107 protein-coding genes, 3 tRNA genes and 1 riboswitch (1 of these 111 cut by a window edge) are annotated in these 114305 nt (G+C 60.6%); of the genes, 63 read left to right on the plus strand and 47 right to left on the minus strand.

The window, feature by feature from the left end:
• The first annotated feature begins 219 nt into the window (after positions 1 to 219).
• Both aas and lplT read left to right on the plus strand, forming a co-directional pair.
• Positions 220 to 2379, plus strand: a complete 2160-nt coding sequence (gene aas / locus CWM57_RS06650) for a bifunctional acyl-ACP--phospholipid O-acyltransferase/long-chain-fatty-acid--ACP ligase (RefSeq protein ID WP_074387657.1) — start codon at positions 220 to 222, stop codon at positions 2377 to 2379.
• Complete coding sequence (gene lplT / locus CWM57_RS06655; RefSeq protein WP_023290904.1) at positions 2372 to 3565, plus strand: lysophospholipid transporter LplT; 1194 nt, start codon at positions 2372 to 2374, stop codon at positions 3563 to 3565. Before aas ends, lplT begins: the two co-directional genes overlap by 8 nt.
• A gap of 103 nt (positions 3566 to 3668) precedes the next feature.
• Here lplT and CWM57_RS06660 read toward each other — a convergent pair whose 3' ends face one another.
• From CWM57_RS06660 to CWM57_RS27475, 5 genes are all read right to left on the minus strand, one after another.
• Positions 3669 to 4709 (minus strand): NADP(H)-dependent aldo-keto reductase, encoded by a 1041-nt coding sequence (locus CWM57_RS06660; RefSeq protein WP_002915975.1) that lies wholly within the window; start codon positions 4707 to 4709, stop codon positions 3669 to 3671.
• Between the two features lie 220 nt (positions 4710 to 4929).
• Positions 4930 to 5148: a YgdI/YgdR family lipoprotein gene (locus CWM57_RS06665; RefSeq protein ID WP_002915974.1), complete on the minus strand. Its 219-nt coding sequence runs from the start codon at positions 5146 to 5148 to the stop codon at positions 4930 to 4932.
• A gap of 123 nt (positions 5149 to 5271) precedes the next feature.
• Positions 5272 to 5985, minus strand: a complete 714-nt coding sequence (locus CWM57_RS06670) for a TerC family protein (RefSeq protein ID WP_074387658.1) — start codon at positions 5983 to 5985, stop codon at positions 5272 to 5274.
• A gap of 63 nt (positions 5986 to 6048) precedes the next feature.
• Positions 6049 to 6744, minus strand: coding sequence for a DNA mismatch repair endonuclease MutH (mutH, locus tag CWM57_RS06675; protein WP_047666896.1), 696 nt, complete (start codon positions 6742 to 6744; stop codon positions 6049 to 6051).
• A gap of 85 nt (positions 6745 to 6829) precedes the next feature.
• Positions 6830 to 6973, minus strand: a complete 144-nt coding sequence (locus CWM57_RS27475; RefSeq protein ID WP_165451949.1) for a hypothetical protein — start codon at positions 6971 to 6973, stop codon at positions 6830 to 6832.
• A gap of 453 nt (positions 6974 to 7426) precedes the next feature.
• Here CWM57_RS27475 and rppH point away from each other — a divergent pair, with 453 nt between their 5' ends.
• The 12 genes from rppH to recD all read left to right on the plus strand — a co-directional run bounded on the left by rppH (position 7427) and on the right by recD (position 25912).
• The gene (gene rppH / locus CWM57_RS06685) at positions 7427 to 7957 is read left to right on the plus strand and encodes an RNA pyrophosphohydrolase (protein ID WP_004205443.1); all 531 of its coding nucleotides are present in this window, start codon (positions 7427 to 7429) and stop codon (positions 7955 to 7957) included.
• Between the two features lie 12 nt (positions 7958 to 7969).
• Positions 7970 to 10216, plus strand: a complete 2247-nt coding sequence (ptsP, locus tag CWM57_RS06690; protein ID WP_074387659.1) for a phosphoenolpyruvate--protein phosphotransferase — start codon at positions 7970 to 7972, stop codon at positions 10214 to 10216.
• 246 nt (positions 10217 to 10462) lie between these two features.
• Positions 10463 to 11338, plus strand: a complete 876-nt coding sequence (lgt, locus tag CWM57_RS06695) for a prolipoprotein diacylglyceryl transferase (RefSeq protein ID WP_061153416.1) — start codon at positions 10463 to 10465, stop codon at positions 11336 to 11338.
• A 6-nt stretch (positions 11339 to 11344) separates the two neighbouring features.
• The gene (gene thyA / locus CWM57_RS06700; protein ID WP_074387660.1) at positions 11345 to 12139 is read left to right on the plus strand and encodes a thymidylate synthase; all 795 of its coding nucleotides are present in this window, start codon (positions 11345 to 11347) and stop codon (positions 12137 to 12139) included.
• Positions 12140 to 12324: 185 nt separating this feature from the next.
• Entirely contained in the window at positions 12325 to 12876 is a 552-nt protein-coding gene (locus CWM57_RS06705; protein ID WP_077268446.1) for a prepilin peptidase-dependent protein, read from the plus strand.
• Positions 12873 to 13430 (plus strand): prepilin peptidase-dependent protein, encoded by a 558-nt coding sequence (locus tag CWM57_RS06710; protein ID WP_229588981.1) that lies wholly within the window; start codon positions 12873 to 12875, stop codon positions 13428 to 13430. Before CWM57_RS06705 ends, CWM57_RS06710 begins: the two co-directional genes overlap by 4 nt.
• Positions 13427 to 13834 (plus strand): DUF2509 family protein, encoded by a 408-nt coding sequence (locus CWM57_RS06715; RefSeq protein WP_100631302.1) that lies wholly within the window; start codon positions 13427 to 13429, stop codon positions 13832 to 13834. The genes CWM57_RS06710 and CWM57_RS06715 overlap by 4 nt, the downstream gene beginning before the upstream one ends.
• Entirely contained in the window at positions 13819 to 14142 is a 324-nt protein-coding gene (locus CWM57_RS06720; RefSeq protein WP_100675810.1) for a prepilin-type N-terminal cleavage/methylation domain-containing protein, read from the plus strand. The genes CWM57_RS06715 and CWM57_RS06720 overlap by 16 nt, the downstream gene beginning before the upstream one ends.
• Before the next feature lie 12 nt (positions 14143 to 14154).
• Positions 14155 to 17532, plus strand: a complete 3378-nt coding sequence (gene recC, locus CWM57_RS06725) for an exodeoxyribonuclease V subunit gamma (RefSeq protein WP_100675811.1) — start codon at positions 14155 to 14157, stop codon at positions 17530 to 17532.
• A 120-nt stretch (positions 17533 to 17652) separates the two neighbouring features.
• Positions 17653 to 20538, plus strand: a complete 2886-nt coding sequence (gene ptrA, locus CWM57_RS06730; protein WP_100675812.1) for a pitrilysin — start codon at positions 17653 to 17655, stop codon at positions 20536 to 20538.
• Entirely contained in the window at positions 20535 to 24071 is a 3537-nt protein-coding gene (gene recB / locus CWM57_RS06735) for an exodeoxyribonuclease V subunit beta (protein ID WP_100675813.1), read from the plus strand. The genes ptrA and recB overlap by 4 nt, the downstream gene beginning before the upstream one ends.
• Positions 24068 to 25912, plus strand: a complete 1845-nt coding sequence (gene recD, locus CWM57_RS06740) for an exodeoxyribonuclease V subunit alpha (protein ID WP_074387667.1) — start codon at positions 24068 to 24070, stop codon at positions 25910 to 25912. The genes recB and recD overlap by 4 nt, the downstream gene beginning before the upstream one ends.
• 59 nt (positions 25913 to 25971) lie before the next feature.
• Here the strand turns inward: recD and CWM57_RS06745 are convergent, their stop codons facing one another.
• The 3 genes from CWM57_RS06745 to argA form a co-directional block, all read right to left on the minus strand.
• Positions 25972 to 26292 (minus strand): hypothetical protein, encoded by a 321-nt coding sequence (locus CWM57_RS06745; RefSeq protein ID WP_077268448.1) that lies wholly within the window; start codon positions 26290 to 26292, stop codon positions 25972 to 25974.
• Between the two features lie 74 nt (positions 26293 to 26366).
• Complete coding sequence (locus CWM57_RS06750; protein WP_049162135.1) at positions 26367 to 26681, minus strand: hypothetical protein; 315 nt, start codon at positions 26679 to 26681, stop codon at positions 26367 to 26369.
• 231 nt (positions 26682 to 26912) lie between these two features.
• Complete coding sequence (gene argA / locus CWM57_RS06755) at positions 26913 to 28244, minus strand: amino-acid N-acetyltransferase (protein ID WP_061153427.1); 1332 nt, start codon at positions 28242 to 28244, stop codon at positions 26913 to 26915.
• Positions 28245 to 28471: 227 nt separating this feature from the next.
• On the opposite strand from argA, the gene amiC reads away from it, so the two are divergent.
• Together amiC and cobD are read left to right on the plus strand one after the other, a co-directional pair.
• On the plus strand, positions 28472 to 29725 hold the full coding sequence (gene amiC, locus CWM57_RS06760; RefSeq protein WP_008806319.1) for an N-acetylmuramoyl-L-alanine amidase AmiC: 1254 nt from the start codon (positions 28472 to 28474) through the stop codon (positions 29723 to 29725).
• A 17-nt stretch (positions 29726 to 29742) separates the two neighbouring features.
• On the plus strand, positions 29743 to 30819 hold the full coding sequence (cobD, locus tag CWM57_RS06765; RefSeq protein ID WP_100631308.1) for a threonine-phosphate decarboxylase CobD: 1077 nt from the start codon (positions 29743 to 29745) through the stop codon (positions 30817 to 30819).
• 3 nt (positions 30820 to 30822) lie between these two features.
• On the opposite strand, the gene CWM57_RS06770 is transcribed toward cobD, so the two are convergent.
• The 21 genes from CWM57_RS06770 to pduA form a co-directional block, all read right to left on the minus strand.
• The gene (locus CWM57_RS06770; protein ID WP_133122271.1) at positions 30823 to 31689 is read right to left on the minus strand and encodes an L-threonine kinase; all 867 of its coding nucleotides are present in this window, start codon (positions 31687 to 31689) and stop codon (positions 30823 to 30825) included.
• Between the two features lie 91 nt (positions 31690 to 31780).
• Entirely contained in the window at positions 31781 to 32995 is a 1215-nt protein-coding gene (locus CWM57_RS06775; RefSeq protein WP_100675814.1) for an acetate/propionate family kinase, read from the minus strand.
• On the minus strand, positions 32992 to 33432 hold the full coding sequence (gene pduV / locus CWM57_RS06780) for a propanediol utilization protein PduV (RefSeq protein WP_074387671.1): 441 nt from the start codon (positions 33430 to 33432) through the stop codon (positions 32992 to 32994). The genes CWM57_RS06775 and pduV overlap by 4 nt, the downstream gene beginning before the upstream one ends.
• A gap of 4 nt (positions 33433 to 33436) precedes the next feature.
• Complete coding sequence (gene pduU, locus CWM57_RS06785) at positions 33437 to 33787, minus strand: propanediol utilization microcompartment protein PduU (protein WP_074387672.1); 351 nt, start codon at positions 33785 to 33787, stop codon at positions 33437 to 33439.
• Positions 33787 to 34341, minus strand: coding sequence for a propanediol utilization microcompartment protein PduT (gene pduT, locus CWM57_RS06790; RefSeq protein WP_100675815.1), 555 nt, complete (start codon positions 34339 to 34341; stop codon positions 33787 to 33789). Before pduT ends, pduU begins: the two co-directional genes overlap by 1 nt.
• Positions 34342 to 34343: 2 nt before the next feature.
• Positions 34344 to 35696 (minus strand): 4Fe-4S dicluster domain-containing protein, encoded by a 1353-nt coding sequence (locus CWM57_RS06795; protein ID WP_100675816.1) that lies wholly within the window; start codon positions 35694 to 35696, stop codon positions 34344 to 34346.
• Positions 35693 to 36805, minus strand: a complete 1113-nt coding sequence (gene pduQ / locus CWM57_RS06800; protein ID WP_074387674.1) for a 1-propanol dehydrogenase PduQ — start codon at positions 36803 to 36805, stop codon at positions 35693 to 35695. Before pduQ ends, CWM57_RS06795 begins: the two co-directional genes overlap by 4 nt.
• 11 nt (positions 36806 to 36816) lie before the next feature.
• Positions 36817 to 38205, minus strand: a complete 1389-nt coding sequence (gene pduP, locus CWM57_RS06805; RefSeq protein ID WP_074387675.1) for a CoA-acylating propionaldehyde dehydrogenase PduP — start codon at positions 38203 to 38205, stop codon at positions 36817 to 36819.
• Positions 38202 to 39218: a two-domain cob(I)yrinic acid a,c-diamide adenosyltransferase PduO gene (pduO, locus tag CWM57_RS06810; protein ID WP_100675817.1), complete on the minus strand. Its 1017-nt coding sequence runs from the start codon at positions 39216 to 39218 to the stop codon at positions 38202 to 38204. The genes pduP and pduO overlap by 4 nt, the downstream gene beginning before the upstream one ends.
• A 10-nt stretch (positions 39219 to 39228) precedes the next feature.
• Entirely contained in the window at positions 39229 to 39504 is a 276-nt protein-coding gene (locus CWM57_RS06815) for a EutN/CcmL family microcompartment protein (protein WP_100631315.1), read from the minus strand.
• Between the two features lie 3 nt (positions 39505 to 39507).
• Positions 39508 to 39999 (minus strand): microcompartment protein PduM, encoded by a 492-nt coding sequence (pduM, locus tag CWM57_RS06820; protein WP_074387677.1) that lies wholly within the window; start codon positions 39997 to 39999, stop codon positions 39508 to 39510.
• On the minus strand, positions 39996 to 40628 hold the full coding sequence (locus CWM57_RS06825; protein WP_012540670.1) for a phosphate propanoyltransferase: 633 nt from the start codon (positions 40626 to 40628) through the stop codon (positions 39996 to 39998). Before CWM57_RS06825 ends, pduM begins: the two co-directional genes overlap by 4 nt.
• The gene (locus CWM57_RS06830; protein ID WP_074387678.1) at positions 40628 to 41095 is read right to left on the minus strand and encodes a BMC domain-containing protein; all 468 of its coding nucleotides are present in this window, start codon (positions 41093 to 41095) and stop codon (positions 40628 to 40630) included. The genes CWM57_RS06825 and CWM57_RS06830 overlap by 1 nt, the downstream gene beginning before the upstream one ends.
• 21 nt (positions 41096 to 41116) lie before the next feature.
• Entirely contained in the window at positions 41117 to 41392 is a 276-nt protein-coding gene (pduJ, locus tag CWM57_RS06835; protein WP_002915806.1) for a propanediol utilization microcompartment protein PduJ, read from the minus strand.
• A gap of 18 nt (positions 41393 to 41410) precedes the next feature.
• A complete protein-coding gene (locus CWM57_RS06840; protein WP_012540672.1) occupies positions 41411 to 41761 on the minus strand; it encodes a glycerol dehydratase reactivase beta/small subunit family protein in 351 nt (116 codons plus the stop codon).
• A complete protein-coding gene (locus CWM57_RS06845; RefSeq protein WP_100675818.1) occupies positions 41751 to 43583 on the minus strand; it encodes a diol dehydratase reactivase subunit alpha in 1833 nt (610 codons plus the stop codon). Before CWM57_RS06845 ends, CWM57_RS06840 begins: the two co-directional genes overlap by 11 nt.
• 12 nt (positions 43584 to 43595) lie before the next feature.
• Positions 43596 to 44120 carry a propanediol dehydratase small subunit PduE gene (gene pduE / locus CWM57_RS06850; protein WP_012540674.1) on the minus strand — a complete coding sequence of 175 codons (525 nt, stop codon included), beginning with the start codon at positions 44118 to 44120 and terminating at the stop codon, positions 43596 to 43598.
• A 14-nt stretch (positions 44121 to 44134) separates the two neighbouring features.
• Positions 44135 to 44815 (minus strand): propanediol dehydratase medium subunit PduD, encoded by a 681-nt coding sequence (gene pduD, locus CWM57_RS06855; protein WP_074387680.1) that lies wholly within the window; start codon positions 44813 to 44815, stop codon positions 44135 to 44137.
• Between the two features lie 10 nt (positions 44816 to 44825).
• Positions 44826 to 46490 (minus strand): propanediol dehydratase large subunit PduC, encoded by a 1665-nt coding sequence (gene pduC, locus CWM57_RS06860; RefSeq protein ID WP_074387681.1) that lies wholly within the window; start codon positions 46488 to 46490, stop codon positions 44826 to 44828.
• A gap of 18 nt (positions 46491 to 46508) precedes the next feature.
• A complete protein-coding gene (pduB, locus tag CWM57_RS06865; RefSeq protein ID WP_100631318.1) occupies positions 46509 to 47321 on the minus strand; it encodes a propanediol utilization microcompartment protein PduB in 813 nt (270 codons plus the stop codon).
• Positions 47318 to 47602 carry a propanediol utilization microcompartment protein PduA gene (gene pduA, locus CWM57_RS06870; protein ID WP_002915737.1) on the minus strand — a complete coding sequence of 95 codons (285 nt, stop codon included), beginning with the start codon at positions 47600 to 47602 and terminating at the stop codon, positions 47318 to 47320. The genes pduB and pduA overlap by 4 nt, the downstream gene beginning before the upstream one ends.
• Before the next feature lie 523 nt (positions 47603 to 48125).
• Here pduA and pduF point away from each other — a divergent pair.
• The 21 genes from pduF to cobT all read left to right on the plus strand — a co-directional run bounded on the left by pduF (position 48126) and on the right by cobT (position 66369).
• On the plus strand, positions 48126 to 48935 hold the full coding sequence (gene pduF, locus CWM57_RS06875; protein WP_100631320.1) for a propanediol diffusion facilitator PduF: 810 nt from the start codon (positions 48126 to 48128) through the stop codon (positions 48933 to 48935).
• A 202-nt stretch (positions 48936 to 49137) separates the two neighbouring features.
• Positions 49138 to 50049: a transcriptional regulator PocR gene (gene pocR / locus CWM57_RS06880; protein WP_032736359.1), complete on the plus strand. Its 912-nt coding sequence runs from the start codon at positions 49138 to 49140 to the stop codon at positions 50047 to 50049.
• Positions 50050 to 50329: 280 nt separating this feature from the next.
• Positions 50330 to 50508, plus strand: a riboswitch (cobalamin riboswitch).
• 92 nt (positions 50509 to 50600) lie between these two features.
• A complete protein-coding gene (locus CWM57_RS06885; protein ID WP_100675819.1) occupies positions 50601 to 51977 on the plus strand; it encodes a cobyrinate a,c-diamide synthase in 1377 nt (458 codons plus the stop codon).
• Positions 51974 to 52933: an adenosylcobinamide-phosphate synthase CbiB gene (cbiB, locus tag CWM57_RS06890; RefSeq protein WP_100675820.1), complete on the plus strand. Its 960-nt coding sequence runs from the start codon at positions 51974 to 51976 to the stop codon at positions 52931 to 52933. Before CWM57_RS06885 ends, cbiB begins: the two co-directional genes overlap by 4 nt.
• Positions 52934 to 52943: 10 nt before the next feature.
• Positions 52944 to 53579 carry a cobalt-precorrin-8 methylmutase gene (locus tag CWM57_RS06895; protein WP_100675821.1) on the plus strand — a complete coding sequence of 212 codons (636 nt, stop codon included), beginning with the start codon at positions 52944 to 52946 and terminating at the stop codon, positions 53577 to 53579.
• Positions 53576 to 54715, plus strand: a complete 1140-nt coding sequence (gene cbiD, locus CWM57_RS06900) for a cobalt-precorrin-5B (C(1))-methyltransferase CbiD (protein WP_100675822.1) — start codon at positions 53576 to 53578, stop codon at positions 54713 to 54715. The genes CWM57_RS06895 and cbiD overlap by 4 nt, the downstream gene beginning before the upstream one ends.
• The gene (locus tag CWM57_RS06905; protein ID WP_100631324.1) at positions 54709 to 55314 is read left to right on the plus strand and encodes a cobalt-precorrin-7 (C(5))-methyltransferase; all 606 of its coding nucleotides are present in this window, start codon (positions 54709 to 54711) and stop codon (positions 55312 to 55314) included. Before cbiD ends, CWM57_RS06905 begins: the two co-directional genes overlap by 7 nt.
• Positions 55304 to 55873 (plus strand): decarboxylating cobalt-precorrin-6B (C(15))-methyltransferase, encoded by a 570-nt coding sequence (locus CWM57_RS06910; protein ID WP_072125682.1) that lies wholly within the window; start codon positions 55304 to 55306, stop codon positions 55871 to 55873. Before CWM57_RS06905 ends, CWM57_RS06910 begins: the two co-directional genes overlap by 11 nt.
• The gene (locus CWM57_RS06915) at positions 55866 to 56639 is read left to right on the plus strand and encodes a cobalt-precorrin-4 methyltransferase (RefSeq protein WP_004149602.1); all 774 of its coding nucleotides are present in this window, start codon (positions 55866 to 55868) and stop codon (positions 56637 to 56639) included. Before CWM57_RS06910 ends, CWM57_RS06915 begins: the two co-directional genes overlap by 8 nt.
• Entirely contained in the window at positions 56620 to 57675 is a 1056-nt protein-coding gene (gene cbiG, locus CWM57_RS06920; RefSeq protein WP_100631326.1) for a cobalt-precorrin 5A hydrolase, read from the plus strand. Before CWM57_RS06915 ends, cbiG begins: the two co-directional genes overlap by 20 nt.
• Complete coding sequence (locus CWM57_RS06925; protein ID WP_100675823.1) at positions 57675 to 58400, plus strand: precorrin-3B C(17)-methyltransferase; 726 nt, start codon at positions 57675 to 57677, stop codon at positions 58398 to 58400. The genes cbiG and CWM57_RS06925 overlap by 1 nt, the downstream gene beginning before the upstream one ends.
• Complete coding sequence (locus tag CWM57_RS06930; RefSeq protein ID WP_074387690.1) at positions 58397 to 59182, plus strand: cobalt-precorrin-6A reductase; 786 nt, start codon at positions 58397 to 58399, stop codon at positions 59180 to 59182. The genes CWM57_RS06925 and CWM57_RS06930 overlap by 4 nt, the downstream gene beginning before the upstream one ends.
• Before the next feature lie 10 nt (positions 59183 to 59192).
• Positions 59193 to 59987 carry a sirohydrochlorin cobaltochelatase gene (cbiK, locus tag CWM57_RS06935; RefSeq protein WP_074387691.1) on the plus strand — a complete coding sequence of 265 codons (795 nt, stop codon included), beginning with the start codon at positions 59193 to 59195 and terminating at the stop codon, positions 59985 to 59987.
• Positions 59984 to 60697 (plus strand): cobalt-factor II C(20)-methyltransferase, encoded by a 714-nt coding sequence (locus tag CWM57_RS06940; protein WP_074387692.1) that lies wholly within the window; start codon positions 59984 to 59986, stop codon positions 60695 to 60697. The genes cbiK and CWM57_RS06940 overlap by 4 nt, the downstream gene beginning before the upstream one ends.
• The gene (gene cbiM / locus CWM57_RS06945) at positions 60694 to 61431 is read left to right on the plus strand and encodes a cobalt ECF transporter S component CbiM (RefSeq protein ID WP_074387693.1); all 738 of its coding nucleotides are present in this window, start codon (positions 60694 to 60696) and stop codon (positions 61429 to 61431) included. Before CWM57_RS06940 ends, cbiM begins: the two co-directional genes overlap by 4 nt.
• A gap of 1 nt (position 61432) precedes the next feature.
• The gene (locus CWM57_RS06950) at positions 61433 to 61714 is read left to right on the plus strand and encodes an energy-coupling factor ABC transporter substrate-binding protein (protein ID WP_012967312.1); all 282 of its coding nucleotides are present in this window, start codon (positions 61433 to 61435) and stop codon (positions 61712 to 61714) included.
• Positions 61701 to 62378 carry an energy-coupling factor ABC transporter transmembrane protein gene (locus CWM57_RS06955; RefSeq protein ID WP_050887240.1) on the plus strand — a complete coding sequence of 226 codons (678 nt, stop codon included), beginning with the start codon at positions 61701 to 61703 and terminating at the stop codon, positions 62376 to 62378. Before CWM57_RS06950 ends, CWM57_RS06955 begins: the two co-directional genes overlap by 14 nt.
• 8 nt (positions 62379 to 62386) lie before the next feature.
• Complete coding sequence (locus tag CWM57_RS06960) at positions 62387 to 63211, plus strand: energy-coupling factor ABC transporter ATP-binding protein (RefSeq protein ID WP_074387695.1); 825 nt, start codon at positions 62387 to 62389, stop codon at positions 63209 to 63211.
• Complete coding sequence (locus tag CWM57_RS06965) at positions 63208 to 64731, plus strand: cobyric acid synthase (protein WP_100631331.1); 1524 nt, start codon at positions 63208 to 63210, stop codon at positions 64729 to 64731. The genes CWM57_RS06960 and CWM57_RS06965 overlap by 4 nt, the downstream gene beginning before the upstream one ends.
• Positions 64725 to 65270, plus strand: coding sequence for a bifunctional adenosylcobinamide kinase/adenosylcobinamide-phosphate guanylyltransferase (gene cobU, locus CWM57_RS06970; protein ID WP_100675824.1), 546 nt, complete (start codon positions 64725 to 64727; stop codon positions 65268 to 65270). Before CWM57_RS06965 ends, cobU begins: the two co-directional genes overlap by 7 nt.
• Before the next feature lie 43 nt (positions 65271 to 65313).
• Positions 65314 to 66369: a nicotinate-nucleotide--dimethylbenzimidazole phosphoribosyltransferase gene (cobT, locus tag CWM57_RS06975; RefSeq protein WP_100675825.1), complete on the plus strand. Its 1056-nt coding sequence runs from the start codon at positions 65314 to 65316 to the stop codon at positions 66367 to 66369.
• 94 nt (positions 66370 to 66463) lie between these two features.
• On the opposite strand, the gene CWM57_RS06980 is transcribed toward cobT, so the two are convergent.
• From CWM57_RS06980 to CWM57_RS06990, 3 genes are all read right to left on the minus strand, one after another.
• Positions 66464 to 66540: transfer RNA gene (locus tag CWM57_RS06980), tRNA-Met, on the minus strand.
• Between the two features lie 32 nt (positions 66541 to 66572).
• A tRNA-Met gene (locus tag CWM57_RS06985) sits at positions 66573 to 66649 on the minus strand.
• A gap of 33 nt (positions 66650 to 66682) precedes the next feature.
• Positions 66683 to 66759 (minus strand) — tRNA-Met (locus CWM57_RS06990).
• Between the two features lie 210 nt (positions 66760 to 66969).
• Here CWM57_RS06990 and mltA point away from each other — a divergent pair.
• Complete coding sequence (gene mltA, locus CWM57_RS06995; protein WP_071839043.1) at positions 66970 to 68067, plus strand: murein transglycosylase A; 1098 nt, start codon at positions 66970 to 66972, stop codon at positions 68065 to 68067.
• An 88-nt stretch (positions 68068 to 68155) separates the two neighbouring features.
• Positions 68156 to 68965, plus strand: a complete 810-nt coding sequence (tcdA, locus tag CWM57_RS07000; RefSeq protein WP_074387715.1) for a tRNA cyclic N6-threonylcarbamoyladenosine(37) synthase TcdA — start codon at positions 68156 to 68158, stop codon at positions 68963 to 68965.
• Between the two features lie 141 nt (positions 68966 to 69106).
• Here the strand turns inward: tcdA and csdE are convergent, their stop codons facing one another.
• Both csdE and csdA read right to left on the minus strand, forming a co-directional pair.
• Positions 69107 to 69544, minus strand: coding sequence for a cysteine desulfurase sulfur acceptor subunit CsdE (csdE, locus tag CWM57_RS07005; RefSeq protein WP_074387716.1), 438 nt, complete (start codon positions 69542 to 69544; stop codon positions 69107 to 69109).
• On the minus strand, positions 69544 to 70749 hold the full coding sequence (gene csdA / locus CWM57_RS07010; RefSeq protein ID WP_008806276.1) for a cysteine desulfurase CsdA: 1206 nt from the start codon (positions 70747 to 70749) through the stop codon (positions 69544 to 69546). The genes csdE and csdA overlap by 1 nt, the downstream gene beginning before the upstream one ends.
• 197 nt (positions 70750 to 70946) lie before the next feature.
• On the opposite strand from csdA, the gene CWM57_RS07015 reads away from it, so the two are divergent.
• The 4 genes from CWM57_RS07015 to rlmM all read left to right on the plus strand — a co-directional run bounded on the left by CWM57_RS07015 (position 70947) and on the right by rlmM (position 73948).
• Positions 70947 to 71171 (plus strand): YgdI/YgdR family lipoprotein, encoded by a 225-nt coding sequence (locus tag CWM57_RS07015; protein WP_002915549.1) that lies wholly within the window; start codon positions 70947 to 70949, stop codon positions 71169 to 71171.
• Between the two features lie 351 nt (positions 71172 to 71522).
• Positions 71523 to 72440 (plus strand): glycine cleavage system transcriptional regulator GcvA, encoded by a 918-nt coding sequence (gcvA, locus tag CWM57_RS07020; protein WP_002915545.1) that lies wholly within the window; start codon positions 71523 to 71525, stop codon positions 72438 to 72440.
• A 19-nt stretch (positions 72441 to 72459) separates the two neighbouring features.
• Entirely contained in the window at positions 72460 to 72855 is a 396-nt protein-coding gene (locus CWM57_RS07025; protein ID WP_002915543.1) for a DUF423 domain-containing protein, read from the plus strand.
• On the plus strand, positions 72848 to 73948 hold the full coding sequence (gene rlmM, locus CWM57_RS07030; protein ID WP_100675826.1) for a 23S rRNA (cytidine(2498)-2'-O)-methyltransferase RlmM: 1101 nt from the start codon (positions 72848 to 72850) through the stop codon (positions 73946 to 73948). The genes CWM57_RS07025 and rlmM overlap by 8 nt, the downstream gene beginning before the upstream one ends.
• 56 nt (positions 73949 to 74004) lie before the next feature.
• Here rlmM and fucR read toward each other — a convergent pair whose 3' ends face one another.
• From fucR to fucP, 5 genes are all read right to left on the minus strand, one after another.
• Positions 74005 to 74715 (minus strand): L-fucose operon activator, encoded by a 711-nt coding sequence (gene fucR, locus CWM57_RS07035; protein WP_012540709.1) that lies wholly within the window; start codon positions 74713 to 74715, stop codon positions 74005 to 74007.
• Positions 74716 to 74773: 58 nt separating this feature from the next.
• Positions 74774 to 75196 carry an L-fucose mutarotase gene (fucU, locus tag CWM57_RS07040; RefSeq protein WP_017899197.1) on the minus strand — a complete coding sequence of 141 codons (423 nt, stop codon included), beginning with the start codon at positions 75194 to 75196 and terminating at the stop codon, positions 74774 to 74776.
• 1 nt (position 75197) lies between these two features.
• Positions 75198 to 76616, minus strand: a complete 1419-nt coding sequence (gene fucK / locus CWM57_RS07045) for an L-fuculokinase (protein WP_100675827.1) — start codon at positions 76614 to 76616, stop codon at positions 75198 to 75200.
• A gap of 107 nt (positions 76617 to 76723) precedes the next feature.
• A complete protein-coding gene (fucI, locus tag CWM57_RS07050) occupies positions 76724 to 78499 on the minus strand; it encodes an L-fucose isomerase (protein WP_100675828.1) in 1776 nt (591 codons plus the stop codon).
• A gap of 32 nt (positions 78500 to 78531) precedes the next feature.
• Positions 78532 to 79842, minus strand: coding sequence for an L-fucose:H+ symporter permease (gene fucP, locus CWM57_RS07055; RefSeq protein ID WP_100675829.1), 1311 nt, complete (start codon positions 79840 to 79842; stop codon positions 78532 to 78534).
• 566 nt (positions 79843 to 80408) lie between these two features.
• On the opposite strand from fucP, the gene fucA reads away from it, so the two are divergent.
• Together fucA and fucO are read left to right on the plus strand one after the other, a co-directional pair.
• Positions 80409 to 81056 carry an L-fuculose-phosphate aldolase gene (gene fucA / locus CWM57_RS07060; protein ID WP_002915470.1) on the plus strand — a complete coding sequence of 216 codons (648 nt, stop codon included), beginning with the start codon at positions 80409 to 80411 and terminating at the stop codon, positions 81054 to 81056.
• A 27-nt stretch (positions 81057 to 81083) separates the two neighbouring features.
• Positions 81084 to 82232 (plus strand): lactaldehyde reductase, encoded by a 1149-nt coding sequence (gene fucO / locus CWM57_RS07065; protein WP_100675830.1) that lies wholly within the window; start codon positions 81084 to 81086, stop codon positions 82230 to 82232.
• A gap of 72 nt (positions 82233 to 82304) precedes the next feature.
• On the opposite strand, the gene xni is transcribed toward fucO, so the two are convergent.
• The gene (gene xni, locus CWM57_RS07070) at positions 82305 to 83060 is read right to left on the minus strand and encodes a flap endonuclease Xni (RefSeq protein WP_004142871.1); all 756 of its coding nucleotides are present in this window, start codon (positions 83058 to 83060) and stop codon (positions 82305 to 82307) included.
• Positions 83061 to 83156: 96 nt separating this feature from the next.
• A complete protein-coding gene (locus CWM57_RS07075; RefSeq protein WP_074387722.1) occupies positions 83157 to 85100 on the minus strand; it encodes a sigma-54-dependent Fis family transcriptional regulator in 1944 nt (647 codons plus the stop codon).
• Positions 85101 to 85177: 77 nt separating this feature from the next.
• Between CWM57_RS07075 and CWM57_RS27480 the strand changes: the two genes are divergently transcribed.
• The 9 genes from CWM57_RS27480 (at position 85178) to CWM57_RS07120 (ending at position 94909) form a co-directional block, all read left to right on the plus strand.
• Entirely contained in the window at positions 85178 to 85294 is a 117-nt protein-coding gene (locus tag CWM57_RS27480) for a hypothetical protein (RefSeq protein ID WP_165784156.1), read from the plus strand.
• Positions 85295 to 85371: 77 nt separating this feature from the next.
• Positions 85372 to 86544 carry an FMNH2-dependent alkanesulfonate monooxygenase gene (gene ssuD / locus CWM57_RS07080; protein WP_022065017.1) on the plus strand — a complete coding sequence of 391 codons (1173 nt, stop codon included), beginning with the start codon at positions 85372 to 85374 and terminating at the stop codon, positions 86542 to 86544.
• Positions 86545 to 86590: 46 nt separating this feature from the next.
• Entirely contained in the window at positions 86591 to 87991 is a 1401-nt protein-coding gene (locus CWM57_RS07085; protein ID WP_100675831.1) for an FAD/NAD(P)-binding protein, read from the plus strand.
• Between the two features lie 73 nt (positions 87992 to 88064).
• Positions 88065 to 89471, plus strand: a complete 1407-nt coding sequence (locus tag CWM57_RS07090) for an LLM class flavin-dependent oxidoreductase (protein ID WP_004890067.1) — start codon at positions 88065 to 88067, stop codon at positions 89469 to 89471.
• Positions 89468 to 90490 carry a methionine ABC transporter ATP-binding protein gene (locus CWM57_RS07095; protein ID WP_032733728.1) on the plus strand — a complete coding sequence of 341 codons (1023 nt, stop codon included), beginning with the start codon at positions 89468 to 89470 and terminating at the stop codon, positions 90488 to 90490. Before CWM57_RS07090 ends, CWM57_RS07095 begins: the two co-directional genes overlap by 4 nt.
• On the plus strand, positions 90487 to 91185 hold the full coding sequence (locus CWM57_RS07100) for a methionine ABC transporter permease (RefSeq protein ID WP_008806263.1): 699 nt from the start codon (positions 90487 to 90489) through the stop codon (positions 91183 to 91185). Before CWM57_RS07095 ends, CWM57_RS07100 begins: the two co-directional genes overlap by 4 nt.
• A complete protein-coding gene (locus CWM57_RS07105) occupies positions 91182 to 92060 on the plus strand; it encodes a MetQ/NlpA family ABC transporter substrate-binding protein (protein WP_100675832.1) in 879 nt (292 codons plus the stop codon). Before CWM57_RS07100 ends, CWM57_RS07105 begins: the two co-directional genes overlap by 4 nt.
• A 193-nt stretch (positions 92061 to 92253) precedes the next feature.
• Positions 92254 to 93675 (plus strand): MFS transporter, encoded by a 1422-nt coding sequence (locus CWM57_RS07115; protein ID WP_074387726.1) that lies wholly within the window; start codon positions 92254 to 92256, stop codon positions 93673 to 93675.
• A gap of 10 nt (positions 93676 to 93685) precedes the next feature.
• Positions 93686 to 94909 carry an acyl-CoA dehydrogenase family protein gene (locus tag CWM57_RS07120; RefSeq protein WP_100675834.1) on the plus strand — a complete coding sequence of 408 codons (1224 nt, stop codon included), beginning with the start codon at positions 93686 to 93688 and terminating at the stop codon, positions 94907 to 94909.
• A 45-nt stretch (positions 94910 to 94954) separates the two neighbouring features.
• Here the strand turns inward: CWM57_RS07120 and CWM57_RS07125 are convergent, their stop codons facing one another.
• The 5 genes from CWM57_RS07125 to queF all read right to left on the minus strand — a co-directional run bounded on the left by CWM57_RS07125 (position 94955) and on the right by queF (position 101590).
• A complete protein-coding gene (locus tag CWM57_RS07125; protein WP_002915261.1) occupies positions 94955 to 95896 on the minus strand; it encodes an aliphatic sulfonate ABC transporter substrate-binding protein in 942 nt (313 codons plus the stop codon).
• A 138-nt stretch (positions 95897 to 96034) separates the two neighbouring features.
• Positions 96035 to 97402, minus strand: coding sequence for an L-serine ammonia-lyase (locus CWM57_RS07130; RefSeq protein ID WP_100675835.1), 1368 nt, complete (start codon positions 97400 to 97402; stop codon positions 96035 to 96037).
• Between the two features lie 65 nt (positions 97403 to 97467).
• Entirely contained in the window at positions 97468 to 98757 is a 1290-nt protein-coding gene (locus CWM57_RS07135; protein ID WP_061153488.1) for an HAAAP family serine/threonine permease, read from the minus strand.
• A 508-nt stretch (positions 98758 to 99265) separates the two neighbouring features.
• Entirely contained in the window at positions 99266 to 100633 is a 1368-nt protein-coding gene (ppnN, locus tag CWM57_RS07140) for a nucleotide 5'-monophosphate nucleosidase PpnN (RefSeq protein WP_074387729.1), read from the minus strand.
• 111 nt (positions 100634 to 100744) lie between these two features.
• The gene (gene queF, locus CWM57_RS07145; RefSeq protein WP_061153490.1) at positions 100745 to 101590 is read right to left on the minus strand and encodes an NADPH-dependent 7-cyano-7-deazaguanine reductase QueF; all 846 of its coding nucleotides are present in this window, start codon (positions 101588 to 101590) and stop codon (positions 100745 to 100747) included.
• Positions 101591 to 101658: 68 nt separating this feature from the next.
• Here queF and syd point away from each other — a divergent pair, with 68 nt between their 5' ends.
• The 8 genes from syd to CWM57_RS07185 all read left to right on the plus strand — a co-directional run bounded on the left by syd (position 101659) and on the right by CWM57_RS07185 (position 110144).
• Positions 101659 to 102204, plus strand: a complete 546-nt coding sequence (gene syd, locus CWM57_RS07150) for a SecY-interacting protein (RefSeq protein ID WP_061153491.1) — start codon at positions 101659 to 101661, stop codon at positions 102202 to 102204.
• A 631-nt stretch (positions 102205 to 102835) separates the two neighbouring features.
• Positions 102836 to 103165 carry a YqcC family protein gene (locus CWM57_RS07155; protein WP_008806255.1) on the plus strand — a complete coding sequence of 110 codons (330 nt, stop codon included), beginning with the start codon at positions 102836 to 102838 and terminating at the stop codon, positions 103163 to 103165.
• Positions 103165 to 103959 carry a tRNA pseudouridine(65) synthase TruC gene (truC, locus tag CWM57_RS07160; protein ID WP_008806254.1) on the plus strand — a complete coding sequence of 265 codons (795 nt, stop codon included), beginning with the start codon at positions 103165 to 103167 and terminating at the stop codon, positions 103957 to 103959. Before CWM57_RS07155 ends, truC begins: the two co-directional genes overlap by 1 nt.
• A 4-nt stretch (positions 103960 to 103963) precedes the next feature.
• Positions 103964 to 104407 carry a flavodoxin gene (locus CWM57_RS07165; RefSeq protein ID WP_008806253.1) on the plus strand — a complete coding sequence of 148 codons (444 nt, stop codon included), beginning with the start codon at positions 103964 to 103966 and terminating at the stop codon, positions 104405 to 104407.
• Between the two features lie 471 nt (positions 104408 to 104878).
• A complete protein-coding gene (locus tag CWM57_RS07170; RefSeq protein WP_061153492.1) occupies positions 104879 to 106237 on the plus strand; it encodes an MFS transporter in 1359 nt (452 codons plus the stop codon).
• The gene (locus CWM57_RS07175; protein WP_100631340.1) at positions 106234 to 107574 is read left to right on the plus strand and encodes an enolase C-terminal domain-like protein; all 1341 of its coding nucleotides are present in this window, start codon (positions 106234 to 106236) and stop codon (positions 107572 to 107574) included. The genes CWM57_RS07170 and CWM57_RS07175 overlap by 4 nt, the downstream gene beginning before the upstream one ends.
• Before the next feature lie 17 nt (positions 107575 to 107591).
• Positions 107592 to 108932 (plus strand): glucarate dehydratase, encoded by a 1341-nt coding sequence (gene gudD, locus CWM57_RS07180; protein WP_074387731.1) that lies wholly within the window; start codon positions 107592 to 107594, stop codon positions 108930 to 108932.
• 72 nt (positions 108933 to 109004) lie between these two features.
• Positions 109005 to 110144 carry a glycerate kinase gene (locus tag CWM57_RS07185; protein ID WP_100675836.1) on the plus strand — a complete coding sequence of 380 codons (1140 nt, stop codon included), beginning with the start codon at positions 109005 to 109007 and terminating at the stop codon, positions 110142 to 110144.
• Positions 110145 to 110301: 157 nt separating this feature from the next.
• On the opposite strand, the gene barA is transcribed toward CWM57_RS07185, so the two are convergent.
• A complete protein-coding gene (gene barA, locus CWM57_RS07190; protein ID WP_100631341.1) occupies positions 110302 to 113052 on the minus strand; it encodes a two-component sensor histidine kinase BarA in 2751 nt (916 codons plus the stop codon).
• A gap of 112 nt (positions 113053 to 113164) precedes the next feature.
• On the opposite strand from barA, the gene rlmD reads away from it, so the two are divergent.
• Positions 113165 to 114305 carry the 5' portion of a 23S rRNA (uracil(1939)-C(5))-methyltransferase RlmD gene (gene rlmD, locus CWM57_RS07195; protein WP_100675837.1) on the plus strand. The gene runs 164 nt beyond the window's last position, so 1141 of the gene's 1305 nt are visible here — the first part of the coding sequence; it begins with the start codon at positions 113165 to 113167; the stop codon falls past the right edge of the window.

Here is a 114305-nt window from a genome sequence, read left to right on the forward strand (position 1 = left end):
TTTTCCTGCTGGCCCGGGCTGGGTGAAAAACGCGACAATCGAGATCCCAGAGGTATTGATAGGTGAGTTTCTTAAGTACGCTCTTCGTACTGAACGTCTTACACCGACCTGCGCAGATGCGCAGGTTTTTTTTATTCCGAAAATCTCCCCGCTGCACTGCTTTCCCACGCCTTCTCGTGTAACCTGCTTTGACTCATCAACCGGTCACATGGAGTTGTTATGCTTTTGGGATTTTTCAGACTGCTGTTCAAGGGGTTATACCGGGTCAGACTGACCGGCGACACGCAGGCTTTATACCAGCAAAAGGTCTTAATTACCCCGAACCACGTCTCTTTCCTCGACGGCATTCTGCTGGCACTGTTTTTGCCGGTCCGACCGGTTTTTGCGGTCTATAGCTCAATCAGCCAGCGCTGGTTTATGCGCGCGCTGACGCCGATTATCGACTTTGTGCCGCTGGATCCGACCAAACCGATGTCTATCAAACATCTGGTGCGCCTGATTGAGCAGGGGCGGCCGGTGGTTATCTTCCCGGAGGGGCGAATTTCGGTCAGCGGCTCGCTGATGAAAATTTATGACGGCGCCGCCTTTGTCGCCGCCAAATCGCAGGCGACCATCGTGCCGTTACGCATTGAAGGTGCCGAACTGACGCCGTTCAGCCGGCTGAAGGGGCTGGTGAAGCGTCGCCTGTTCCCGCGTATTCAGCTGCATTTGCTGCCGCCCACCCATCTGCCGATGCCCGAGGCGCCGCGCGCCCGCGACCGGCGGAAAATCGCCGGAGAAATGCTGCATCAAATCATGATGGAAGCCCGGATGGCAGTGCGTCCGCGGGAAACCCTGTATGAGTCGCTGCTGGCGGCGCAGGACCGCTTCGGCGCGCGCAAACCCTGCGTGGAGGATATCAACTTCCAGCCGGATACCTATCGCAAGCTGCTGACCAAAACCCTGTTTGTCGCCCGCATTCTGGAAAAATACAGCCAGCAGGGCGAGAAGATCGGCCTGATGCTACCCAACGCCGGCATCAGCGCGGCGGTGATTTTCGGCGCTATCGCCCGTGGGCGCATTCCGGCGATGATGAATTATACCGCTGGGGTGAAAGGGCTCAGCAGCGCGATAGCCGCTGCGGAAATCAACACTATTTTTACCTCACGCACCTTCCTCGATAAAGGCAAACTCTGGCATCTGCCGGAGCAACTGACCCAGGTGCGTTGGGTGTTCCTGGAAGATCTCAAAGGCGATATCACCCCCGCGGACAAACTATGGATTTTCGGTCATCTGCTGGCGCCGCGTCTGGCGCAGGTTAAACAGCAGCCGGAGGACGCGGCGATGATCCTCTTTACCTCCGGCTCAGAGGGTAATCCGAAAGGGGTGGTGCACAGCCATAAGAGTCTGCTGGCCAACGTCGAGCAGATCAAAACCATCGCCGATTTTACCGCCAACGACCGCTTTATGTCGGCGCTGCCGCTGTTCCACTCCTTTGGCCTCACCGTCGGTCTGTTGACGCCGCTGTTTACCGGGGCAGAAGTGTTTCTCTATCCCAGCCCGCTGCACTATCGCGTGGTGCCGGAGCTGGTCTACGATCGCAACTGCACGGTGCTGTTCGGTACCTCGACCTTCCTCGCCAACTATGCCCGCTTCGCTAATCCGTATGATTTCTACCGCCTGCGCTATGTGGTCGCCGGCGCGGAGAAGCTGCAGGAGAGCACCAAACAGCTGTGGCAGGATAAATTCGGCCTGCGCATTCTTGAAGGCTATGGCGTGACCGAGTGCGCGCCGGTGGTATCGATTAACGTGCCGATGGCGGCGAAGGTCGGCACCGTGGGCCGTATCCTGCCGGGGATGGACGCCCGCCTGCTGGCGATGCCAGGCATCGAGCAAGGGGGACGACTGCAGCTGAAAGGGCCAAACATCATGAAAGGCTACCTGCGGGTGGAAAACCCCGGGGTACTGGAAGCGCCAGCGGCGGAAAACCAGCACGGTGAGAAGGAAGTGGGCTGGTATGACACCGGCGATATCGTGACCTTCGACGAGCAGGGCTATGTTCGCATTCAGGGCCGCGCTAAGCGTTTCGCCAAAATCGCCGGCGAGATGATCTCCCTGGAGATGGTGGAGCAGGTGGCCCTCGGCGCGTCGCCGGACAAGATGCACGCCACAGCGATTAAACAGGACGCCAGCAAAGGCGAGGCGCTGGTGCTGTTTACCACCGATAATGAACTGACTCGCGAAGCCCTGCTGCGTTACGCTCGCCAGCACGGAGTACCGGAGCTGGCGGTACCGCGAGATATACGCTGGCTGAAGCAACTGCCGGTGCTCGGCAGCGGCAAGCCAGACTATGTCACCCTGAAAAACATGGTCGACGAGGCGGAAACAACCCATGAGTGAGTCAGTACATACTAACCCTTCGCTGTACTCGAAAGGGATGATGGCGGTGATCTGCGCCCAGTTCCTGTCGGCCTTCGGCGACAACGCGCTTCTCTTCGCCACCCTGGCGCTGATGAAGCAGCTCTATTATCCGGAGTGGAGCCAGCCGGTCCTGCAGATGTTGTTTGTGGGCGCTTACATTCTTTTTGCTCCTTTTGTCGGCCAGTTTGCCGATAGCTTTGCCAAAGGCCGGGTGATGATGGTGGCCAACGGCCTGAAGCTGCTCGGCGCCGGCTGTATCTGCTTTGGCGTCAATCCGTTTATCGGCTATACGCTGGTAGGGATTGGCGCCGCCGCCTACTCGCCGGCCAAGTATGGCATTCTCGGCGAACTGACCACCGGCGATAAGTTAGTGAAGGCTAACGGATTGATGGAGTCCTCGACCATCGCGGCGATCCTGCTGGGCTCGATGGCCGGCGGGATCCTCGCCGACTGGCACGTGCTGGCGGCGCTGATCGTCTGCGCGCTGGTCTACGGCGGGGCGGTAGTGGCAAACCTGTGGATACCCAGGCTGCCGGCGGCGCGTCCGGGGCAGTCGTGGCGTTTTAAGCCAATGACGCACAGCTTCTTCAGCGCCTGCCGCACGCTGTGGCGCAACGGCGAAACCCGCTTTTCGCTGATGGGGACCAGCCTGTTCTGGGGCGCTGGCGTGACCCTGCGCTTCCTGCTGGTGATCTGGGTGCCGGTGGCGCTGGGCATTACCAGCAACGCCATGCCTACCTATCTTAATGCGATGGTGGCGGTGGGGATTGTGCTGGGGGCCGGGGCGGCGGCGAAGCTGGTGACCCTGGAGACGGTATCGCGCTGTATGCCGGCGGGAATATTGATCGGTATCGCCGTGATGGCCTTTGCGGTGCAGCAGTCGCTGCTGCCGGCGTTCGGTCTGCTGTTACTGCTCGGGGTGTTCGGCGGGTTCTTTATCGTACCGTTGAACGCGCTGCTGCAGGAGCGTGGGAAACATTCGGTCGGGGCAGGTAACGCCATTGCGGTACAGAACCTGGGCGAAAACGTGGCGATGCTGCTGATGCTGGGGCTCTATTCGCTGGCGGTGAGCGTGGGCGTTCCGCCGGTCGCCGTTGGGATAGGGTTTGGTGCGGTCTTTGCCGTGGCCATCGCCGCGCTGTGGGTCTGGGGGCGGCGTAAATAACCTCCCGGCTTGCGCTGCGCTTAACCGGGAGACGGGTTCGCCAATGTCTGCTCTTCGGTAGCCCGGGTAAGGCGTATACGCCGCCACCCGGGGCTTTGCTTTCTTACGGTGCCGGGTAGGTATAAACCTGATGCACCGCTTCAATCTCCGCTAATACCTCTTCACTCAGCTCAAGCTGCAAACTTTCCACGTTGGCCTGCAGCTGAGTCATGGTCGTCGCCCCCAGCAGGGTGCTGGCGACAAATGGCTGCCGACGCACAAAGGCCAGCGCCATTTGCGCCGGATCGAGGCCGTGGCGTTTGGCGATATCCACATAGGCCGCTACCGCTTTCTGCGACTGTTCGCTGCTGTAGCGCGTAAAGCGGCTGAACAGCGTGTTACGCGCCCCTGCCGGTTTGGCGCCGTTGAGATACTTCCCGGTTAGTGTGCCGAAAGCCAGGCAGGAGTAGGCCAGCAACTCCACGCCTTCGAACTGACTCACTTCCGCGAGGCCGACTTCAAAGCTGCGGTTCAGCAGGCTGTAGGGGTTCTGAATGGTCACGATCCGCGGCAGGTCGTGCTTATCCGCCAGGTGCAGATAACGCATCACGCCGAAGGCGGTTTCGTTCGACACGCCGATGTAGCGGATCTTCCCGGCACGCTGGAACTCGGTCAGCGCTTCGAGGGTATCCAGCAGGGTCACTGCGGGCGCGGCATCAGCCCAGGTATAGCCCAGCTTGCCAAAGCAGTTGGTTGGGCGCTGCGGCCAGTGTACCTGATACAGGTCGAGATAATCGGTCTGCAGCCGCTTCAGGCTGGCGTGCAGCGCTTCGCGGATATTTTTGCGGTCCAGGACGTGATTGGGCCGAATGCTACTGTCGTTATTGCGCGCGGGCCCGCTGACTTTCGAGGCAAGCACCAGCTTTTCGCGATTGCCGCGTTTCGCCAGCCAGTTGCCGACGTAGGTTTCGGTCAGCCCCTGAGTTTCCGGGCGCGGCGGGACGGGGTACATTTCGGCGACATCGATCAGATTGATGCCATTGGCAACCGCATAGTCGAGCTGCTGATGGGCATCGGCCTCGCTGTTCTGCTCGCCAAAGGTCATGGTCCCCAGCCCGAGGGTGCTGATTTCAAGAGAACTGTGTGGGATACGGTGATACTGCATAGCCAGCTTCCTTTTTATTTATAAGGTCAGGCATTCCCCGACAAAGGAGTATCAACATGGCAGAGGGTGAGAAAAAGAGGAAGTAAAAAATCAAAAAAGCCGGGTGACGAGGAGGGGCGGTGGGTGGAACCCGCGGTGTCCTGGTGTATCCCGACTCTTCTCAAAAGACTGGTTGTCGGTAAGCGCAGCGTCAACAGAGGCTGGGGCCGACGGGGAAAGATTAACGCTTAATGATTTGCGAAACGTCGTCACGATTGATCTGCATTTTATTACCCTGCTGATCTTCGTAACTGATTAAACCGGTATCGTCATCCACGGTAGGTTTACCGTCGGTCAGGATCATTCGCCCATCTTTGGTCGCCATGACGTAATCGCTGCTGCAACCGGAAACCGAGAACGCCAGTCCTACGGCGGAAATCAATACTGCCCATTTTTTCATCGTCATCACCTCTTGAGTAGCTGCACCCCATACCCGTCTATTAATAGCCTGATTTGTGAGACATAAAAAGCAGTAAAGTCTGAAAAAGGGTTGCAGCCTGTGACCAGGCTGCAATTTTGTGGTTTACAGCGGGTTTTTCTTATTGCGCAGCAGGTTAAGGCTCTCCACCGCAATAGAGAAGAACATGGCGAAGTAGATGTATCCCTTCGGCACATGGACGTCGAAGCTTTCAAGCATCAGGGTAAAGCCGACGAGGATCAGAAACGACAGCGCCAGCATTTTCACCGAAGGATGACGGTCAACAAAATCGCCGATAGGTCGCGCGGCGAACATCATCACCCCCACCGCAATCACTACCGCCGCCATCATGATGAACAGATGATCCGACAGGCCGACGGCGGTGATCACTGAATCGAGGCTAAAGATGATATCCAGCAGCATGATCTGCACGATAGCGCCGAGGAAGGAGTGGACGTTCGTCTTCAGCCCCTCTTCTTCACCTTCGATAGATTCATGGATCTCTTTACTGGCCTTCCAGATAAGGAACAGTCCGCCGAGCAGCAAGATCAGGTCGCGAAACGAAATCTCCTGTCCGAAGGCACTGAACAGCGGGTTAGTCAGTTTCACCACCCAGGCGATAGAGGCCAGTAGCGCCAGGCGCATGATCATCGCCCCCATTAAGCCGATCCGACGCGCATGGGCGCGCTGGGCGGTGGGGAGCTTGGCCACGACCAGAGAGAGAAAAATTATATTATCGATCCCGAGCACGATCTCCAGCAGCGTCAACGTGCCCAGCGCCAGCCAGGCGTTAGGATCGGTTATCCATGCAAATAACATTGTTCAAAGTCCTGCAAAATAGAAAGCAGCAATTATATGCAAGCCCTAACGCAGAACAAAAAATTAATCGTGTTGTAACAAGAAATGGCGGGCGAGCAGGGCGGCGGTAAAATTCTTTTTCAGGTAAAAGCCGCGCGGCAGCGTCAGGATCGTCTCCCCGTGCGCGCCGATGGCCTCGGTCAGCGCCTTGCTGTTGGCGGCTTTCGGTCTTAACTGCAGCACCTCGCCGTGGCGGGCGGTAATGCGCTCAACTTCGCCCAGAACAATGAGATCCATCAGTTCCTCCCAGTCCATGCGCAACTGGCGCTCCTCGTCTTCGTCGGGGCTCCACAGCAGTGGTGCGCCGACGCGACGCGCCGCCAGCGGGATGGTGCGCTCACCCTCCACCGGGATCCACAGGACGCGCTGCAGCTTATGCCGCACATGGCTGCTCTCCCAGGTGACGCCGCTATTGCCGGTTAACGGGGCGACACAGACGAAGGTGGTCTCCAGCGGACGTCCCTGGCTGTCGATGGGGATCGTTTTGAGCTCGACCCCCAGCGCGGCGAAATCCTGCTCGGGTTTACTGCCTGCGCTGGCGCCCAGCCACAGCTCCAGCAGAATGCCCGTCCAGCCTTTATCGCGTTTCAGATCGCGCGGAATGGGGATCCCGGCCAGCGCCGCCAGCTCGCCCAGCGAATAGCCAGCCAGCTGACGGGCCTGGGCCAGCAACTGTTCCTGACTTTGCGGCGGCGAGGAGAGAGGGGCGATAGTGGGCATAGGGCGCTACCTTTGGCTAAAAAATGAGCGCTATTTTTGCGCGTTGTGGATAGAGTTTACCGTTTTCTGAGTAACTATACCAATATCATGATTTATATGAGTTTTTAAACTTATTGCGCCGCGGGTGAAAACCGTGAAAACAGGTTTTCCAGAACTGGTCACTGACAATAAACAGGATCTTACACCATGTTATCCACAGAAAAGTGGGATAACTGGGGAAAAGCCTCACTACTGGTTCGATTTACAGCCTTGACGTGCGACGAAAATCGAAATTTTAGAGAAAACCTGCCCGCGGTCTGCGCGTAATCTGTGGATAAAATCGACATTGCTCGATCTTTCATCAGTCAGCGGATCGCATATGTGATGATCGTCACGTTACGCTGTAATAAGTGAAAGGAATATATTCTAACTTAATGAATATGCTATCATTATTTTAAGGTGTTAGCGGTGCGATGTTCAGATTACTCCGGGTTTTCCCGGGGTAATTCCGTACTTCTTCACAACTCTATCCACAGAAAAAGTGAATAAAATAGGGCGCCAACCGCATTCATTGTTTATAACTCTGGCAATTACTGTGAGTTATTCAAATGTTATCCGTTCTCAGTGTGCGAACAGAGTGGTTTACCGTTTCCGGCGAGTGTGAAACAATCATTCACATTGAAGCTTATCTTGAGGTAGTCCGGTGATTGATGACGATGGCTACCGCCCAAATGTCGGTATTGTAATCTGTAATCGTCAGGGCCAGGTCATGTGGGCCCGACGCTATGGTCAGCACTCGTGGCAGTTCCCGCAAGGGGGCATAAATCCAGGAGAATCCGCAGAGCAGGCGATGTATCGGGAATTGTTTGAAGAGGTCGGGTTAAGCCGTAAAGATGTGCGGATCCTTGCCTCAACCCGTAACTGGCTGCGTTACAAGTTGCCTAAACGTTTGGTGCGTTGGGACACAAAGCCGGTTTGTATCGGCCAGAAACAAAAGTGGTTTCTTTTGCAGTTGATCGGCAACGATGCGGACATCAATATGCAAACCAGCAGTACACCAGAATTTGATGGTTGGCGCTGGGTGAGTTACTGGTACCCGGTTCGCCAGGTGGTGTCGTTCAAGCGCGACGTCTACCGCCGGGTGATGAAAGAGTTCGCCAGCGTGACCATGTCGCTGGCGGAGAGTGCACCTAAGCCGCAAAGCGCGCCTGCTTATCGACGTAAAAGAGGTTAAGCCACGCACATTATGCTCACTCGGTTGCGAGAAATAGTCGAGAAGGTCGCGAGTGCGCCGCGTTTAAACGAGGCGCTGGATATTCTGGTGACGGATGTCTGCCAGGCGATGGAGACGGAAGTCTGCTCGGTTTACCTGGCTGACAATGACCGACGCTGCTATTACCTGATGGCCACCCGCGGGTTAAAAAAACCTCGCGGGCGCACCGTTGCGCTGGCGTTCGATGAAGGCCTGGTGGGTCTGGTTGGCCGCCTGGCGGAGCCCATCAACCTCGCCGATGCGCAAAAACACCCCAGCTTCAAATATATCCCTGCCGTCAAAGAGGACCGCTTCCGCGCCTTCCTTGGCGTGCCGATCATTCAGCGCCGCCAGCTGTTGGGCGTGCTGGTGGTCCAGCAGCGCGAGCTGCGTCAGTTTGATGAAAGCGAAGAGTCTTTCCTCGTTACCCTCGCCACCCAGATGGCGGCGATCCTCTCCCAGTCCCAGCTGAACGCCCTGTTCGGCCAGTATCGTCAGACGCGCATTCGCGCCCTGCCGGCCTCTTCCGGGGTGGCGATTGCCGAGGGCTGGATGGACGTCAGCCTGCCGTTGATGGAGCAGGTGTATGAAGCCTCGACACTGGACACTGCCTCGGAACGCGAACGCCTGACCGGCGCGCTGGAAGAGGCGGCTAACGAATTTCGTCGCTACAGCAAACGCTATGCTGCCGGCGCGCAAAAAGAGACGGCGGCGATCTTCGATCTCTACTCGCACCTCCTCTCTGACGCCCGCCTGCGTCGCGAGCTGTTTGCCGAAGTCGACAAAGGCGCGGTGGCCGAGTGGGCGGTCAAAAAGATCATTGAGAAGTTCGCCGAACAGTTTGCCGCGCTCAGCGACGGTTATCTGAAAGAGCGGGCCGGCGATCTGCGTACCCTGGGTCAGCGTCTGCTGTTCCATCTCGACGACAGCATTCAGGGGCCCAACACCTGGCCGGCGCGCATTATCCTCGTGGCGGACGAGCTGTCGGCCACCACCCTCGCCGAAGTGCCGCAGGATCGTCTGGTCGGCGTGGTGGTGCGCGATGGCGCCGCCAACTCCCATGCCGCCATTATGGTACGCGCCCTCGGGATCCCGACGGTGATGGGCGCCGATATCCAGCCCTCTCTGCTGCATGGCCATACCCTGATTGTCGATGGCTATCGCGGTGAGCTGCTGGTGGATCCCGAACCTGTCCTGTTGCAGGAATATCAGCGCCTTATTAGCGAAGAGAACGAGCTCAGCCGCCTGGCGGAGGACGATCTCCAGCGCTCGTCGGAGCTGAAAAGCGGCGAGCGGGTGAAAGTCATGCTCAACGCCGGCTTAAGCCCGGAGCACGAAGAGAAGCTCGGCAGCTTTGTTGACGGCATTGGCCTCTACCGTACCGAAATTCCCTTTATGCTGCAGAGCGGCTTCCCCTCTGAAGAGGAGCAGGTCTCGCAGTATCAGGGCATGCTGCAGATGTTTAACAGCAAACCGGTGACCCTGCGTACCCTGGACATCGGCGCGGATAAACAGCTGCCGTATATGCCGATCAGTGAAGAGAACCCGTGCCTCGGCTGGCGCGGGATCCGCATCACCCTCGATCAGCCGGAGATCTTTTTGATCCAGGTGCGGGCGATGCTGCGCGCCAACGCCGCCACCGGCAACCTCAGCATTTTGCTGCCGATGGTGACCAGTCTGGAGGAGGTGGATGAGGCCCGTCGGCTGATCGACCGCGCCAGCCGGGAAGTGGAAGAGATGATCGGCTACGCCATCCCACGTCCACGCCTGGGGGTGATGCTGGAGGTCCCGTCGATGGTCTTTATGCTGCCGCAGCTGGCCAGTCGGATCGATTTTATCTCGGTAGGGACGAACGACCTGACCCAGTACCTGCTGGCCGTCGACCGCAACAATACCCGGGTCGCCAGTATGTATGACAGCCTGCATCCGGCGGTATTGCGGGCGCTGGCGATGATTGCCCATGACGCGGAGCGCTTTGGCATCGATCTGCGACTGTGCGGCGAGATGGCCGGCGACCCGATGTGCGTGACGATCCTTATCGGCCTCGGTTATCGCCATCTGTCGATGAACGGCCGCTCGGTGGCGAGGGTGAAATATCTGCTGCGCCGCATTGATATCGAAGAGGCGCAGGAGCTGTCGCGACGCAGCCTCGATGCCCAGATGACCGCCGAGGTGCGCCATCAGGTGGCGGCCTTTATGGAGCGTCGCGGTCTCGGCGGCCTGATCCGCGGTGGGCGATAGCGGTAGCCCGGGTGAGGCGTAAGCCGTAACCCGGGGATCCTCTGTTCGCGCCATCCGGCAAAATGAGGGTACCGCCGGGAAAACGGCATTCTGTTAGCATCCGTATACATATCTTTTACACGTTCGGCGCGGATCGCACCCCAGGCTTATGCTATGATTCGCCTCCTTCGGCGTGCCCGTTTTTATCGGGCATAGATCATCACCGCTGTCCACTTTCGGCGGAATAACAAGTCTTTATGGTGACAGATGAATAGTGGCTACCTGCATTTTCCGGAGTTCGATCCGGTCATTTTTTCTCTAGGCCCGGTCTCCCTCCACTGGTACGGTTTGATGTACCTGGTGGGTTTTGTCTTTGCGATGTGGCTGGCCACCCGTCGCGCTAATCGTCCGGGCAGCGGCTGGACGAAAAATGAAGTGGAAAACCTGCTCTACGCGGGTTTCCTCGGCGTCTTCCTGGGCGGCCGTATCGGCTACGTGCTGTTTTACAACCTGCCGGTATTCCTTGCCGATCCGCTGTATCTGTTCCGCGTCTGGGACGGCGGCATGTCGTTCCACGGCGGCCTGATCGGCGTGATCCTGGTGATGATTATCTTCGCCAAACGCACCAAACGCACCTTCTTCCAGGTCTCCGATTTTATCGCGCCGCTGATCCCGTTTGGCCTTGGCGCCGGGCGTCTGGGCAACTTTATCAACGGTGAGCTGTGGGGCCGCGTGGACCCGAGCTTCCACTACACGATGATTTTCCCGGGCTCCCGTGCCGAAGACCTGGCGCTGCTGCCGACGCATCCGGAATGGCAATCGCTGTTCGATACCTACGGCGCGCTGCCGCGTCACGCGTCGCAGCTGTACGAGCTGGCGCTGGAAGGCGTGGTGCTGTTCCTGATCCTGAACCTGTTTATCCGTAAACCGCGCCCGACCGGCTCCGTTTCCGGTCTGTTCCTGATTGGCTACGGCCTGTTCCGCATTATCGTGGAATTTTTCCGCCAGCCCGACGCTCAGTTCACCGGCGGCTGGGTGCAGTACATCAGCATGGGGCAGATTCTTTCGATCCCGATGGTGCTTGCGGGTATCATTATGATGGTTTGGGCTTACCGCCGCCGTCCGCAGCAACAGAATTCTTGAGGAACCATGAAACAGTATCTTGATTTGATGCAGAAAGTGCTCACCGAGGGCACGCCAAAAAATGACCGCACCGGCACTGGCACGATCTCTATTTTCGGCCATCAGATGCGTTTTAACCTGCAGGAAGGCTTCCCGCTGGTGACCACCAAGCGCTGTCATTTACGCTCCATCATCCATGAACTGCTGTGGTTCCTGCAGGGTGACACCAACGTCGCCTATCTGCACGACAACAACGTCACGATCTGGGATGAGTGGGCAGATGAAAACGGCGACCTGGGGCCGGTCTACGGCAAACAGTGGCGCTCCTGGCCTGCGCCGGACGGTCGTCATATCGACCAGATCACCACGGTGATGAACCAGCTGAAAAACGACCCGGACTCCCGCCGGATCATCGTCTCGGCGTGGAACGTCGGCGAGCTGGATAAAATGGCCCTGGCGCCGTGCCACGCCTTTTTCCAGTTCTACGTCGCCGACGGCAAGCTCTCCTGCCAGCTGTACCAGCGCTCCTGTGACGTGTTCCTCGGCCTGCCGTTTAACATCGCTAGCTACGCGCTGCTGGTGCATATGGTGGCGCAGCAGTGCGATCTGCAGGTCGGTGATTTCGTCTGGACGGGTGGCGACACCCATCTGTACAGCAACCATCTTGAGCAGACCAACCTGCAGTTGAGCCGCGAACCGCGTCCGCTGCCGAAGCTGGTCATCAAACGCAAGCCGGCGTCCATTTTCGACTACCGTTTTGAAGACTTCGAGATTGAAGGTTACGATCCGCATCCGGGCATTAAAGCGCCGGTGGCGATTTAACCCCCCTGCAGAGATGACCAACCGGCGCCCGATGGCGCCGGTTTTTTTATGCCTTTTGCACCATCAGAATGGAGGCTATCTTCATAGCCACAGGGATAAGGTCGCTTCAGCCTGCCCACTGCCCCCGGCGGTTGCGGTGGGCGAAGTTGGGTAGACGCTCGCAAAAAAATGTTCTTCTGTCGAGTATGCAAACCTTTTTTGCGTATCTGGCCGGGAAAGCTATTTTCCGTCGTCGCGCCAGGGCCAACCGCCGCGGCATACTCGACGCCATGAACAGAGAACATGGCTATACCCTGATGGAAACCCTGGTAACACTGACATTGATGATGATCCTCAGCGTCGGCGGCCTGTACGGCTGGCAGCGCTGGCAGCAACAGCAACGATTGTGGCAAACCGCCGCCCAGGTGCGGGATTTTCTGGTCTTTCTGCGCGATGACGCCAACGCGTACAACCGTGACCGTGTGCTTCGCGTCGGCCAGGACGAGCAGGGCTGGTGCCTGAGTGCGCAGGGGGAAGGGGCTGACTGCACCGCCGGGTCGGCCTTCACGCTGCGCCCGCGCTGGCCGGGGATCACGCTGGTCGGTGTTACGCCTGGTCTCGGGTTTTATGGTCTGCGCAGCACCGCCTGGGCGGGGAATCTGCGGCTGCAGAGCGCGGCCGGCAGCTGGAGCATCGTGATCTCACACTGGGGGCGGATTCGTTTATGCCCCAGCGACAGCACAGGAGGATGCCAGTGAGCCGCCGCGGATTTTCCCTGGCGGAGGCGCTTATCGCCATGGCAATTGGCTCGCTGCTGCTGATCGGAGCCTGCCGCTTTCTGCCTGCCCTGCAGCGCCATATTCTGCGCCAGGGCGAACAGCTGACCCTGGAGAATGAGCTGTGGCAGCGCGTGCATGCCGTGGGGAAACACCTGCAGCGCGCCGGGTACTGCCGGGGAGCGTGCGGCGGATCCGGGCTGGAGCTAACCGCCGGCGGCGAGTGCCTGATTGTGCGCTGGGATGCGAACAGCAACGGGAGATGGGAAACCTCCCCTGCGGCAATGGCGGAGAGTACTGGCTTTCGCCTGCGCGACGGTGCGCTGGAGACCTTGCGCGGGGCCAGCGACTGCCGCGACAGCGGATGGGAAAAAATCACCAACCCGGCCGCTATCGTAGTGACGCGCTTCTCGGTACAGCGTCTGGTCACCACGGGCTTTGCGCCGGAGCTGAGCGTGACGCTGGCGGCGCGCTCTGCCCGGCAGGCGGGGCTGGTGAGTGAGGTGGAGCAGCGGGTGACGGGGTATAACCTGTGATCCGCCAGCGTGGGATGTCGTCGCTGCTGATGGTGCTCCTGTTGCTGACTCTCGGCAGCCTGTTACTCGAGGGGCTCAACCTGCAGCAGCGGGCGCTGCTGGCGCGAACTGCCAGCGAAACGCAGGCAATCCGCGATACGGCCATCGCCCATTCGGCGCTGCAGTGGGGAAAACAGCAGGCCTGGTCGGCGCAGGTGCCACTGGCCTGCCGGGAGCAGGCACAGCAGGGCTGGCGTGCCTGTCTGCGTATCTTCAGCGACGGTTCGCTGCTGCTCAGTAGCGCCAGCGGCGAGGTGCAGGTCTGGCAGTCCGGCGAGGTGCGCGGCGGACAGGTGCGTTTTTCCGCCCACGGCTGGAGCGATTTTTGCCCTCTCAGGGAGGTGAGCTTATGTCAAATGCCCTGAAGCGTCAGCGGGGGTTTAGCCTGCCGGAGACCGTGCTGGCGATGGCGCTGATGGTGCTGACGGTTACCGCGCTGGGCGGCTATCAGCGCGGAATGGCGCAAGGGGTTCACCAGTTGAACCAGACGCGTCAGCTGTGGCGCGACGCGTGGCGCTATAGCCAGCTCTCCGCGCCGCCGTCGCCGGAACACGGGCAGGTAAGCCGTATGCAGACATCGACGCAAAGATGTGTCAGCATCACGGTAACGATCAGCAGGCCCGTTGCAAAGCGGGCGCAGATGACCCGGCTGCATTGCTCGGTCAGTCAGTAGTCAGGAGCAATTATGTTAAGGGTATACCACTCAAACCGGCTGGATGTTCTCGAGGCGTTGATGGAATTTATCGTCGAGCGCCAGCGGCTGGATGACCCTTTTCAGGCCGAAATGGTGCTGGTGCAGAGTACCGGCATGGCGCAGTGGCTGCAGATGACCCTGGCCTCGCGCTTCGGGATTGCCGCCAATATCGAGTTCCCGCTGCCGGCGAGCTTTATCTGGGACATGTTTGTGCGCGTCCTGAAAGATATTCCGGGTGAAAGCGCCTTCAGCAAGCAGAACATGAGCTGGAAGCTGATGACCCTCCTGCCGCAGCACCTGGAGGAAGACGATTTTATCTTGCTGCGCCAGTATCTGAGCGATGACGGTGACAAGCGCAAGTTGTTTCAGCTGGCAGCCCGGGTGGCGGACCTCTATGACCAGTACCTCGTCTATCGCCCGGAGTGGCTGATGCGCTGGGAGGCCGACCAGCGGGTTGATGGCCTCGGCGACGCACAGCAGTGGCAGGCGCCGCTGTGGCAGGCGCTGGTGAGCTACACCGCCGAGCTAGGGCAACCACAGTGGCACCGCGCCAATCTCTACCAGCGCTTTATCAGCACCCTGGAGAAAGCGGACGAACCACCCGCCGGGCTGCCGTCGCGTGTTTTCATCTGCGGGATTTCTGCGCTGCCGCCGGTCTACCTGCAGGCGCTGCAGGCGCTGGGTAAGCATGTTGATGTCTATGTGCTGTTCACCAACCCCTGCCGCTACTACTGGGGAGACATTAAGGATCCGGCGTTCCTGGCGAAGCTGTTGTCGCGCCAGCGACGCCATCACCGCGAGGCGCGCGCGCTACCCCTGTTTCGCGATACCGAGCAGGCGCCAGGGTTGTTTAATGACGCCGGGGAGCAGGATGTCGGCAACCCATTGCTCGCCTCCTGGGGCAAACTGGGGCGTGATTATATCTACCTGTTGGCAGGGCTGGAGCGCTATGAGGAGCTGGACGCCTTTGTCGATATTGCTCCTGATAACCTGTTGCATAACCTGCAGTCGGATATCCTCGAACTGCGCAACGCGGCGGTGGCCGGGCAGAGCGCAGAGGCGTTCGCCCACAGTCGCGACAAACGTCCGCTGGCGCTGGATGACCGCAGTCTGAGCATTCACGTCTGCCACAGTCCGCAGCGCGAAGTGGAGGTTCTGCACGATCGGCTGCTGGCGATGCTGGAGGCGGATCCGACGCTCACGCCGCGGGATATCATCGTCATGGTGGCGGATATCGACAGCTACAGCCCCTACATACAGGCGGTGTTTGGCGCGGCCAGCGGCGATCGCTGGCTGCCGTGGGCGATCTCCGACCGCCGCGCCCGCGAGTCGCACCCGGTGCTGCAGGCGTTTATTACGCTGCTCTCGTTGCCGGACAGCCGCTTCGCCAGCGAAGATGTGCTGGCGCTGTTGGATGTCCCGGTGCTGGCGGCGCGCTTTAATATCACGGAAGAAGGGCTGCGCTACCTGCGTCAGTGGGTGAACGAGTCCGGGGTGCGCTGGGGAATGGATGACGACAACGTCCGCGAGCTGGACCTGCCGGCGACCGGGCAGCATACCTGGCGGTTCGGCCTCACCCGCATGCTGTTGGGCTACGCCATGGACAGCCGCGAGGGAGAATGGCAGTCGGTGCTGCCGTATGACGAATCCAGCGGTTTGATCGCCGAACTGGTGGGCAACCTCGCGTCGCTGCTGATGCAGCTTAATCTGTGGCGACGCGGCCTCGCCCAGCAGCGGCCGCTGGCGGAGTGGCTGCCGGTCTGTCGCGATCTGCTGAATGACTTTTTCCTGCCGGACAGCGAGACCGAAGCGGCGCTGGCGCTGATTGAGCAACAATGGCTGGCGGTTATTGATAGCGGTCTGGAAGCACAGTATGGCGACCAGGTGCCACTGACGCTGCTGCGCGACGAACTGGCCCAGCGTCTGGATCAGCAGCGGATCAGTCAGCGCTTTCTTGCTGGCCCGGTCAACATCTGCACCCTGATGCCGATGCGCTCTATTCCTTTCAAAGTGGTTTGCCTGCTGGGGATGAACGACGGGGTTTATCCGCGAACGCTGCCACCGCTGGGCTTTGATTTGATGAGCCAGAAGCCGCAGCGCGGCGACCGCAGCCGGCGTGATGATGACCGCTATCTGTTCCTCGAAGCGCTGATGTCCGCCGAACAGACGCTGTATATCAGCTACATCGGCCGTTCGATCCAGGACAACAGCGAGCGCTTTCCCTCGGTGCTGGTGCAGGAGCTGGCGGATTATATCGGCCAGAGCCACTGTCTCGCTGGCGACGAGGCGCTTGATTGTGACGCCAGCGAAGCCCGTGTCAAAGCTCATATCACCCATCTGCATACGCGCATGCCGTTCGACGTCGCCAATTTTCAGGAGGACGAGAACAAAAGCTACGCCCGCGAATGGCTGGCCGCCGCCGGTCAGCAGGGGGAAGCGCATAACGACTTCATTCAGCCGCTCACTGCGCCGCCGATTGACAGCCTGCCGTTCGAGCAGCTCCTGCGTTTCTGGCAGCACCCGGTTCGCGCATTCTTTCAGCAGCGTCTGCGGGTCAATTTCCGCGCGGAAGAGGACGATATTCCTGACGACGAACCCTTCACTCTTGAAGGGCTGAGCCGTTATCAACTGAATCAGCAGTTGCTCAATACACTTATCGAGGAGCAGGACGTCTCGGCTATGTTCCGCCGCTTTCGCGCCGCCGGCGAGCTGCCGTATGGCGCCTTTGGCGAGCTGGTCTGGGAGACGCAGCGCCTGGAGATGCAGGCCCTGGCCGAGCGAGTGATGGCCGAGCGCCAGCAGGCGCAGAGTATGGAGATCGATCTCCAGTGCGGCAGCGTAAATCTCACCGGCTGGCTGCAGCAGGTGCAGCCGGACGGGCTGCTGCGCTGGCGGCCTTCGCTGCTGAGCGTCTCCCAGGGGATGCAACTTTGGCTGGAACATCTTGTCTACTGTGCCTGCGGCGGCACCGGCGAGAGCCGGCTGTTTGTGCGTAAAGAGGGAGAGTGGCGCTTCCCGGCGCTGGCGCCCGCCGAGGCGCAGGCGTACCTTAATGCGCTGGTGGATGGCTATTTGCAGGGGATGTCACAGCCGCTGCTGCTGCTGCCGGAAAGCGGTGGTGCCTGGCTGAAAGCCTGTTACGACGCCGAAAAGGATGTCATCTTAATGGACGAAGAGACGCAGCAGAAAGCGCGGAGCAAATTCCTGCAGACCTACGAAGGTAACATGGTGGTCAGCGGGGAGGGCGCCGATATCTGGTATCAACGCCTGTGGCGTTCGCTGGAGCCGGCGCATTACGAAGAAATCATTGCCCAGACGCAGCGTTATCTGTTACCGCTATATCGTTACCATCAGTCCACACAAATTTAAATAGTATAAAAATTGCGCAGTGAATGGCGGTTCATTTATTATGCGCAACGTATCACGGACTGATGGACATAAAAGGCTGCACGCTGTGCAGCGCAAGTTTGTTAATGATGAGGTTCGTGAATGCCCCGCAGTTTATGGTTCAAGGTTTTTGTTGTGCTGGCCGCCCTCTGGGCGCCGTTTAGTCAGGCCGACACCGGATGGCAGCCGATTCAGGAGACGATCCGCAAAAGCGAAAAAGATACGCGTCAGTATCAGGCGATCCGCCTTGATAACGACATGGTCGTGCTGCTGGTCTCCGATCCGCAGGCGGTGAAATCGCTGTCGGCGCTGGTGGTGCCGGTGGGATCCCTGCAGGATCCGGCCGATCATCAGGGGCTGGCGCATTTTCTGGAACATATGACGCTGATGGGGTCGCAAAAATATCCCCAGCCTGACAGCCTTGCAGAGTTTCTTAAGCTGCACGGCGGCAGCCATAACGCCAGCACCGCGCCCTACCGCACCGCGTTTTATCTTGAAGTGGAGAATGATGCGCTGGACGGGGCCGTAGACCGCCTGGCCGACGCCATCGCCGCGCCGCTGCTGGATAAGAAATATGCCGATCGCGAACGTAACGCGGTCAACGCCGAGCTGACGATGGCCCGGACGCGAGACGGGATGCGTATGGCCCAGGTCAGCGCGGAGACCATCAACCCGGCTCACCCAGCGGCGCACTTCTCCGGTGGCAACCTCGAGACGCTCAGCGATAAGCCCGGCAGTCCAGTGCTTGATGCGCTGCATACCTTCCGCGATAGCTGGTACTCCGCCAACCTGATGAAAGCGGTGATCTACAGCAACAAGCCGTTGCCGGAGCTGGCGCGGATGGCTGCTGACACCTTTGGCCGCGTGCCGAATCGTCAGATCAGCAGGCCGGAAATTACCGTCCCGGTGGTAACGGATGCGCAAAAAGGCATCATTATTCACTATGTGCCGGCGATGCCGCGCAAAGTGCTGCGCGTCGAGTTTCGCATCGACAACAACAGCGATCGCTTCCGCAGCAAAACTGATGAGCTGGTCACCTATCTCATCGGCAACCGCAGCCCGGGCACACTCTCCGACTGGCTGCAAAAGCAGGGGCTGGCGGAAGGTATCCGCGCCGATTCCGATCCGGTGGTAAACGGCAACAGCGGTGTGCTGGCGATCTCTGCCACCCTCACCGATAAAGGCCTGGCGCACCGCGACGAAGTGACGGCGGCCATTTTCAGCTACCTTGATCTCCTGCGTACCCAGGGCATCGACAAACGGTACTTCGACGAACTGGCGCATGTGCTGGCGCTGGACTTCCGCTATCCGTCGATCAACCGCGACATGGACTACGTGGAATGGCTGGCGGATACCATGATCCGGGTGCCGGTCGAGCATGCGCTGGACGTGGTGAATATTGCCGACCAGTACGACCCGCAGGCGATCAAAGACCGGCTGGCGATGATGACCCCGCAGAACGCCCGTATCTGGTATATCAGCCCCCAGGAGCCGCATAACAAGACGGCCTATTTTGTCGATGCGCCGTATCAGGTGGATAAGATTAGCGAGCAGACGTTCGCTGACTGGCAGCAAAAATCGCAGGCCATCCAGCTGCAGCTGCCGGTGCTCAACCCCTATATTCCGGATGATTTCACCCTCATCAAAAGCGATAAAGCCTGGCCGCATCCGCAGCTGATCCTTGATGAACCGACGCTGCGGGTGGTGTATGCCCCGAGCCAGTATTTTGCCAGCGAGCCGAAGGCGGATATCTCCCTGGTGCTGCGTAATCCCCAGGCGATGGACAGCGCTCGCCGGCAGGTGATGTTTGCCCTCAACGATTATCTCGCCGGCATCGCCCTCGATCAGCTCAGTAACCAGGCGGCGGTCGGCGGCATTTCGTTCTCCACCGGCGCTAATAACGGATTAATGGTTAATGCCAACGGCTATACCCAGCACCTTCCGGCGCTGTTCAGCGATCTGTTGCAGGGATACTTCAGCTATACGCCGACCGAGGAGCAGCTGGAGCAGGCCAAATCCTGGTATGCGCAGATGATGGACTCCGCCGAGAAAGGCAAAGCCTACGATCAGGCGATAATGCCGATCCAGATGGTCTCCCAGGTGCCGTACTTCCAGCGCGAAGTGCGCCGGGCACTGCTGCCCTCCATCACTCTTAAAGAGGTGCTCGACTACCGCGCCAACCTGAAAACCAAGGGGCGTCCTGAACTGATGGTGATCGGCAATATGACCGCCGATGCCGCCACGACGCTGGCCCGCCAGATCCAGCAGCAGCTGGGCGCTGACGGCAACGAATGGTGCCGCAACAAAGACGTGGTGGTGAACCGGCAGCAGTTGGCGATCTTCAACAAAGCGGGCAACAGCACCGACTCCGCGCTGGCCGCGGTGTTCGCGCCGCCCAATGTTGATGAGTTCAGCAGTACCGCCGCCAGCACCCTGCTGGGACAGATTATTCAGCCGTGGTTCTACAACCAGCTGCGTACCGAAGAGCAGCTCGGCTATGCGGTCTTTGCCTTCCCGATGAACGTGGGGCGCCAGTGGGGCATGGGCTTCCTGCTGCAGAGTAGCGATAAGCAGCCGGCCTTCCTCTGGCAGCGGTTCCAGGCCTTCTTCCCCACCGCGGAGGCGAAGCTGCGGGCGATGAAGCCGGAAGAGTTTGCCCAGCTCCAGCAGGCGGTGATAAGCCAGATGCTGCAGGCGCCGCAGACGCTGGGCGATGAAGCCTCGAAACTGAGCAAAGATTTCGATCGCGGTAATATGCGTTTTGATTCACGTGATAAAGTAGTGGCTCAGATTAAACTGCTGACGCCGCAAAAACTTGCCGACTTCTTCCATCAGACGGTGGTGGATCCGCAGGGCATGACGATACTGTCCCAGATTTCCGGTAGCCAGAATGGCAAAGCGGACTATGCCCAGCCGAAAGGCGGCAACGTGTGGGAAAACGTCAGCGCATTGCAGCAATCCTTACCCCTGATGCGAGAGAATGAATGACCGACACCGCTGAGTCTTTGGATCCCCTGCGCTTGCCCCTGAGGGGCGAGCGCCTGATAGAAGCCTCTGCGGGCACCGGAAAAACCTTTACCATCGCCGCGCTGTATCTGCGGCTGCTGCTGGGGCTGGGCGGCGAGTCTGCCTATCCCCGCGCCATCAGCGTTGAAGAGTTGCTGGTGGTGACCTTTACCGAGGCGGCGACCGAAGAGCTGCGCGGGCGTATCCGCAGCAACATCCACGAACTGCGCATCGCCTGCCTGCGCGGCGAATCCGACAACCCGCTCTACAGCGCGCTGCTGGCGGAGATCGCCGATAAAGACGACGCCGCGAAGACGCTGCTGTTGGCCGAACGGCAGATGGACGAGGCAGCGGTATTCACCATCCACGGCTTTTGCCAACGGATGCTGAGCCTTAACGCCTTCGAGTCGGGCATGCTGTTCGAGCAGCAGCTGATCGAGGATGAATCCCGCCTGCGCTATCAGGCCTGCGCTGACTTCTGGCGCCGCCACTGCTATCCGCTGACCCGTGATATCGCGGCGGTGATCCACGACGTCTGGAAAGGGCCGCGCGATCTGCTGAAGTCCCTTGACCGCTGGCTGCAGGGCGAAGCGCCGCAGCTTAAGTCGCCGCCAGCCCCCGACGAGACGCTGGCCGAACGCCATCGTCAGATCATCGGCCGCATTGACGCGCTCAAGCAGCAGTGGCGCGAGCAGGTGGGCGAGATCGAAGGTGTGCTGGAAAATTCCGGGCTCGACCGGCGGAAGTTCAATCGTGGCAACCAGGGCAAGTGGATTGAGAAAGTGAACGCCTGGGCGCAGGAAGAGACGTTGAGCTACCAGCTGCCCGACGCGCTGGAGAAATTTGCCCAGTCGTTTCTGCATGAGCGCACCAAAGCCGGTGGCGAACCGCCGGTGCACCCTCTGTTTAGCGCCGTGGAGTCGCTTCTGGCCTCGTCGCTAACGCTCACCGATCTGGTGCTGGCGAGAGCGATGGTCGAGATCCGCGATGCGGTCGCGCGCGAAAAGCGCCGCCGCGGCGAGCTGGGGTTTGACGATATGCTTAGTCGGCTTGACGAGGCGCTGCGCGGCGACAGCGGCGAGGCGCTGGCCAGCGCCATTCGCCAGCGTTTTCCGGTGGCGATGATCGACGAATTTCAGGACACCGACCCCCAGCAGTACCGTATTTTCCGCCGCATCTGGCGCCAGCAGCCGGAGACGGCGCTGCTGCTGATTGGCGATCCGAAGCAGGCCATCTACGCCTTTCGCGGCGCCGATATCTTTACCTATATGAAAGCGCGCGGCGACGTTGCCGCGCACTACACCCTCGATACCAACTGGCGCTCATCGCCGGGCATGGTGGGCAGCGTCAACCGGCTGTTCAGCCTCAGCGATAACCCCTTCATGTTTCGTGAGATCCCGTTCCTGCCGGTGACGGCGGCGGCAAAGAACCAGGGGCTGCGCTTTACCGTTGACGCGGCGGACGTACCGGCGATGAACGTCTGGCTGATGCCCGGCGATGCCGTCGGCTCTGGCGATTATCAGACGTTTATGGCGCAGCTCTGCGCCACGCAGATCCGCGACTGGCTGAGCGCCGGCCAGCAGGGGCGCGCGCTGCTGTGGCGTGGCGAAACCTCGCGCCCGGTACAAGCCTCGGATATCACCGTGCTGGTGCGCAACCGGCTGGAGGCGGCGCAGGTGCGTGAGGCGCTGCAGGCGTTGGGCATTCCCTCGGTCTACCTCTCCAACCGCGACAGCGTTTTCGAGACGCTGGAGGCCCAGGAGCTGCTCTGGCTATTGCAGGCGGTACTGGCCCCGGAGCGGGAAAATACCCTGCGCAGTGCGCTGGCGACCTCGATGTTTGGCCTGACCGCGCTGGATATTGAAAACCTGAATCAGGATGAGCAGGCGTGGGACGCGCTGGTGGAGGAGTTCAGCGAATACCGCCAGATCTGGCGTCAGCGTGGGGTGATGCCGATGTTGCGGGCGCTGATGACGGCCCGGCATATCGCCGAGAACCTGCTGGCGACCCGCGGCGGCGAGCGGCGCTTAACCGACATTCTGCATATCAGCGAACTGCTGCAGGAGGCGGCCAGCCAGCTGGAAAGCGAGCATGCCCTGGTGCGCTGGCTGACGCAGCATATCGCCGAGCCGGACAGCAACGCCGCCAGCCAGCAGATGCGTCTCGAAAGCGATAAGCACCTGGTGCAAATTGTCACCATTCACAAGTCAAAAGGGCTGGAATATCCCCTGGTCTGGCTGCCGTTTATCGCCCGGTTTCGTAAACAGGACCAGGCGTTCTACCACGATCGCGACACCTTCGCGGCGGTGCTGGATCTGGGCCAGGCTGAATCCAGCCTCGAGCTGGCGGAGGCGGAACGGCTGGCGGAAGATCTGCGCCTGCTGTACGTCGCCCTGACCCGCGCGGTCTGGCACTGCAGCCTCGGGGTGGCGCCGCTCAGCAGCCGGAAATCTGGCAACAGCGATTTCCACCTCAGCGCGCTGGGGCGGCTGTTGCAGGCGGGCGAAGCCATGGACGCCGCCGGGCTGGCCGCGCGGCTGGCGGACTTCTGTCATGGCGATATTGCATTACAGAGACCGGGCGAGCTGGATCTGACCCCGTGGCAGGCGCCTGCGGCGACCATCCCCCCGCTGTCGGCGCGCGAGCTGCAGCGCCGCATCGCCGACGACTGGCGGGTGACCAGCTACTCCGGACTGCAGCAGCATGGTTTCAGCGGCGGGCAGGATCTGCTGCCGCGCCTGGATGTTGATGCCGCCGGCGTCGGCGAAGTCGTGGAAGAGCCACAGTTGACGCCACACCAGTTCCCGCGCGGCGCCGCGCCGGGGACCTTCCTGCACAGCCTGTTTGAGGAGCTGGACTTCACCCAGCCGGTGCCCGACGGATGGATGGCAGAGAAGCTGCAGCTGAGCGGGTTTGATGCGCAGTGGGCGCCGGTGCTGACCGACTGGCTGGGCGGCGTGCTGAAGACCCGCCTGCCGGGGGCGGATATCGCGCTCAATCAGCTTGCGGCGCGGGACAAACAGGTGGAGATGGCGTTTTACCTGCCTATCGCCCAGCTGCTGACGGCGGAGCGCCTTGACGCGCTTATCCGCCAGTACGATCCGCTCTCCGCCGACACGCCGCCTCTGGATTTCCGCCAGGTGCGCGGCATGCTGAAGGGCTTTATCGATCTGGTCTTCCGCCACGAAGGCCGTTATTACCTGCTGGATTACAAATCCAACTGGCTGGGGGAAGATCGCGAGGCCTACACCCGGCCGGCGATGGAGCAGGCGATGCGTGCCCACCGCTACGATCTGCAGTATCAGCTGTATAGCCTGGCGCTGCACCGCTATCTGCGCCACCGGCTGGCCGATTATGACTATGACCGCCACTTCGGCGGCGTGATTTATCTCTTCCTGCGTGGTATGGACGGACAGGAGGGCGGGCAGGGGATCTTCACCACCCGGCCGGTACGACCGCTGATTGACGGTCTGGATCAGCTTTTTGCCGGCGAAACGCAGGAGGAGGCCTCATGACTTTCGAACAACTACTGCTGGCCGCGGTGGAGCAGCGTCTGCTGCGGCCATTGGACGTCCAGTTTGCCCTGATGGTGGCGCAAAACGACCCGCCGGCGGTTAAGCTGGCGGCGGCGTTACTGAGCCGGGATGCCGGAGAAGGGCACGTCTGCCTGCCGCTCTCGCGGCTGAACGACGATGAGGCGCTGAGCGGGAAAGCGGGGGAGATCCGCGATCGGCTGCTGGCCGAAGCTGGCGCGCCGGAGGACTGGCCAGCATTGCTGCTTTCCTCATCGGCGGTAAGCAGTGGCGATGCCCCGACGCCGATGATTTTGTGCGGCGACCGGCTCTATCTGAATCGGATGTGGCGCAACGAGCTGACCGTCGCCCGCTTCTTTAACGAAGCCAACCGGGTGCTGGAGATGGATGAGGCGCGGCTGGCGTCAACGCTAAATGCGCTGTTTCCCGCCACTGGCGAAACCGACTGGCAAAAAGTGGCCGCGGCGGTGGCGCTGACTCGCCGCATCTCGGTGATCTCCGGCGGCCCCGGCACCGGGAAAACCACCACCGTGGCGAAGCTTCTGGCGGCGCTGATCCAGATTGACGACAGTCCGCGCTGTCGTATTCGCCTGGCGGCACCGACGGGGAAAGCGGCGGCGCGCCTGACCGAATCGCTGGGCGCGGCGCTGAGAAAGCTGCCGCTGACCGATGCGCAGAAAGCGTTAATTCCCACCGAGGCCAGCACGCTGCATCGTCTGCTGGGCGCCCAGCCCGGCAGCCAGCGCATGCGCTATCACGCCGGCAACCCACTGCATCTGGATGTGCTGGTCGTGGATGAAGCCTCAATGATTGACCTGCCGATGATGTCGCGGCTTATCGACGCGCTGCCGGCCCACGGGCGGGTGATTTTCCTCGGCGATCGCGACCAGCTGGCCTCCGTGGAAGCGGGGGCGGTGCTGGGGGATATCTGCGCCTGGGCGAGCTCGGGCTACACTGCCGCGCGGGCGCAGGAGCTGACCCGGCTGACCGGTTCGCCGGTGCCAGCGGGCGAGGGGACTATCGCTGGCGCGCTGAGAGACAGTTTGTGCCTGCTGCAAAAGAGCTATCGCTTCGGCAGTCACTCCGGCATCGGGAGCCTGGCGCGGGCGGTGAACGCTGGCGCACGCGCGGAGGTGAAGGCCACGCTGCGCCAGCCGTTTGACGATATCGCGCTTCATCCCCTCAGCACGACCGACGAGTACGAGGCCATGCTCGGCGCGGCCCAGCAGGGCTATGAGCGCTACCTGCAGCTGCGCCGCGAGCGAGCCGAACCGCAGGCCATGCTGGCCGCTTTCAGCGAATTCCAGCTGCTGTGCGCGCTGCGCGAAGGGCCGTACGGCGTGAGCGGCGTCAATGAGCGGCTGGAGCAGCGGCTCAACCGCCAGCGGGCGATCGCCCTGCCGCGCCACTCCCGCTGGTATGACGGCCGACCGATCATGATATCGCGCAACGACAGCGCGCTGGGGCTGTTTAACGGCGATATCGGCATAGCGCTGGAGCGCAACGGCGAGCTGCGGGTGTGGTTCCTGATGCCCGACGGCACCATCAAGTCGGTGCAGCCGAGTCGCCTGCCGGAGCATGATACCGCCTGGGCGATGACCGTGCATAAATCGCAGGGCTCCGAGTTCGAACATGCGGCGCTGATCCTGCCGGCGCGCAGCGTCCCGCTGGTGACCCGCGAACTGGTCTACACAGCGATCACCCGCGCGAAACAGCGATTATCGCTCTATGCCGACGAGCAGGTGCTCTCCCAGGCCATTGTGACGCGCACCGAGCGGCGCAGCGGCCTGGCGGAGATTTTCGCCGGGCGCGAAGCCCCCTGAGAGGCCGCATCCGGGCGATGGGAAAATAATGCAGCCCGTTGCCCGGACTGGCAGAAAAATCAGTAGCTGAAGAACATGGGGATGAGCCAGAGCCCCGATATCGAGTTCATGGCAAAAAAATACCACCCATAGCGCATGGGGAGTGATGACGTTGAGAGATCGGCAATAACGATAACAACCAGTGAAATAATCAGGTTGGCTATCGACATGACGATAAACAGCAATGCCCCCATCAGCCCGGCCGCCATGGCGCCGGATGAGGGGCCTCCGCTACCCGCCATCATCGTTATCAGCAACAGTACCCAGGGATAAAGGGAGATGACCAGCACGATATTTTTGATGTTTCGGGTCACCCAGTTGGGCTGCTTTTCTATAGTCATTATCTGTCCTTAGCGTAATGAAATATTTATCGTGCGTTTCGCCTGAATCATGATGACGGAGGGGCGCTTTAAGGTCATATGGCCAGCAGTCCGAGCCACAATAGTGATATCGAATTCATCGCGAAAAAGCGGACTGCCGCGCCGCTGGCCAGCGGTGGGGAGGAACAGCGGGCAACAAAAATCACCAGCGAGGAGATGAGAACATTCATGCCGGATGTCAGGGCCAGCAGGAATAATATCGCGATGGCGGCGCCGAGCGCGGCATAGCCATGCTGATGATGGCGCTGGTTATCCCAGAGGAGCAGTATCATCAGCAACCACGGATAGAGGGTGACCGTGGCGGTAATGAGGTTGATATGTCTGACCAGCCAGTTCGGTTTGGTTTCCATTATTTCAGCGATCCTTGCAGGGTGGGTGGTGGCCGTTGCGCCAGTCGACGTCCTGTCGACAGTCAGTAGCATATCGGTGAGCCAGCGAGAAAGAAATGGCTTGCGCGGAAACCAGGAATTTCGCCCGCGTGTCGCAGACAGGCGCCGTTGCGAAGAGGGGCTGAAGAACGGCCCGGAATGAGACGATAAACGCCGTTTTATCCTGGGCCGTTAGAAAGAGTGAAGAAGGGCTTAAGCGAGGTCGGCCATCAGCACCTTCGACCGACGCTGATAGTTATACATCTGCTTTTTACTCTCTGGCAGCAGGTCGATATCCACCGGCGTGAAGCCGCGCTCCTGGAACCAGTGGATGCTGCGGGTGGTTAGCACGAACAGCTTGCTCAGCCCCATCTGTCTGGCCTGGGCGGCAATACGCTCCAGCAGCACCTCTCCCCGCGACGAGCTCCGGTAATCCGGATGCACCGCCACGCAGGCCATTTCGCCGATCTTCTCTTCCGGGAAAGGATAGAGGGCAGCGCAGGCGATAGTGGTGTTATCGCGCTGAATAATGGTGAATTTGTCGATCTCCATCTCCAGCTGCTCACGGGAGCGGCGCACCAGGATGCCCTGCTGCTCAAGCGGGCTTATTAGCTCAAGAATACCGCCGATATCGTTGATGGTCGCCCGGCGGATCTGCTCCGCGCTCTCCATCACGATCTGGGTGCCGATGCCGTCGCGTGAGAACAGCTCCTGCAGCAGTGCGCCGTCTTCCTGATAGCTGATCAGGTGGCAGCGCCGCACGCCGCTGCGGCAGGCCTTCACGGCCCCGCGCAGAAAGCGCACGGTACCGGAGTTATAATCTTCGTCCGCTTCCAGCTCTTCGACGCGGGCCTGTGCTTCGTTGGGGAACAGTTCGGAGACAATTTCCCCTTCCTGGTTGTAGACCCCCTGCGACGAACAGAAGCCGATCATTTTCTCTGCCTTCAGCTTAATGGCCAGCTGGGTGGCGATCTCTTCAGAGGTCAGGTTAAAACTCTCGCCGGTGACCGACACCGCGACCGGCCCCATCAGCACAATGGCGCCACTGTCGAGCTGACGATGAATCGCCTCTTCGTCAATGCGGCGAATGCGTCCGCTGTGGCAATAATCGACACCGTCATCGACACCCAGCGGCTGGGCAATGATAAAGTTGCCGCTGACGACGTTGATATGGGCTCCCTGCAGCGGGGTATTGTTGAGGCTCATCGACAGGCGGGCGGTGATCTCCAGCTGCAGCATCCCCGCCGCTTGCTTAACCAGCTCAAGCGTTTTAGCGTCAGTCACTCGCGTCTGCTTGTGATAGACCGGCTCGTGATGGTGCTCGGCGAGGTTAGCGTCAATCTGCGGGCGGGCGCCATAGACCACGACCAGACGAATGCCCAGGCTATGCAGTAATCCTATGTCATTGACAATACTTGAAAAATTCTCATGCTCAATGGCTTCGCCGCCCAGCATGATGACAAACGTTTTTCCCCGATGGGCATTAATATAGGGAACAGAATGGCGGAATCCTTCTACCAGTTCAGTGCGACGTTCCTTCACCATGACAAACCCTCAATGCATGATTATTCGTAATTATTGTATTTTTATTCTGTTTTGCCGTTAAACGCAAGTGCCAATTTTAGGCTAAGCCACGAAAAACATGTGACCCGGCGCAGGGTGTCAATGAATGTTTACCCTTTTATAGATGACAGGTTATATGCCTTTCGTTAAAGTTTCTGGTCAATCTGTTTGTTTTGGGTACAAATGCGTTTTTATTGCTTGGGAGTGGCATGTCGGGAAACAACTCTGGATTAAGCCGTCGCCGTCTGTTGCAGGGCGCGGGCGCCATGTGGTTAATGAGCGTGAGCCCTGTGGGGCTGGCTGCCGATGCGCGAGTGGTCGCCGTCCGTGTCTGGCCAGCATCGACCTACACGCGCGTCACGGTAGAATCGAATCATGTGCTGAAATACCGGCAGTTTGCCCTCAGTAACCCGGAGCGGGTGGTGGTGGATCTTGAAGGGGTTAACCTGAACTCTGTGCTGAAGGGCATGGGGGGGCAGATCCGCGATGACGACCCCTTTATTCAGTCCGCCCGCGTGGGCCAGTTTGATCCGCAAACCGTGCGCATGGTCTTTGAGCTCAAGCAGAACGTTAAGCCGCAGCTGTTTGCTCTCGCGCCGGTGGCTGGCTTTAAAGAGCGTCTGGTGATGGACCTCTATCCCGCCAACGCCACCGATGTTCAGGATCCGTTGCTGGCGCTGCTCGAGGATTACAACAAAGGCGATCTGGAGCGTCAGGTGCCGCCGGCGCAAAGCGGACCGCAACCGGGCAAAGCCGGGCGTGACCGGCCGATTGTCATTATGCTCGATCCCGGACACGGCGGCGAAGACTCCGGCGCCGTGGGGAAGTATCGCACCCGCGAGAAAGATGTGGTGCTGCAGATTGCCCGCCGCCTCCGGGCGTTGATCGACAAAGAAGGCAATATGAAGGCCTATATGACCCGCAACGAAGACGTGTTTATCCCGTTGAAGGTGCGTGTCGCCAAGGCGCAGAAGCAGCGCGCCGACCTGTTCGTATCGATTCACGCCGACGCCTTTACCAGCCGCCAGCCCAGCGGTTCCTCAGTGTTTGCCCTCTCCACCAGGGGGGCAACCAGTACCGCGGCAAAATATCTCGCCCAGACGCAGAACGCCTCGGATCTGATCGGTGGGGTCAGCAAGAGCGGTGACCGCTATGTCGACCACACCATGTTCGATATGGTGCAGTCCCTGACCATTGCCGACAGCCTCAAATTTGGCAAAGCGGTGCTGGAGAAAATGGGCAACATCAATAACCTGCACAAGAATCGGGTAGAGCAGGCAGGCTTTGCGGTGCTGAAGGCGCCGGATATCCCCTCCATTCTGGTGGAGACGGCGTTTATCAGTAACGTGGAAGAAGAGCGGAAGCTGAAAACGGCCAAATTTCAGCAGGAGGTGGCCGAGTCGATCCTCGCCGGGATTAAAGCCTACTTCGCCGACGGCGCGACGCTGGCCCGTCGCGGATAACCACACAGGAAAGGGACATGGCCTTACTGAAAAGCGCCCATGGCGGCAATATCCGCGAGGCCGCCGCCCTGCTGGGTATTGCCCCCGCAGAGCTGCTGGATTTTAGCGCCAACATCAATCCGCTGGGGATGCCAGCTTCGCTCAGGCAGGCGATCGTCGACAACCCAGGCTGCGCCGAGCGCTACCCTGACGTTGAGTATCAACAGCTGCACCAGGCGCTGGCGGCCCACCATCAGCTGCCGGCGGCGCATATCCTTGCCGGCAACGGCGAAACTGAATCGATCTTCACCCTCGTCCACGGCCTTAAGCCGCGGCGGGCGATGATCGTCATTCCCGGTTTCGCGGAGTACCGGCGGGCGTTGCAGATTGTGGATTGCGAGGTGGTGGAGTATGCCCTCCGGGAGCGCGATGGCTGGCAACTGACTGACGCGATCCTCGATGCCCTCACTCCGGGGCTAGACTGCCTGTTTCTTTGCACCCCGAATAACCCCACCGGCCTGCTGCCGGAGCGGGGCCTGCTGGAAGCCATTGCGCAGCGCTGTCGGGCGCTGAACATCAGCCTGATCCTTGACGAGGCCTTCCTCGATTTTATGCCCGACCAGCCGGGATTTATTCCCCTGCTGGCGCAGTACCCGCACGTCTGGGTTCTGCGTTCTCTCACCAAATTTTATGCCATTCCGGGGCTGCGTCTTGGCTACCTGCTGAACGCTGACGCACAGGCGGTGGCCCGGCTACGCGAGCGACAAATGCCGTGGTCCATCAATGCCTATGCCGCTCTGGCCGGGGAGATTATCCTCCAGGATCGGGAGTATCAGCGGGCCACCTGGCAGTGGCTGCAGGAGGAGGGGACGCGTCTCTACGCGCAACTGCAGGAGATTGCCGGCCTGACCGTGTGGCCCGGGCGCGCCAACTATCTGTTCTTGCGCTGCGACAGGCCAGGGCTTGACCTGCAATACGCCCTGTTGCGCCAGCATGTGCTGATCCGCAGCTGCGCCAACTACCCGGGGCTGGATAGCCGTTATTTCCGGGTGGCGATCCGCAGCGCCAGCGAAAACGATCAACTGCTGGCGGCGTTGCGCCGGGCTCTGGCCTGAGGCCTACTGCAGGGCGACGCCCCCGGGCACCATCGCCAGCAGATGCTGCTGCGGCCAGTGGGCGGCGATGTCGCTGTCTGCCAGTCGCCATTGGAGAAATTCGACGTCATGACGACGGCGGTCCAGCAGCAGGCCGACGACGCTGCCGCTGTGCGCCACGTTAAGGCCATACAATCCTGCGCTTTCCACCAGTTGCAGTAGCGCGTCAAACCCCGGTTTGGGTAACAGCTGCTGGCTGGCGATGGCGCTGATGGTCGCCGCTTCGCCCAGCAGCTGTGGGCTGCCGCAGTGGCAGGCCTGCTGCACTTTCTCCCACGCGAGCTGCAGCCGGGAGGCGTTAGCCAACAGACCCGCCTCGCGCGGCAACTGGTGGTAGTCGGTGGTGCGTAGCGTCAGCGGGCTCTCCAGTACTAACAGGTCGAGCGCCGGCGGCGCAGGGCAGGCGATTTGCGTGGCGGCGGTATTATGGTCGAACAGCGTCAGCTGGCGAAACAGGGTGCTGTCGGTAGGCTCCAGCGCGACGCACAGACGCGCCAGCGTCGGCTCATCCAGCGGATGGCCCAGATGGTGGGCGGTGGCGACGGCGGTGGCGGCGATATCGGCGGTGCTGCTGGCCATCCCTTTGGCCACCGGGATCGTTGAGTGCAGGGTGATGCGGATCTGCTGGCTCAGCGCTGGGGGATAGCCCCAGTGGGCCAGCAGCTGGTCGACCATCGCCCGCGACAGCGGCCGCTCATCTTTTCGCGGCACCCCGGTCTCGACCTCGACGGTGCTGTACCAGTCCACCGGGCAGGAGACCAGTTTCTCGCTGCCGAGGATCCAGCCCTGGATAAGTTCTCCGCACGAGGCGGGACATTGTGCAACAGCCACGTTTTCACCTTTCCGCTTACCTTCGCCAGGGCGCATAGTGGCATGGCGACCCGCCGGTTACCATGATTCTCCGCAAGAGGAGGTACGTCGTTTATGCCGACACCGCCAGCTCTCGCGCCTGCGGCAAGGCAAGACGCATGACGTCGCGGGCAATCATTAGCTCTTCATTGGTGTTGATCACCGCGACTTTGACCAGCGCGTTATCCGCCTGAATAAAGGTCGCGCTCCGCTGGTTTTTCTCGTCGTCCAGCGCGAGGCCGAGAAAGTGCAAATTGCGGCAGATCGTCGCCCGCGCCCGGGCGGAATTCTCGCCAATGCCGCCGGTAAAGATCAGCGCATCCAGGCCCCCCATCTGCATGATATAGCTGCCGATAGTTGCGCGAATGCGTTCGGCAAACAGCGACAGTGCCAGAGCTGCGCGTTCATTGCCGGCGTCGGCTGCCTGTTCGACGTCGCGGTAGTCAGAGGACACACCGGAGATGCCAAGCAGCCCGGATTCATTATTCAGCAGCTGGTTGAGCTGCTGGGCGGATTTCCCCTCTTTCTCCACCAGCCAGGGAAGAATCGACGGGTCGATATCGCCGCTGCGGGTGCCCATCATCACCCCGGACTGGGGAGTAAAGCCCATTGAGGTATTCACCGACTGCCCGCCTTTGATGGCGCAGACGCTGCAGCCATTGCCCAGGTGGCAGCTCACTACCCGCAGGGCGCTCAGCGGTACCCCCAGCTTTTCCGCCAGCGCGCTGCTGACATAGTGATGGCTGGTGCCGTGAAAACCGTAGCGGCGAATGCCCAGCTCGGCGTAATAGCGCCAGGGCAGGGGATAGAGCCAGGCCTCCGGCGCCAGGGTCTGGTGAAAGGCGGTATCAAAGACCGCCACCGCCGGTACCGCGGGTAACAGCTGGCGAAAGAGACGTATGCCCAGCGCATTGACCGGGTTATGCAACGGCGCCAGCTCCGCCAGGCGTTCGATCTCCCGCAGGGTGTCGTCGCAGACCAGCGCGGCGTCTTTGAAGCGTTCGCCGCCGTGGGCGACGCGGTGGCCAACGCCGTCTATCTCCTGCAGGCTGCTCAGGATCCCGCGGCCGGTCAGCGCCTCCAGCAGCAGGGTCACGGCCTCGTGGTGATCGGCGATGGGCAGCGTCTCCTGCCATTTCTGCGCCGGCGTTTTCAGCGTAAAGCGGGCCTCGGGCAGGCCGATACGTTCGATCAATCCCTGGCAGAGTAGCGCTCCCTGCGGCATGTTAAGCAACTGAAACTTCAGGGAAGAGCTGCCGGCATTAATCGCCATGATTTTATAGGTCATTGATGTTCCTCTGTATTCAGGCAGGCGAGCAGGTCGTCAAGCCCGTCGCCGGTTAACGCGCTGGTGATAAAGATATGTTCGGCGCCCGCCGCGTTGAGCCATGCCTGGACCTGTTCCAGACGGGGCGGGGCGGCCAAATCGGCTTTGGTGACCACCCCGATAACCGGGCGGTTCATCGGGGCGGTAAACCCCGGAGAAAAAGGTGACCAGGGCGCATCGGCATTCAGTACCAGCGCGATGACATCGGCCTCGCAGGCGCTGGTGAGCAGCGCGCTGTACAGGCAGCGGTTTTCCAGATATTCCCCTGGGGTGTCGATCGCGGCCGGCGTCCAGACGATGGCCTGCGTTTTCTGATAACGCAGCGTTTCGCCACGCAATACCTGGGTCAGCGAGGTTTTGCCGCACTGACTGGGTCCGATAAGCATCAGGCGCTTCATGGGCTCAGGTCCGGGTGATCGGGCAGGCGGTGAAGCGCATCAACTCGCCGAGCGTGCGCGTAACCTGCTTTAGCGCGTACTCCACGGCGGAGACATCGCCGGTTAACACCACCGCGCCGGTGAAGCGATCGAGAAAGCCGATCTCCACCGCGCCGGACTTAGTGGCGATGTCACAGGCGATGATCGACGCCTCACTGGGGGTAATGGTGAGAATGCCGATAGCGGAGACCGCGTCCGGCAGGCCCAGCTTTTTGAACAGGTCTTTGCCCGGATTGGCGATGAGGTGTGCCAGAGTGACCTGTTTGCCCGGGACATACTCCTGGATCATGCGTTCGGTAGGGGGTTGCGGTTCCATTATCCCTCCATCAGCTGTTGCCACAGCACGTCGTGCGGTCGCGGGATCACTGCCCGGTAAACCAGCAATCCTTTCTCGCCTGCGCTGTCGCTGGCCACCGTGACGGCGTTGTCGACATCGGCGATATCGCCAGCCACCACCATGTAGCACTTGCCGCCGATACCAAACGCCATATGGATGCGCACCAGGGTGACGTTGGCCGCTTTCACCGCACGGTCGGCGGCGCTGATGCACGCTGCCACGCTCCAGGTTTCGACGATCCCCGCCGCCTGCCGCTGCTCGACCACGTTGAGTCCGCTGATCGCCGGCAGTACGCTGGGGTGAATGTTGGCCAGCACCAGGCTGTCCACCAGCATCTCCCCGGCGCGCGCCGTGCCGGCGGCGATTGCCTGCTGCACGGCGCCGACGTCGCCGCCCAGCATCAGCAGGAATTTTCCCGGGCAAAGGGTTCTGCAAAGCAGGAGCTGTACGTTCGCGCTTTTCAGCATGACGTCGCCCAGCTCCATCCCCCTGGCGATGCTGGTTAGTTCTAAAATTCCGATAGCCTGGGTCATGATTAACCTCTTACAAGCGTAATGGCCTGCTCCGTGATGGCGGAGACCAGGCCGTCAATACTGGCGTGTACCGGCGCACCGAGGGCGTCGGCAGGGATGTCTGCCAGCAGCTGGCCGCGCGTGACTCGCTCTCCCGGCGCGACGCAGGGAACGGCGCTGATGCCGATATGCTGGCGCAGCGGCAGGGTGACGCAGCCCACCTCCGACTCCACCGCCGTCAGCGGCGCCTCCTGATACCAGGGATCAAGCCCCAGTTTGCTGATGAGCCGTTTGACCGGCACCAGGCGGTGTTTCGCCATCTCGTCCGCCGGACGCAGCAGGCCTTCGTAGCGCAGGTTTTTCGCCCTCAGCTCACGTTTCAGCAGACGGTTGATGCGCATGGGGGAAATCCCCACCGGGCAGGCGACGCTCTCGCAAACGTTGCACTCCGAACAGGTCAGGGCGCTGAGCAGCAGCGACGGGGTGGCCGCCTGGCGATAGTTCACCGCCCGCACCAGCAGGTGGGGAGAAAGCTCATGGCCGATCAGGTGCCGGGGACATAAATCTGTGCATAAACGGCACTGTTCACAGACGGTACGGGCGATGGCGAGCAGCGTTCGCTCATCCTGCCGCCGTCGCTGGATCAGTAGGTGGTTGCCCGGGAGCACCAGCAGGCCGCCGGTGGTTTTGGTGACCGGTGTCTCCAGGGAGGTCATAAGCGAGCCCATCATCGGACCGCCGTTGATAAAGCCCGGATCGTCAACCGTCGCGCCGCCGGCCAGATCCAGCACCTCGCGCAGCGACATGCCCAGCGGCACGGTCAGCGTCAGCGGGCGGGCGACAGCGCCATTGACGGTCAACGTCCGACGGGTCACCGGATAGCCCTGCTCCACGGCTCTGGCGATATTCAGCACCGTCTGCACGTTATTGACCACTACGCCGACGCTGACCGGCAGCGCGGCAGGCGGCACGCGACGACCCGTCGCCAGCCAGATAGTGAGCACCTCATCCCCGGCCGGATAGACGTCAGGCAGAATATGCAGCCGGGCCCATTCCGGGAGGCGCGGGGTTAACGCCGCAATCGCCGGAGCATATTTCGCCTTCAGGGCAATGATCCCTTCCCGGGCGCCGGTGGCGGTCATTGCGTAACCCAGGCCGCGAATCAGTCGGTCAGCCTGCTGCGCCATCAGCTGTTGATCAACCTTCAGCATCGGTTCGCATTCGGCGGCGTTCACCAGCACGGTATCTACCCGGGCCTGCAGTTTGATGTGGGTCGGAAAGCCCGCCCCACCGGCGCCCACCACGCCGGCGGCCCGGACGCGCTCGCGGATCTCCGCCGCGTCAATGTCTGGTAGTGGCACTATCGCTTCACTCATTGCAGGCTCTCCAGCAGTCGCGCGATGGCCTCACCATCGACCGGGCGCGGGTTGGTGCGCAGGGTGGCGTCGGCCAGCGCGGCCGGCACCATGGCGGGAATTCGCGATAAGAAAAGGGGATATTTTTCCTGCAAGGCGCCCTTGAGGGTGGGAATGGCGCACTGCTGTTTCAGTGTTTCCACCGCGGCAATCAGCGCCTGGAGAGCCTCCTGTTCGCCAGCTTCCGGCGGGCAGAACCGGCAGGCCCTGGCCAGGCGCGCATAGCGCTTCGCCGCTCGCGGCTCGCCGGCGTTGAAGCGGATCACCGCGGTCAGCAGCAGCGCGTTGGCCAGGCCATGGGGGAGGTGAAACTGGCCGCCAAGCTGATGGGCGATAGCATGATTGAGCCCGAGGCCAGCCTGGCTAAAGGCCATGCCGGCAAGGGTTGAGGCATTGTGCATTTTACTGCGGGTCGCGACGCAGTCGCCCTGGCGAACCGCAACGGGCAGGGCGCGAAATACCAGCCTGGCGGCTTTTTCCGCCAGCGCATCGGTAAAATCGGTGGCCTGCGGCGATACCCATGCCTCAAGGGCGTGGGTCAGGACGTCCAGTCCGGTATGGGCCGTGATGGTGGGCGGTACGCTGACCACCAGCACCGGGTCAAGGATCGCCATATCGGGACAGAGTGCCTCATGGAACAGCGGGTATTTGATCCCTTTTTCCGGATCGCTGATGACGCAGGCGCTGGTCACTTCCGACCCGGTACCGCTGGTGGTGGGGATCGCCACGCAGGTGTCGACAGGCAGCCCGCCCTGCTGGCTGAACCAGACGATCGCCTTGGCGGCGTCCATCGCCGAGCCGCCGCCGAAGCCGATCACCACCTGCGGACGCAGGGCCTGCATCTGCGCTATCCCTTTCGCCACGGTGTGAATGGTCGGATCCGGTGTAATATCGCTGAACACGCTGACGCGGTTGCTGGCGGGCAGCGCGGCGCGCAGCCGCTCGAACAGCGGCGATCGTGCCAGGAAGCCGTCGCAGACGATCCAGATGTGCTGATGGCTAAAACGCTGCAGCGCGGCCAGGCTGCCCGGGCCGCTATAGAGGCGCGTTTGCAAAGAAAAGGTGTGCATGGCGCCCCCGGTTAGCGAATGGAAAAACCGTTGGTCAACACGCAGCGCCGCAGGCGGGCGAACGTCCGCGCGGAGGTGGTGCCTTCCCCGGTTGGCGTGGCGATGGTGAAGGTGGTAAACCCTTCGCCGCCGACGCCGATTCCCGCGTAAGACGGGCCATTTTTGACAAAAATGGAGGTCTGCAGCGTGCGTGCCGCCAGATTGAGCCGCGAAACATTCTGCGAGTGCATGATAGCGGTGTGGTGCAGACCCTCCTCAACGCGCAGCGCCAGCGCCAGGGCACTGTCAAAATCGGCGACCCGGACGATCGGCAGCACCGGCATCAGTTGCTCGCAGGTCACCCAGCGGTCGTTCGCCTCCACCTCGGCTATCAGCAGGCGAGGGAGGCGGGGCGGAACGGCGAGACCGGCGGCCGCCAGCAGCGCAGCCGGACTTTTACCGACCAGTTTTTTATTCGCCGCGCCGTCGGGCAGGCAGACGGCGCGCAGGGTATCGGTCTCCTGCGGGCTCAACAACAGCGCGTCAAAATCCTGCAGTTGCTGGATCAGGCGGTCAGCGACGGAGGCGACGACGATCAGGCTTTTTTCGGCGATACAGGGCAGGTTGTAATCGAAGGCGGCGCCGCTGATGATATCTTCGGCGGCTTTGACGAGATCGGCCGTTTCATCAACGATGCACGGTGGATTGCCAGCGCCAGCGCCGATCACTTTTTTTCCGCTTTTCATCCCCATCGCCACAATGCCAGGGCCACCGGTGATAGCCAGAACGGCGATCTGCGGGTGGGCCATCATCTGTTGGGTGGCCTCAAAGGTCGGCTCGGCGACGGTTACCACCAGGTTACGGATCCCGCTGCAGCGGTAGGCGATGTCTTCGATCCTGGCAATAAGCTTTAACGAGACCTTTTTCGCGCCTGGATGAGGGCTGAAATAGACGCTGTTGCCCGCCGCCAGCATACTGATACTGTTATTGATAATGGTTTCTGTTGGGTTGGTGCTGGGCGCCACGGCGCCAATGACGCCAAACGGCGAGTACTCAAACAGCACCATCCCGCCATCGCCGGTGAGGGCGCTGGTGGTGAGATCCTCAATGCCCGGCGTGTTTTCAAGCGCGGCTTTATTTTTCAGATATTTATCTTCTTTGTTGCCCATGCCGGTCTCCGTGGCGCTCTCCTCCGCCAGCGTCGCCAGCTCGGGGGCCAGCGTCTCCCGCAGGGCGCTGATAATGGCGCTGCGGGTTTTTAGCGGACACTGCTGATAGCGCAGAAAAGCCTGATGGGCGGCGCCGATGGCGCTGCCGACGTCGCGGAAAATGCCCTGCTCTTGCTGAGGGACAGGAGGCGTCGGCGCGAGCTTTTCGCTGAGAATGGTGCGGATAAGGGTTTCCAGTTCTGCTGTATTCATTGATGTGTTCTCACGTTAATGGCCGCAATGGCAGCCTGTGCAATAGCCATATCCTGCTCGACGCTGCCGCCGCTAATCCCGAGGCCGGCTATTAGCTGACCATCGCGCCACAGCGGATATCCGCCGCCAAAGGTGACGACTTTGCCCTGCAGATGGCTCTCCAGACCGTACAGCGCAGCGCCTGGCTGTACGGTCGTCGCGAGCTCGTGGGTGGCGGTTTTCATGGCGACGGCGGTCCAGGCTTTTTTGGGCGCCAGCTCGCTGCTGACCAGCAGCGCATCGGGCATTCGCCAGGCCACGGTTTCGGTACCGTGTGCGTCAACGATGCTGACCACCACCGGCACCTGCAGCTGGCGGGCGTGTTCGATGGCCTGACGGGTGAGTTGATGCAGCTCGTGAAAGGAGAGTGACCCGGCCTGGGCTTTGGGCGCGTCGGACGCAGGCGACCCGCTGGCGGCCAGGTAGCGGGCCGCGATCTCCGCCACGAGGCGGCGCTGGTGATCGGCCTGATCCTCGCTGCGCGCCAGGGCATACAGGCAGTCAGATAAGCGGTTCAGATAACGCAGCAGTATCTGACGGATAGTAACCTCTGCCGCCAGCTCGACCAGCCGACGCTCCGCCCGACGGGAAACGGTGCGGGCCAGGTGCAGAAGACTGGCGGCTTCGCAGCGTCCGGGCAACACAAACTGGTGCAGCGCCGGCACGCGGGCCATCTCGCGATCGATGGTCTGCTCCAGCAGGGCAATCTCTTCGCTGCTGATATAGCGCTGACCCGGTGATGGCTGTTCGCTGTCGCTGGCGAGCTCCGCGCTGAACCAGAAAATATGCTGCTGCAGGGCTTCGAGCAGGACGCGATGTTCCTCTTCAGCGACGGCGCAGACGCACAGGCTCAGCACCGCGTTCAGTTCATCCAGGGTGCCGTAGGCTTCGACGCGCGGATGCGTCTTGCTGACCCTCTGGCCGGTAAAGAGTGATGTACTGCCGGCATCGCCGGTTCGGGTATAGATAGCCACAGGCGCCCCCTTAGCGTGCAAGTGAGTCAACAATGCCCACAACGGCAAGATCGATGGCCTCATTCGGGCCGCTAAAGACGTGGCGTGCACTCGAGCCGCTGCAGAGCAGCACCAGCTCGCCGACGCCAGCGCCAACCGAATCTACCGCCACTTCATCGCCGCTCGCGGGCGGAAATGGATGTTCGTCGTCTGTGCTTACCCGGCGCACCAGCAGCAGTTTTTTGCCGTTCAGAGAGGGCGATTTTTGCGTCGAGACGACGGCGCCGGTCACGCGTGCCAGATGCATAGTTCACTCCTGCTTAATCAATTGAACATGCCGCGCGACGGCCGCTTCGCGGGCGAGGGCGGTGATAATGGGGTGGCGGCGCAGCACCAGATAACCTCCGTGGAGGCGGGCTACATCGGCGTAGGTGAGCACCGACGCGGCGTGAAGTCTGACGGGCTGGCCAAGCGGGTCGCTGAACGTCAGCGGCAAGCGGGCGAGTTTTTTTACCGCCAGCGCGGGGAGCAGGGCGGGAAGCAGCGTTAGCTGTACCCGAACGCCCCAGGCCATCGCCTCATGCAGTGCGCAACCGGCGGCCGCCAGCGCGCGCTGGCCGGTAAGCTGTTCCAGCAGCGGTAAATCCACCTGCACGATGCGCAGCGAAGCGTGCTGGCACAGCAGGCTGCGGATATCCGCTTCGCCGAGCTGGGCCACGCTGAGCGTGGCCGTACTCAGGGCGCGACGGCGCAGGCGGGCGGCGACCTCCTCGACGATACGCTGCAGCATCGCGTGGTTCATGGCTTCGTCACCAGCGTAGCCCAGGCCTGCGCAGCGTCAGCGCCTGCCGCATTGGCTTCGTCAGTATCGATGTGCATCTCAAGACGCATATCCGGGGCTACGCGGACCGCTACATTGTCGAAGATAAGCCGCCTGTCGCTACCTTCGATCGCCACCGCGACGCTATCGCCATGGGCGACGCGCAGGATCAACGCATCAAGCGGGGACATATGAATATGTCGTTGGGCGACGATCGTCCCGCTGCTCAGCTCCAGTTCGGCAAAGGGGCTTATCAGGCGGATCCCCGGCGTGTCCTGCAGATTGCCTGACATGCGCAGCGGCGCGGCGATACCGAGGGTCCGGGCGTCGGTGCGTGAGATTTCCACCTGGCTGGTCTGGCGCAAAGGGCCGAGCAGGCGCACGTTATTTAATCGTCCTTTGGGGCCAACCAGGGTCACCGTCTGCTCTGCAGCATACTGTCCGGGCTGCAGCAGCGCTTTTTTCGGCTGGATGGGCTGAGCGGGAAAAAGCCTGGCATAGTCCTCCGCCGCTAAATGGATATGGCGACTGGAGATACCGATTGGGATGGGACGCTGGCGCATCTCATCCAGCACTTTGTTGACTGTCGAAGCCAGCTGTTGTTTATCCATTACGCGTCACCTCGTTTACCGGCGTGCAGGCACTGCGAGCGGGGTTCGCCTTTTTGCCGTGGACAGTGCGGGTCCAGGCACAGGTTGCAGGTCACCTGCTCCGCAGGGCGGGGGAGGGTGTCTGCGGGATCTCTGCGCTCATCCATTACGGTGGCGTTCTCCTCTTCCTGAGCGGCGTCAGGCGTTGGTGAAGGCGCTTCGACGCGGGCTGGCAGCAGGCCTGCGCCGGGCCTGGCGATAACCTTCTGCGCCACCAGCCCCTGCTGCCGTTCGGCGAGTTCGGCCCCGGTCATCACCGCTGCCTGGACAGAGGCCACATCACCGGCGATCTTCACCACCATCCAGCCGGAGCCGTTGGTCTTTTCCAGGGCGAGCAGCGTGATGGCGGCCGCTTTCGCCATGGCGTCGGCGCAGGTGATGGCCAGGGCCAGGCCGCTGACCTCAAGTAATCCCAGTGATTGCTTCACGCGGTGCTCCTTCTTTCCAGGTCAGACGGATTTCGGCAGAATGGCCTCAACATCGCTGTGCGGACGTGGGATCACATGGCTGGACTTGACCTCGCCGACCACGCTGGCCGCCGCGCTCCCGGCGTCAACGGCGGCTTTGACCGCGCCGACGTCTCCGCGGACCATCACGGTAATCAGCCCGGAGCCAATTTTTTCGTAACCAATCAACTGCACGTTGGCGGATTTCACCATTGCATCAGCGGCTTCAATGGCGCCAACCAGGCCTTTCGTTTCAACCAGTCCTAGTGCGTTATTCATACTTTGTTCTCCTGTGGATTAAGCATTGCGATCCCGAAATGGGATCCCTTTGACGAGACGAGCCGCATTGTTGCCAGTGTTTCGCCGGGCCAGCCTGTCCTGGTGATACCTCAGCGAAAACAGCGGAGTTGATGCGGGTAAATTTTTGTAGTGCACGATGAGCTGTTCCCGGTCGCAGGCGATGCCCACCAGCAGCGGCGAACGCTGCGCCGCCTGCCAGGCGTGATGGACCAGATCGCCGCCGGTCCGCGGTTGCAGAACGAAAGGAATGCCTTCCTCTTCAATGCCCAGCAGGACATCGCGCCACTGTTCGCTGCATTCGTCAGTGACCGCAATGACGATGGCGGGGGTGACGAGGCTACTCTCCATGCGTACCCCCTTTTTGCCAGGCAAGGAGTAATCCGCTGGCGACCGCATTGCGCGGGCCTTCACTGCCGCGGATGTTGCCGCGCCCGGCAACCAGCCGGTAGTGCGCCAGCGCGTCGGTGACCAGCTGGGGGATCTCGAAATCGAGGGACGAGCCGCCCACCAGCACCACGAACGGGATGTCGCGAATGTTGCCGGTAGGGCTCACCTGGCGTAACGCCCGCAGGGCGTTAGTGACAAAGACGCGTGATTTGGCGCTACGGCGAATGGCGCGCACTTTCTCCAGCGGCAGATCGCCGGGCAGGGGAACCAGTTCATCCGGTTTCACCACGCAGACGCGGGCAAATACCGCCGGTGGTAAGGCCGACGGAAAAAACTGGACGCTGCCGTCTTCATGACGCAGATGAAACAGGCTTTCGACTTTCGCCAGCGGGTATTTTTTGATCTCTTCCGCCAGGTAGCGGTCCTCAAGCCCCAGCTCGCGGGCGATGATCATCGTGACCATATCGCCGGCGCCGGCCAGGTGAGTGGCGCTGATCTCCCCTTGCGCATTGATAATCGAGGCGTCGGTCGACCCGGCGCCCAGATCGAGGATCGCCAGCGGGCGCGTGGTGCCGGGAGTGGTGAGCGCCCCGAGAATGGCCGCTTCCGCCTCGGCGCCACCCACCTGAACCGCAATCTGCAGTTTGTGCTCAATTTCACGGGCGATCAGGGCCATCTGCAGGCGATCCGACTTGACCATCGAGGCGATACCCACCGCCTGCTCCAGCGAGAACTCACCTGCCAGGCCGCCGGTCACACTGACCGGCACCGCCGTATCAACGGCCAGTAGATCCTGAATGCGGATCTCCTGAGCTGGCTTATTGGTAAGCTCCGCCATGGTCTGGCGCAGATGCTCAAGCATGCCGCCGATATTCGTGCCCGCTTCTCCCGCGACGTTGTCCAGTTTGCCGCAGCCGTCAACCGCCTTCATGATGGCTTCCGCCCCGGCGGCCACATCAACCTGTACGCTGCGCCCCTGAGCGATGAGCAGCAGATTCCCCGCCGGAATAGTGCGGGCCTTAACGTCACCGGAGGGGGTTTTCACCACTACGGCCGAACGATTACCAATCAGCGCCCGCGCCATTGGCACGATATTTTTGGTCTCCTCGGCGTTGAGATCGAAAACGGTCGCAATACCGTAGGGGTTGGAGAGCGTTTCGATGATCTTGCCGGGTAAAGCGACCTCGACCGCCGCCAGCATGCCAAGTGGAATACGGTCGATATGGTGAACTTCATCGATCACCGGCAGCGGTTGCTGTAGCCGGTTATTAACCAGCACGCCGTCATCCTGCTGCAAAATAATGCCAGTTATCTGATAGCCCGCCGCCGTTGCCGCATTGACCATCGCGGCGACATCGGCAAAGTCAAAGGCCGAGGAGACCACCAGAATATAGGGGGACTCCGCGGAGCAGGACAGCAGCGCCTCCGGTGTGATGGTGATACCGACCCCCAGTCCGACGCCGCCGGGTGTCTTCGGGTTGTGGCCGATCATGGTGGACTCGGTGATGATGGTTTCCGTAATGGTCTCCATCGCCACATCGCCAATGACCGGCGTGGCTTCGTTAATGCGAATAAGCGAGATATCGCTGACCTGAATGCCTGCCGCTTTTGCCGCCTGTGTTAGCGCCTCCTGAATACCGAACACATTACGTAATGTGCCTTTAATACCGGTGGTTTCAGCCAGCGCGCTGTGGCGGATGTTCAGCACACCTGCGTCATCGACCGTCGCCAGGGCGACCTCTGTCGATGAGTTGCCAATATCAATGCCAGCGATATAGCGCATGCTTGCCCCCTGTTAATCGTCGCCTTTCAGTTTCTTACGCTCGACGTACAGCCCGGCCGCTTCCCGAACAAAGGCGGCACAGAGCCGGGCCTGGTAGCGATGCTCGAGGTCATCAGCGATCGCCAGTAGCTCCGCCTGGGTGGAACGGTATGGGCGCAGGGCGTTGTAGATCTCAAGGATCCGGTCGTCGGGAACCGCGGTGAGCTCGGCGGCCCGCTCAAAGTTCATCGCCAGCCGATCGCGTCCGGCATCCTGAGCGATCGCCGCCTGCATGCGCAGCGTTTCCGGTGTGATACGCATGTCCTGCGCCGTAACACGATCGCTTAATACGTTCTCCAGCGTCAGGTCATCGAGCGTTTTATTGGTAGCGGTTTTGACCCACTCCGGATGGCGGGTGGCTAACGGGTAGTCGCTGACTTTAGGCTGGCGAGCGGTGTCGTTTGTCGGCGCGGCTGGCGCGGGCGTTGCCCCGTCCTGTAGGCTGTTCATCCGGCTCAGCACGTCGCGTACCATGGATTCAATTGCGTCGGTATTCATCGGGATATCCTTTGTTAAAGCGCCACGCGCAGTTCCTGCGGGTTTTTGCCGGTCACTACGTATTTGGTCTCTTTAATGTGCAAAATGGCCGACTTCGCCTGGTATTTGGGACGAGCCATCTGATCGTTGAGCGTCGGCACCGGCTGCGGCGACTCGCGTTTGGCGTAGCGCGCGGCGTTTTTGCCAATCTGGCGGTAGGTTTCCAGGGTCAGCAGCGGCGCCTGCGGGAAGAGTTCCAGATTGGAAAGCGGCGGCAGGCCCCGTTGGTGGATGACGGTGGTGCCTTTCGACTGAATACCGATCGAGATGCCGGAGCCGCTCAGGCGGTTGCCTTCCACCGCCACGAAGGCGACGTCAGAAGATTTAAAGCAGCGGATCACCCGGGCTTTGATGCCTTCTTCCTCAATGCCGGCGATCACTTCGCGCAGGATATTTTTATGCGGAATGCCGACGATATTGGCGGTTTGCGCCAGGCCAAAGGCGGGCCCGACGGCAATGATGACTTCATCCTGCTGTGTACCGGGTGTGGCTTCGCCGATTTCCGTCAGGAAGCTGTCGCTGGACACAGGAGCAACAGCGGCCGACGCGACAGAAGCGGCAGGCGCGCTAAAGGAGACCGGCTTATCTGCGCCTGTTTTCATCTCCACCAGCACCTCTTCGATAATCTGGCGCAGCAGCGTTTCGTTAATTTCCATTTTTTACCCCTTAGCCAAGTTCATTGGGATCGAGCGCGCCCGGGATATTTTTAATCTCTTCCCAACGCTCGCCTTGCAGGCGGTAGCCTGTTGCCGGACCGGCATAATCGTTCACGTCATTCACGGCCGAGAGCACCTGGCCCTCGCCGACGATAATGGCGGAGGTGTGCAGGTAGTCGCCGGTGAGCTTGGCTTTCTGAATATTGAGCATGTCCTGGGCGATATCGGGGAAGCCGCCTTTCGCCAGGGCTTTCACCACCTCCAGGCCGTTGCGGTTCTTGTTGATGATCTCCTGGGCAAACTTGATGTCCTCGACGATATTGCGCTCCGGCATATCTTTTGAACCGTGGGCGTAGGTGGCGGCTTCCACCTCTTCATCCGTAATTGGCGGCAAACCCATGCCGGCAAATACCGCCTGCAGCGCGCGGGCGGCTTTATTACGAATGGCGATCACGTCCTCTTCACGCACTGGCCGCAGGCCACCATCGACCTTCAGATCGCGCTGGATCACGTTGTAGTCGTCGAAGTCTTCGGCATCTTCGTTGGAACCGGCGAACATGTTGTCGTAGTTCGGCACCGCCGAGTAACCGGAGGAGATAAAGTCGGTGCCTGGCAGGAACTGCATTAGCAGGCGCGCGGTACGCCGCATATCCGAGTGGGTAAAGGTTTGATCGTTACTGGAGGCGCACTCCAGATCCAGCGCTGAGCAAATCAGGTTTTCCGCCAGTACGGCGCGGATCCCCGACGGCACGGCGGACGGCACGCCGATACAGCTGACGGAGCCATTCTGCAGGCCTTGCACCCCGGCGGCTTTGGTGATGTAGATGCAGCGCGCTTCGAGATAAAGCATCGATTTGCCTTCGGCATAACCCATCTGCACTTCAGAGCCGGAGCCGGAGGTAAAGCGCATTTTCAGGCCGCGCGAGGCGTAGGAGGAGGCGAGGAAGCCTTTCGACCACGGGGTGTCATCACCATCGGTAAACACCGGTTCCGTACCGTAGACCGAAATAGTTTCGGCATAGCAGGTGTGGCCCAGCATGCCCAGTTTCAGCTCGGTGGCTTCTTCCAGGGAACACTGGGTGAGGACGCCGGGGCGGCCTACCTGTGAACCGACCAGCAGGGCGATGGCGTTGAATGGCGCGTAGCGCGCCACGGCGACGGTGGTCTCCTGCTCGTCAAAGCCGCGCCATGCGCCTTCAGCGGCGTCGGCGGCAATCTGTACCGGGTTATCTTTGATATTGGTGACATGCGCCTGCTGGGACGGCGTGCGGCGGGCGCGCATTTTTTGCATCGCCATCATCATCTCGACCACGTTCATATGCGACACCACTTCGACGATTTTCGCCGGGGTCATCGCGGTGGTGAGCGGCACGATGTCGCTGCGTTTAACGTTCGGGTCGCAGAGCATATTGGCGAGCTTGACCGAATCCATGGCCATCACTTCTTCGGCACGCGCCAGATTGATGCCGTAGCGCGCGATAAAGTGGTCAATCAGGTCGAACTGGTCAACCGGTTTGCCGTCGAGTTCGGTCACCGCGCCGTTGACGATGCGAATAGAGGGTTTGGGATCGTTAGGGCTTTCCATCGCGATAAAGCCCTCTTCGATCCACTCCTTAACGAAACCATCCTGATTCACAGGGCGTTTCGCCAGTGCTTCAAATCTTTTCGATCTCATGAATCAGCCTCGCGGGTATTAAATGTAGGAGGGGCGATCGTTTTTCGGTTCGGCGCCCAGCGTCCCCAGTACGGTTTTGCCGATCTCCCGGGCGGAGATCACTGCCTGGCGCACCGCGCCGGAGTCGCCGGAAATCACCAGGATGGCTTCGTTGCTGAAGCTGGTGCCGCGGGCCGGTGAGCTGTAAGCCACCACTTCGACGTTGGCTGATTTCAGCGCGGTATCGGCCATCAGCACCCCGACAGACGCCGGTGCGCCGACGATAATCCCGCAGGCGCGGCCCAGCGGGGCGCCGAAGGCTTTTTCAAGGGCGTAGCTGGCGCGCGCGGTATACTGCAGCTCGATATGACCCGCCTCGTTGCCGTAAACATCGCCGAAGGTACGGTCCAGCTCTTTCAGCGCGACCTCAATCCCGCGTTTGACGTCGGAAACATCGTTCCCGCCCAGCACAATCAGCGAGCCATGGCCGGCGCCGCCTTTGGTGTCGCGTGGAAGTTCGATGCTGACCACTTCGGTGTTGGTGGCTTTGACCGCTTCATCGGCGGCCATAATGTGCGGCCCGGCGCCGGTGCGAGCGCCGAGGATGCCGATAGAGCGATAGCGTTTTTCAAGCTTCATGGCTTCCAGCAATGCGGCATCCACGTTGGCGATGACCAGCCCGAGGGTGTCGCCAATGGCGGTCCCGACAAATTCCGTTAAGCTGCAGCTTTTCTCTGCCATAGCCGTCTCTCCTGTGGGATGGGGGGTATCGGGAAGCGCCTGCTGCTCTGGTGTCGCCACACGGGCTATGACTTGCGCCATGATCTGTTCAACCAGCTCATTGCTGCTCATTGGCTATTCCCCTTCGGTAAGATTTTTTCAACATCGGTATGGGGGCGGGGAATGACGTGTACGGCTTTCACCTCGCCCACGTGGCGGGCTGCGGCGGCACCGGCGTCGGTAGCGGCTTTAACTGCCCCCACGTCGCCACGCACGATAACGGTCACCAGACCTGAACCGATCCTTTCATAGCCAACTAATAAGACGTTAGCCGACTTAACCATTGCGTCAGCGGCCTCTATGGCTGCGGTTAAGCCTTTGGTTTCTACCATTCCTAATGCTTCTTGTTGCATAAAGACCTCGCAGGGTATGTTCCAGTGAGAGAACTATATGGCGGGGCGGCGAAAAAGAATGGCTGAGTTGATAGTGTAGAGCGAAAAATAGTGGTTTTTATATAATAATAAATAGTCATGGTTTGTTTTATATTGTTGTTTTTATTGGTTTTTATTTTAATTATTAATGTGATTATCTTGCGGGTGCTGTTCCGTATTTACATTTTTAGGCGTGATTTTTTAAATTATTTTTGCTATGCGATATTTTGCGTGGTGTGATATTTGTTGGAAAATAAGTACTGCGCTTTTGCAATTTTTTATTATTGAGTTGGAAATAAAAATATCCCCTGAACGCCCGCCATTGCTGTATGGATTCGCGAGCAAATAGCAATAAATTGCTCTTCTTCAGCGATTTTACGCTGCCCGTTTTCAGCAGGATGCCAACACTTTGCTGCCGCCGGTTTCTATAGTGGGCCTCGCCGTACCCAAGGCGCCAGCGGATGGTTGGCTGGCCTGGACACGAACTTCGTCAAGAGGTGTCACAATGAATGGTTCTTTACGTGCGCAATGTATCGCCGAGTTTTTAGGCACCGGGCTGTTTCTGTTTTTTGGTATCTGCTGCCTGAGCGCTCTGAAGCTGGCTGGCGCCAGCCTGGGGCTGTGGGAGATCTGTATTATCTGGGGACTGGGTATTTCTCTGGCGGTTTACCTGACGGCCGGCATTTCGGGGGGGCATCTGAACCCCGCGGTCACCGTCGCCCTGTGGTTGTTTGCCTGCTTCCCGGGCAGAAAAGTGTTGCCCTATATCGTGGCCCAGGTCGCCGGCGCGTTTAGCGGCGCCGTGTTAGCCTGGATACTTTACAGCACCCTGTTTACGCAATTTGAAACGGTGCATCACATGGTACGTGGCAGCCTGGAAAGCCTGCAGCTGGCCAGTATCTTCAGTACCTACCCGGCGCCTGAGCTCAGCATCTGGCATGCGGCGCTGGTGGAGGTGGTGATCACTTCAATGCTGATGGGGATGATCATGGCGCTCACCGATGATGGCAATGGCGTACCCAAGGGCCCGCTGGCACCGCTGTTGATTGGCATTCTGGTGGCGGTGATCGGCGCCTCGACCGGGCCGCTTACCGGCTTTGCGATGAACCCGGCGCGTGATTTTGGCCCGAAATTATTTGCCTGGCTCGCCGGGTGGGGAGACATCGCGATGACTGGCGGAAGGGATATTCCCTATTTTATCGTGCCCATCATCGCGCCATTGCTGGGCGCCTGCCTCGGCGCCGCAATTTATCGTTTTCTCATCGCCAATAATCTTCCCTGCCATACCTGCGTTGAGGAGAAAAATACGCGTTAGCATCCAGTGAAAAATGTATTACTGAAATAGCAAAACTATTTCATGAACCGATATCACGAACCGCTCAAAAAGTCTCCCCGGGTTGGGAGACTTTTGTTATTGTCAATGCACTTTTTTATCGTCGAAGGAATCTGATGCTAAAAAAGGTAAATATGAAAAATATGTTTTATTTATAACAAAAAATTAACTGAGGGGTTTTATCATGATTTCTGCGAGTACCCTGAACTCAGAACTCATCAATAAAATCGCACAGGATTTTGCGCAAGCCACCAGTCTGGCGGTTGTGGTCGTCAATATTCACGGTGATGAGATTTCTGAACTGTTTAATTTCACGCCGTTTTGCCAACTCATGCGTCAGCACCCGGAGCACAGCGGACGCTGTCGCATGAGCGACCGCTGCGGCGGGCTGGAAGCCTCGAAAAATGACCAGCTGTGTATCTACCGCTGTCACGCGGGGTTAACCGATTTTTCCATCCCGCTGGTGATCGCCGGCCACCTCGTTGGCTTCGTGCTATGCGGCCAGGTGCGTCTGAGCAATGATATTGAACTGGTTGATATTCTGAACGTGGATGACCGCTGGCAGGACGATCCGGCGCTGGTCCAGGCGTTTCGCGATGTGCCTGAAATGGACTATTCGCGGGTTATCGCCTCGGCGGATCTGCTGAAGCTGATCGTCGAAAATTGCCTGAAAAAACAGCTCAACTTTGTGGTTATCAAAGATAACCCGCCGCAGAACGACCCGGCGCAGGCCAGCCGGGCGGCCTCGCCGCACGATGGCAAAATGAAGAAGGCGCTGCGCTATATCGACGCGCATCTCTCCGATGAGCTGCGTCTGGAGGACGTGGCGGCGCATGTCTATCTCAGCCCGTACTACTTCAGCAAACTGTTTAAAAAGTATCAGGGGATCGGCTTTAACGCCTGGGTCAATCAGCAGCGGATGGCGAGCGCAAAAGAGCTGCTATGCCACAGCGACTGGAGCATTGCCAGCATCGCGCGGAATTTAGGTTTTTCGCAAACCAGCTATTTTTGCAAAGTGTTTCGCCAGACCTATCAGGTCACGCCGCAGGCATTTCGTCAGCAAATTAATGCCGGATCACAAACTGAGTCTTTTTAAATGACAATATTTTGCTATTGCCGATTTTTGATATCCCGGAGTATCTTCATCATTATAAAATGAAAAAAACGACAGTAGAGCAATAAATTGTCATAGCGCAACAAAATAGTGATATTCGAGGGATAAACTACACCAGTTTTTATTTTTGTGATGGGATAGAGTGTCCGTTAATACTAGACTGATGAATATCACAACACCGCTTCACCTCGCTGACGTCATTTTGCAGGTGATGAGACGGTAAAAGTAAGCTTGAAACATTAATCGCGGATGCATGGCGCATCGGCGAATACAACCGACAGGTTCGACACCAGTTTGGTGTCAGGGAAGGGGGTGTAAATCCCCCGCAGCCCCCGCTGCTGTGATGCTGACGACCCCGCAAAAACCACTGATCGAAAGATTGGGAAGGGCGGGCGAGAACGAGGCTAAGCCAGAAGACCTGCCTGCCGGTAACTGACCAACAACTTCGGTGGGAAGTGGGTGGCTTAGCGGTGCGTGGTCGCAGGACCAGGCATGCGCGCAGCTATACCCCGACCACCTGAACAGGACAGGGTATGGCAACCAGGCATGCGTTTATTCTTGCGGGTACCGGCAGCGGTTGTGGCAAAACCACCGTTACGCTTGGCCTGCTCAGCTTGCTCCAACAGCGCGGTTTGCGGGTGCAACCCTGTAAGGTAGGGCCTGACTACCTGGACACCGCCTGGCATACCGCCATCAGCGGCATCGCCTCCCGCAATCTCGACAGCTTTATGCTTCCCTCCCCGATACTCAACGCGCTGTTTGCTGAACAACTGCAGCAGGCCGACATCGCGGTTATCGAAGGGGTGATGGGCCTGTATGACGGCTACGGCATCGACCCCAACTACTGCAGCAGCGCGGCGATGGCTAAACAGCTTGGCTGCCCGGTGATTTTGCTGGTGGATGGCAAAGCGGTGTCGACCTCCATCGCCGCCACGGTGATGGGCTTTCAACACTTTGATCCGGCCCTCAACATTGCTGGCGTTATCGTCAATCGGGTCAACAGCGACGCGCACTTCCAGCTGCTGAAAAGCGCCATTGAGCGCTACTGTCAGGTGCCAGTGCTCGGCTATGTGCCGCGCGTGGAAGGCGTGGCGCTGCCCGAACGGCATCTGGGGCTGGTGACCGCCCGCGAGTCGGTGGTCAATCAGCAGGCATGGCGGGATTTTGCCAGCCTGCTGGGGCGCACCCTCGACATAGACCGGCTGCTGGCCCTCAGCGAACTGGCCGCCATGCCGGCCGGCGAGTGGGGGGAACAGCTTGCCGCCGACGCCGGCGAAGGACTGACGCTGGCCCTCGCCGACGATGAGGCCTTCAATTTTTATTACCCCGATAACCTGGCGCTGCTGGCGCGCTGCGGCGTGAAGATGGTGCGCTTTAGCCCGCTGCGCGATCGCCATCTGCCGGCCTGCCAGATGATCTGGCTCGGCGGCGGCTACCCGGAGCTGCATGCGGCCGGGCTGTCCGCCAACCACGAGATGCTGGCGCAGCTTCGCGCGGCGCACCGGCGCGGAGTGGCGATCTACGCCGAGTGCGGCGGCCTGATGTATCTGGGCACGACCCTGGAAGTCACCGGCGGCGAGCGCTACGCCATGGCGGATATTATTCCTGGACACAGCCGAATGGGGACGCGTCTGACCCGGTTCGGCTACTGCGAAGCGCAGGCGCAGCAGCAGACGCTGCTGGCCGCTCCTGGCGAGTGGCTGCGCGGCCATGAATTTCATTACTCCGATTTTTCTCCCGCCACCCCTGCCGTACTGGCCTGCCGTAAACAGCGAGACGGTAAGACACTCCAGCAGTGGCCGGGAGGATGGCAATCCGGCAGCGCGTTTGCCAGCTATCTCCATGTCCACTTTGCCCAGCGCCCCACCATGCTCAACCACTGGCTGCGAGCGGCAAGGAGGGCGCAATGACTCTCCTCGCCTGGTGTGTGGCCTGGATACTTGATGTGCTCATTGGCGATCCGCCGCACTGGCCGCATCCGGTGCGCTGGATAGGTCGCCTGATCACCGTCAGCCAGCGTGTAGTGCGGCGCGTCTGCCATAGCGACCGGGCGCTGCGCATTGGCGGCGGAGTGATGTGGCTGGTGGTGACCGGCCTGACGTGGGGCGTGGCCTGGGGCGTACTGGCGCTGGCGCAAGGGATCCATCCCTGGCTGGGATGGCTGGTGGAGGTGTGGATGATCTTCACCGCGCTGGCGGGGCGCTGCCTGGCGCAGTCGGCGATGGCGGTGGCCCGGCCGCTGCAGGCCGGGGATCTCGCCGAAAGCCGGCATAAGCTCTCCTGGATTGTCGGGCGCGACACCTCTCAGCTCCAGCCAGCGCAGATCAACCGTGCGGTGGTCGAGACCGTGGCGGAAAACACGGTGGATGGCATTATCGCGCCGCTCTTTTTCCTGCTGCTGGGCGGCGCGCCGCTGGCCATGGCCTATAAAGCGGTCAACACCCTTGATTCCATGGTCGGCTATAAACACGAAAAATATCGGGCGATCGGCATGGTCAGCGCCCGTCTTGACGATGTGGCCAATTTCCTTCCCGCCCGGCTGAGCTGGCTGCTGCTCAGCCTTGCCGCAGTGCTATGCCGGGAAGATGGCGCCCGGGCGCTGCGGACAGGCTGGCGCGATCGTTATCAGCACAGCAGTCCTAACTGCGCCTGGCCGGAAGCGACCGTCGCCGGCGCGCTGGGGATCCGCCTTGGCGGCCCGAACGATTACTTCGGCCAGCGCGTTGAAAAGCCCTGGATAGGCGACGCCGTCCGCGACATCGCGGTGGACGATATTTCCCGAACCATTCGATTAATGTGGGTGGCGTCAACCCTGGCGCTGGCGCTATTTATCGGCGTGCGCTACTGGCTGGTCGGCGCGGCCTGAGGAGAACCTGATGCAGTACATCCAACAACCGCAGGCGATCGAGGCGAAAAGCTTCGACATCATCAGCGAGATCATCGCTGAAACGCGCCCGGACTACCGTTTTGCCAGCCCACTGCACGAGGCGATTATCAAGCGGGTGATCCACACCACCGCTGACTTCGACTGGCTGGATATTTTGTGGTTTTCTCCGGATGCCCTGATCGCGCTGAGCGAGGCGTTGAGCCGGCCCTGCACGCTGTATACCGATACCACCATGGCGTTGTCCGGGATCAACAAAACCCTGCTGGCCCGCTTTGGCGGCGAATGCCGTTGCTATATCAGCGACCCGCGGGTGGTGCGCGAGGCGCAAAGCCGGGGGATGACCCGTTCGATGGCGGCGGTGGATATTGCGGTGCAGGAGCCAGGGGAGAAAGTGTTCGTCTTCGGCAATGCGCCAACCGCGCTGTTTCGCCTGCTGGAACATCGCGAGACGGCCATCGGCGGCGTGGTGGGGGTACCGGTCGGGTTCGTCGGCGCGGCGGAGTCGAAAGCGGCGCTCAGCGAGAGTGGCCTGCCGGCTATCGCCGCGCTCGGCCGCAAAGGGGGAAGCAACGTGGCGGCAGCGATTGTGAACGCTCTGCTTTACCACCTGCAGGAGGCGCAATGAGCGACCAGACCTTTGACGCTCCGGTGTGGCATCACGGCAAAGCGCTGCGCAAGGGCTACACCACCGGCTCCTGCGCCACGGCGGCGGCAAAAGTGGCGGCGTTGATGGTGATGCGCCAGCATCTGATCCATCAGGTCTCGATCGTCACCCCCTCCGGCGTCACCTTGTGCCTGAACGTTGAGTCCCCGCACGTCGAAGGGCAGCAGGCGGTCGCCGCGATCCGTAAAGACGGCGGCGATGATGTCGACGCCACCCACGGCATGCTGATTTTTGCCCGGGTGACCCTCAATGACAGCGGAGAGATTAGCCTGCAGGGCGGCGAGGGCATCGGCACGGTGACCCGCAAAGGGATCGGTCTGCCGACAGGCAGTCCGGCGATAAACCGTACTCCGCGGCACACCATCGAGACCGCCGTTCGCGAAGCGATTGGCCCTTCCCGCGGCGCGCAGGTGGAGATCTTTGCCCCGGAAGGTGTACTTCGCGCGCAAAAAACCTATAACGCGCGGCTGGGTATCCTCGGCGGGATCTCGATTATCGGCACCACCGGGATCGTCACCCCGATGTCGGAAGAGAGCTGGAAGCGTTCGCTCTCCCTCGAGCTGGAGATAAAACGCGCCGCCGGGCTGGATCGCGTGGTGCTGGTGCCGGGCAACCACGGCGAGCGCTTTGTCCGCGAGCAGATGGGCATCGACCCGCAAGTGGTCGTCACCATGAGCAACTTCGTCGGCTACATGATTGAAGAGGCGGTCCGGCTCGGTTTCCGCCAGATTGTGCTCATCGGCCACCCCGGCAAACTGATCAAAATCGCCGCCGGGATCTTTCATACCCACAGCCATATCGCCGATGCGCGGATGGAAACCCTCGTTGCCCATCTGGCGCTGCTTGGCGCGCCGCTGCCGCTGCTGACGCTGGTCAGCGAGTGCGATACCACCGAAGCGGCAATGGAGCATATCGACGCCTGGGGATACCAGCGCCTCTATAACCATCTGGCTGAGCGTATCTGCCAGCGCGTTCTTGAGATGCTGCGCTTCACTCAGCAACCGCCCACCTGCGACGCGGTTCTGTTTTCGTTTGATAACCAGGTGCTGGGCAGCAGCCGTCCGCTGGAGGCGATTGCCCGGGAGCTGGCATGTTGACGGTCGTGGGGATGGGCCCGGCGGGGCTACACTGGCTGACCCCGGCCGCGCGCGAGGCGATCGGCGCCGCCGAGGCGCTGGTGGGCGGCAGCCGCCATCTCCAGCAGTTTCCCGCCTTCGCCGGCGAGCGCTTTGCGCTGGGGGCTGATATTCCGGCGCTGCTGGCGTGGATCGAGGCCCGCGCCGGGCGCCACGTCGTGGTGCTGGCCTCCGGCGATCCGCTGTTCTATGGCATTGGCACCCGGCTGATTGCCCACTTTGGCCGGGAACGAGTGCAGGTGATCCCCGGCATCAGCGCGGTGCAGTACCTCTGCGCCCGGGCGGGCATCGACATGAACGACATGTGGCTGACCAGCAGCCATGGCCGGGAGGTGAGCGTCGATGCGCTGGCCGCCCACCGGAAAGTCGCCATGGTGACCGACGGCCGCTGCGGACCGCGGGAGATTGCCGCCCAACTGACGGCCCGCGGCAAAGGCCATCGCTGGATGGTGATTGGCGAGAACCTGGCGATGGAAAACGAGCGGATCCACTGGCTGCCGGTCAGCGCTGTGGAGGACGAATATGAGATGAATGCGGTGGTGATCCTCGATGAAAGATGAGCTGTTTTTGCGCGGCGCCCAGGTGCCGATGACCAAAGAAGCCGTGCGCGCGCTGGCGCTGGCGAAGCTGGAGCTGCACCGGGCGCGCCATCTGATTGATATCGGCGCGGGCACCGGCAGCGTCAGCATTGAGGCTGCGCTGCAGAACCCGGCGCTACGGGTGACGGCGATTGAGCGTCAGGCCGACGCGCTGCGCCTGCTGGCGGACAACCGGCAGCGCTTTGGCTGCGACAACATCGCTATCGTGGCGGGCGTTGCGCCGCTGGCGGTCGCCGACAAAGCCGACGCTATCTTCATGGGCGGCAGCGGCGGCCACCTGACGGCGCTGATCGACTGGTCGCTGGCGCAGCTGCATCCCGGCGGCCGGCTGGTGATGACCTTTATTTTGCAGGAAAACCTTCATAGCGCCCTGGGGCACCTGCAGCAGTGCGGCATTCGCGAGGTGGACTGCCAGCAGCTGGCAGTCTCCACGCTGGCCACGCTGGGCAGCGGCCACTATTTCAAACCTCATAATCCCGTTTTTGTCATCGCCTGTCAGAAGGAAGAAAACCATGGCTGAGACTTTTGATCCCCATTGCGTGTGGTTCGTCGGCGCCGGTCCTGGCGATCGCGAACTGATTACTCTCAAAGGATACCGCCTGCTGCAGCAGGCGCAGGTGGTGATCTACGCCGGGTCGCTGATCAACACCGAGCTGCTGGCCTACTGTCCGCCACAGGCGGAGTGCCACGATAGCGCCGCGCTGCATCTGGAGCAGATCCTCGACCTGATGGAGGCGGGGGTGAAGGCGGGAAAAACGGTGGTGCGTCTGCAGACGGGCGATGTTTCGCTGTACGGCTCGGTGCGCGAACAGGGCGAAGAGCTGACCCGCCGCGGGATCCGCTGGCAGGTGGTGCCGGGCGTCAGCGCCTTCCTCGGCGCGGCGGCCGAGCTGGGGGTGGAGTACACGGTGCCCGAGGTATCGCAAAGTCTGATTATTACCCGTCTGGAAGGGCGCACGCCGGTTCCCGCGCGCGAACAGCTGGAGGCCTTTGCCAGTCATCAAACCTCCATGGCGATTTACCTGTCGGTGCAGCGTATTCACCGGGTGGCGGAGCGGCTAGTGGAGGGCGGCTACCCGGCGACCACCCCGGTTGCGGTGATCTACAAGGCCACCTGGCCGGAAAGCCAGACCGTCCGCGGTACCCTCGCGGACATCGGCGACAAAGTACGCGACGCCGGGATCCGCAAAACGGCGCTGATCCTGGTCGGTCCCTTCCTTGGCGATGAGTATCACTACTCAAAACTGTACGCAGCGGATTTTAGCCATGAATACCGTAAAGCCTGAATCCATTGCCCTGTTTTGCCTGACGCCCGGCGGCGTGCGGTTGGCAAAACGGCTGGCGGCCATGCTACCGCTCACCTGCTACACCAGCGAAGCGCTGCAGGAAGAGGGGTTTATCCCCTTCAATGGCGGCTTTGCCTGTGCAGCCCGCGAGGCGTTCAGCAGCTTCTCGGCGCTGATTTTTATCGGCGCCACCGGGATTGCCGTGCGGGTGCTGGCCCCGCTGGTGAATGACAAGTTCAGCGACCCGGCGGTGGTGGTGATTGATGAGCGCGCCCGGCACGTCATCAGCCTGCTCTCCGGCCATGCCGGGGGGGCGAACGCGCTGACCCGCTATCTGGCCGGGATGCTCGATGCCGACCCGGTGATCACCACGGCGACTGACGTCAACGAGCTGGCCGCTCTCGACACGCTGGCCTTCCAGCTGAACGCCAGGATGACCGATTTTCGCGCGGCGGTGAAAACCGTCAACCAGATGCTGGTGAGCGGTAAGCGGGTGGGGCTGTGGTGCGACGCTGAATTTACCGAGGCGCTAAGCCGGTGCGACCAACGCGGCTTTATCCCGGTAAGCGACCTGGCGCGCTTGCCGGCGCTCGACGCGCTGATCTGCGTCACCCTGCGCCGGTCGCTGCCGCCGCTGCCGGTACCTCACTGGAAGCTGGTGCCCCAGCGGGTGGTGGCGGGGATCGGCTGTCGGCGCGACACCCCCTGTTCCCTGCTCTGTACGTTGCTGGATCGCCAGCTTGCCGCTCAGCGTCTTGACCCGCTGGCGCTGAAAGCGATTGGCAGCGTGAGCCTGAAGGCAAACGAGCCGGGGTTGCGCCAGTTGGCTCACCGCTGCCGGGTGCCGTTCGAAACCTTCAGCGCCGAGGCGCTGCGCGAGCACGAGCACCGCTTTCCGGCCTCGTCTTTTGTCCGGGAGACGGTCGGCGTCGGCAGCGTCTCCGGCCCGGTGGCCTGGCTGCTGAGTCAGGGAAACCTGTCCGGCGAAACCCTGCGCGAGCAGGGCGTGACCATTACTTTGGGAGTAACACACTGATGTTAAGCGTAATCGGAATTGGCCCTGGCTCGCAGGCGATGATGACCATGGAAGCCGTGGAGGCCCTGCAGGCGGCAGAGATTGTGGTGGGCTACAAGACTTACACCCACCTGGTAAAAGCCTTTACCGGCGACAAGCAGGTGATCAAAACCGGCATGTGTAAAGAGATTGAGCGCTGCCAGGCCGCCATTGAGCTGGCGCAGGCCGGGAACAACGTTGCGCTGATCAGCAGCGGCGACGCCGGCATCTACGGCATGGCGGGGCTGGTGCTGGAGCTGGTCAATAAGCAGCAGCTGGACATTGAGGTCCGTCTGATCCCAGGGATGACGGCGAGTATCGCCGCCGCCTCGCTGCTCGGCGCGCCGCTGATGCATGATTTCTGCCATATCAGCCTCAGCGATCTGCTGACGCCGTGGTCAGTGATTGAAAAACGCATTGTCGCCGCAGGGGAAGCAGACTTCGTTATCTGTTTTTACAACCCCCGCAGCCGCGGCCGCGAAGGGCATCTGGCGCGCGCCTTTGCGCTGCTGGCGGCCAGCAAAAGCCCGGACACGCCGGTCGGCGTAGTCAAATCCGCCGGGCGCAAAAAGCAGGAGAAATGGCTGACCACCCTCGGAGAGATGGATTTTGCCCCGGTGGATATGACCAGTCTGGTCATCGTCGGCAACAAAGCGACTTACATCGACAACGGTCTGATGATCACCCCGCGAGGCTACACGCTGTGAACCACGGCGACGTGCTGGTTATCGGGGGCACCAGCGATGCGCGGTCAATCTGCCAGCAGCTGGACGCCGCTGGCGTGCGCTACACCCTGTCGGTGGCGACCCCCACCGGCGAGCGGCTGGCCGGCGATATCCGCGGGCGGATACGCTGCGGGCGCATGGAGTGGCAGCAGATGGCGGAGTGGCTGAGGGCGCAGCGCACCCGCTGGGTGATCGACGCCTCTCACCCCTACGCCGAGGTGGTCAGCCAGAATATTGTGCGCGCCTGCGCCAGCACCGGGGTCCTGCTCAGCCGCTATCAAAGACCGGAGCAACTGAGCGATCTGCACCATCCGTTACTTCACGTGGTCGGCGACCTGAACGAGGCCTGCGCGGTGGCTCGTCGCCTCGGTGAGCGGATCCTGCTGACCACCGGCAGCAAAGATCTGGCGGCCTGGCGGGCGGGACTGGCGGAGAAAACGCTGCTCGCCCGGGTGCTGCCGGTGCCAGAGGTGGTTCAGCACTGTAGCGATCTGGGGTTTGGCGTCGGGGAAATCTTTGCCCTCTGCGGGCCGTTCAGCGCCGAATTTAACGCCGCCTTTTATCGCCAGTGCCGGGCTGATGTTGTGGTAACGAAAGCCTCGGGCGCGGAAGGGGGCTATCAGGAAAAAGTACAACCCTGTCTTGATGCGGGGATCCCCTGCATCGTCATTACCCGCCCGGCGCCGCTGGTGAAGGGCGATGAATTACTGGAAAGCCAGGCCGATTTCGCTGCGCGGCTGACGCGCTGGCTGTCGGCGACTTGAGGAACAGGATATGAAAAAAGCACTTCTGGTGGTGAGCTTCGGCACCAGCTATCACGACACCCGTGAGAAGAACATTACCGCCTGCGAGCGCGATCTGGCCGCCAGCTGCCCGGACCGCACGCTGTTCCGCGCCTTCACCTCGGGGATGATTATTCGCAAACTGCGGCAGCGCGACGGTATCCATATCGATACCCCCCTGCAGGCCCTGCAAAAGCTGGCCGAGCAGGGGTATCAGGATGTGGCGATCCAGTCCCTGCACATTATCAACGGCGACGAGTACGAGAAGATCGTTCGCGAAGTGCAGAGCATGCGCCCGCGCTTTCAGCGTCTGACGCTGGGCGTGCCGCTGCTGAGCGGACATAGCGATTATGTTCAGCTGATGCAGGCACTGCGCCAGCAGATGCCGCCGCTGGCGGCGACGGAGCGAGTGGTGTTTATGGGGCACGGCGCCAGCCACCACGCTTTCGCGGCCTACGCCTGTCTGGATCATATGATGGCGGTGCAGGGTTTTCCGGCGCGGGTGGGGGCGGTGGAAAGCTATCCCGAAGTGGACATCGTCATTAACGAACTCTCCCGCCAGGGCGTGACCGGCGTACATCTGATGCCCCTGATGCTGGTGGCCGGCGATCATGCCATTAATGATATGGCCTCCGACGAAGACGATTCGTGGAAAACCCGCTTCAATGCCGCCGGCATCCCCGCCACGCCGTGGCTGAACGGGTTAGGGGAGAATCCGGCGGTGCGGGCGATGTTTGTTGCCCATCTGCAGCAGGCGCTGAACGACGCGATGGAGAAAGCAGCATGAGCGGCAAACTCTACGCCCTGAGCACCGGGCCGGGGGCGGCCGATCTGATCACCGTGCGTGCGGCGCGGATCCTCGGCCAGCTGGATGTGCTGTATGCGCCAGCCGGCCGCAAAGGCGGCGACAGCCTGGCCCTCTCCATCGTGCGCGAGTACCTTGGCGCACACACGGAGGTCCGCTGCTGCCATTTTCCGATGAGCGCCGACAGCGCGGAAAAAGAGGCGGTGTGGAATGACGTCGCCGCGGCGCTGGCCCAGGAGGTGGCGGCGGGCAGGCAGGTCGGGTTTATCACCCTCGGCGACGCCATGTTGTTCAGCACCTGGGTCTTTCTGCTGCAGCGGATTGGCTGCCCCGACTGGCTGGAGATTGTCCCTGGCGTTACCTCCTTCGCCGCCATTGCCGCGCGGGCGAAAACCCCGCTGGCCATGGAACAGCAGTCGCTGGCGGTGATCTCCTGCACTGCACCGGAAGCGGACATTGCCGCGGCGCTGCGCCAGCATGACAGTCTGGTGCTGATGAAAGTCTACGGCCGCTTCGCCCGCATTAAGGCGCTGCTGGCGCAGGCGGGGCTGCTGGATGCGGCGCTGATGATGTCAGAGGCGACCCTGCCGGGCGAGCAGTGCTGGCGCCGTCTGCGCGAGGTCAGTGATGACCAGCCGCTGCCCTATTTCTCGACCATCCTGGTTAACAAACAGTGGGAGGACGCGCAATGAATCAGGTGAAATCGCTGAAGCAGCTTTCGTACGGGGGGTTGGCGGCCGCTATTCTGCTGATCATCGTCCCGCAGGAGGCGTTCGCCATGCATATCATGGAGGGATTTTTGCCGCCGATGTGGGCGCTGGCGTGGTGGCTGCTATTTTTACCCTGCCTGTGGTACGGCCTGGTGCGCCTGCGGCGTATCGTCCAGGAGGAGAGCAATCAGAAGGTGCTGCTGGCCCTCTGCGGGGCGTTTATTTTTGTTCTTTCGGCGCTGAAGATCCCGTCGGTGACCGGCAGCTGTTCGCACCCGACCGGCGTCGGTCTGGCGGTGATCCTCTTCGGGCCGGGCGTGGTGGCGGTGCTGGGGGCGATCGTTCTGCTGTTCCAGGCGCTGCTGCTGGCGCATGGCGGCCTGACCACCCTTGGCGCTAACGGGATGTCGATGGCGGTGATCGGCCCGATGGTCGGCTATCTGGTGTGGAAGCTGGCCTGCCGGGCGGGGATCCGTCGCGATGTCGGGGTCTTTCTCTGCGCGATGCTGGCGGATCTGATGACCTATTTTGTCACCTCCGTCCAGCTCGGGGTGGCTTTCCCCGATCCGGCCACCGGGGCAGGCGGATCGATCGTCAAGTTTATGGGGATCTTCTGCCTGACGCAGATCCCGATCGCCATCGCGGAAGGATTGCTCACCGTGATGATCTACGATCAACTGACCAAACGGCGGCTGATCGCCGCGGAGGGACATTAATATGAAAAAGACGCTGATCCTGTTAGCGATGGTAGTTGCCCTGATGATCCTGCCATTTTTTATTAACCACGGCGGCGAGTTTGGCGGCTCGGACGGTGAAGCGGAGAGCCAGATCCAGGTGGTGGCGCCAGATTATCAACCCTGGTTCCAGCCGCTGTACGAACCGGCGAGTGGCGAGATTGAGAGCCTGCTGTTTACCCTGCAGGGCTCGCTGGGCGCGGCGGTGATTTTCTACATTCTCGGCTATGCGAGGGGCAGGCAGCGCCGTGATGACCGGGTTTGACCGACTCAGCTACCAGAGCCGCTGGTTGCAGGTGGCGCCAGAGCGGAAGTTTCTGCTCTGGCTGCTGCTGATGGTGCTGGCCTTTACGCTGCCGGCGTGGGGCCAGGCGCTGACGCTGGCGCTGACCGCCGCGCTGACCTGCTGGCTGCTGCGGGTCTCATTCTGGCGCTGGTGCCGGTGGATGGCGCTGCCCTTTGGCTTTTTGCTGGTCGGCGTGCTGACCATTCTGTTTAGCATCAGCCGCGACCCGCAGATGCTGTTAGCGAGCTTTCGGCTGGGCGCTTTCTCGATAGGGATTTCCGCCCAGGGGCTGGCCGTGGCCGGGGAGACCTTCTGGCGCAGCCTGGCGGCGATGGCGGCCACGCTCTGGCTGGTGCTTAATCTGCCTTTCCCGCAGCTGATTATCTTACTCAAGCGCGGTCGCGTACCGCGACTGTTGACGGAGCAGATCCTGCTGACCTGGCGCTTCATTTTTATTCTGTTAGACGAGGCGATGGCGATTCACCGCGCGCAAACCCTGCGTTTTGGCTATGGTAGCGTGCCGCAGGGCTATCGCTCGCTGGCGATGCTGGTGGGACTGCTGTTCACCCGCGTCCTCCTGCGCTATCAGCAGATGAGCACGGCGCTGGATATCAAATTGTACCAGGGTGATTTTCACCTCTAAGGATAAGTATGCTTGCCACAACCGATCTCTGGTTTCGCTATCAGGATGAGCCGGTACTCAAAGGGCTGACGCTGGATTTTTCCCGCCACGCGGTGACCGGCCTGGTGGGGGCCAACGGCTGCGGAAAGTCGACGTTGTTTATGAACCTGAGCGGCCTGCTGCGCCCGCAGCAGGGGGCGGTGCTGTGGCAAGGAGAGGCGCTGAATTACAGCAAGCGCGGTCTGCTGGCGTTGCGCCAGCAGGTGGCGACGGTGTTTCAGGATCCGGACCAGCAAATTTTCTATACCGATATCGACAGCGATATCGCTTTTAGTCTGCGTAACCTCGGGGTGGCGGAAGAGGAGATCGCCCGCCGGGTGGATGAAGCGTTGACCCTCGTCGATGCCCAGGGGTTTCGCCAGCAGCCGATCCAGTGCCTCAGCCATGGGCAGAAAAAACGGGTGGCGATCGCCGGGGCGCTGGTGCTGCAGGCGCGCTACCTGCTGCTTGACGAGCCCACCGCGGGCCTCGATCCCCGGGGGCGGGCGCAGATGATCGCCATCATCCAGCGCATTGTCGGGCAGGGGCGGCGCGTGGTGATCTCCAGCCATGATATCGATTTGATCTATGAGGTGAGCGATGCTGTTTACGTTCTGCGTCACGGCGAAGTGCTGGCCGAGGGGGATCCCGGCGAGGTATTTGCCTGCGCGGAGACGATGGACCGGGCGGGATTGACGCAGCCGTGGCTGGTGAAACTTCATAGCGAACTGGGATTGCCGCTGTGTAAAACCGAAGCGGAGTTTTTTCAGCGGATGCACAACAACGCGATAGGCGCGATAAAGGAGGCGTCATGACGCTGGCAGTGATGTTACAGGGCACGGCTTCCGACGTCGGGAAAAGCGTGCTGGTGGCGGGACTGTGCCGCATTTTTCATCAGGATGGGCTGCGCACCGCGCCGTTTAAATCACAGAATATGGCGCTGAACTCCGGCATTACGCCGGATGGCAAAGAGATGGGCCGGGCGCAGATTTTCCAGGCCGAAGCGGCAGGGATCGCGCCGGATGTCCGCATGAACCCGATTTTGCTCAAGCCCACCAGCGACCGTCAGGCGCAGGTGGTGCTGATGGGGCAGGTGGCGACCAGCATGGACGCGGTGAGCTATCACCAGTACAAGCCGCGCCTGCGCGAGCAGATCCTCGCGGTCTACCAGAGCCTGGCCGGGGAGTATGAGGCGCTGGTGCTGGAAGGCGCCGGCAGTCCGGCGGAGATTAACCTGCGCGACCGCGATATCGTCAATATGGGCATGGCCGAGATGGCGCAATGTCCGGTGATCCTGGTGGCCGATATCGACCGCGGCGGGGTATTTGCCGCGATTTACGGTACGCTGGCGCTACTGCAGCCCGAGGAGCGGGCGCGGGTCAAAGGGGTGATCATCAATAAATTCCGCGGCGATGTGGCGCTCCTGCGCTCCGGGATAGAGCAGATCGAGGCGTTGACCGGGGTGCCGGTGCTGGGCGTTATGCCGTGGCTTGACGTGGATCTCGAGGATGAGGACGGCGTCGCGCTGCAGGCCGGGAAATACCATCGCACCGACCGGCGCGACATCGACATCGCTGTGGTTCACCTGCCACATATCGCCAATTTTACCGACTTTAACGCCCTGGCGGCGCAGCCTGACGTCCGGGTGCGCTATGTCCGCGATCCGCAGGCGCTGGCCGACGCCGACCTGGTCATTCTCCCGGGCAGTAAAAATACCCTCGGCGATCTGTGCTGGCTGCGCGAGAGCGGCATGGCGCATGCGGTCGAGCAGGCCCGGCAGCGCAAGGTGCCGCTGCTGGGGATCTGCGGCGGCTATCAGATGCTGGGCGAAACCATTATTGATGAGGTGGAGTCTGGCCTTGGCACCCAGCCCGGACTGGGGGTGCTGAAGACCGTGACCCACTTCGCTCAGCACAAAACCACCACCCAGGTACAGGCGACCCTGGGGTCTGCGCTCCCGGATTGGCTAGCCGACGCGGCGGGTCTGCGCGTCAGTGGCTATGAAATTCATATGGGCGAGACGCGCCGCGAGGCCGGCAGCCCGCCGCTGCTGCAACTGCATAAAGCGGGACAGTCAGTGGACGACGGGGCGATAAGCGACGACGGCCTGGCATTCGGCACCTATCTCCATGGCCTGTTCGACAGCGATGCCTTTACCCGGGCGCTGCTCAACGGCCTGCGCCAGCGCAAAGGGCTGGCGCCTCTGGATAGCGTGCTGGAATATGCCCGCTATAAAACCCGGCAGTTTGATCGGCTGGCGGACGCCATGCGCGAACATATCGCCATCGATAAAATTTACGCCATCATGCGCCAACATCAGGAGCCCCTATGCTGACTCTGGTTACCGGCGGCGCGCGCAGCGGCAAAAGCCGCCATGCCGAGGCGCTGATTGCCGATGCGCCGCAGGTGTTATATATCGCCACCTCGCAAATCTTTGACGACGAGATGGCCGCAAGGATCCAGCATCATCGCGACGGCAGGCCCGCCCACTGGCGCACCGCCGAGCGCTGGCAGCAGCTTGATGAACTGATCACCCCGGATATCGCCCCAGAGGAGGCGATTTTGCTGGAATGCATCACCACCATGGTCACCAACCTGCTGTTCGCGCTCGGCGGCGACAGCGACCCCGACGGCTGGGATTACGCCGCCATGGAGCGGGCTATTGATGACGAAATTGGCGTGCTGATTGCCGCCTGTCAGCGCTGCCCGGCGCACGTCGTGCTGGTGACCAACGAGGTGGGGATGGGGATTGTGCCGGAGAATCGCCTGGCGCGGCATTTTCGCGATATCGCCGGGCGGGTCAATCAGCGCCTGGCGGCCGCGGCGGATGTGGTCTGGCTGGTGGTCTCCGGCATTGGCGTCAAAATCAAATAACTCAATCGCTGGCTGACCGGGCCAGCTCTGGCAGGGATTCTGTATGCAAAATTTAAACACGGTTCTGCGGGCGATCCCCGCGCCGGACGCTGACGCCATGGCGCGGGCACAGCAACACATCGACGGTTTACTCAAGCCCCCCGGCAGCCTCGGGCGTCTGGAGGCGCTGGCGGTGCAGCTGGCGGGAATGCCCGGCCTGGGCGGCCAGCCGCAGGTGGAGAAAAAGGCCCTGTTGGTGATGTGCGCCGACCATGGGGTGTGGGACGAAGGGGTGGCGATTTCGCCGAAAGCGGTCACCGCCATCCAGGCGGCGAATATGACCCGCGGCACTACCGGCGTCTGCGTGCTCGCCGCCCAGGCCGGGGCGAAAGTGCATGTGATAGATGTCGGTATCGATAGCGAACCGCTCCCCGGCGTGGTGAATATGCGGGTGGCGCGGGGCTGCGGCAATATTGCCCGCGGCCCGGCCATGACCCGCGAGCAGGGGCAGGAGCTGTTGCTGGAGGTGATGCGCTACACCCGCGCGCTGGCGCAGGAGGGCGTTACCCTGTTTGGCGTCGGCGAGCTGGGGATGGCCAATACCACGCCAGCGGCGGCGATCGTCAGCGTTCTGACCGGCAGCGATGCGCAGGAGGTGGTCGGGATTGGCGCCAATCTGCCGTTGGCGAAGGTTGGCAACAAGGTGGAGGTGGTGCGGCGGGCTATCGCCGTCAATCAGCCCGACCCGAAGGATGGCCTCGACGTGCTGACCAAAGTCGGTGGTTTCGATCTGCTGGGGATGGCGGGGGTGATGCTGGGGGCGGCGTCCTGTGGGCTGCCGGTGGTGCTGGATGGCTTTCTTTCCTACGCCGCAGCGCTGGCGGCGTGTCAGATAGCGCCGGAGGTAAAACCGTATCTGATCCCGTCCCACTATTCGGCGGAGAAGGGGGCGCGTATCGCGCTGGCGCACCTGGGACTCGAACCGTATCTCAATATGGGTATGCGTCTGGGAGAAGGCAGCGGCGCGGCGCTGGCGATGCCGATCGTCGAGGCGGCCTGTGCGATGTACCATCGCATGGGCATGCTGGCGGCAAGCAATATTGTGTTACCGAAGGGGTAAACCGGAGAGGGGGCGGCAATGGCCGTTCCCGTTTTCGGCAGAGGTTTTGCCGGCGGCAGAAACAAAAAAACACCCTTGAGGGTGTTTATAATGTTGGTTGCGGGGGCCGGATTTGAACCGACGACCTTCGGGTTATGAGCCCGACGAGCTACCAGGCTGCTCCACCCCGCGTCACCGTACTGCTTCACTTTGTCAAATTTGATTGGTTGCGGGGGCCGGATTTGAACCGACGACCTTCGGGTTATGAGCCCGACGAGCTACCAGGCTGCTCCACCCCGCGTCACCGTACTGCTTTACTTCATCAAATTTTAATTGGTTGCGGGGGCCGGATTTGAACCGACGACCTTCGGGTTATGAGCCCGACGAGCTACCAGGCTGCTCCACCCCGCGTCCGTGGAAGCGCACTATACTCCGCTAGCGAGATGTTGCAACCTTTTTTCGACCAAATCGACATTTTTGTAAGAATTGGCTTATAAAACGCCATGTTGTGGTCTTTTTTTACACAAATCTGTGCCATCGATGAGATCGCGCATTTCAATAGCCCCGGCGCTTTGTTATCTTCAACACGCACTAAGGCTTCGCAGCAAAAGATGAGACACCATGAAAGGACGTTGGGCAAAATATGTAGCGACGGGGGCAATGCTGGCCATGCTCGCCGCCTGTTCCTCAAAACCGACCGACCGCGGTCAGCAATATAGCGATGGCAAGTTCACCCAGCCGTTTTCACTGGTAAACCAGCCGGATGCCGTCGGGGCGCCGATCAACGCCGGCGACTTCTCCGAACAGGTTAATCAAATTCGTAACGCCTCGCCGCGTCTCTATAATAGCCAGAGCAACGTCTATAATGCGCTGCAGGAGTGGCTGCGCGCGGGCGGTGACACGCGTACGCTGCGCCAGTTCGGCATTGACGCCTGGCAGATGCAGGGCACCGACAACTATGGCAACGTCCAGTTTACCGGCTACTACACGCCGGTCGTGCAGGCGCGCCACACCCGTCAGGGTGAATTCCAGTACCCCATTTACCGTATGCCGCCGAAACGCGGCAAGCTGCCGTCCCGCGCCAGCATTTATGCCGGCGCGCTGAGCGACAACTATGTGCTGGCGTACAGCAATTCGCTGATGGATAACTTCATCATGGACGTGCAGGGCAGCGGCTATATCGATTTTGGCGATGGTTCGCCGCTCAACTTCTTTAGCTATGCCGGGAAAAACGGCTGGTCCTACCGCAGTATCGGCAAGGTGCTGATCGACCGTGGGGAAGTCAAGAAAGAAGATATGTCGATGCAGGCGATCCGCGAGTGGGGTGAAAAGCACAGCGAAGCGGAAGTGCGCGAGCTGCTGGAGCAGAACCCGTCGTTTGTGTTCTTTAAACCACAGTCTTTCGCGCCGGTGAAAGGCGCCAGCGCCGTGCCGCTGATCGGCCGCGCTTCGGTGGCTTCCGACCGGTCGATAATTCCGCCGGGAACTACCTTGCTGGCCGAGGTGCCACTGCTGGATAATAACGGCAAGTTTAACGGCCAGTACGAACTGCGCCTGATGGTCGCTCTCGACGTCGGCGGGGCCATCAAAGGCCAGCATTTCGACATTTATCAGGGCATTGGGCCTGACGCAGGCCACCGTGCCGGCTGGTATAACCATTATGGCCGCGTATGGGTGCTGAAAAACGCCCCGGGCGCGGGGAACGTCTTTAGCGGCTAACTCCCCTGGCCATGCCTGTTGACCTGGGCGCCCGGATGACGCCGTTTTACGGCGGCCTCCGGGCGCTGTCATTTTGTTCTGAGGTTCTATGTCTGTTGTAATCAGCGATGCCTGGCGCCAGCGTTTTGGCGGTACGGCACGTTTATATGGTGAAAAAGCACTGCAATGTTTTGCTGATGCCCACGTCTGCGTGGTCGGGATTGGCGGGGTCGGCTCGTGGGCGGCGGAAGCGCTGGCGAGAACCGGCATCGGGGCGATTACCCTTATTGATATGGATGATGTCTGCGTTACCAATACCAACCGCCAGATCCATGCCCTGAGCGGCAACGTCGGGCTGGCGAAAGCGGAAGTGATGGCGGAACGTATTCGTCTCATCAACCCGGAGTGTCGGGTGACGGTGGTGGATGATTTCGTGACCCCGGAAAACGTGGCCGAATACCTGGGCGCCGACTTTAGCTATGTCATCGACGCGATCGATAGCGTCCGGCCGAAAGCGGCGCTTATCGCCTGGTGTCGCCGCTACAAAGTGCCGCTGGTCACCACCGGCGGGGCGGGCGGGCAGATTGACCCAACGCAGATCCAGGTCGCTGACCTGGCGAAGACCATCCAGGATCCGCTGGCGGCTAAACTGCGCGAGCGGCTGAAAAGTCAGTTTGGAGTGGTGAAAAACAGTAAAGGTAAGCTCGGCGTGGACTGCGTCTTCTCTACGGAAGCGCTGGTCTACCCGCAAGCGGACGGCAGCGTCTGCGCGATGAAGAGCACGGCGGAAGGGCCAAAGCGGATGGACTGCGCTTCCGGCTTTGGCGCGGCCACCATGGTGACCGCGACCTTTGGTTTTGTCGCGGTGTCGCATGCTCTGAAGAAGATGCTGGCGAAAGCGGAGCGGCAGACGACGTAAATTCCCGGGTCGCGGCGCAGGCGCCTTACCCGGTCTACAGGACAATTCCCCGGAGGCGGCGCTGCGCACCTGTCCGGGCGACAAAACTGCATGAGCCCGTAGCCCGGGCAAGGCGCGTCAAGCGCCGCCCCCGGGATGAGCTTAAACCTCAACCTCGCGGGCGGCGGCGAGTACCGCCTCGCTCAGGGCGCTGAGGCCCTGGCTGCGCGAGGCGCTGAGCTGGCCGCGCAGCCCCAACTCGTCGAACAGCGCCAGCGGATCCTGCGCCAGGATCCCGGCGCGGGTTTTTCCTTCCACGGCGGTCAACAGCACCGCCAGCAGACCGCGCACAATCCGTCCTTCGCTGTCGCCAAAGAAGTGCAGCCTGCCCTCGGCGTCCTCCTCATAGCCCAGCCAGACGCGGTTTTCACACCCGGCAATCTCCCGGGCCTGCGCTTTGCGCTCATCGGTCAGCGCCGGCAGCTTTTTGCCCAATAAAATCAGCTGACGATATTTATCCTCCCACTGGTTTAGCGGGGCGAAGGTCTGGCGCAGCGTGGCGTCGGTAATGGTTGTGCCGAAGGGGTGCAGAGTTGTCATTAATCCACCAGAATTTCCAGGGCGCGATCCACCGCGTGGACCAGCGCCGCAACATCGTCTTGGGTATTGTAGGGGGCGAAAGAGGCCCGCAGCGTGCCGCTGACCCCTAAGGCCGCCAGCAGCGGCTGGGCGCAGTGTTGCCCGGCACGCAGGGCAATGCCCGACTCCGCCAGCAGCGTCACCAGATCGCTGTGATGAACACCGTCGAATTCAAAGGCGAGCAGGCTTGACTGCTGGCAGCGGAAAGAGCGGAAGCCCGGCCGTTTCGCCAGCGCCTCTTCCGCCAGGCTCGCCAGACTGCGGCTCCAGTTTTCCGCCTGGCCGATATCGCTCTGCGCCAGCCACTCCAGGGCGGCGCTAAGGCCGATAACCCCGGCGACATTCGGCGTACCGGCCTCGAGACCATAAGGGGCCGGCTGCGGCGTAAAGCCGTCAAAGCTGACCTCGGCGATCATTTTTCCGCCGCCGAGCCAGGGCGACATCGCCGCCAGCAGCTCGCTTTTGCCGTACAGGGCGCCGATCCCGGTCGGGCCATACAGCTTATGGCCGGAAAAGGCGTAAAAATCGATATCCAGCGCCTGCACATCAGCGGGGAAATGCACCGCGCCCTGGGCGCCATCGACCATCACCACCATCCCGGCGGCGTGAGCAAGGCGGATAGCCTGCGCCAGGTCCGGGCAGCCGCCGGTGACGTTGGACATCTGACCGATGGCCAGCACCCGGCTGCGCGGGGTGATGAGCGCGCTGAGGCTGGCGATATCCGGCAGGCGGTCAGCGCCAAGCGGCAGCTTGACCACTCTGGCGCCGGTCTGCCCGGCCACCATCAGCCAGGGCACGAGGTTGGCATGATGCTCGGCTTCGCTAACGATAATTTCATCGCCAGGCTGCAGGCGCGGCCGGACGTAGCTCTGCGCCACCATATTGATGGCCTCGGTGGTCCCCCGCGTCCAGACGATATCTTTGCCGGACGGGGCGTTAAGCCACGCCGCCACGCGCTCGCGGGCCGCCTCATAGCGCTCGGTCAGCCGCTGGGCGGCGGCGAACTGGCTGCGATGGACGTTGCCGGCGCTCAGGCGATAAAACTGGTCGCTGGCGTCGATCACCGCCTGCGGTTTGAGCGCTGTCGCCGCGCTGTCGAGATAGACGCCGGCATCGGCCAGAGCCGGAAACTGCGCGCGAAAGTGCGCCGGGTTGAATGCGTTCATGGAATTCCTCGTATCAATACCGCGATCGTCGCGCAATTTGCCGGGCGTGACAAGGCCTCTGCGCCCTGTGGAATTGTCCGAATGTGACTCCAGGTGGGTCAAAGAGGGTTATGCTGAAAAGTGTTGGGTTTGTGTTTTAACCTATTACTTAACGAGTCACGAATAGTATAAATAGCCGTAAGGAGAGAAAAATGAAAATGACTAAGGCCGCTGCGATTATCTCTGCCTGTATGCTGACTTTAGGCCTGAGCGCCTGTTCCTCTAACTATGTGATGCATACCAATGATGGGCGGACCATCGTTACCGACGGGAAACCGCAAACCGATAATGATACTGGCATGATCTCGTATAAGGACGCGTGGGGCAACAAACAGCAGATCAATCGCTCTGACGTGAAACAGCTGGGTGAGCTGGACGAGTAAGGCAGTAAAAAGGCAAAAAAAAGCACCGCGCGTTGCGGTGCTACATTAAATCACTATGGACAGACAGGGTAAATGTACAGGAAGTGAAAAGGGGTAGCTTTGCTACCAGGGTCTGCAAAGACAGACCAATTGCAAACACAACAACACAACATCACAACCGTAAGCCAAAAGCTTGATGGAACACGCATTCCAAAAAAAGCTTCTCGTTCCGGCTCAGGAAGTGCCGCCACTATAGGTATTTGCTGGTAGAACCTCAACGGACAATTTATAATGGCTCAGATAAAAAAAACTAATAGGTTAACCATTGTTTCCTATTTGTTAAATCGAGTTAACATCTAAGCCAGAATAACCATGTCGAAGCGATTACCACCTCTGAATGCATTACGTGTTTTTGATGCAGCCGCACGTCATCTCAGCTTCACTCGGGCAGCCGATGAGCTTTTTGTGACGCAGGCCGCAGTCAGCCATCAAATCAAGTCTCTCGAGGATTTTCTGGGCCTTAAGCTGTTCCGGCGGCGCAATCGTTCGCTGCTGTTAACGGAAGAAGGGCAGAGCTATTTTCAGGATATTAAAGAGATTTTTTCGCAACTGACGGAAGCGACGCGTAAACTGCAGGCGCGCAGCGCCAAAGGGGCATTAACGGTCAGTTTATTGCCAAGTTTTGCCATCCAGTGGCTGGTGCCGAGACTGACAAGCTTTAACTCAGCTTATCCGGGAATCGACGTCAGGATCCAGGCGGTGGACCGCCAGGAGGATAAGCTGGCGGACGATGTCGATGTGGCGATTTTTTACGGGCGCGGCAACTGGCCGGGCCTGCGTGTGGAAAAATTGTACGCCGAGTATCTGCTGCCGGTCTGCTCCCCGCTCTTGCTCACCGGCGACAAAGCATTGAAAACGCCTGCCGATCTGGCGCAACATACGCTGCTTCACGATGCGTCCCGCCGCGACTGGCAAACTTATACCCGCCAGCTTGGTCTAAGCCATATTAATGTGCAACAGGGGCCGATTTTCAGCCACAGCGCGATGGTGCTGCAGGCAGCCATTCACGGACAGGGCGTGGCGCTGGCCAACAACGTGATGGCGCAGTCCGAAATTGAAGCCGGTCGTCTGGTGTGTCCGTTTAATGATGTTCTGGTCAGTAAGAATGCGTTTTACCTTGTTTGCCATGACAGTCAGGCAGAACTGGGTAAAATAGCCGCTTTCCGGCAGTGGATCCTGGCGAAAGCGGCAAGTGAACAAGAAAAATTCCGCTTTCGTTATGAACAATAAATACTTGTAGGGTAAAAACATGACCAGCCGTTTTATGCTGATATTCGCCGCGATTAGCGGCTTTATCTTTGTGGCTCTGGGTGCCTTTGGCGCGCATGTATTAAGTCAATCGCTCGGCGCGGCGGAGATGGCCTGGATCCATACCGGCCTGGAGTACCAGGCCTTCCATACCCTGGCGATTTTTGGTCTGGCGGTGGCGATGCAGCGCCGGATCAGCATCTGGTTCTACTGGAGTAGCGTATTTCTGGCGTTAGGGACCGTGTTGTTCAGCGGTAGCCTCTACTGCCTGGCGCTCTCGCATTTACGCCTGTGGGCGTTCGTGACCCCGGTGGGCGGCGTGAGCTTCCTCGCCGGTTGGGTTTTAATGTTAATTGGTGCAATTCGTCTGAAACGTAAGGGCGTTGTTCATGAATAAGGTTGTCCTCTATTGTCGCCCTGGGTTTGAGAAAGAGTGCGCAGCAGAAATTACCGATAAGGCCGCCCGCCTTGAGGTGTTTGGTTTTGCCCGGGTCAAAGATGACTCCGGCTATGTGATTTTTGAGTGCTATCAGGCCGAAGATGGCGAAAAGCTGGTGCGCGAACTGCCGTTCAGCTCCCTGGTGTTCGCCCGCCAGATGTTTGTGGTCGGCGAACTGCTGCGCGATCTGCCGCCGGAAGACCGGATTTCCCCGATCGTCGGTATGCTGCAGGGCGTGGTGGAGAAGGGTGGCGAGCTGCGTGTGGAAGTGGCGGATACCAACGAAAGCAAAGAGCTGATGAAGTTCTGCCGTAAGTTTACGGTGCCGTTACGTGCGGCGCTGCGTGAGGCGGGCGTGCTGACCAACTATGAAACGTCAAAACGTCCGGTGGTCCATGTGTTCTTTATCGCCCCCGGTTGCTGCTACACCGGCTACTCGTTGTCTAACAACAACTCGCCGTTCTATATGGGCATTCCGCGTCTTAAATTCCCGTCCGATGCGCCGAGCCGCTCCACCCTCAAGCTGGAAGAGGCATTCCACGTCTTTATTCCGGCGGATGAGTGGGATGAGCGTCTGGCGAACGGTATGTATGCCGTCGATCTCGGCGCCTGCCCGGGCGGCTGGACCTATCAGCTGGTGAAACGCAATATGTGGGTTTCCTCGGTGGATAACGGCCCAATGGCGCAGAGCCTGATGGATACCGGCCAGGTGACCTGGCTGCGCGAAGATGGCTTTAAGTATCGCCCCACGCGCAACAACATCTCGTGGATGGTGTGCGACATGGTAGAGAAACCAGCGAAAGTGGCGGCGCTGATGGCGCAGTGGCTGGTCAACGGCTGGTGCCGGGAAACCATCTTCAACCTTAAGCTGCCGATGAAAAAGCGCTACGAAGAGCTTTCGCGCAACCTGGCCTATATCCAGGAACAGCTGGACGAGCACGGCGTTAACGCCCAGATCCAGGCGCGTCAGCTGTATCACGATCGTGAAGAAGTGACCGTTCACGTGCGCCGCCTGTGGGCCGCCGTCGGCGGACGTCGCGACGAGCGTTAATCACTACACCGCAGGCCGGAGACGCGTGGGTGCTCTCCGGCCTTCCCGCCCTGTTATTAAGGCTGTGGCGCATCCGACACGATGTGCGTCACGTCATCCAGATGACCAATTCTCGCCTCGCCGGAGCGGTTGAACTTGCTTTTGTCGATCAGCAGCAGCGACTGTGCCGCCCGTTTTAGCAGGATCGATTTAAAGTCGGCATTGAACGCATTGGAGTCCCATAGCGCGCCCTGCGGGTCGATGCCTTCGCAGGAAAAAATAAACAGATCGATCTCCAGCGATTTCAGCTGGGAAATCAGCGCCGGGTTCACGTAGCAGCCATATTTCCGCTGCAGAGTGCCGCCGGAGCAGGTGAGCGTGATCTGGTCGCGTTTGGCCAGCTCCTGGCAGATGGGCTGGCTGTTGGTAAAGACGTGCAGCGGGCGGTCCGGCAGCTGGCGGGCGAGATACCAGCAAGTGGAGCTGGCATCGAGGGCGATCACCATCCCTTCGTCAATCCAGGCCAGCGCTTCGCGGGCGATATCGGCTTTATGCGCGTAATGGCTTTTCAGCCGCATGTGAAAAGGGTCGCCGCTGTCCTGGCTGCGCTGATGGATCACTTTGGCCCGGCCGTGGTTGCGCAGCACTTTGCCCTGCGCCTGTAGCTCGCTCAGATCGCGGCGAATGGTTTCCCTGCTGACGTTGAGCTGTTTTGACAAGGTTTCGGTGGTCAGGCTGCTGTGGTTGATCAAGAGATCGACGATCGCCTGCTGGCGGGCCGCTTTCATTTATTCTCACCCCATCATTGATTGAGCGTCTGCCTGATGCAGACGCTCCGGCATGAGATTACGGCGTGACTCCTTTTTTTAAAAGGATATTTCCGTACTTAGCGCACTCTCCTGTGATAACGATCGCAAAGGCTTTTTGCGCCCGGTCGTAGAAGGCAAAGCGGTCAATCCGCACGATGTCCGGGCAGGGCGCCTGCGCCGAGAGCGCCTGCCGATAGCGCTGTTCCACCGTCGGGTCGAGCGCATCGCCTTCGACGGCGGCCATCATCACCAGCGGCGGCGCGTAGCTGTCTAACTCGAACAGCGGGATAATCGCCTGCAGCAGATCGCTGACCCGCAGGCCATCGGCGCGGATCACCTGTGGCCCCATGCTGTGCGCCGGGAAGTGGGCATCGGAAAAAATGATTTCATCCCCATGGCCCATTTCGGCCAGCACTTTCAGCAGTTCCGGCGATATCAGCGGGGAAATGGTTTTGAGCATCTCAGGCTTCCTCTATCAGTTCAGGTTCAGTTTGTGGCCAGAAATAGCGGTAGCGGTACGCGACCTGCGCTCTGGCCTGTTCCGGCGAAGAGAACTCGCCCACGCCATACCAGCCAAACATCGCCGCGCCGGCCACGGTGGTTTCGGCATCATCGAGGACTTTGACCGGTATCCCGAGTCGGTTGGCCTTGATCTGGTTCCATAGCGCGTTGCGGCTGCCGCCGCCGACCAGCAGCAGCTCTTGCGCCCTGAAGCCGCCGATGTTTTCCAGGGTATGCAGATGCTGCGCCAGCTGGTCGCTTAACCCCTCCAGCGCGGCGCGGTAAAAATGGCCGCGGGTGGTGTTGAGCGTGACGCCCCGCCAGCCGGCGTGCTGGCTGGTGAGCAGGTCGCATTGCATCCTGACGCCCTGGGCGCCGGGCGGGATCGCCTGCGCTTCGTTAATCAGCGTCTGCCACGGGGTGTCAGCGCTCCACAGCAGTTTGCGCACCCATTCGAGCACGCCGGAGGCCAGCCACTGCATTCCCGGGTTATAGCGGCCCGGCTGGCTGTCCAGCTCGCAGGTGGAGCCGCTGTAATCACAGAGCAGCGAAGTGTCTACCTGGGCGCTGCGTACCATCAGGATCTCCCAGGTCCCGGAGGAGAGCACCGGCTCATCCTGCCCGGCGCCGGCGCCAAACAGAGCGAACTGGGTGTCATGCCCGGCCGAGATAACCGGGATCCCGGCGGGAAGGCCCAGCAGCGCAGCGGCATCTGGCAGCAGGGCGCCGATCGGCTGGCCTGCTTCAACCAGCCGCGGGAACAGGCGGCGCGGCAGGCCGGTCGCCTGCAGGATTGGCGCGCTGAAATCGCGCTGCCGGAGATCGAGTATCTGACTGGTACCCGCCATGGTGAGGTCGGTGGTGAACTCCCCTGTCAGCCGGTGGTTGATCAGCGATGAAATAAACAGCCAGGCATGGGCCTGCGCCAGCAACTGCGGGTGGTTCTCTTTCAGCCACACCAGCTTATACAGGGTGTTGAACGCAAACGCGCCGACGCCGGTAATCTGCTGCAGCTGGTGTGCTGGCATATACTGGCTGATATTCTCCATCACCGCCGCGGTGCGCGGGCATTTCCAGCTGATGATCGGATACAGCAGGGCACCCTGCTCATCCACCAGCGCGCCATCGACGCCAAAGGTCGTGACGGTGATGCCGCGCACCGTGCAGGAGGCCAGCTGGTCATGGATCTGCCGACAGCAGTCGGCAAAGCGCAGCATAATGGCCTCCAGCGACCACTGGTGCCAGTCGCTGCTCTCCGCCGCGATGTCGCTGGCGTTCGCCGTTGCGGCGCGGGCGATAATGTTTCCCTGTCGGTCAACGGCCATCGCCCGCACGTTGGTGGCGCCGCAGTCGAGGACCAGGATAACGTCTTGCTTCATAGTGACTCCCGAAACAACATGGCCGGATGGCGCTGCGCTTATCCGGCCTACTAACAGAGCGCGTCGGTAGGCCCGGTAAGCCTGCGCTACCGGGCAAAACCAACCTGTTAACGCTTATACAGCGGCCCGTAGTTCTGGCAGGCGCGGTAGTCCTGACCTTCGATGTCCATGCCGTGAGCGGCCCAGGCGGAAGGGCGGTAGATTTTCGCCGCTTCCACGTTGTGCATGCAGACAGGAATGCGCAGCATGGCGGCGAGGGTAATGAAATCCGCACCAACGTGGCCGATGGTCAGCACGCCGTGGTTGGCGCCCCAGTTGGCCATGACCGAATAAACATCGCTGAACGGACCCTTGCCGGTCAGGCGTGGGGCAAACCAGGTGGTGGGCCAGGTGGAGTTGGTGCGGGCGTCGAGCTGGTCGTGCATCGCTTTGGGCAGCGTCACGCTCCAGCCTTCGGCAATTTGCAGCACCGGCCCCAGGCCTTTGATGATGTTTACCCGGGTCATGGTGAACGGCACGCCGCCTTCGGTCAGGAAGCGGGAAGAGAAGCCGCCGCCGCGGAAGTATTCGTGGATCGCCGGGCACCATTCGGTCGCCGCGAGGCAGGCATCCGCCTCGTTCTGTTCAATCTCCCAGTGAGGTTTCATCGTCGGGTTGCCCTGCGCGTCGCGTTGCTGGCAGGAGCCGTCCAGCGCCGCAGAGCCGGAGTTAATCAGGTGAATAATGCCGTGCTCCGCCCGCCCGGTGAGCGGCTGCCCGGTGACCCGCTCAACGGCGTCCGGCGACCAGTAGGTGCGCACGTCGGCAAACACCTGGGCGGTGCCGGTGAGCTGATGACCCATCAGCATGGCCACGCCGTTGAGGCTGTCGTTTTCGGTGGCGACGACAAACGGCTCGCGCACCCCATTCCAGTCAAAAGAGCTGTTGAGTAGCGCTTCGGCGGTATCGCCATTGGGGTATTGATCGGTCCAGTGGCGCTGACCCTGGAAACCGGCGGCGATGGCGTTGTAGCCCAGCGACTCCTCCACCAGCCCTTTTTCCGCCAGTTTCGGGTTGCCCTGCATCATGTCGCGGATGCACATCGCCATCAGCAGGCTCTCTTTCAGCACCGCGCGGCTCTGTGTTTCATTGCGCTTATACTGCTCGGCGTTCTGATCTTCGCCGTAGCGGAAGTGTTTATCCGCCCACGCCAGCGCCATCTCCAGCTCGGTTTCATCATAGATTTTGTGATCGATTCGCCGGCGCAGCTCCGTCATGTCGACAGCCTGCACCTTCATGCCGAGCCAGGACTCAAAAAAGTTATGATCGACGATGGAGCCGGCGATGCCCATTGAGACGCCGCCCAGCGACAGATAGCTTTTCCCTTTCATACTGGCGACCGCCAGGCCGGCGCGCGCGAAGCGCAACAGCTTCTCTTCGACGTCCGCCGGGATCGAGGTGTCATCGGCATCCTGCACGTCATGCCCGTAGATGGAGAACGCCGGGATCCCTTTCTGGCTATGGGCCGCCAGCGCGGCGGCCAGATAGACCGCCCCTGGACGCTCGGTGCCGTTAAAGCCCCAGATGGCCTTCGGGCGCAGCGGATCCATGTCGATGGTTTCGCTGCCGTAGCACCAGCAGGGGGTGACGGTGATGGTCACGCCGACGTTCTGGCTACTGAATTTCTCTTCACAGGCGGCCGACTCGGCCATGCCGGCGATGCAGGTATCGGCAATCACGCACTCCACCTGGGCGCCGCAGGCGTGGCGCAGTTTCTCGCTGATAAGCGCGGCGGTGGCTTTCGCCATGTTCATGGTTTGCGCTTCCAGCGACTCGCGGACCCCCATGCGACGACCATCGATTACCGGCCGGATACCGATCTTCGGTAAGCTCATTTTTTTCATTACAGATCCCTCAGGTTATGCGGATAACAGGTTTAGTTCGTCACCGCTTGTGAACGGAAACGGGCAAAAATAAAGATGATGGCGAAGCACAGCGCCGGGACCAGTTCGGCGGTCGGGATATTGCCGGCGGCGTCGCTGACAAAGCCCATCACCGGGGTGACGATCCCGCCGCCGATAATGGTCATGACGATAAATGACGAGCCATATTTGGTGTCCTGGCCCAGATGCTTAATCCCCAGCGAGAAGATGGTCGGGTACTGAATGGACATAAAGGCGCTGCACAGCGTCAGGGCCAGCAGGCCGACGTGGCCGCCGCTGAAGGCGGAGAGCAAGCAGAGCAGCATGGCGATAAACGCATAGATAGCGAGCACGTTATGCGGCGCAAAGCGGCGGATAAGCCAGGTGCCGGTAAAACGGCCAATAAAGAAGCAGACCATGGTGCCGGTCAGGTAGTTGGCGGCGAAACCGGCCGTCATGCCCGGGATCTCTTCGATAGCGTAGCGAATCAGGTAGCTCCAGCAGGCGGTTTGCGCGCCGACGTAGCAGAACTGGGCCAGCACCGCCCAGCGCCAGTGACGGATGCGCATCAGGCGCGTCAGCGAGGCGAGGAAGGTGCTCTGCGCGCTGTCGCTGTGGTCATCGCTCTGCAGGGAGGGGAAGCGGGTGCAGACGATCAGCAGGGCGACCAGCAGGACGATGGCCACGATAATCATATAGGGGGTTTGTACCGACAGGACCAGGCTGTGCTTCCAGGCGCCGAGCTGTTCCGGCGTCATTTTATCCAGCACCTCCTGCGGCTGATGCGGGACGTTAGACAAAATAAGACTCTGGCCAAATACCACGGCAATAATGGCGCCAAAGGAGTTAAAGGTCTGGGCCAGATTAAGGCGGAAGTGACCACCGCTTTCCGGACCGAGGACGGTCACAAACGGGTTGGCCGCGGTTTCCAGACAGCCAAGTCCGGCGGCGATAATAAATAATCCAATCAGGAATAAGGTGTAATTCATCACTTCGGCGGCAGGCCAGAACAGCGCGGCGCCGCAGGCATATAAAAACAGGCCAGTAAGAATACCTGCTTTATAGCTGAATTTTTTCATCAGCATCCCGGCGGGGATGGGAATAACAAAATAGCCAAAATAAAAAGCCGACTGGATTAATCCGGCTTGAAAATTAGTCAGGGTAAAGGCCTGTTGAAATTGCGGTAATAAAATATCATTCAGATTATTGGCCACGGCCCACAGAAAAAAGAGGGAGCACAGCAGAGCAAAATGAATAATGTAGCTCTTACTCTGCCCGCTCTCCATGGCGCGGTAACTTTGCGTTGGTATCGTTGTGTTTCCCATAGCGTCCTCATCGGTTCAGAAGCATTTACAACAGCGTTCAGGGCGCAGTCTGGTGCTGCAGCAGACCGCAAAATTAAGTGAGCTCAGGTGACGCGCCGGTGAGTGAAATGAAAGTCACGGCGGAACTCATGGCTTCATTTTCAAATAAAAACCGCCTGTTAATATGATGATGGTCACACTTAACGTTCTGCGGGCCATTTTATGTGATAATTGTCACTTTAATTTTTCAAAAACGCTGACCGTTTGAGAAAATAAATTCACAAAACCACAATGCTAATGACCGAATGAATGTATATCGTGGAAAACGGGCAAATGTTACAAGAAAATAAAATGCCCGCTTGATTAAATATTATTAAGAACGGGCATTTTAAACGCGCTCTTAACGGACGTAATTCATCTTTTCATGGCGGAATTATTGACGCGGTTCACAAAATATAGTCATGAAAATTCCCCTTTGATTATTCAGGTTGATGATGAAGACCATTATTCACCCTATCCCACGGTAGCCGACGATATTTCCGTTGCCCTACCGTTGACGGATGATGAGTCACCAAAAGAGGAACGCAATGGAAAGAAACAGACTGGCCCGGCAGATTATCGATACCTGCCTGGAAATGACCCGCCTGGGGTTAAATCAGGGGACCGCCGGCAATGTCAGCGTGCGCTATCAGGGAGGAATGCTGATCACCCCCACCGGTATCCCGTATGAAAAGCTGACGGAAGACAAGATCGTCTTTATTGATGCCGACGGCCAGCATGAGCAGGGAAAACTGCCCTCCAGCGAATGGCGTTTTCATCAGGCGGCCTACCAGACGCGGCCCGATGCCCAGGCGGTGGTCCACAATCACGCCGTTCATTGTACGGCGGTGTCGATCCTCAACCGGCCCATCCCGGCCATCCACTATATGATTGCCGCGGCCGGCGGGAATTCGATCCCCTGCGCGCCCTATGCCACCTTCGGCACCCGCGAGCTGTCTGAACATGTCGCGGTGGCGCTGAAGCACCGCAAGGCGACGCTGCTGCAACATCATGGCCTGATCGCCTGCGAGGCCAGCCTGGAGAAAGCGCTCTGGCTGGCGCATGAAGTGGAAGTTCTGGCCCAACTCTATCTCAGCACCCTGGCGATTACCGACCCGGTACCGGTGCTGGATGACGAGGCGATCGCCATCGTGCTGGAGAAGTTCAAAACCTACGGATTACGCATTGAAGAGTGATGCCGCAACGCTAACAGGAGAGACGCGATGGCAAACAGAATGATCCTCAACGAAACGGCGTGGTTTGGCCGGGGAGCGATAAACGCATTAACCGATGAAGTGGCGCGGCGCGATTATCGCAAAGCATTGATCGTGACCGACAGCACGCTCGCCCGGTGCGGTGTGGCGGCGAAAGTCACCGACAAACTGGATGCCGCCGGGCTGGCATGGGATATGTTCAGCGACGTGATCCCTAACCCGACCATTGCCGTGGTCCAGCAGGGACTGCAGGCCTTTCAGCGCAGCGGGGCGGATTACCTGATCGCCATCGGCGGCGGTTCGCCGCAGGATACCTGTAAAGCGATCGGTATTATTCAGCGTAACCCGGAATTCGCCGATGTCCGTAGCCTTGAGGGGCTGTCGCCCACCCGTCAGCCCAGCGTGCCGATCTTCGCGGTGCCGACCACCGCGGGTACCGCGGCGGAGGTGACGATTAACTATGTCATCACCGATGAAGAACAGCGGCGCAAGTTCGTCTGCGTCGACCCGCATGATATTCCGCAGGTGGCCTTTATCGATGCCGATATGATGGACGCCATGCCGCCGGCGCTGAAGGCGGCTACCGGCGTGGACGCCCTGACACATGCTATCGAAGGGTATCTCACTCGCGGCGCCTGGGCGTTGACCGATGCGCTGCACCTCAAGGCCATCGAGATCATTGCCGGGGCGCTGCGCGGCTCAGTTGCCGGGGACGCCGGCGCGGGCGAAGCCATGGCGCTGGGCCAGTATGTCGCGGGGATGGGGTTTTCCAACGTCGGGCTCGGGCTGGTGCACGGCATGGCGCATCCGCTCGGCGCTTTTTACAACACGCCGCACGGCGTGGCGAATGCCATCCTTTTGCCGCACGTGATGCGCTTTAATGCTGAGGCGACCGGGGAAAAATATCGCGATATCGCCAGGGCGATGGGCGTCAGGGTGGAAGCGTTAAGCCTGACTGCCGCGCGCCAGGCGGCAGTGGAGGCGGTCTGCCAGCTAAACCGCGATGTCGGTATTCCCGGCCATCTACGCGAGGTGGGCGTCAGGAAAGAAGATATTCCGGCGCTGGCGCAGGCGGCGCTGGAGGATGTGTGTACCGGTGGTAACCCACGCGAGGCGCGCCTGGCCGATATCGTCGGGTTATATCAGGCAGCCTGGTGATTGCCAGGCCCGGGGGGGAAGCCGTCGGTGCCGGGAGCCGTTACCCTGCACCGGCACCTCTCTTAACGATGGTCAGCGCGTCAGCCGCAGCTGCTGCAGATTACCGTCCAGCTGGAGGTCGGTCTGCAGGCGGGCCACTTCCCGGCAGGTGAAGGCCATCTCCTGATGCGCGGCCAGTTTTTTGCGCCACTTCTCCGGGACCTCGGCCAGACGGGCGTACAGCCCCTCCAGGTCCTGAAACTCGTTCAACAGCTGGGCGGCGCTTTTGGGACCAATGCCCGCTACGCCCGGCACCTTCGAGCTGCTGATCCCCGCCAGCCCCCAGTAATCCGCCAGTTGCTCCGGAGTGACACCGAACTCGCTGGCGATAAAGGGCGCGTCCAGCCAGCGCTTCTGAAAGTAGTCGCGGATGCGGATGGTGGGTGACAGCAACTGACAGTAGCCTTTGTCAGTGGAGACGATGGTGGCCTGATGACCCGCCTGAGCTACCTTCACCGCCAGAGTGGCGGCGAGGTCGTCCGCTTCGCTGCCCGGCGAGGCCCAGCAGCGGATCCCCCGCTGTTCGAAGGCGGCCCGCAGCGCTGGCATCTCGGCCACCAGCGTTTCCGGCATCGGCGCGCGGCCGGCTTTGTACTCCGGCAGGCGCTGGTGGCGCCAGCCGTGGGCGCGATCTTCATCATCAAACACCGCCACCGCGTGGGTGGGCTGACTGTGGACGATCAGCTGCTCCAGCGCATGCAGGCAGGTATCGACGCAGGGCGAACCCTGCACCGCATGGATGCGGCGGATCAGATTTAACGCGTCGACGATTAACAGATGAACAGCCACAGATACCCCCTTATTCTCAGCGTCTTTAGGGTAACATCGCCATCGGATCGAGGCTATCTGCGCCTGAACAATCAGGAAGATAACGCGCAAATTTCGCTAACTGACCGCCATCATCGGACTGACGATACCGGGCGCGGGTTCGCCGTACCACACCGCTTCGCGCACCGAAACCGGTTTGGCGATAAGCCCAAGGGCGTAAAAGCGATCGGCAATAGTCTGCTGGGCGCGGATCACTGACAGATCCATCGGCCTTGGGCGATGGCTGCGGCGGGCGAGAGCCATGCTCAGTGACCGGGCGTCAATCCCCAGCTCTGCCGAGAGTAAGCGGGCCGCTTCGCCACGATGTGAGTCGATAAACTGCCCGGTGTGGGTCAGCTCCGTCAGCAGACGGCGCATGATATCGCCATGCTGAGCGAGGTAGTCCCGTCGCGAAAGATAAAACTGATGGTTGTTGACCCGTCCTTCGCCGCTGGCGACCACCCGCAGCTCGCCGGTGTGCTCGGCGTCGCTGAGCAGCGGGTCCCACATCATCCAGGCGTCAACCGCCAGGTAGTCGCTGGCGGTCAGCGGGTATTTCGGCGGGGTATAGACCACCCGCACGTCGTTCAGCCCCAGCCCGGCGTCTTCGAGGATCTGCAGCAGCAGCCAGTGGACATTCGACCCCTTATTGAGGGCGATGCGTTTGCCGCGCAGATCGCTGAGCTGGCGAATGTCGCTCTCCTGCGGGACGACCATCGCCACGCTGCGCGGCGCCGGCGGCTCCCATGCGACGTACATCAGTTCGCTATTGCTGGCCTGGGCAAACACCGGCGGCGCTTCCCCGGTGGTGCCGAAGTCGATCTCGTTGCAGGCGAGGGCGTGGAGGAGCTGCGGTCCGGCAGGAAACTCACTCCACAGCACGTTGACGCCGAGGCTGGCGAAGGCGGTTTCCAGACTCTGGCGGGCTTTCAGGATCCCGAGGCTGCCGAAGCGCTGGTAGCCAATGCGCAGTTCGCGATCGGCCCCGACCTCGCTGGCGAACGCCCGCGGCGGCGCAGGCGGGCGGCGGCGGCTTTTGATCAGCCCGAGGTTGGCAAGCTGGGTGCGCAAGGTATGCCGACTGATCCCCAACAGCGCGGCCGCCTGGCTCTGGTTATCATCGCAATGCACCATGGCGTGGCGAATCAGGGCGCTGGTGACTCGCTGCCACAGCGGCTCGCCGGGAAGCGCCAGCTGGTGGCGAATAAAGTCATCCAGTTCATGGTCGTTCGCTGGCGACGGGGCGTCGTTGAGCGTCGCCAGGCGCAGCTGGGCAGGACTGATCTCCTCTTCTTTACTGAGCAGTACTGCGTTATGCAGGGTGTTTTCCAGCTCGCGAATATTGCCCGGCCACGAATAGTCCATCAGCCGGGCCAGTGATTCCGGCGCCAGACGCAGGGTTGGCCGCCCGAGGCGCCGGGCGTAGAGTGATAAAAAGTGGTGCGCCAGCAGCGGGATATCCTGCCGACGCTGGCGCAGCGGCGGCAGCGGCACCACCGCGATATTCAGCCGATAGTAGAGATCCTCGCGAAAGCGGCGCTCACGGATCGCCTGGGCCAGGTCAACGTGGGTGGCGGCAATCACCCGGACATTCACTTTAATCGCTTTGCGTGAGCCGACGCGGGTAATTTCACGCTCCTGCAGCACCCGCAGCAGCTTGACCTGCAGCGGCAAGCTTAATTCGCCGATCTCGTCCAGCAGCAGCGTCCCCCCTTCCGCGGCTTCAAACCAGCCGGGCTGCCCCTGCTGTGCGCCGGTGAAGGCGCCTTTCTCATGGCCGAACAGCTCGGCTTCGGCGAGGCTCTCGGTCAGCGCGCCGCAGTTGACCGCCAGAAACGGTTGCTGGCGACGGGCGCTGTGATGATGGAGATAGCGCGCCACCACCTCCTTGCCGGTGCCGGTTTCGCCCACGATCAGCACGGTCGCCTCCGTTGGCGCGAGCTTGTCCAGCAGGCTCTGGAAAGCCTTCGACGCCGGGTCGATCAGCGCAGGAGCGGTGGAAGGGGATTCTGGGTTCAGCATAGCGGGCCTCCGATCATTGACGCTCTGAACTTATCCTGCGGCGGCAGCGGAAACCAGAGGGGGAAGGCCAGCGGCTGTTGCAAATGCGCCAGCGGATGCGCGGCGGCTGCGTGATTTGCAACAGCGTGGCGCGGCGAAGCTGTTTTCAGTGCCTTGATTTTAAAAGATTAATTTTTCATTCACCATTGGCATGATTATCGCTAACACTCATATAACCAAATTAAAACATCTCTTCGATAAATATCGGATATGGTTATATAGGAAATAGATAATGACGCAGCAAGCTCCCGACAAGATCAATGTCTTCTGGTTCTTACCGACTCATGGCGATGGCCGCTATCTGGGTACCACCGAGGGTGGACGCCCGGTCGATTTACCTTATCTGCAGCAGGTGGCGCTGGCGGCCGACAGCCTGGGCTACTACGGCGTGCTGATCCCCACCGGTAAAAGCTGTGAAGATTCGTGGCTGGTGGCCTCGGCGCTGGCGCCGTTGACCCGCCGTCTGCGCTATCTGGTGGCGGTCAGGCCGGGCCTGCAGCCGCCAACCCTGGCGGCGCGGATGGCGGCCACCCTCGACCGTTTATCGGAAGGTCGGCTGCTGATCAACGTCGTCACCGGCGGCGACCCGGTGGAAAACAAAGGCGACGGTATCTTCCTCAGCCACAGCGAGCGCTATCAGGTGACCCGCGAATTTCTTGATGTTTACACTCGCCTGCTGCGCGGGGAAAAAGTGGATTATCACGGCGAGCATATTCACGTGGAAGGCGCTGAAGTGCTGTTCCCGCCGGTGCAGGAGAATGGCCCGCCGCTCTATTTCGGCGGCTCTTCTGATGCGGCCATTGATGTGGCGGCCGAGCAGATCGACAGCTATCTGACGTGGGGCGAACCCCCGGAACTGGTGGCGGAGAAGCTGGCGGTGGTGCGCGAGCGCGCCGCGGCCCGCGGACGCACCCTGCAGTATGGCATTCGTCTGCACGTCATTGTGCGCGAAACGGAAGAAGAGGCATGGGCCGCCGCCGACCGGCTGATCGCCCATCTTGACGACGATACCATCGCCCAGGCGCAAAAGATCTTCGCCCGCATGGACTCGGCCGGCCAGGCGCGGATGAGCGCCCTGCATCAGGGATCGCGCGATAATTTGCGCATTGCGCCCAATTTGTGGGCCGGCGTCGGGCTGGTGCGCGGTGGCGCGGGTACCGCGCTGGTGGGTAATCCACAACAGGTGGCGGAACGCATCCGCGAATATCAGGCGCTCGGCATCAGTAACTTTATCTTTTCCGGCTACCCGCATCTGGAAGAAGCGCACCGCTTTGCTGAGCTGGTGATGCCTCTGTTGCCGCTGGAAAACGCGGCCTCGTCGAAGGCGCGTAGCGTGAACACCGGTCCGTTTGGCGAAACCATCGGCGGCGATAAGCGCCCGGTGCGCCAGGTCAGCGCCAGCTAATGGCCCGGAGCGCGACCATGAGACAGCATACCGGAGGAGGGCAGCGATGAGTGCAGAACCGCATATCGTGATTATCGGCGGCGGCTTTAGCGGCGCGGCGGTGGCGATTGAGCTGCTGCGCCTGGCGCCGAACGGGGTGCGCGTGACGCTGCTGGAGCCGCGCCAGTCCCCCGGGGCCGGGGTGGCCTACTCCACTGCGGAGCCGACGCACCGGATTAACGTCCCGGCCGCTCGCATGCAGCTGGCCGGCGACGAAGAGGGTGCCTTCGATCATTGGTACCGCCATCAGCCTGCCTTTGCCGTCGATGTGCAGGCGCTGCGCCCGGACGGTTCCGTCTACCCTCAGCGCGGCCAGTTTGGTCGCTATGTGGCACAGCGTTTTGCCGACGCCGCGGTAGCCAGCGGCGGACGGCTTCGCCACCTGCGCGACCGGGCGCTCGCTTTTCATCAGGGGACGGTGACCACCGACGGCGGCCTGCAGCTTAAGGCCGATCTGCTGGTGCTGGCGATCAGTCATCCACCGCCTTCGCTGCCGCCGCAGGCCGAAGCCTGGCGTCATCATCCGGCGCTGATTGCCAACCCGTGGCAGCCCGGCGCGCTCGATGCCATCGCCCCGCACGCCCGGGTGGCGGTGATGGGCACCGGATTAACCATGGCCGATACGGTCGCGACGCTGGACCGGCTGGGCCACCGCGGCAGTATCATCGCCTTTTCGCGCCATGGCCTGCTGTCTCGCGGCAACCTTAGCGGCGCAGGGACAACCTGGCCCGGCGACTATCAGCAGGGCAACCTGCGTCAGCGCCTGCGTCAGATCCGCCTCGACGTCGCGTATGCGGCGCAGCAGGGCCTGAGCTGGCAGGTGGTGCTGGATGCGGTTCGTCAGCAGGGGCAGCGGATCTGGCAGGCGCTCAGCGTCGCCGATCGCCAGCGTTTTCTGCGCCATCTGCGCCATTACTGGGATGTCCACCGCTACCGCGTGGCGCCGCAGGTCGCCGAGGTGCTGGAGGCGCGCCAGCGCACGGGCAGTCTGCAGGTGCAGGCGGCCAGGCTACTGTCGATAAGCGGTGAAGGCGAAACGCTGCGACTGACGCTGGCGCGGCGCGGCGGCGGCGGTGTGCAAACGCTGAGCGTCGATCACCTGATCCTGACGACCGGACCCGCACACCGCGCCCTGACCGACAGCCAGCCATTTTTACAGGACCTCGCCCGCCGCGGCCTGATTCGCGCCGATGCCCTCGGCATGGGCCTGGAGGTGGACAGCCGTTCCCGGGCAGTGGCTGAGCCGCACGTTGAGGCGCTGCCAGTGCTGGTGGCCGGTCCGGCCGCCCGCGGGCGTTTTGGCGAACTGATGGGCCTGCCGCAGGTAGCCGACCATGCCGCTGACGTGGCGGCGCAAGCGTTACTCACGCTCGGGATCCCCCAGGACTCCCGATGTCCTGCGTACTGAATACCTCCCTTTATTTTCCCTGATTCATTTTGCCGCGTGCGCCCCGGCGACGGGCCGCGCTATGGAGATTGCTATGTCATCACAACGTGAAATTCGTCTTAACGCTTTCGATATGAACTGCGTCGGCCATCAGTCGCCGGGCCTGTGGGCGCATCCCCGGGATCGCTCCTGGCAGTATAAAGATCTGGAGTACTGGGTGGATCTGGCGCGGCTGCTGGAGCGCGGCAAGTTCGACGGGCTGTTTATCGCCGACGTGCTGGGGATCTATGACGTACTGAACGGCAGCGGCGACGCGGCGATCCGCCAGGCGACGCAGGTTCCTGTCAACGATCCGCTGGCACTGATCACCCCGATGGCGCTGGTGACGGAGCATCTGGGCTTCGGCCTGACCGCCTCGCTGTCGTTTGAGCATCCTTACCCCTTCGCTCGTCGTCTGTCGACGCTCGATCATCTGACCAAAGGGCGGGTGGGCTGGAATATCGTCACCTCCTATCTGGAGAGCGGGGCGCGCAATATCGGCCAGCAGACTCAGACCGATCATGACACCCGCTATGACTATGCCGATGAGTATTTGCAGGTGATCTACAAACTGCTGGAGGGAAGCTGGGAGGACGGGGCGGTGCTGCGCGACAGAGAGCGGAAGATCTTCAGCGATCCGCGGAAAATCCATCCCATTAACCATCAGGGACAGTTCTTTTCCGTGCCGGGGATCCACCTCTGCGAGCCATCCCCGCAGCGCACGCCGGTGCTGTATCAGGCGGGGGCGTCCAGCCGCGGCAAACAGTTCGCCGCCGGCCATGCCGAATGCGTCTTCGTCGCAGCGCCGTCGAAGGTGCTGCTGAAGAAGACGGTGGCGGATATTCGCCGCCGGGCAGCTGAAGCGGGGCGAGATCCGCACAGCATCCTGATCTTCAACCTGCAGACGGTGATTGTCGGCGACACCGACCGCGAGGCGCAGGCGAAGTGGCAGGAATATAAGCAGTACGTCAGCTATGAAGGCGCGCTGGCGCTGCTCTCCGGCTGGACGGGGATCGATTTCGGCCAGTATCAGCCGGATCAGGTGCTGAAGTATCTGCACACCAACGCCATTCAGTCGGCGGTGGAGGCCTTTTCGACCGCTGATCCGAACCGCCAGTGGACGGTGCAGGCCCTGGCCGATTGGGCGGGGATCGGCGGCTTCGGTCCGCTGGTGGTTGGCAGCGCGCAAACCGTGGCGGACGAACTGCAGTCCTGGGTCGAAGAGACGGACGTCGATGGCTTTAACCTCGCCTATGCCGTCACTCACGAAACCTTCCGCGACGTCGTCGAGCTGCTGGTGCCTGAGCTGCAAAAGCGCGGCGTCTTTAAGCAGGAGTACCGCGAGGGGACCCTGCGCGAAAAACTGTTCGGCGCCGGCCCGCGTCTGGCCGCGCCTCACCCGGGCGCCAGCTACCGCCGCGATGCGCGCACGGCGGCATCGGTAGAGGAGAAGGTGACATGATCGCTATCGATGACCTGCATAAAAGTTACCGCACGGCGGATGGCCGGCTCAGCGCGGTGCTGAAAGGGCTGTCGCTGCAGGTGCCTGAGCGCTCCATCACCGCGGTGGTGGGGCCGAGCGGCGCCGGTAAATCAACCCTGGCGCGCTGCATCAGCCTGCTGGAGCAACCGGACAGCGGCAGCATTCGTATCAATGGCCAGGATCTGTCGGCGCTGTCCGGCGAGGCGCTGCGCCGGGAACGGCGGGCGATTGGCACCGTTTTCCAGTCTTCGGCGCTGCTGAGCCGCAGGACCGCCTGGGAGAATGTCGCCCTGCCGCTGGCGTGGCTGGGTGTGGTGGAGCGCGATATCAAGGCGCGGGTTGGCGAGCTGCTGGAGAGCGTCGGTCTGAGCCACAAAGCGGATGCCTGGCCGGCCCAGCTCTCAGGCGGCCAGCGCCAGCGGATCGGCATTGCCCGCGCGCTGGCGCTGCGCCCGTCCGTTCTGCTGGCGGATGAAGCCACCTCCGGCCTCGATCCTCAGGCCACGGCCTCGGTGCTGGCTTTGCTCAAGCGGCTGCGTGACGAGTACCAGCTGGCGATCGTCCTGATCACCCATGAAATGGACGCGGTGCGCACGGCGGCGGATGCGGTAGCGGAGATCCGCGACGGGACGATCGTCCAGTACGGGCGGATCGAAGATCTGCTGGCGCGTCCCGATTCTCTGCTCGGCCAGCAGCTGTTGCCGCTGACGCCGGCGGCAGCGGCCCACAGCGATCTGCTGTTGCGTCTGAGTTACCGCTGGGATGTGCCGGTGGCCACCGACTGGATCAGCCGCCTGAGCCAGCAGTGGGCGCTGCAGATCGATCTCCTTGGCGGTCACGTCGAGGTGATCAATGGTCGGCTGGCCGGTCGCCTGCAGGCCGGAGTGCGCTTTCAGGGCGAACGCCTGTCGCCCGCGCGACTGCAGGGTCTGCTGGCGCAGCTCGGCATTACGGCGGAGATCCTCGACAGCGCGCCATTGCTCAGGGAGGCGGTATGAAACCGACAGTCATCAGCCAGGATACCCCCTGGGGCGAAATCCCTTCGCTGCTGCTCCCCGCTTATGGCGAAACCTGGCTGATGGTGGCCATTGTGATGCTGTTTGTCGTCACGCTGGGAGGGCTGGTGGGGGTGGTGTTGTTTAACGCCTCGCCGCGGGGGTTATTTCCGCACGCGCTGCTGTACCGGCTGCTGAACTGGGTGGTCAATATGGGACGTTCGCTGCCATTTCTGGTGCTGATGGCCGCCATTATCCCGTTCACATACTGGCTGACCGGCACCACGATTGGCATCCCCGCCGCGGTGGTGCCGATGATCGCCGCCGGCGTCCCGTTCTTTGGCCGTCTGGTGGAGAACGCGCTGCGCGAGTTGCCGGCGGAGGTCACCGCAGTGGGCGTCGTCTGCGGCGGGTCGCGCTGGCAAATCATTGCCAGCGCGCAGCTCAGTGAAGCCTTGCCCGCGCTGGTGGCGGCGGTGACGCTAAACCTGGTCTCGATGATTGAGTATTCGGCTATCGCCGGGACCATCGGCGCTGGCGGCATCGGTTACCTGGCCGTGGTGTACGGCTATCAGCGCTTCGACAACCACATCATGATCGCGACGATCGTTGCCCTGATCGCCACGATCCAGTTGATTCAATTTTTGGGTGACCGTCTGGTCAACCGTTTACGCCACACGCAGGGGAACCTTGTATGACAACAGAGCAATTTGAGTTACGTAAAGCGCGGCGCTGGCCCTGGCTGGCGGCGCTGGCGGTGATTATCCTGCTCGCCATCGCCTTCTGGTGGTGGCGGGGACATTCCCAAAGCCAGCAGGTGGTCTTCGGCAGCACGTTAAAAATTCACTACGAGCCGGCGATGGCTGGAGAGCAGCGGATCATTGAGTATATTAATCAGCATATTGCGCCCGATTACGGTCTGAAACTGGAGGCGGTGGGAGTGCAGGATCCGGTCCAGGCTGACCGCGCGGTAGCGGAAGGACAGTATGCCGGGACGATCTATCAGCATCAGTGGTGGCTTAAACAGGTGGTGGACGCTAACGGCTTTGCGCTGTCGACCACGGTGCCGGTGTTCCAGTGGGCGTTCGGCATCTATTCCGACCGCTACTCGTCGGTACAGGCGTTACCCAACGGCGCGACCATCGTCGTGCCTGACGATGGCGCCAATCAGGGGCAGGCTCTGTGGCTGCTCCAGCGCATTGGGTTGATCTCGCTCGACCCGGCGGTGGAGCCGCGCACGGCGAAGCTGAAAAATATTGTCGGTAACCCGCATCAGTTTGTCTTTAAAGAGCTGGATCTGCTGACCATGCCGCGGGCGTTAAATTCGGTGGATGCCGCCATCGGCTATGTCTCGCAATTTGACGCCGGGAAAGTCCCGCGGGAGAAAGGCATATTATTCCCGCCGGCGCCGCGCACCTTTGCTTCGCAATTAGTGATTGGTACGCCGTATTTATCGCAGGAAAATATCGTCAAATTAAAACAGGCTTTTTCTGACCCACGGATCCAGACGTGGTTAAAAACCACCGATGACCCGCTGGTAAAAGACGTATTAGTTCCGGTGTCCACGGAATAAGCATCCTGCACGACGTCTATTTTCGTTGTTATTTATTTCCCTTGAGGATGCGCGAAAGCGCGTCCTTTTTGTGCCGGTAATATTTATTAACTTATTGATTATATTGATTTTTATATAATGATTTGTTGTTTTGATTCTCGCCGCGCGCGGTCTATAACCGCTAATGACCTGCACAAAATAATAAGGTGAAAAAATGAGTACATTTCCAGTGGATAATCCCGGTATCGCTTCGGTACCGGTCAGTAGCGTCGGGGATGTGGCGCGGCTAATTAATTCCGGCAAGGAACAAGCGAAATATGCGCGGATGATTGTCTTCCTCGCGCTGGGGGGCGTCTTTCTCGACGCGTATGACTTAACCACGCTCTCCTACGGTATTGATGACGTTGTGCGTGAATTCCAGCTCTCACCGCTGCTGACCGGCCTGGTGACCTCTTCCATTATGGTCGGGACCATCGTCGGCAATATTATCGGCGGCTGGCTGACCGATAAATATGGTCGCTATTCGGTCTTTATGGCCGATATGTTCTTTTTCGTGATTTCGGCTATCGCCGCCGGGCTGGCGCCGAACGTCTGGGTGTTGATTGGCGCCCGCTTCCTGATGGGCATCGGCGTCGGCATCGACCTGCCAGTGGCGATGTCCTATCTGGCCGAGTTTTCCCGCTTTGCCGGCAAAGGCAACAAAGCGGCTCGTCTCGCGGCGTGGTGCCCGATGTGGTACGCCGCCTCAACCGTCTGCTTTCTCATTATCTTCGGCCTCTATTTCCTGCTGCCGCAGGAGCATCTTGACTGGCTGTGGCGCGCCTCCCTGCTGTTCGGCGCCGTGCCGGCACTGTTGATTATTGCCGTCCGCAGTCGGTTTATGAACGAATCCCCGCTGTGGGCGGCGAACCAGGGCGATCTGACCTCTGCGGTGCGTATTTTACGCGATTCCTGGGGGATCCATGCCCATGAGGTCCCGGCGGCGAAACCCGCGCCAGCGCCGAAAGTGAGCTTCCGCGTGCTGTTCGAAAAACCCTACCGTGAGCGGACTATCGTCGCCGGGGTGATGAATATCTGTATCTCCTTCGAGTACACGGCGATTGCCTTTTTCCTGCCGTCAATTCTTGCCCAGTTCCTCGGGGCTGGCGTCTTCGAAACTATTTCGGCATCGCTGGGGCTGAACGCCCTGTTTGCTTTTACCGGCGGGCTGCTCGGTATGCATCTGGCGTGGAAATATCCTTCGCGTCATGTGGCGATAGCCGGCTTCGCCCTGCAGTTTGTGGCGCTGATTGTGCTGGCGCTGGTGGGGCAACCGCACGCGACGGCAGGCATCGTGCTGGCCATCGCGATGCTGGGGCTGTGGCTGTTCGCCGAAGGGTTTGGCCCGGGTGCGCAGCTGATGATCTACCCGGCGCTCTCCTATCCTACTGCCATTCGCGCCACCGGGGTCGGTTTCAGCCGGGCGCTCTCCGGGATCGGCAGCGCGCTGGCGCTGTTTATTCTGCCGCTGCTGCAGGCCTCGCTCGGCACGCAGATGTTCTGGGTGGTCTCGCTTGCCGCCATTATTCCCATTTTCTTCCTGCTGGCGGTCCGTCATGAACCGACGCGAGAAGATATCGACGCAATCCATGAATAAGGAACTGACAATGACCTTGCTCTCCACAGGCACCGATTATGACGCACTGGCGGCCACCTTCCGCCCGATATTCACCCGTATCGCCCAGGGCGCCGCGGAGCGCGAACAGCAGCGCACTCTGCCCGATGAGCCGATCCGCTGGCTGAAGGAAGCGGGCTTCGGCACGCTGCGTATCCCGCGCGAGAAGGGCGGCTGGGGCGCTTCGCTGCCGCAGCTCAGCGCGCTACTGATCGAGCTGGCGCAAGCGGACTCTAACCTGCCGCAGGCCCTGCGCGCGCACTTTGCCTTTGTGGAAGATCAACTGAATCAGCCGGATTCCGCCGGGCGCGACCGCTGGTTTCGTCGCTTCCTCGACGGTGAGCTGGTGGGCAGCGGCTGGACGGAGATCGGCGCGGTGAAGCTGGGAGAGGTGAACACCAGGGTGACGCCGACAGAGGGCGGCTGGCGACTCGACGGCGAGAAGTTTTACAGCACCGGCGCGTTATACGCCGACTGGATCGATGTGTTTGCCCGGCGCAGTGATACCGCCGGCGACGTGATTGCCCTGGTCAGTACCCAGCAGACCGGCGTGGTGCGGGAAGATGACTGGGATGGCTTTGGCCAGCGGTTGACCGGCAGCGGAACCACCCGCTTTACCGGCGCCAGGGTGGAAACCGAACATGTTTATGATTTTGCCCAGCGCTTTCGCTATCAGACCGCTTTCTACCAGCATGTACTGCTGGCGACCCTCGCGGGCATTGGCCTGGCGGTTGAGCGGGATGCCGCGCAGGGCGTCAAACATCGCTCCCGGATGTACAGCCACGGCAACGCCGCCGTGCCGCGCGATGACGTTCAGGTTCTGCAGGTCGTTGGGCAGATCAGCAGCTGGGCATGGGCGACCCGGGCCGCGGTCCTGCAGGCCGCGGAATCGCTGCAGCAGGCCTATGTGGCGCACGTCAGCGACGACGAAGCGCTGATCGCCCGGCGTAACCAGTTGGCGGAAGTGGAAGCGGCGCAGGCGCAGGTGATCGCCAGCGACTGGATCCCGCGGGCGGCGACGGAGCTGTTTAATGCCCTCGGGGCGTCGGATACGCGAACTCGCCTTGCGCTGGATCGCCACTGGCGCAATGCGCGGACGGTCGCCTCGCATAATCCAGTGATTTATAAGGCACGTAATATCGGTAACTGGCTGGTGAACGGTGAAGCGCCCACCTTTATCTGGCAGATAGGCAATGGTGAGAAAACGGCGGGGTAAGCCTGTCGGCGACGGGAGGCGCAGTGCTTCCCGTCGTCAGGAAAATCAAGGTTTATCCAGCGACCAGGTGGCGCTGCGCACGTCGACTTTCACCGGCAGCAGGCCGATGCGCGTAAAGGTATCCGCCAGCGCCTGCTGTTCGTTATACACCGCCGGCGTCATGCGTTCGGCACCGTAGGGCAGGCGGGCCAGGGTCTTCAGCCAGATGGCTTTATCCAGCCCGGTTGAGGTCGACAGCAGCCCGGCGGCTTCGTCCTGATGGCTGTTCGCCCACGCGCTGAGTTTGCCTAGCTCATCGACCACCTGCTTTGCCGTCTCCGGATAGGTATCCGCAAACTTACGGCTGGCGAGATAGAAGGTGTAGTGCGGCACCAGCCCCTCGGCATTGCGGATCTGTCGGGCTTTCGCGTTGGTTTCCACTTCTGCGAGGAACGGATCCCAGATCACCCACGCATCAATCGCCCCGCGCTGGAAAGCGGCGCGGGCGTCCGCCGGCGGCAGATAGACCGGGGTGATGTCTTTATAGCTGAGGCCCGCTTTTTCCAGTGCGGCAACCAGCAGGTAGTTGACGTCAGACCCCTTGTTCAATCCCACGCGCTTGCCTTTCAAATCGGCCACGCTGTGGATTGCCGACTGTTCAGGCACCACAATCGCTTCCGTTTTCGGGTTAGCGGGGGAGTGGGCAAGGTAGACCAGATCGGCTTGCGCCGCCTGGGCAAAGGCCGGAGGCGCATCGCCGGTCGCGGCCAGATCGATGCTACCGACGTTCAGCCCCTCCAGCATTTGCGGTCCGGCGGGGAATTCGACCCAGCGTACGGCAATGCCCTGTTTTTTCAGGCTCTCATCCAGCGTGCCGCGATACTTCAGCAGCGCGAAGATATTCGCTTTTTGATAACCGATGTTGACGGTTTCCGGCGCTTTGGCCAGCGCGGAGGTAGAGAGGGCGGCGAGGACCAGCAGCCATGCGGGGCGGAATCGGTTGGACATTGTCTGTTCTCCTTAGCGGTTTTGCGTAAGGTAACAAACAGCGCTTATAACCATTAAATAACTAAAATTTTATTGATATAACAAAAAGAGTTATTCAGGACGATGACCCGACACGCCGAGGCGTGCCGGGTCGGGGGATTAATCGCAGGAGACGATCTTCATTGCCAGGCCACCGCGAGAGGTTTCCCGGTACTTGGCGTTCATGTCTTTACCGGTTTCGTACATGGTCTCGATCACTTTATCGAGGCAGACGCGCGGCTCGCTGGTCCGGCGCAGCGCCATTCGCGCGGCGTTGACCGCTTTCACGGCGGCGATAGCGTTGCGTTCGATACACGGCACCTGCACCTGGCCGGCAACCGGGTCGCAGGTCAGGCCGAGGTTATGCTCCATGGCGATTTCTGCCGCGATGCACACCTGACCCGGGCTGCCGCCCAGCAGTTCTGCCAGACCGGCTGCCGCCATCGAGCAGGCGACGCCCACTTCGCCCTGGCAGCCGACTTCAGCGCCGGAGATGGAGGCGTTCATCTTATACAGCGAACCAATCGCGCTGGCGACCAGCATATAGCGGGCCAGGGAGTTGCTGTTCACCTTGCGGATAAACTTGTCGTAGTAGGCCAGCACCGCCGGCACGATACCGCAGGCGCCGTTGGTTGGCGCGGTAACGACCCGGCCGCCGGCGGCGTTCTCTCCGTTCACCGCCAGGGCGAACATATTAATCCAGTCCACCACCGCCATCGGATCGCTGTTGGTGGTGTCCTGGCTCACCAGCATGCGGCGCAGCGCGGCGGCCCGGCGCGGGACGCGCAGTTTGCCCGGCAGGACGCCTTCGGTGGTGATGCCGCGCTCGATACCGGCGCTCATCACTTCCCACACCGCGGCAAAGTGTTGCTCCAGCGCTTCTTTACTGTGCAGCGCCAGTTCGTTCTGCATCATCAGGCCGGAGAGCGACAGCCCGGTTTCACGGCAGTGACGCTGCAGGTCGGCGGCGTTTTTATAGGGGTAAGGGACGGCAACCGGCGCGTCGGTGGTCTGGCCGAAGTGCGCTTCATCAACGATGAAGCCGCCGCCGATGGAGTAATACGTCTGGCTGTAGAGCACCTTGTCACCGGCCAGGGCGGTGATGCGCATACCGTTTTCATGCAGCGACAGATTGTCGGCATGGAAATTCATGCACTGATCGACCGGGAAGTCCACTTCGTGCTGACCGTTGGCCAGCATCAGGCGGCCGTGGGTGTTAACGTCCTGAATAAAGCCTGCAATGGCGTCGATGTCGACGGTATCCGGCAGGTTGCCGGCGAGGCCCATGATAATCGCGATATCGGTATGGTGGCCTTTACCGGTCAGGGAGAGGGAGCCGTAGACGTCGACGACGACTTTGCTGACGTCGGCCAGCAGGCCGCGTGCAATCAGATCGTCAGTAAATTGTTTGCCCGCTTTCATCGGTCCAACGGTATGGGAGCTGGAAGGGCCAATGCCGATTTTAAAGATATCGAATACGCTGATCATATGTATTCCCGTGCTGTCGGAAAGCGCGCCGCCGTTAAGCGGCGCGGGGGGAGGTATTGACTGAATTAGCTGAACAGCGAGTAGAAGATCGCGGAGATGGCAATCAGGCCCATAATCACCACGAAGACGTTGCTGATATGGCCGCTGTATTTACGCATAGCCGGTACTTTCTGAATCGCATACATCGGCATCAGGAACAGGATCATCGCGATAATCGGGCCGCCGAGGGTCTCGATCATCCCGAGGATGCTTGGGTTCAGCGTCGCCACAATCCAGGTGGTCACCAGCATGAACAGCGCGGTCAGCTTGTTCAGTTTGTTGATTTCGATCGATTTGCCTTTACCGCGCAGGGACTTAATCACCATGCCGTTAAAGCCTTCGCGGGCGCCCAGATAGTGGCCGAGGAAGGATTTAGTGATAGCAATCATCGCGATGATCGGCGCCATCCAGGCGATAACCGGCGCGTTAAAGTGGTTTGCCAGGTAAGACAGAATCGAGATGTTCTGCTCTTTCGCCGCCGCGAGGTCTGCCGGAGAGAGGCTCAGGACGCAGCTGAAGACGAAGAACATGACGGTCAACACCATCATGATGTGAGCGCGAGCCAGGATGCTGGAGCATTTCTTCTCAGCGCCTTCGCCGTACTCTTCACGCTTAGCGACCGCGAAGGAGGAGATGATCGGCGAGTGGTTGAAGGAGAAGACCATCACCGGGATCGCCAGCCACAGGGTCATCAGCAGGCCTTTGCCGGTTGCGGAAGCGCCGCTCAGGGAGAGCGTCTCGAGCGCCGCGCCGTTCCACTGCGGGATCAGGTACAGCGCCAGAATCATCAGGGCGATAACGAACGGAAACACCAGGATGCTCATTGCCTTAACGATCATCTGCTCACCGAAACGCACGATGGTCATCATGCCGACGATCAGGATCAGCGACAGAATGGCCCGCGGCGGCGGCGTCATGTGCAGCTGGTGCGCCATGAAGGTTTCGACGGTGTTAGTGATCGCCACGCTGTACACCAGCAGGATCGGGTAGATAGCGAAGAAGTAGAGCAGGGTAATCAGTTTCCCGGCGCCTACGCCGAAGTGTTCTTCCACCACTTCGGTGATGTCTTCGCCCGGGTTTTTCCCGGAGAGGACGAAGCGAGTCATGCCGCGGTGAGCGAAGAAGGTCATCGGGAAGGCCAGAATCGCCATGATAATCAGGGGGATCATGCCGCCGACGCCGGCGTTGATCGGCAGGAATAAGACGCCCGCGCCGATCGCTGTACCGTACAGGCCCAGCATCCACATGGTGTCGGTTTTACGCCATCCGCTGCGGGTTTCGCCCGAAACGATGGTGCTGGTTTGAGTGGTTTCCATCTGTATCTCCTGGAGGAATCAACAAAATCTAATGAACAAATACAATTACGTAACATGAAATTCGTTTGATTACGGTTTTTTAGAAATTTTCTCCGTAATAATTGGGCCGGAAAGATACATTTATATGGTTAATGCATCAGTGATCGCGATCTCAAATGCAATAATCCACTTTCAATGTGCGTATTTTTAGTCCAACAGCCTGTTTCTGGTGATCAGCCAGCGATTTGTGGCGCGCAGGCTACCATTTGCAGCATATGAGATAAAAGCGGAGCGGCGTAATAACGAGGGATTTACTGTAAAAAAGAGAAGTAGTCGACGTTTTTGCGCTTAAAACCATTTTTTGCAGTGATAATTGTCGCAGTTTTTACAAACGCAAACGATTGGCTATGTAGAAATGATTCAGGTGACTGAATAATAACAGAAAGGTTTTTAGCGCGTTCTGGAAGTCAGAGGAAGAGAGCCCGCCGGGGGCAGGCTGCAGAAGATACCCCGGCGGGAGAGCGAGAAATCAGGCGATGATTTCGTAGCAAGGAATGTAGGCGGTGCCGCCCGGCAGTTTCATACGATGCTGGGCGACGAAGCCCTGCAGCAGATCGTCCATGCGGCGCATCATCTCCGGGTCGCCATGCAGCTTGTAAGGACCGTACTGCTCAATGGCCTGGATGCCCACCTCTTTGACGTTACCCGCGACAATCCCGGAGAAGGCGCGACGCAGGTCGGCGGCCAGCACTTCTACTGGCTGGTCCGGGGAGAGCTTGAGATTGGCCATGTTGTCATGGGTCGGTTCGAACGGCATCTGCAGGTCCGGCGAGATGCGAATCGACCAGTTGAAACTGTAGGCATCATCGGTTTCGCGGCGGCTCTCTTTCACCAGCGGCATCGCTTTTTTCATCTGCCGCGCCACTTCCGCCGGATCGTCGATGATGATCCGATAGTGACGACGGGCGGACTCGCCCAGAGTATGGGTGATAAACTCGTCCAGCACGCGGAAGTAGTCGGCGCTCTCTTTCGGTCCGGTGAGGATCAGCGGCAGCACCTGCGCTTTGTTCTCCGGGTGCATCAGAATACCCAGCAGGTAGAGCAGCTCTTCGGCAGTACCGACGCCGCCCGGGAAGATAATGATCCCGTGGGCGATACGCACGAAGGCTTCCAGACGCTTTTCGATATCCGGCATGATGATCAGTTCGTTGACCAGCGGGTTCGGCGGTTCTGCGGCAATGATGGACGGTTCGGTCATGCCGATAAAGCGGCTGTCTTTGTAGCGCTGCTGCGCGTGGCCGACGGCGGCGCCTTTCATCGGTGCCTCCATCGCGCCAGGCCCGCAGCCGGTGCAGATGTTCAGTTCGCGCAGTCCCAACTGGGTACCGACGCGGCGGGCGTAGAGATATTCGTTTTCATTGATGGAGTGGCCGCCCCAGCAGACGATCATGTTCGGCGCTTCGCCGACGTGCAGCGCGCGGGCGTTGCGCAGGATCGAAAACACCAGGTTGGTGATATGGACCGAACTTTCCAGATCGAGGTTCGGGAAGCGAACGGTATTGTGGATCTGGCCGTAAACGAACAGGATATCGCGCAGCACGGCAAACAGGTTGGCCTGCAGGGAACGGATAATGCGCCCGTCAACGAAAGCTTCTTCCGGCGGGTTGATCAGTTCCAGCTTCACGCCACGTTCGCGACGCAGCACGTTAATATCGAAGTTTTCAAAACGGGAGAGCAGCTCCTTGCTGTTATCGGTCAGGCTCCCCGAGTTGAGCACAGCAAGCGAGCAGTTGCGAAAGAGTTGATACAGGTCACTGCTGGCGGTGCGCTTAAGCATATCCACTTCCAGCTGCGACAGCATATCCATTGAACCAAGCGGGCTAACATGTGTAATCAAGTGAACTCCTTACAGGACGCTTATGGTCTTCCTGTGATTACAATAGCCCTGCGAACGGCGTTTCCACAACCTTGCGCGCGCCTAAACGCACGCAAATTGTGAAATTATTTATTATTGTCGGGCGAGGCGGCCAGTGGCGGGGGAAAAGTCGCCGTTGCTGCGCCAGGGGTTGATATCCAGACCGCCGCGTCGCGTATAGCGGGCGTAAACGGAAAGCGATTCCGGCTGGCAGAAACGGAGAATATCGTTAAAGATGCGCTCGACGCACTGCTCATGGAATTCGTTATGGTGGCGGAATGAGACCAGATAGCGCAGGAGCTGCTCACGGTCGATTTTCGCCCCCCGATACTGGATCTGCACCGAGCCCCAGTCCGGCTGGTGGGTGATCAGGCAGTTGGATTTCAGCAGATGGCTGACCAGCGTCTCTTCCACGATTTTGCCGCTGGCGGCGCCCTGCAGATAGTCGGCGCTGAACTGATAGTTATCGATCTCGATATCCTGATCGTCGATGCAGGCGCCGTGCAGATGGGCGATCGGCTGGCCTTCCAGTTCATCCAGCCGATACAGCGACACCTTGACCTCACCTTGCGCGCAGGCGCTGAGATCGCGAGTCAGCGTCTCTGCAACGTCCTGCCAGCTGGCGAAACGCGTCTGGTTAAAGCTGTTGAGGTACAGCTTAAAGCTTTTCGACTCCACCAGATTGACGCTGGTATCGGGTAGCTCGACGTGGCCGACAGCGACCTGCGGCAGACCTTTGGCGTTCAGCCAGGAGAGTTCGTACAGCGTCCAGATATCGGCGCCGTGAAACGGCAGGTTATCGGCATGCAGGCCCAGCGGATCGCGGTTAAGGCTGCGCGGAACGCCCTGCAGTAGCGAGGCGTCATAAGTATCGCGGTAATCGGTTGATTTACCGAGCGTCAGGCCGGCCAGCGCCTGATGATTATCGTAAGAAGACATGTTTCACCATAGTAAAGCGGGTACACTATCTCTCCAGTGTATCCTGTCTAACGTGAAGAGAGAAACCGGTGGACCATCAGACCGCAGAAGCGCTGCGCGCTTTTACCCAACGTTATTGCGCCGCCTGGCAGCAGCAGCGTAACAGCCTGCCGCGTAGTGAAGAGCTTTACGGCGTCCCGTCGCCTTGCGTCGTTGATACCCAGGGTGAGGCCGTATTCTGGCAGCCGCAGCCGTTTTCGCTGGCGCAAAATATTAGCGCGGTTGAACGCGCCCTGGATATTGTGGTACAACAGCCGCTTCATTCTTATTATACCACTCAGTTTGCCGGCGACATGACCGGCCGGTTTGACGGCGAAACGCTGACGCTGCTGCAGACCTGGAGTGAAGAGGATTTCCAGCGGGTGCAGGAAAACTTAATCGGGCACCTGGTGGTACAGAAGCGCTTGAAGCTGGCTCCGACGCTGTTTATCGCCACCCTCGAGAGTGAACGGGATGTTATTTCCGTCTGTAATCTCAGCGGCGAGGTGATCAAAGAGACCCTCGGTACCGCCAAACGCATCACGCTTTCCCCCTCGCTTGCGAGTTTCCTTAGCCACCTTGAGCCGGTTCTGTAATCCAGTCTACCTGGTCGTTTGTGAGAGATCTCTTACAAAACCTGTAAGAGATCGTCATCATTTAAGGCAAATTTAATCCCTTCATTTTTTTATAACTCATTGGTATTAAATCAGATCTTAATTTATTCGTCCTTTTGAGTGGGGACTAATCTTAAGAGATTGTCTCAAGAAGGGTTGTAAGACGAGGCAGAATCAGTGATCCTATGTCTGTCGACAGGGAGTCGCGAAATGAAGCGAACATCAGGATGATGGCGCTTCTGCAGGACCCGCCAGGATGGCGTTGCAAGGACAGGCTTCAGGATGAAGCAAGGATAACGCAGGATCGCGTAATGGACACCTCCAGGATGGAGAACGAGAGCCGCTCAGGATGAACGGTGGATCAGGAAGATCGGGACAAACTTATGGATAAGTCATTTCACATCGGGGTGGTGTGAAAGCAGGATGCACGAGTTTATGGATGAACATTGGTCAGGAGACCTCAGGAAAAGTTTTCAAGGACGAGCAGGGAGCACCAATGTAGCGGGAATGCTGCAAAACGAACCGGGAGCACTGTTTTTACAGTGCTCCCTTTTTTTATTTCTTCTGCGGATTTGCTATCCTGCGCCCGGTTTTTAACTCATCGAGGTTTCCCATGACTCTTCACGATAGCGTGCGCGATCGCCTGCGCGCCATTGAAGCCCTGCTGCGCGAAACAGAGCACTGGCAGGCGACGGCGCCGGACAGCAGCGCCTTCGCCAGCGATAAGCCGTTTTGCCTGGATACCCTGGAGCCGCTGGAGTGGCTGCAATGGGTGCTGATCCCGCGTATGCATCAGCTGCTGGAGAGCGGTCAGCCGCTGCCGCAAAATTTTGCCGTCGCGCCTTATTACGAGATGGCCCTGGATCAGGCCCACCCGGTTCGCGAATCCATGCTGGCGGAACTTCTGCTGTTAGATGCGCTGTTTGCCGGTGAGCAGGCCTGATGCTGGAGATTATCTACCAGGACGACTGGCTGGTGGCGGTCAACAAACCCTCGGGCTGGCTGGTACATCGCAGCTGGCTCGATCGCGACGAGAAAGTGGTGGTGATGCAGACCGTGCGCGATCAGATTGGCCAGCATGTCTTTACCGCCCATCGTCTCGACCGGCCCACCTCCGGCGTCCTGCTGATGGGGTTGTCGAGCGAAGCGGGCCGGCTGCTGGCGCAGCAATTTGAACAGCATCAGATCCAGAAGCGCTATCATGCGATCGTTCGCGGCTGGCTGATGGACGAAGCGCTGCTGGATTACCCGCTGGTGGAAGAGCTGGATAAAATCGCCGATAAATTTGCTCGTGAGGACAAAGATCCGCAGCCGGCGGTGACCCACTACCGCGGCCTGGCGACGGTGGAGATGCCGGTGGCAACCGGGCGTTATCCCACTACGCGCTACGGGCTGGTGGAACTGGAGCCGAAAACCGGCCGTAAGCACCAGCTGCGCCGCCATCTTGCCCATCTGCGTCATCCGATCCTTGGCGACAGCAAGCACGGCGATTTGCGGCAAAACCGCAGCGCCGCGGAACATTTTGGCTGTCACCGCCTGATGCTGCACGCCAGCGAGCTGTCGCTAACCCATCCGTTTACCGGCGAGCCGCTGACTCTGCGCGCCGGTTTTGACGAGGTCTGGATGCGCGCCCTGTCGCAGTTTGGCTGGCGCGGGCTTCTCCCGCTAAATGAAAGGGTTGAGTTTGCCGACGACTGCGGTCAGGATGAAGGGAATAAGGTCAATCCAGGGAGATAATAGCATGGCGGAAGTCGGAATTTTTGTCGGCACCATGTACGGCAACTCGCTGCTGGTCGCGGAAGAAGCGGAAGCGATCCTCAGCGGACTGGGACACAAGGCAACCGTGTATGAGGATCCGCAGGTCAACGACTGGGAATCCTATACTGGTAAATATGTGCTGGTGGTCACCTCCACCACCGGGCAGGGCGATCTGCCGGACAGCATTGTCCCGCTGTATGAGGGGATGAAAGATATGTATCAGCCCCATCTGCGCTACGGCATTATCGCGCTCGGCGACAGCACCTATGCTAACTTTTGCGGCGGTGGGCTGAAGTTCGACCAGCTGCTGCAGGAGCAGGGCGCGAAGCGCATCGGCGAGATGCTGAAGATTGACGCCAGCGAAGACCCGGAGCCGGAGAGCGTCTCCAATCCGTGGGTTGAGCAGTGGGCCACCCTGCTCGAATAAAAGCGCTGCCCTCTCCCTACGCAGAGGGCGCTCTTTCAATACGTCGCGGCCAGATATGCGGACGTCACAATGGTAGCGCGTTCCTGGCGCCACGCCTTTAGGCAAACGCCACAATATCCTTAGCAATATCATGGCTTAAGCCAGCCAGTTTCACCGGGTCAAGTGAGGTATTTCACACTCCGGCTCTTTTTGCTGCGCTTTGCGGCTCCAGCGGCGCTGGTTTTTCATTTCCGTGAACTTCCCCCCATTCTTTCAGGCATTCGCCACAAACCACCTGTAATAGCGGCGTAAAAGCTGTGTAGATGCACGGTGAGCCGCGGTGTGCCTCTTCATATACTGCTCCAGCCAGTGATAAATGCAGTGCCAGATATAACGACAACTATCAAAACACGACCACGTCATTCTGATTACCCTACAGGTTGTGCTGTTCAGAATGAACGTAGCTAAACGCTATGATTCAGGAGTACAACAATGAGTTCATTAAGTCAGGCGGCGACGGCGGCTGAAAAGCGCACCAACGCCCGCTACTGGATAGTGGTGATGCTGTTTATCGTCACTTCTTTTAACTATGGTGACCGGGCGACGCTGTCGATCGCCGGTTCGGAAATGGCCAAAGATATCGGCCTCGATCCTGTTGGCATGGGGTATGTGTTCTCCGCGTTCTCATGGGCTTATGTCATCGGCCAGATCCCGGGCGGCTGGCTGCTCGACCGCTTCGGTTCGAAGCGCGTCTATTTCTGGTCGATCTTCATTTGGTCGATGTTTACCCTGCTGCAGGGCTTCGTCGATATCTTCAGCGGCTTTGGCATTATCATCGCGCTGTTCACTTTGCGTTTCCTCGTCGGCCTTGCCGAGTCGCCGTCATTCCCCGGCAACAGCCGTATCGTCGCCGCCTGGTTCCCGGCGCAGGAGAGGGGGACGGCGGTATCGATTTTTAACTCCGCCCAGTACTTTGCCACCGTTATCTTCGCGCCGATCATGGGCTGGCTGACGCATGAGGTGGGTTGGTCGCACGTGTTCTTCTTTATGGGCGGCCTGGGGATCGTGATCAGCTTTGTATGGCTGAAAGTGATCCACGATCCGAACAACCATCCGGGCGTGAACCAGAAAGAGCTGGACTATATCGCCGAAGGCGGGGCGCTGATCAACATGGATCAGAAGAGCAGCGCGCAGAAAGTGCCGTTTAGCGTCAAAATGGGGCAGATCAAACAGCTGATCGGATCGCGGATGATGATCGGCATCTATATCGGTCAGTACTGCATCAACGCCTTAACCTACTTCTTTATCACCTGGTTCCCGGTATATCTGGTGCAGGCGCGCGGTATGTCGATCCTCAAAGCCGGCTTTGTCGCGTCGATTCCGGCGGTGTGCGGCTTTGTCGGCGGGGTGCTGGGCGGGGTGATTTCCGACTGGTTAATGCGCCGCACCGGCTCGCTGAACATCGCGCGCAAAACGCCGATCGTGCTGGGGATGCTGCTCTCCATGACCATGCTGATGTGTAACTATGTCAATGTGGAGTGGATGGTGATCGGCTTTATGGCAATGGCCTTCTTCGGCAAAGGGATTGGCGCGCTCGGCTGGGCGGTGATGGCGGATACCGCGCCGAAAGAAATTAGCGGTCTCTCCGGCGGTCTGTTCAACATGTTCGGCAATATCTCCGGTATCGTCACTCCCATCGCCATCGGCTATATCGTTGGCACCACCGGCTCGTTCAACGGCGCGCTGATCTACGTCGGCATCCATGCCCTGGTGGCGGTGCTGAGCTACCTGGTGCTGGTGGGCGATATCAAACGCATCGAACTGAAACCTGTGGTGGGGCGCTCATCATGACGACCCAATCCAGCCCGATTATCACAGAGATGAAGGTCATTCCGGTGGCCGGGCACGACAGCATGCTGCTGAACATCGGCGGGGCGCACAACGCCTGGTTTACCCGCAATATCGTGGTATTGACCGATAACGCCGGCCACACCGGCGTTGGCGAAGCGCCCGGTGGGGAGGTTATCTACCAGACGCTGCTGGCGGCGATCCCGCAGGTGGTGGGCCAGGAGGTCGCCCGGCTCAATCGCGTGGTGCAGCAGGTGCATAAAGGCAATCAGGCGGCGGATTTCGATACCTTTGGCAAAGGGGCGTGGACCTTCGAACTGAAGGTTAACGCGGTGGCGGCGCTGGAAGCGGCGCTGCTCGACCTGCTCGGCCAGGTGCTGAAGGTGCCGGTCTGCGAGCTGCTGGGGCCGGGTAAGCAGCGTGATGCCGTCACCGTGCTGGGCTACCTGTTTTATATTGGCGATCGGCAGAAAACCGACCTTGGCTATCTGGACCATACGCCGGGCGATCATGAATGGTACCGCCTGCGTCATCAGCAGGCGTTGAGCAGCGAGGCGGTAGTGCGTCTGGCGGAAGCCGCCCAGGATCGCTACGGTTTCAAAGACTTTAAGCTGAAAGGCGGCGTGCTGCCCGGCGAGCAGGAGATCGACACCGCCCGGGCGCTGAAAAAGCGTTTCCCGGATGCGCGCATCACCGTCGACCCGAACGGCGCCTGGCTGCTGGATGAGGCCATCGCGCTGTGCAAAGGGCTGCAGGATGTCCTGACCTATGCCGAAGATCCGTGCGGCGCCGAGCAAGGCTTCTCCGGCCGGGAGGTGATGGCCGAGTTCCGTCGTGCCACCGGGCTGCCGGTCGCCACCAATATGATCGCCACCAACTGGCGCGAAATGGGTCATGCGGTGATGCTCAACGCCGTCGACATCCCGCTGGCGGACCCGCATTTCTGGACGCTCTCCGGCGCAGTACGGGTGGCGCAACTGTGTGACGACTGGGGGCTCACCTGGGGCTGCCATTCCAACAATCACTTTGATATTTCCCTGGCGATGTTTACCCACGTCGGCGCCGCCGCGCCGGGCAACCCCACCGCCATTGACACCCACTGGATCTGGCAGGAGGGCGACGCGCGCCTGACCAAAAATCCGCTGCAGATTATTCACGGCAAGATTGCCGTGCCAGACGCGCCGGGACTCGGCGTGGAACTTGACTGGGAGCAGGTGCGCAAAGCCCATGAGGCCTATAAAGCGCTGCCGGGCGGCGCGCGCAACGACGCAGGCCCGATGCAGTACCTGATCCCCGGCTGGACATTCGACCGCAAACGTCCCGTTTTCGGCCGCCACTAATTAAAAAGGATGATGCTATGACGACTTTCACTTCAACGCCCGTTGTTACGACCATGCAGGTGATCCCGGTTGCCGGCCATGACAGCATGCTGATGAACCTGAGCGGCGCGCACGCCCCGTACTTCACCCGCAATATTGTGATTATCAAAGATAACGCCGGGCATACCGGCGTCGGCGAAATCCCCGGTGGCGAAAAAATCCGCCAGACCCTGGAAGATGCCGCGCCGCTGGTGGTGGGCAAAACGCTGGGCGAGTACAAGAATGTGCTGGGCGCGGTGCGCAACCAGTTTGCAGACCGTGACGCCGGGGGCCGCGGCCTGCAGACCTTCGACCTGCGTACCACCATTCACGTGGTCACCGGGATTGAAGCGGCGCTGCTGGACCTGCTGGGCCAGCACCTTGGCGTCAATGTCGCTTCTCTGCTTGGCGATGGCCAGCAGCGCAGCGAAGTCGAAATGCTGGGCTATCTGTTTTTTGTCGGCAACCGCCACGCCACGCCGCTGGCCTATCAGAGCCAGCTGGATGAGCAGTGCGAATGGTATCGCCTGCGCCATGAAGAGGCGATGACGCCGGATGCGGTGGTCCGCCTGGCGGAAGCGGCGTATGAAAAATATGGCTTCAACGACTTTAAGCTGAAGGGCGGCGTGCTGGCCGGTTTTGAAGAAGCTGAGGCGATCAGCGCCCTGGCGAAACGCTTCCCGAATGCCCGCGTCACTCTCGACCCGAACGGCGCCTGGCTGCTGGAGGAAGCCATCCAGATTGGTAAACAGCTGAAGGGCGTGCTGGCCTATGCGGAAGACCCATGCGGCGCCGAACAAGGTTTCTCTGGCCGCGAAGTGATGGCCGAGTTCCGCCGCGCGACGGGCCTGCCGACCGCGACCAATATGATCGCCACCGACTGGCGACAGATGGGCCATACCTTGTCCCTGCAGTCGGTGGATATCCCGCTGGCGGACCCGCACTTCTGGACCATGCAGGGGTCGGTGCGTGTGGCGCAGATGTGCCATGAGTTCGGCCTGACCTGGGGATCGCACTCCAATAACCACTTCGACGTGTCGCTGGCGATGTTCACCCATGTCGCGGCAGCGGCGCCGGGCAAAATCACCGCGATTGATACCCACTGGATTTGGCAGGAGGGCAACCAGCGTCTGACCAAACAACCTTTTGAAATAAAAGGCGGTATGGTGCAGGTACCGAGTACCCCGGGCCTGGGGGTTGAGCTGGATATGGACCGCGTGATGCAGGCAAATGAGCTATATAAGAAACATGGTCTTGGCGCCCGCGACGATGCGATGGCGATGCAGTATCTGATCCCGGGCTGGACCTTTGACAACAAGCGTCCATGCATGGTGCGCTAAAAGGCCGCCGGCCTCTGCGGGGGCCGGCATTGCACGACAGCGCCAGGGGTTGGCTCAGAGTAAGGACAGCACATGAAAATAGTGATCGCACCGGATTCCTGGAAGGAGAGTCTGAGCGCGCTGGAAGTGGCCACGGCGATAGAGCAAGGCTTTCGCGAGATTTATCCTGACGCGGAGTACGTCAAGCTGCCGGTTGCCGACGGTGGTGAAGGGACGGTGGAAGCCATGGTGGCGGCGACCGGCGGGCATCAGGTTCCGCTGACGGTCACCGGGCCGCTGGGTGAACCGGTTGAGGCATTTTATGGGCTGTCCGGCGATCGCCAGTGCGCCTTTATCGAAATGGCGGCAGCCAGCGGGCTGGAGAGTGTCCCGCCGGCGCAGCGTAATCCGCTGCTGACCACCTCCTGGGGGACCGGGGAGCTGATCCGCCACGCGCTGGACGCCGGCGTGCGGCAGATCATTATTGGCATTGGCGGCAGTGCGACCAATGACGGCGGCGCCGGGATGGCGCAGGCGCTGGGGGCGAAACTGTTGACCGCCGACGGCCAGCAAATCGCCTCCGGGGGCGGCGCGCTGGAGACGCTGGCGCGTATCGACCTTAGCGAACTCGATCCGCAGCTGGCAGATTGCCGGATTGAGGTGGCCTGCGACGTCACCAACCCGCTAACCGGCCCGCAGGGGGCCAGCGCGGTGTTCGGCCCGCAAAAAGGGGCGACGACGCAGATGATCGACCGCCTCGACAGCGGCCTGCTGCACTATGCCCGGATTATCGCCCGCGATTTAGATATCGATGTGCTGAGCCTGGAAGGCGGCGGCGCGGCGGGCGGCATGGGGGCGGCACTGTATGCGTTTTGTGGCGCAACGCTGCGCCCGGGCATTGAGATCGTCACCGATGCGTTGCAGCTGGCGACGCGGGTGGCGGATGCCGATTTAGTGATCACCGGCGAAGGGCGAATCGATAGCCAGACGATCCACGGCAAGGTGCCGGTGGGGGTAGCGAAGGTGGCGAAGCGTTTTAACGTCCCGGTGATTGGGATTGCCGGCAGCCTTACCGCCGATGTCGGGGTGGTGCATCAGCACGGACTGGATGCGGTATTCAGCGTGTTATATACCATCTGTACCCTGGATGAAGCGCTGGCCAATGCCGCCGCCAACCTGCGGATGACGGCGCGTAACGTCGCCGCGGTTTTGCAGATGGGCGGTAAGCGGTAACCCGGCTGGCGCAGTGGTATTTGTAGCCCGGATAAGGTGCGTAGCACCGCGATCCGGGAACCGTCCCCGGTGGCGCTTACGCTTACCGGGGCTACCAACCGAGTACTGGACCGTAGGGCGTAGCCCGGATGAGGCGCGTAGCGCCGCTATCCGGGGTTTACACTCCCATCCGGCACGCTTCGCGGGCCACATTATCCATCTCGTCTAACAGCTCGAGCAGCTCCGGCTCCAGATCCTCGGCGGCGGTACCCGCCCGCAGCTGACTCTCCAGGGTATGACAGAGCTTTTTCAGCCGCGGCACGCCGCTGTAGCTGCAGCTGCCGTGCAGTTTGTGGATCAGATCCACCAGCCCTTCCGGCTGCTCGCCGACCAGCTGCTCTTCCACTTTATTACGCACCTCCGGCATAAAGGCGATCAGCATCTGCAACATTTCCCGCGCCAGATCCGGCTTCATGGCGGCCTGACGCAGCGCCAGCTGCCAGTCAAGCGTCAGGTTATGGTCGATGACCGGCTCTGCGGGCGGTAGCGCCGCCGGAGCGACGCTGTGCAGGCCGGGCTGATAGCGCAGCAGCAGGGCGTACAGTTTCTCTTCTTCAATCGGCTTCGCCAGATAATCGTTCATGCCGGCGCTCAACAGCTTCTCCCGCTGGCCCTCCAGGGCGTGCGCGGTGACTGCAATCACCGGGGTCTGCTGATGATGTGACAGATGATGAATCAGCTCGCAGGCGCGGATGCCGTCCATATCCGGCATCTGAATATCCATCAGGATCAGATCCATCTGCAGCCGCTTGGCCTGGTCCACGGCCTGCTGGCCGCTGTCGCAGAGGATCACCTGCTGCACAAGGTCGTCCAGCAGGGCGCCAATCAGCTTCAGGTTAGCCGGATTGTCGTCGACGGCCATCACGGTCATCGGCAGCTTATGGCTGTCGGCCTGCGTCAACGGCGCGGAAGCCGGCGCATGATTGGTGGCCACCAGCGCCGGCAGCAGACGGGTGGTAGTGAGCGGTTTCAACAGGCAGGCCGCGACGCCGTCGCGCTTCAGGGCTTCGGCGCTGACCTGGGCATGACATGGCAGAGCGAGCAGCACGTTGTCAGACATCGCACGGGCTTTGACTAATTTTTCCCGGTGCGGCGACAAATCGCGCATTGAGACCGGGATGCCGACCAGCAGAATGTCGTACTGCGCTTCCGCCAGCGAGGAGAAGGTAGGGCTGTAGATCACCTCCAGCGGCGTGGCGGCCAGCATCTCCAGCGTACATTGCGCCGCCGTCGCGTTGGCTTCCACATAGGCCAGACGTTTGCCCGTCAGCCCGTCGGTGTTCAGCATATCCGGAATGGCGTTTGGGTTGAGATCAAGGCTGATATGGAACCAGAAGGTGGAGCCGCGGTTCGGCTGACTGTGGAACGAAATATCGCCGCCCATCTCTTTGACCAGACGCTGGGTGATCACCAGCCCAAGCCCGGTGCCGCCGTGCCGGCGTGAAATGCTGGCATCGGCCTGACGGAAGGCCTGGAACAGTCGGGACTGGTCGCGCTCAGGGATGCCGATGCCGGTATCGTGGATCTGAATTTCGATCTGTACCCGCGAGTTGCTGATGGCCCGCTGCTCCACCAGCACGTCGATATTGCCGTGCTCGGTGAATTTAATCGCATTGCCCACGAGGTTGGTCACAATCTGCTGCAGACGCAGCGGGTCGCCAATGACGTTATCCGGCACATTGTTCTTAATGTTCAGCGTCAGCTCCAGCCCTTTATCGTGCGCGGAATGCGCCAGCAGGGTGACCACTTCATCAAGCGAGGTGCGCAGCAGGAACGGAATACTCTCCAGAATCAGCTTCCCGGCTTCCAGCTTGGAAAAGTCGAGCACGTCATTGATGATCGCCAGCAGATTATTGGCCGAACGTTCGATGGTGGTCAGGTGGTCGCGCTGCGTGGCGTTGAGATCGGTTTTCAGCGTCAAGCGGGTAAAGCCGATCACCCCATTGAGCGGGGTGCGCAGTTCGTGGGACATATTGGCCAGGAACTCAGACTTAATGCGCGCCGCCTCCTGGGCGCGCTTTTTCGCCAGGTCCAGCTCAACGTTCTGGATCTCCATCTGCTCAAGGGTTTCCCGCAGATCGGAGGTCGCCTGGTCGACGTTGTGCTGCATCTCCTCATGGTAGGCCGCCAGCGACATGGCCATCGAGTTAATGCCGTTTTTCAACATATCCAGTTCGCCGAGCATAAAACCCTCGACCCGGCTGTCCAGTTGTCCGCGGCGGATGCGGTCGACGGTGTTGACCATATTGCGGATAGGCCCGGTGACGTCGCGCATCAGGCGCCAGCCGAAGATTAGCGCGATGCCAATGCAGAACAGCATCATCACACTGGAGATGAAAATCTCTTTGTACTGCTGGAGGCGGACTGATTTCAGATCCAGCTCCAGCGCGACGTAGCCCAGCATATTGCCCGGCATTTTGGCGTCAGATTCGGGGGACTCATCAGGCGAATAGCTTTCCGAGACGATCGGCGTGCGCAGGATCATGATGTCACCGTCGCGGATGACGCTGAGATGGCGGGGAAATGCCTCGCCTTTGGGGATCTGCAGTTCGCTGGGGTTGAGCTGGTAATTGGAGGTGACAAACAGCCGGTTATGCGAATCATATACCGAGATGGCCCGCACGATCTCCGAATGACGCCGATGCAGGACGCTGATCAGCTGGCCGATGGATTCGCGGTTTTGCAAATTCATGCCATATTCGCTGGAGACCGCCAGCGGCTCAATAATGCTGGCGCCGGCGTCCTCCAGCTGGCGTTGCAGGTCGTTATAACGATGAGCAACAAAGAAAATACTGAGCAACAGCCCAATCAGGACGGTTGGCGCCAGTATCAGAATCATCATGCGAGCACGCAGGCTGTAGTTGGTCATGCGGTTCCATTATGGGAGAATATAGACATCATCGTTCTGTGCGCGTCGGTGCGCTTCGCGGCACTGCCGCCCTGAACGAGCTCGTTTTATTTGATTGAGACAACTCTCTACGATGGCGCAATTCTACTCTGCAAAACGGCGTGTGACGACGCGCCAGATCATAACCGTTACAGTCAATGACCTCGATCCCTTTGGTCAGGGCGTTGCCCGCCACCAGAGAAAGGCGCTGTTCGTGAGCGGTGTGCTGCCGCAGGAGCAGGCCGAGGTGGTGCTGGTGGAAGACAAAAAACAGTATGCCCGCGCCCAGGTGAAACGCCGTCTAACCGACAGCCCGCAGCGCCAGGCGCCGCGCTGCCCGCATTTTGGCGTCTGCGGCGGTTGCCAACAACAGCATGCCAGCGTCGTGCTTCAGCAGCAAAGTAAACGCGCCGCGCTGGCGCGGCTGATGAAGCGTGAGGTGGATGAGGTCATCGCCGGCGTGCCGTGGGGCTACCGCCGTCGCGCGCGCTTAAGCTTGAATTATCAGCCAAAGACCCAACAATTGCAGATGGGTTTTCGCCAGGCCAACGCCAAAGCGATCGTCGACGTGGTGCAATGCCCTGTTTTGGCGCCCCAACTTGAGGCATTGCTGCCTGCCGTGCGCGAGTGCTTAAGCGCGCTGAGCGCATTACGCCACCTCGGCCATGTCGAGCTGGTGCAGGCGGACAACGGCCCGCTGATGGTGCTGCGCCATACCGCTGCCCTGCCAGCGGGCGACAGGGAAAAACTGGAACGCTTTTCGCAAACTCACGGTCTTTCCCTGTACCTCGCGCCGCAAAGCGAGATACTGGAACATATTCATGGCGAAGCACCATGGTATACCTCAGACGGACTACGCTTAGTGTTCAGTCCGCGGGATTTTATCCAGGTCAACGACGGCGTGAATCAGCAGATGGTGCGTACTGCGCTGGAATGGCTGGATCTGCAGCCAGAGGACCGGGTACTGGATCTGTTCTGCGGAATGGGCAATTTTACCCTGCCGCTGGCGACTCGCGCCGCCCACGTGGTGGGGGTGGAAGGGGTGCCTGCGCTGGTAGAAAAGGGGCGGGAAAACGCCGCCCTCAATGGTTTATCAAATGTCACTTTCTTCCATGAAAATCTGGAAGAGGATGTCACCCGTCAGGCCTGGGCGAAGCACGGCTTTGATAAAGTGCTGCTGGACCCGGCCCGCGCCGGCGCGCCGGGCGTGATGCCGCATATTATAAAACTGGCAC

This window comes from Klebsiella sp. G-Nf4, from assembly GCF_002810615.1.
Classification (GTDB): Bacteria; Pseudomonadota; Gammaproteobacteria; order Enterobacterales; family Enterobacteriaceae; genus Klebsiella; species Klebsiella variicola.

Coding starts and splice junctions, on each gene's coding strand:
- aas (WP_074387657.1), top strand. CDS start 220: ATGCTTTTGGGATTTTTCAGACTGCTGTTCAAGGGGTTATACCGGGTC.
- lplT (WP_023290904.1), top strand. CDS start 2,372: ATGAGTGAGTCAGTACATACTAACCCTTCGCTGTACTCGAAAGGGATG.
- CWM57_RS06660 (WP_002915975.1), bottom strand. CDS start 4,709: ATGCAGTATCACCGTATCCCACACAGTTCTCTTGAAATCAGCACCCTC.
- CWM57_RS06665 (WP_002915974.1), bottom strand. CDS start 5,148: ATGAAAAAATGGGCAGTATTGATTTCCGCCGTAGGACTGGCGTTCTCG.
- CWM57_RS06670 (WP_074387658.1), bottom strand. CDS start 5,985: ATGTTATTTGCATGGATAACCGATCCTAACGCCTGGCTGGCGCTGGGC.
- mutH (WP_047666896.1), bottom strand. CDS start 6,744: ATGCCCACTATCGCCCCTCTCTCCTCGCCGCCGCAAAGTCAGGAACAG.
- ptsP (WP_074387659.1), top strand. CDS start 7,970: ATGCTCACTCGGTTGCGAGAAATAGTCGAGAAGGTCGCGAGTGCGCCG.
- lgt (WP_061153416.1), top strand. CDS start 10,463: ATGAATAGTGGCTACCTGCATTTTCCGGAGTTCGATCCGGTCATTTTT.
- thyA (WP_074387660.1), top strand. CDS start 11,345: ATGAAACAGTATCTTGATTTGATGCAGAAAGTGCTCACCGAGGGCACG.
- CWM57_RS06705 (WP_077268446.1), top strand. CDS start 12,325: ATGCAAACCTTTTTTGCGTATCTGGCCGGGAAAGCTATTTTCCGTCGT.
- CWM57_RS06720 (WP_100675810.1), top strand. CDS start 13,819: ATGTCAAATGCCCTGAAGCGTCAGCGGGGGTTTAGCCTGCCGGAGACC.
- recC (WP_100675811.1), top strand. CDS start 14,155: ATGTTAAGGGTATACCACTCAAACCGGCTGGATGTTCTCGAGGCGTTG.
- ptrA (WP_100675812.1), top strand. CDS start 17,653: ATGCCCCGCAGTTTATGGTTCAAGGTTTTTGTTGTGCTGGCCGCCCTC.
- recB (WP_100675813.1), top strand. CDS start 20,535: ATGACCGACACCGCTGAGTCTTTGGATCCCCTGCGCTTGCCCCTGAGG.
- recD (WP_074387667.1), top strand. CDS start 24,068: ATGACTTTCGAACAACTACTGCTGGCCGCGGTGGAGCAGCGTCTGCTG.
- CWM57_RS06745 (WP_077268448.1), bottom strand. CDS start 26,292: ATGACTATAGAAAAGCAGCCCAACTGGGTGACCCGAAACATCAAAAAT.
- CWM57_RS06750 (WP_049162135.1), bottom strand. CDS start 26,681: ATGGAAACCAAACCGAACTGGCTGGTCAGACATATCAACCTCATTACC.
- argA (WP_061153427.1), bottom strand. CDS start 28,244: ATGGTGAAGGAACGTCGCACTGAACTGGTAGAAGGATTCCGCCATTCT.
- amiC (WP_008806319.1), top strand. CDS start 28,472: ATGTCGGGAAACAACTCTGGATTAAGCCGTCGCCGTCTGTTGCAGGGC.
- cobD (WP_100631308.1), top strand. CDS start 29,743: ATGGCCTTACTGAAAAGCGCCCATGGCGGCAATATCCGCGAGGCCGCC.
- CWM57_RS06775 (WP_100675814.1), bottom strand. CDS start 32,995: ATGACCTATAAAATCATGGCGATTAATGCCGGCAGCTCTTCCCTGAAG.
- pduV (WP_074387671.1), bottom strand. CDS start 33,432: ATGAAGCGCCTGATGCTTATCGGACCCAGTCAGTGCGGCAAAACCTCG.
- pduU (WP_074387672.1), bottom strand. CDS start 33,787: ATGGAACCGCAACCCCCTACCGAACGCATGATCCAGGAGTATGTCCCG.
- pduT (WP_100675815.1), bottom strand. CDS start 34,341: ATGACCCAGGCTATCGGAATTTTAGAACTAACCAGCATCGCCAGGGGG.
- CWM57_RS06795 (WP_100675816.1), bottom strand. CDS start 35,696: ATGAGTGAAGCGATAGTGCCACTACCAGACATTGACGCGGCGGAGATC.
- pduQ (WP_074387674.1), bottom strand. CDS start 36,805: ATGCACACCTTTTCTTTGCAAACGCGCCTCTATAGCGGCCCGGGCAGC.
- pduP (WP_074387675.1), bottom strand. CDS start 38,205: ATGAATACAGCAGAACTGGAAACCCTTATCCGCACCATTCTCAGCGAA.
- CWM57_RS06815 (WP_100631315.1), bottom strand. CDS start 39,504: ATGCATCTGGCACGCGTGACCGGCGCCGTCGTCTCGACGCAAAAATCG.
- pduM (WP_074387677.1), bottom strand. CDS start 39,999: ATGAACCACGCGATGCTGCAGCGTATCGTCGAGGAGGTCGCCGCCCGC.
- CWM57_RS06825 (WP_012540670.1), bottom strand. CDS start 40,628: ATGGATAAACAACAGCTGGCTTCGACAGTCAACAAAGTGCTGGATGAG.
- pduJ (WP_002915806.1), bottom strand. CDS start 41,392: ATGAATAACGCACTAGGACTGGTTGAAACGAAAGGCCTGGTTGGCGCC.
- CWM57_RS06840 (WP_012540672.1), bottom strand. CDS start 41,761: ATGGAGAGTAGCCTCGTCACCCCCGCCATCGTCATTGCGGTCACTGAC.
- CWM57_RS06845 (WP_100675818.1), bottom strand. CDS start 43,583: ATGCGCTATATCGCTGGCATTGATATTGGCAACTCATCGACAGAGGTC.
- pduE (WP_012540674.1), bottom strand. CDS start 44,120: ATGAATACCGACGCAATTGAATCCATGGTACGCGACGTGCTGAGCCGG.
- pduD (WP_074387680.1), bottom strand. CDS start 44,815: ATGGAAATTAACGAAACGCTGCTGCGCCAGATTATCGAAGAGGTGCTG.
- pduC (WP_074387681.1), bottom strand. CDS start 46,490: ATGAGATCGAAAAGATTTGAAGCACTGGCGAAACGCCCTGTGAATCAG.
- pduB (WP_100631318.1), bottom strand. CDS start 47,321: ATGAGCAGCAATGAGCTGGTTGAACAGATCATGGCGCAAGTCATAGCC.
- pduA (WP_002915737.1), bottom strand. CDS start 47,602: ATGCAACAAGAAGCATTAGGAATGGTAGAAACCAAAGGCTTAACCGCA.
- pduF (WP_100631320.1), top strand. CDS start 48,126: ATGAATGGTTCTTTACGTGCGCAATGTATCGCCGAGTTTTTAGGCACC.
- pocR (WP_032736359.1), top strand. CDS start 49,138: ATGATTTCTGCGAGTACCCTGAACTCAGAACTCATCAATAAAATCGCA.
- CWM57_RS06885 (WP_100675819.1), top strand. CDS start 50,601: ATGGCAACCAGGCATGCGTTTATTCTTGCGGGTACCGGCAGCGGTTGT.
- cbiB (WP_100675820.1), top strand. CDS start 51,974: ATGACTCTCCTCGCCTGGTGTGTGGCCTGGATACTTGATGTGCTCATT.
- CWM57_RS06895 (WP_100675821.1), top strand. CDS start 52,944: ATGCAGTACATCCAACAACCGCAGGCGATCGAGGCGAAAAGCTTCGAC.
- cbiD (WP_100675822.1), top strand. CDS start 53,576: ATGAGCGACCAGACCTTTGACGCTCCGGTGTGGCATCACGGCAAAGCG.
- CWM57_RS06905 (WP_100631324.1), top strand. CDS start 54,709: ATGTTGACGGTCGTGGGGATGGGCCCGGCGGGGCTACACTGGCTGACC.
- CWM57_RS06910 (WP_072125682.1), top strand. CDS start 55,304: ATGAAAGATGAGCTGTTTTTGCGCGGCGCCCAGGTGCCGATGACCAAA.
- CWM57_RS06915 (WP_004149602.1), top strand. CDS start 55,866: ATGGCTGAGACTTTTGATCCCCATTGCGTGTGGTTCGTCGGCGCCGGT.
- cbiG (WP_100631326.1), top strand. CDS start 56,620: ATGAATACCGTAAAGCCTGAATCCATTGCCCTGTTTTGCCTGACGCCC.
- CWM57_RS06925 (WP_100675823.1), top strand. CDS start 57,675: ATGTTAAGCGTAATCGGAATTGGCCCTGGCTCGCAGGCGATGATGACC.
- cbiK (WP_074387691.1), top strand. CDS start 59,193: ATGAAAAAAGCACTTCTGGTGGTGAGCTTCGGCACCAGCTATCACGAC.
- CWM57_RS06940 (WP_074387692.1), top strand. CDS start 59,984: ATGAGCGGCAAACTCTACGCCCTGAGCACCGGGCCGGGGGCGGCCGAT.
- cbiM (WP_074387693.1), top strand. CDS start 60,694: ATGAATCAGGTGAAATCGCTGAAGCAGCTTTCGTACGGGGGGTTGGCG.
- CWM57_RS06950 (WP_012967312.1), top strand. CDS start 61,433: ATGAAAAAGACGCTGATCCTGTTAGCGATGGTAGTTGCCCTGATGATC.
- CWM57_RS06955 (WP_050887240.1), top strand. CDS start 61,701: ATGACCGGGTTTGACCGACTCAGCTACCAGAGCCGCTGGTTGCAGGTG.
- CWM57_RS06960 (WP_074387695.1), top strand. CDS start 62,387: ATGCTTGCCACAACCGATCTCTGGTTTCGCTATCAGGATGAGCCGGTA.
- CWM57_RS06965 (WP_100631331.1), top strand. CDS start 63,208: ATGACGCTGGCAGTGATGTTACAGGGCACGGCTTCCGACGTCGGGAAA.
- cobU (WP_100675824.1), top strand. CDS start 64,725: ATGCTGACTCTGGTTACCGGCGGCGCGCGCAGCGGCAAAAGCCGCCAT.
- cobT (WP_100675825.1), top strand. CDS start 65,314: ATGCAAAATTTAAACACGGTTCTGCGGGCGATCCCCGCGCCGGACGCT.
- mltA (WP_071839043.1), top strand. CDS start 66,970: ATGAAAGGACGTTGGGCAAAATATGTAGCGACGGGGGCAATGCTGGCC.
- tcdA (WP_074387715.1), top strand. CDS start 68,156: ATGTCTGTTGTAATCAGCGATGCCTGGCGCCAGCGTTTTGGCGGTACG.
- csdE (WP_074387716.1), bottom strand. CDS start 69,544: ATGACAACTCTGCACCCCTTCGGCACAACCATTACCGACGCCACGCTG.
- csdA (WP_008806276.1), bottom strand. CDS start 70,749: ATGAACGCATTCAACCCGGCGCACTTTCGCGCGCAGTTTCCGGCTCTG.
- CWM57_RS07015 (WP_002915549.1), top strand. CDS start 70,947: ATGACTAAGGCCGCTGCGATTATCTCTGCCTGTATGCTGACTTTAGGC.
- gcvA (WP_002915545.1), top strand. CDS start 71,523: ATGTCGAAGCGATTACCACCTCTGAATGCATTACGTGTTTTTGATGCA.
- CWM57_RS07025 (WP_002915543.1), top strand. CDS start 72,460: ATGACCAGCCGTTTTATGCTGATATTCGCCGCGATTAGCGGCTTTATC.
- rlmM (WP_100675826.1), top strand. CDS start 72,848: ATGAATAAGGTTGTCCTCTATTGTCGCCCTGGGTTTGAGAAAGAGTGC.
- fucR (WP_012540709.1), bottom strand. CDS start 74,715: ATGAAAGCGGCCCGCCAGCAGGCGATCGTCGATCTCTTGATCAACCAC.
- fucU (WP_017899197.1), bottom strand. CDS start 75,196: ATGCTCAAAACCATTTCCCCGCTGATATCGCCGGAACTGCTGAAAGTG.
- fucK (WP_100675827.1), bottom strand. CDS start 76,616: ATGAAGCAAGACGTTATCCTGGTCCTCGACTGCGGCGCCACCAACGTG.
- fucI (WP_100675828.1), bottom strand. CDS start 78,499: ATGAAAAAAATGAGCTTACCGAAGATCGGTATCCGGCCGGTAATCGAT.
- fucP (WP_100675829.1), bottom strand. CDS start 79,842: ATGGGAAACACAACGATACCAACGCAAAGTTACCGCGCCATGGAGAGC.
- fucA (WP_002915470.1), top strand. CDS start 80,409: ATGGAAAGAAACAGACTGGCCCGGCAGATTATCGATACCTGCCTGGAA.
- fucO (WP_100675830.1), top strand. CDS start 81,084: ATGGCAAACAGAATGATCCTCAACGAAACGGCGTGGTTTGGCCGGGGA.
- CWM57_RS07075 (WP_074387722.1), bottom strand. CDS start 85,100: ATGCTGAACCCAGAATCCCCTTCCACCGCTCCTGCGCTGATCGACCCG.
- ssuD (WP_022065017.1), top strand. CDS start 85,372: ATGACGCAGCAAGCTCCCGACAAGATCAATGTCTTCTGGTTCTTACCG.
- CWM57_RS07085 (WP_100675831.1), top strand. CDS start 86,591: ATGAGTGCAGAACCGCATATCGTGATTATCGGCGGCGGCTTTAGCGGC.
- CWM57_RS07090 (WP_004890067.1), top strand. CDS start 88,065: ATGTCATCACAACGTGAAATTCGTCTTAACGCTTTCGATATGAACTGC.
- CWM57_RS07095 (WP_032733728.1), top strand. CDS start 89,468: ATGATCGCTATCGATGACCTGCATAAAAGTTACCGCACGGCGGATGGC.
- CWM57_RS07100 (WP_008806263.1), top strand. CDS start 90,487: ATGAAACCGACAGTCATCAGCCAGGATACCCCCTGGGGCGAAATCCCT.
- CWM57_RS07105 (WP_100675832.1), top strand. CDS start 91,182: ATGACAACAGAGCAATTTGAGTTACGTAAAGCGCGGCGCTGGCCCTGG.
- CWM57_RS07115 (WP_074387726.1), top strand. CDS start 92,254: ATGAGTACATTTCCAGTGGATAATCCCGGTATCGCTTCGGTACCGGTC.
- CWM57_RS07120 (WP_100675834.1), top strand. CDS start 93,686: ATGACCTTGCTCTCCACAGGCACCGATTATGACGCACTGGCGGCCACC.
- CWM57_RS07125 (WP_002915261.1), bottom strand. CDS start 95,896: ATGTCCAACCGATTCCGCCCCGCATGGCTGCTGGTCCTCGCCGCCCTC.
- CWM57_RS07130 (WP_100675835.1), bottom strand. CDS start 97,402: ATGATCAGCGTATTCGATATCTTTAAAATCGGCATTGGCCCTTCCAGC.
- CWM57_RS07135 (WP_061153488.1), bottom strand. CDS start 98,757: ATGGAAACCACTCAAACCAGCACCATCGTTTCGGGCGAAACCCGCAGC.
- queF (WP_061153490.1), bottom strand. CDS start 101,590: ATGTCTTCTTACGATAATCATCAGGCGCTGGCCGGCCTGACGCTCGGT.
- CWM57_RS07155 (WP_008806255.1), top strand. CDS start 102,836: ATGACTCTTCACGATAGCGTGCGCGATCGCCTGCGCGCCATTGAAGCC.
- truC (WP_008806254.1), top strand. CDS start 103,165: ATGCTGGAGATTATCTACCAGGACGACTGGCTGGTGGCGGTCAACAAA.
- CWM57_RS07165 (WP_008806253.1), top strand. CDS start 103,964: ATGGCGGAAGTCGGAATTTTTGTCGGCACCATGTACGGCAACTCGCTG.
- CWM57_RS07170 (WP_061153492.1), top strand. CDS start 104,879: ATGAGTTCATTAAGTCAGGCGGCGACGGCGGCTGAAAAGCGCACCAAC.
- CWM57_RS07175 (WP_100631340.1), top strand. CDS start 106,234: ATGACGACCCAATCCAGCCCGATTATCACAGAGATGAAGGTCATTCCG.
- gudD (WP_074387731.1), top strand. CDS start 107,592: ATGACGACTTTCACTTCAACGCCCGTTGTTACGACCATGCAGGTGATC.
- CWM57_RS07185 (WP_100675836.1), top strand. CDS start 109,005: ATGAAAATAGTGATCGCACCGGATTCCTGGAAGGAGAGTCTGAGCGCG.
- barA (WP_100631341.1), bottom strand. CDS start 113,052: ATGACCAACTACAGCCTGCGTGCTCGCATGATGATTCTGATACTGGCG.